This window comes from Rhizobium sp. R86522, from assembly GCF_042466255.1.
Classification (GTDB): domain Bacteria; phylum Pseudomonadota; class Alphaproteobacteria; order Rhizobiales; family Rhizobiaceae; genus Allorhizobium.
Genome location: NZ_JAXHBX010000001.1, coordinates 3997844 through 4108344 on the forward strand (window position 1 = coordinate 3997844; position 110501 = coordinate 4108344).

Annotated in this window: 111 protein-coding genes, 2 tRNA genes and 3 riboswitches (2 of these 116 running past the window's edge); of the genes, 29 read left to right on the forward strand and 84 right to left on the reverse strand. The window is 61.8% G+C overall.

Features of this window, described 5'->3' with window-relative positions; translation table 11 throughout:
* Positions 1 to 188, forward strand: partial view of a DsbE family thiol:disulfide interchange protein gene (locus SJY08_RS19315; RefSeq protein ID WP_069042760.1) — the final stretch only. Its footprint begins 403 nt before the window's first position; only the last 188 of its 591 coding nucleotides appear in the window; the start codon falls outside the window, past its left edge; its stop codon occupies positions 186 to 188.
* Positions 189 to 198: 10 nt separating this feature from the next.
* Here the strand turns inward: SJY08_RS19315 and SJY08_RS19320 are convergent, their stop codons facing one another.
* The 11 genes from SJY08_RS19320 to SJY08_RS19370 all read right to left on the reverse strand — a co-directional run bounded on the left by SJY08_RS19320 (position 199) and on the right by SJY08_RS19370 (position 10858).
* Positions 199 to 789, reverse strand: a complete 591-nt coding sequence (locus SJY08_RS19320) for a DUF2585 domain-containing protein (protein ID WP_377277663.1) — start codon at positions 787 to 789, stop codon at positions 199 to 201.
* A complete protein-coding gene (locus SJY08_RS19325; RefSeq protein ID WP_069042761.1) occupies positions 786 to 1427 on the reverse strand; it encodes a septation protein A in 642 nt (213 codons plus the stop codon). The genes SJY08_RS19320 and SJY08_RS19325 overlap by 4 nt, the downstream gene beginning before the upstream one ends.
* A gap of 27 nt (positions 1428 to 1454) precedes the next feature.
* Positions 1455 to 2807, reverse strand: coding sequence for a signal recognition particle-docking protein FtsY (ftsY, locus tag SJY08_RS19330; RefSeq protein ID WP_377278676.1), 1353 nt, complete (start codon positions 2805 to 2807; stop codon positions 1455 to 1457).
* 19 nt (positions 2808 to 2826) lie between these two features.
* Positions 2827 to 4119 carry a tRNA (N(6)-L-threonylcarbamoyladenosine(37)-C(2))-methylthiotransferase MtaB gene (mtaB, locus tag SJY08_RS19335; RefSeq protein WP_377277665.1) on the reverse strand — a complete coding sequence of 431 codons (1293 nt, stop codon included), beginning with the start codon at positions 4117 to 4119 and terminating at the stop codon, positions 2827 to 2829.
* On the reverse strand, positions 4116 to 5024 hold the full coding sequence (dapF, locus tag SJY08_RS19340; protein ID WP_377277667.1) for a diaminopimelate epimerase: 909 nt from the start codon (positions 5022 to 5024) through the stop codon (positions 4116 to 4118). The genes mtaB and dapF overlap by 4 nt, the downstream gene beginning before the upstream one ends.
* Positions 5025 to 5111: 87 nt before the next feature.
* The gene (locus SJY08_RS19345; protein ID WP_377277669.1) at positions 5112 to 5717 is read right to left on the reverse strand and encodes a thiamine phosphate synthase; all 606 of its coding nucleotides are present in this window, start codon (positions 5715 to 5717) and stop codon (positions 5112 to 5114) included.
* Positions 5714 to 6490 (reverse strand): thiazole synthase, encoded by a 777-nt coding sequence (locus SJY08_RS19350; RefSeq protein WP_377277671.1) that lies wholly within the window; start codon positions 6488 to 6490, stop codon positions 5714 to 5716. Before SJY08_RS19350 ends, SJY08_RS19345 begins: the two co-directional genes overlap by 4 nt.
* Position 6491: 1 nt before the next feature.
* Positions 6492 to 6689 carry a sulfur carrier protein ThiS gene (gene thiS, locus SJY08_RS19355; protein WP_120278427.1) on the reverse strand — a complete coding sequence of 66 codons (198 nt, stop codon included), beginning with the start codon at positions 6687 to 6689 and terminating at the stop codon, positions 6492 to 6494.
* Positions 6686 to 7669 carry a glycine oxidase ThiO gene (thiO, locus tag SJY08_RS19360; RefSeq protein WP_377277674.1) on the reverse strand — a complete coding sequence of 328 codons (984 nt, stop codon included), beginning with the start codon at positions 7667 to 7669 and terminating at the stop codon, positions 6686 to 6688. Before thiO ends, thiS begins: the two co-directional genes overlap by 4 nt.
* Positions 7666 to 9504, reverse strand: coding sequence for a phosphomethylpyrimidine synthase ThiC (gene thiC, locus SJY08_RS19365; RefSeq protein WP_377278678.1), 1839 nt, complete (start codon positions 9502 to 9504; stop codon positions 7666 to 7668). The genes thiO and thiC overlap by 4 nt, the downstream gene beginning before the upstream one ends.
* A 91-nt stretch (positions 9505 to 9595) precedes the next feature.
* A riboswitch (TPP riboswitch) is annotated at positions 9596 to 9725 on the reverse strand.
* A 47-nt stretch (positions 9726 to 9772) separates the two neighbouring features.
* Entirely contained in the window at positions 9773 to 10858 is a 1086-nt protein-coding gene (locus SJY08_RS19370; RefSeq protein WP_300890225.1) for an MBL fold metallo-hydrolase, read from the reverse strand.
* 308 nt (positions 10859 to 11166) lie between these two features.
* Between SJY08_RS19370 and ffh the strand changes: the two genes are divergently transcribed.
* The 5 genes from ffh to trmD all read left to right on the forward strand — a co-directional run bounded on the left by ffh (position 11167) and on the right by trmD (position 15175).
* The gene (ffh, locus tag SJY08_RS19375; RefSeq protein ID WP_300890226.1) at positions 11167 to 12738 is read left to right on the forward strand and encodes a signal recognition particle protein; all 1572 of its coding nucleotides are present in this window, start codon (positions 11167 to 11169) and stop codon (positions 12736 to 12738) included.
* Positions 12739 to 12748: 10 nt separating this feature from the next.
* Complete coding sequence (locus SJY08_RS19380) at positions 12749 to 13069, forward strand: chorismate mutase (RefSeq protein WP_006724273.1); 321 nt, start codon at positions 12749 to 12751, stop codon at positions 13067 to 13069.
* A 64-nt stretch (positions 13070 to 13133) separates the two neighbouring features.
* On the forward strand, positions 13134 to 13508 hold the full coding sequence (gene rpsP, locus SJY08_RS19385; protein ID WP_054150068.1) for a 30S ribosomal protein S16: 375 nt from the start codon (positions 13134 to 13136) through the stop codon (positions 13506 to 13508).
* Between the two features lie 388 nt (positions 13509 to 13896).
* Positions 13897 to 14475: a ribosome maturation factor RimM gene (gene rimM, locus SJY08_RS19390; protein WP_054150069.1), complete on the forward strand. Its 579-nt coding sequence runs from the start codon at positions 13897 to 13899 to the stop codon at positions 14473 to 14475.
* Between the two features lie 7 nt (positions 14476 to 14482).
* Positions 14483 to 15175, forward strand: coding sequence for a tRNA (guanosine(37)-N1)-methyltransferase TrmD (gene trmD, locus SJY08_RS19395; protein ID WP_300890255.1), 693 nt, complete (start codon positions 14483 to 14485; stop codon positions 15173 to 15175).
* Here the strand turns inward: trmD and SJY08_RS19400 are convergent.
* Positions 15157 to 15903 carry a sulfite exporter TauE/SafE family protein gene (locus tag SJY08_RS19400; protein WP_377278681.1) on the reverse strand — a complete coding sequence of 249 codons (747 nt, stop codon included), beginning with the start codon at positions 15901 to 15903 and terminating at the stop codon, positions 15157 to 15159. The genes trmD and SJY08_RS19400 overlap by 19 nt on opposite strands.
* Positions 15904 to 16181: 278 nt before the next feature.
* On the opposite strand from SJY08_RS19400, the gene rplS reads away from it, so the two are divergent.
* Entirely contained in the window at positions 16182 to 16712 is a 531-nt protein-coding gene (rplS, locus tag SJY08_RS19405; protein ID WP_377277677.1) for a 50S ribosomal protein L19, read from the forward strand.
* 68 nt (positions 16713 to 16780) lie between these two features.
* Here rplS and SJY08_RS19410 read toward each other — a convergent pair whose 3' ends face one another.
* The 3 genes from SJY08_RS19410 to SJY08_RS19420 all read right to left on the reverse strand — a co-directional run bounded on the left by SJY08_RS19410 (position 16781) and on the right by SJY08_RS19420 (position 19425).
* Complete coding sequence (locus SJY08_RS19410) at positions 16781 to 17611, reverse strand: EamA family transporter (RefSeq protein ID WP_377277679.1); 831 nt, start codon at positions 17609 to 17611, stop codon at positions 16781 to 16783.
* A gap of 182 nt (positions 17612 to 17793) precedes the next feature.
* Positions 17794 to 19203 (reverse strand): 3-isopropylmalate dehydratase large subunit, encoded by a 1410-nt coding sequence (leuC, locus tag SJY08_RS19415; RefSeq protein WP_054150072.1) that lies wholly within the window; start codon positions 19201 to 19203, stop codon positions 17794 to 17796.
* A gap of 81 nt (positions 19204 to 19284) precedes the next feature.
* Positions 19285 to 19425 (reverse strand): hypothetical protein, encoded by a 141-nt coding sequence (locus SJY08_RS19420; protein ID WP_153763278.1) that lies wholly within the window; start codon positions 19423 to 19425, stop codon positions 19285 to 19287.
* A 108-nt stretch (positions 19426 to 19533) separates the two neighbouring features.
* Here SJY08_RS19420 and ppk2 point away from each other — a divergent pair, with 108 nt between their 5' ends.
* Positions 19534 to 20427: a polyphosphate kinase 2 gene (ppk2, locus tag SJY08_RS19425; protein ID WP_054150073.1), complete on the forward strand. Its 894-nt coding sequence runs from the start codon at positions 19534 to 19536 to the stop codon at positions 20425 to 20427.
* 4 nt (positions 20428 to 20431) lie between these two features.
* Here ppk2 and SJY08_RS19430 read toward each other — a convergent pair whose 3' ends face one another.
* The 3 genes from SJY08_RS19430 to SJY08_RS19440 are packed head-to-tail and all read right to left on the reverse strand — an operon-like array spanning position 20432 to position 23089.
* On the reverse strand, positions 20432 to 21439 hold the full coding sequence (locus SJY08_RS19430; protein WP_377277682.1) for a glycosyl transferase family 90: 1008 nt from the start codon (positions 21437 to 21439) through the stop codon (positions 20432 to 20434).
* Positions 21436 to 22254 (reverse strand): amino acid ABC transporter permease, encoded by an 819-nt coding sequence (locus tag SJY08_RS19435; protein WP_069042773.1) that lies wholly within the window; start codon positions 22252 to 22254, stop codon positions 21436 to 21438. Before SJY08_RS19435 ends, SJY08_RS19430 begins: the two co-directional genes overlap by 4 nt.
* Positions 22255 to 22291: 37 nt before the next feature.
* Entirely contained in the window at positions 22292 to 23089 is a 798-nt protein-coding gene (locus SJY08_RS19440; protein WP_054149795.1) for a transporter substrate-binding domain-containing protein, read from the reverse strand.
* Positions 23090 to 23310: 221 nt separating this feature from the next.
* On the opposite strand from SJY08_RS19440, the gene SJY08_RS19445 reads away from it, so the two are divergent.
* Positions 23311 to 23817 (forward strand): nuclear transport factor 2 family protein, encoded by a 507-nt coding sequence (locus SJY08_RS19445; protein ID WP_300890233.1) that lies wholly within the window; start codon positions 23311 to 23313, stop codon positions 23815 to 23817.
* Positions 23818 to 23886: 69 nt separating this feature from the next.
* On the opposite strand, the gene SJY08_RS19450 is transcribed toward SJY08_RS19445, so the two are convergent.
* Both SJY08_RS19450 and SJY08_RS19455 read right to left on the reverse strand, forming a co-directional pair.
* A complete protein-coding gene (locus tag SJY08_RS19450) occupies positions 23887 to 24717 on the reverse strand; it encodes an aldo/keto reductase (RefSeq protein WP_377277685.1) in 831 nt (276 codons plus the stop codon).
* 152 nt (positions 24718 to 24869) lie between these two features.
* Complete coding sequence (locus SJY08_RS19455) at positions 24870 to 25400, reverse strand: L,D-transpeptidase (RefSeq protein ID WP_377278683.1); 531 nt, start codon at positions 25398 to 25400, stop codon at positions 24870 to 24872.
* A 151-nt stretch (positions 25401 to 25551) separates the two neighbouring features.
* On the opposite strand from SJY08_RS19455, the gene SJY08_RS19460 reads away from it, so the two are divergent.
* Together SJY08_RS19460 and SJY08_RS19465 are read left to right on the forward strand one after the other, a co-directional pair.
* Positions 25552 to 26235: a response regulator transcription factor gene (locus SJY08_RS19460; protein WP_054149798.1), complete on the forward strand. Its 684-nt coding sequence runs from the start codon at positions 25552 to 25554 to the stop codon at positions 26233 to 26235.
* A 117-nt stretch (positions 26236 to 26352) separates the two neighbouring features.
* Positions 26353 to 26808, forward strand: a complete 456-nt coding sequence (locus SJY08_RS19465; protein WP_054149799.1) for a cyclic nucleotide-binding domain-containing protein — start codon at positions 26353 to 26355, stop codon at positions 26806 to 26808.
* A gap of 22 nt (positions 26809 to 26830) precedes the next feature.
* On the opposite strand, the gene SJY08_RS19470 is transcribed toward SJY08_RS19465, so the two are convergent.
* The 6 genes from SJY08_RS19470 to tesB form a co-directional block, all read right to left on the reverse strand.
* Positions 26831 to 27637 carry an exodeoxyribonuclease III gene (locus SJY08_RS19470; RefSeq protein WP_377277688.1) on the reverse strand — a complete coding sequence of 269 codons (807 nt, stop codon included), beginning with the start codon at positions 27635 to 27637 and terminating at the stop codon, positions 26831 to 26833.
* Positions 27638 to 27753: 116 nt separating this feature from the next.
* Entirely contained in the window at positions 27754 to 28425 is a 672-nt protein-coding gene (locus tag SJY08_RS19475) for an outer membrane lipoprotein carrier protein LolA (RefSeq protein WP_377277690.1), read from the reverse strand.
* 110 nt (positions 28426 to 28535) lie between these two features.
* On the reverse strand, positions 28536 to 31187 hold the full coding sequence (locus tag SJY08_RS19480; protein WP_377277692.1) for a DNA translocase FtsK 4TM domain-containing protein: 2652 nt from the start codon (positions 31185 to 31187) through the stop codon (positions 28536 to 28538).
* A gap of 201 nt (positions 31188 to 31388) precedes the next feature.
* Positions 31389 to 32750 carry an ammonium transporter gene (locus SJY08_RS19485; protein WP_069042778.1) on the reverse strand — a complete coding sequence of 454 codons (1362 nt, stop codon included), beginning with the start codon at positions 32748 to 32750 and terminating at the stop codon, positions 31389 to 31391.
* Positions 32751 to 32777: 27 nt separating this feature from the next.
* Positions 32778 to 33128: a P-II family nitrogen regulator gene (locus SJY08_RS19490; RefSeq protein WP_040299273.1), complete on the reverse strand. Its 351-nt coding sequence runs from the start codon at positions 33126 to 33128 to the stop codon at positions 32778 to 32780.
* Positions 33129 to 33343: 215 nt separating this feature from the next.
* Positions 33344 to 34228 carry an acyl-CoA thioesterase II gene (tesB, locus tag SJY08_RS19495; RefSeq protein WP_300890238.1) on the reverse strand — a complete coding sequence of 295 codons (885 nt, stop codon included), beginning with the start codon at positions 34226 to 34228 and terminating at the stop codon, positions 33344 to 33346.
* Between tesB and SJY08_RS19500 the strand changes: the two genes are divergently transcribed.
* Positions 34216 to 35526 carry a ubiquinone biosynthesis hydroxylase gene (locus SJY08_RS19500; RefSeq protein ID WP_377277695.1) on the forward strand — a complete coding sequence of 437 codons (1311 nt, stop codon included), beginning with the start codon at positions 34216 to 34218 and terminating at the stop codon, positions 35524 to 35526. The genes tesB and SJY08_RS19500 overlap by 13 nt on opposite strands.
* Before the next feature lie 37 nt (positions 35527 to 35563).
* Here SJY08_RS19500 and SJY08_RS19505 read toward each other — a convergent pair whose 3' ends face one another.
* From SJY08_RS19505 to SJY08_RS19520, 4 genes are all read right to left on the reverse strand, one after another.
* Positions 35564 to 35761 carry a Trm112 family protein gene (locus SJY08_RS19505; protein WP_054149805.1) on the reverse strand — a complete coding sequence of 66 codons (198 nt, stop codon included), beginning with the start codon at positions 35759 to 35761 and terminating at the stop codon, positions 35564 to 35566.
* Between the two features lie 3 nt (positions 35762 to 35764).
* A complete protein-coding gene (locus tag SJY08_RS19510) occupies positions 35765 to 36442 on the reverse strand; it encodes an LON peptidase substrate-binding domain-containing protein (RefSeq protein ID WP_377277697.1) in 678 nt (225 codons plus the stop codon).
* Positions 36443 to 36528: 86 nt separating this feature from the next.
* Positions 36529 to 37503 carry a thioredoxin gene (trxA, locus tag SJY08_RS19515; RefSeq protein ID WP_054149807.1) on the reverse strand — a complete coding sequence of 325 codons (975 nt, stop codon included), beginning with the start codon at positions 37501 to 37503 and terminating at the stop codon, positions 36529 to 36531.
* Positions 37504 to 37569: 66 nt separating this feature from the next.
* On the reverse strand, positions 37570 to 38073 hold the full coding sequence (locus SJY08_RS19520) for a prolyl-tRNA synthetase associated domain-containing protein (protein ID WP_054149808.1): 504 nt from the start codon (positions 38071 to 38073) through the stop codon (positions 37570 to 37572).
* A 275-nt stretch (positions 38074 to 38348) separates the two neighbouring features.
* On the opposite strand from SJY08_RS19520, the gene SJY08_RS19525 reads away from it, so the two are divergent.
* Positions 38349 to 38423 (forward strand) — tRNA-Gly (locus SJY08_RS19525).
* 108 nt (positions 38424 to 38531) lie between these two features.
* On the opposite strand, the gene SJY08_RS19530 is transcribed toward SJY08_RS19525, so the two are convergent.
* From SJY08_RS19530 to SJY08_RS19550, 5 genes are all read right to left on the reverse strand, one after another.
* Positions 38532 to 39542 (reverse strand): aldose epimerase family protein, encoded by a 1011-nt coding sequence (locus tag SJY08_RS19530; RefSeq protein WP_377277700.1) that lies wholly within the window; start codon positions 39540 to 39542, stop codon positions 38532 to 38534.
* Between the two features lie 46 nt (positions 39543 to 39588).
* Positions 39589 to 40773 carry a VWA domain-containing protein gene (locus SJY08_RS19535; protein WP_377277702.1) on the reverse strand — a complete coding sequence of 395 codons (1185 nt, stop codon included), beginning with the start codon at positions 40771 to 40773 and terminating at the stop codon, positions 39589 to 39591.
* A 94-nt stretch (positions 40774 to 40867) separates the two neighbouring features.
* A complete protein-coding gene (metA, locus tag SJY08_RS19540; protein WP_377277704.1) occupies positions 40868 to 41797 on the reverse strand; it encodes a homoserine O-succinyltransferase in 930 nt (309 codons plus the stop codon).
* A gap of 91 nt (positions 41798 to 41888) precedes the next feature.
* Positions 41889 to 41966, reverse strand: a riboswitch (SAM riboswitch).
* A 1242-nt stretch (positions 41967 to 43208) separates the two neighbouring features.
* Positions 43209 to 43415 carry a DUF1737 domain-containing protein gene (locus SJY08_RS19545; protein ID WP_069042784.1) on the reverse strand — a complete coding sequence of 69 codons (207 nt, stop codon included), beginning with the start codon at positions 43413 to 43415 and terminating at the stop codon, positions 43209 to 43211.
* Positions 43412 to 44332 (reverse strand): HpcH/HpaI aldolase/citrate lyase family protein, encoded by a 921-nt coding sequence (locus tag SJY08_RS19550; protein ID WP_377277706.1) that lies wholly within the window; start codon positions 44330 to 44332, stop codon positions 43412 to 43414. The genes SJY08_RS19545 and SJY08_RS19550 overlap by 4 nt, the downstream gene beginning before the upstream one ends.
* A 110-nt stretch (positions 44333 to 44442) precedes the next feature.
* Here SJY08_RS19550 and SJY08_RS19555 point away from each other — a divergent pair, with 110 nt between their 5' ends.
* Both SJY08_RS19555 and leuD read left to right on the forward strand, forming a co-directional pair.
* Positions 44443 to 44673: a hypothetical protein gene (locus SJY08_RS19555; RefSeq protein WP_054151356.1), complete on the forward strand. Its 231-nt coding sequence runs from the start codon at positions 44443 to 44445 to the stop codon at positions 44671 to 44673.
* Positions 44674 to 44837: 164 nt separating this feature from the next.
* Positions 44838 to 45443, forward strand: coding sequence for a 3-isopropylmalate dehydratase small subunit (gene leuD / locus SJY08_RS19560; protein WP_377277709.1), 606 nt, complete (start codon positions 44838 to 44840; stop codon positions 45441 to 45443).
* Positions 45444 to 45501: 58 nt separating this feature from the next.
* Here leuD and SJY08_RS19565 read toward each other — a convergent pair whose 3' ends face one another.
* Positions 45502 to 46434, reverse strand: a complete 933-nt coding sequence (locus tag SJY08_RS19565; protein ID WP_377277711.1) for a pyridoxal-phosphate dependent enzyme — start codon at positions 46432 to 46434, stop codon at positions 45502 to 45504.
* A gap of 177 nt (positions 46435 to 46611) precedes the next feature.
* Between SJY08_RS19565 and leuB the strand changes: the two genes are divergently transcribed.
* Complete coding sequence (gene leuB / locus SJY08_RS19570; protein WP_153763265.1) at positions 46612 to 47724, forward strand: 3-isopropylmalate dehydrogenase; 1113 nt, start codon at positions 46612 to 46614, stop codon at positions 47722 to 47724.
* Between the two features lie 315 nt (positions 47725 to 48039).
* Entirely contained in the window at positions 48040 to 48912 is an 873-nt protein-coding gene (locus tag SJY08_RS19575) for an RNA polymerase factor sigma-32 (protein ID WP_054151352.1), read from the forward strand.
* 105 nt (positions 48913 to 49017) lie between these two features.
* Here SJY08_RS19575 and SJY08_RS19580 read toward each other — a convergent pair whose 3' ends face one another.
* The 6 genes from SJY08_RS19580 to thiB form a co-directional block, all read right to left on the reverse strand.
* Positions 49018 to 49641 carry a cysteine hydrolase family protein gene (locus SJY08_RS19580; RefSeq protein ID WP_377277714.1) on the reverse strand — a complete coding sequence of 208 codons (624 nt, stop codon included), beginning with the start codon at positions 49639 to 49641 and terminating at the stop codon, positions 49018 to 49020.
* Entirely contained in the window at positions 49638 to 50090 is a 453-nt protein-coding gene (locus SJY08_RS19585; protein ID WP_069042789.1) for a MarR family winged helix-turn-helix transcriptional regulator, read from the reverse strand. Before SJY08_RS19585 ends, SJY08_RS19580 begins: the two co-directional genes overlap by 4 nt.
* Before the next feature lie 174 nt (positions 50091 to 50264).
* Complete coding sequence (locus SJY08_RS19590) at positions 50265 to 51791, reverse strand: M48 family metalloprotease (protein WP_069042790.1); 1527 nt, start codon at positions 51789 to 51791, stop codon at positions 50265 to 50267.
* Positions 51792 to 52014: 223 nt separating this feature from the next.
* A complete protein-coding gene (gene thiQ / locus SJY08_RS19595; protein WP_377277716.1) occupies positions 52015 to 52758 on the reverse strand; it encodes a thiamine ABC transporter ATP-binding protein in 744 nt (247 codons plus the stop codon).
* Positions 52748 to 54403 (reverse strand): thiamine/thiamine pyrophosphate ABC transporter permease ThiP, encoded by a 1656-nt coding sequence (locus SJY08_RS19600; protein WP_377277718.1) that lies wholly within the window; start codon positions 54401 to 54403, stop codon positions 52748 to 52750. The genes thiQ and SJY08_RS19600 overlap by 11 nt, the downstream gene beginning before the upstream one ends.
* 6 nt (positions 54404 to 54409) lie before the next feature.
* Complete coding sequence (gene thiB / locus SJY08_RS19605) at positions 54410 to 55408, reverse strand: thiamine ABC transporter substrate binding subunit (protein ID WP_377278685.1); 999 nt, start codon at positions 55406 to 55408, stop codon at positions 54410 to 54412.
* A gap of 65 nt (positions 55409 to 55473) precedes the next feature.
* Positions 55474 to 55590, reverse strand: a riboswitch (TPP riboswitch).
* Positions 55591 to 55765: 175 nt separating this feature from the next.
* Between thiB and SJY08_RS19610 the strand changes: the two genes are divergently transcribed.
* Positions 55766 to 57514, forward strand: a complete 1749-nt coding sequence (locus tag SJY08_RS19610) for an ABC transporter ATP-binding protein/permease (protein ID WP_377277720.1) — start codon at positions 55766 to 55768, stop codon at positions 57512 to 57514.
* A 19-nt stretch (positions 57515 to 57533) separates the two neighbouring features.
* On the opposite strand, the gene SJY08_RS19615 is transcribed toward SJY08_RS19610, so the two are convergent.
* The 4 genes from SJY08_RS19615 to SJY08_RS19630 form a co-directional block, all read right to left on the reverse strand.
* Complete coding sequence (locus tag SJY08_RS19615) at positions 57534 to 59366, reverse strand: ABC-F family ATP-binding cassette domain-containing protein (protein ID WP_069042793.1); 1833 nt, start codon at positions 59364 to 59366, stop codon at positions 57534 to 57536.
* A 4-nt stretch (positions 59367 to 59370) separates the two neighbouring features.
* Positions 59371 to 60024, reverse strand: coding sequence for a thiamine diphosphokinase (locus SJY08_RS19620; protein ID WP_069042794.1), 654 nt, complete (start codon positions 60022 to 60024; stop codon positions 59371 to 59373).
* A gap of 123 nt (positions 60025 to 60147) precedes the next feature.
* Positions 60148 to 60285 carry a hypothetical protein gene (locus SJY08_RS19625; RefSeq protein ID WP_171901578.1) on the reverse strand — a complete coding sequence of 46 codons (138 nt, stop codon included), beginning with the start codon at positions 60283 to 60285 and terminating at the stop codon, positions 60148 to 60150.
* On the reverse strand, positions 60249 to 60539 hold the full coding sequence (locus tag SJY08_RS19630) for a hypothetical protein (RefSeq protein WP_054150233.1): 291 nt from the start codon (positions 60537 to 60539) through the stop codon (positions 60249 to 60251). Before SJY08_RS19630 ends, SJY08_RS19625 begins: the two co-directional genes overlap by 37 nt.
* A gap of 364 nt (positions 60540 to 60903) precedes the next feature.
* Here SJY08_RS19630 and SJY08_RS19635 point away from each other — a divergent pair, with 364 nt between their 5' ends.
* Positions 60904 to 61743 (forward strand): AAA family ATPase, encoded by an 840-nt coding sequence (locus SJY08_RS19635; protein WP_377277724.1) that lies wholly within the window; start codon positions 60904 to 60906, stop codon positions 61741 to 61743.
* Between the two features lie 100 nt (positions 61744 to 61843).
* Here SJY08_RS19635 and bfr read toward each other — a convergent pair whose 3' ends face one another.
* From bfr to SJY08_RS19660, 5 genes are all read right to left on the reverse strand, one after another.
* Entirely contained in the window at positions 61844 to 62329 is a 486-nt protein-coding gene (gene bfr, locus SJY08_RS19640; protein ID WP_054150235.1) for a bacterioferritin, read from the reverse strand.
* Between the two features lie 225 nt (positions 62330 to 62554).
* The gene (locus tag SJY08_RS19645; protein ID WP_054150236.1) at positions 62555 to 62878 is read right to left on the reverse strand and encodes a (2Fe-2S)-binding protein; all 324 of its coding nucleotides are present in this window, start codon (positions 62876 to 62878) and stop codon (positions 62555 to 62557) included.
* Between the two features lie 120 nt (positions 62879 to 62998).
* Entirely contained in the window at positions 62999 to 66349 is a 3351-nt protein-coding gene (locus SJY08_RS19650) for an error-prone DNA polymerase (protein ID WP_377277727.1), read from the reverse strand.
* Positions 66350 to 66365: 16 nt separating this feature from the next.
* Positions 66366 to 67934, reverse strand: a complete 1569-nt coding sequence (locus SJY08_RS19655) for a Y-family DNA polymerase (RefSeq protein WP_377278687.1) — start codon at positions 67932 to 67934, stop codon at positions 66366 to 66368.
* Positions 67834 to 68763, reverse strand: coding sequence for a hypothetical protein (locus tag SJY08_RS19660; RefSeq protein WP_246727440.1), 930 nt, complete (start codon positions 68761 to 68763; stop codon positions 67834 to 67836). Before SJY08_RS19660 ends, SJY08_RS19655 begins: the two co-directional genes overlap by 101 nt.
* Positions 68764 to 68922: 159 nt before the next feature.
* On the opposite strand from SJY08_RS19660, the gene SJY08_RS19665 reads away from it, so the two are divergent.
* Together SJY08_RS19665 and SJY08_RS19670 are read left to right on the forward strand one after the other, a co-directional pair.
* The gene (locus SJY08_RS19665) at positions 68923 to 69366 is read left to right on the forward strand and encodes a metallopeptidase family protein (protein WP_054150240.1); all 444 of its coding nucleotides are present in this window, start codon (positions 68923 to 68925) and stop codon (positions 69364 to 69366) included.
* Between the two features lie 115 nt (positions 69367 to 69481).
* Positions 69482 to 70231: an SDR family oxidoreductase gene (locus tag SJY08_RS19670; RefSeq protein ID WP_377277730.1), complete on the forward strand. Its 750-nt coding sequence runs from the start codon at positions 69482 to 69484 to the stop codon at positions 70229 to 70231.
* Positions 70232 to 70259: 28 nt separating this feature from the next.
* Here the strand turns inward: SJY08_RS19670 and ftrA are convergent, their stop codons facing one another.
* Positions 70260 to 71282 (reverse strand): transcriptional regulator FtrA, encoded by a 1023-nt coding sequence (gene ftrA, locus SJY08_RS19675; protein ID WP_377277732.1) that lies wholly within the window; start codon positions 71280 to 71282, stop codon positions 70260 to 70262.
* Positions 71283 to 71351: 69 nt separating this feature from the next.
* On the opposite strand from ftrA, the gene SJY08_RS19680 reads away from it, so the two are divergent.
* Entirely contained in the window at positions 71352 to 71750 is a 399-nt protein-coding gene (locus tag SJY08_RS19680) for a rhodanese-like domain-containing protein (RefSeq protein ID WP_069042800.1), read from the forward strand.
* Positions 71751 to 71768: 18 nt separating this feature from the next.
* Here the strand turns inward: SJY08_RS19680 and SJY08_RS19685 are convergent, their stop codons facing one another.
* From SJY08_RS19685 to obgE, 10 genes are all read right to left on the reverse strand, one after another.
* Positions 71769 to 72302, reverse strand: coding sequence for an RNA pyrophosphohydrolase (locus tag SJY08_RS19685; RefSeq protein WP_377277734.1), 534 nt, complete (start codon positions 72300 to 72302; stop codon positions 71769 to 71771).
* 7 nt (positions 72303 to 72309) lie between these two features.
* Complete coding sequence (locus SJY08_RS19690; RefSeq protein WP_300888682.1) at positions 72310 to 73491, reverse strand: divergent polysaccharide deacetylase family protein; 1182 nt, start codon at positions 73489 to 73491, stop codon at positions 72310 to 72312.
* 83 nt (positions 73492 to 73574) lie between these two features.
* A complete protein-coding gene (locus tag SJY08_RS19695; protein ID WP_054150246.1) occupies positions 73575 to 74894 on the reverse strand; it encodes a S41 family peptidase in 1320 nt (439 codons plus the stop codon).
* Positions 74884 to 76371: a murein hydrolase activator EnvC family protein gene (locus tag SJY08_RS19700; RefSeq protein ID WP_377277737.1), complete on the reverse strand. Its 1488-nt coding sequence runs from the start codon at positions 76369 to 76371 to the stop codon at positions 74884 to 74886. The genes SJY08_RS19695 and SJY08_RS19700 overlap by 11 nt, the downstream gene beginning before the upstream one ends.
* Before the next feature lie 71 nt (positions 76372 to 76442).
* Complete coding sequence (rlmH, locus tag SJY08_RS19705; RefSeq protein WP_006724334.1) at positions 76443 to 76925, reverse strand: 23S rRNA (pseudouridine(1915)-N(3))-methyltransferase RlmH; 483 nt, start codon at positions 76923 to 76925, stop codon at positions 76443 to 76445.
* Positions 76926 to 77029: 104 nt separating this feature from the next.
* A complete protein-coding gene (rsfS, locus tag SJY08_RS19710; RefSeq protein ID WP_236759261.1) occupies positions 77030 to 77389 on the reverse strand; it encodes a ribosome silencing factor in 360 nt (119 codons plus the stop codon).
* Positions 77390 to 77568: 179 nt separating this feature from the next.
* Positions 77569 to 78165 (reverse strand): nicotinate-nucleotide adenylyltransferase, encoded by a 597-nt coding sequence (locus tag SJY08_RS19715; RefSeq protein WP_054150429.1) that lies wholly within the window; start codon positions 78163 to 78165, stop codon positions 77569 to 77571.
* Between the two features lie 37 nt (positions 78166 to 78202).
* Positions 78203 to 79486: a glutamate-5-semialdehyde dehydrogenase gene (locus SJY08_RS19720; RefSeq protein WP_069042804.1), complete on the reverse strand. Its 1284-nt coding sequence runs from the start codon at positions 79484 to 79486 to the stop codon at positions 78203 to 78205.
* The gene (gene proB, locus SJY08_RS19725) at positions 79479 to 80654 is read right to left on the reverse strand and encodes a glutamate 5-kinase (protein WP_054150249.1); all 1176 of its coding nucleotides are present in this window, start codon (positions 80652 to 80654) and stop codon (positions 79479 to 79481) included. The genes SJY08_RS19720 and proB overlap by 8 nt, the downstream gene beginning before the upstream one ends.
* Complete coding sequence (obgE, locus tag SJY08_RS19730; RefSeq protein WP_377277741.1) at positions 80654 to 81742, reverse strand: GTPase ObgE; 1089 nt, start codon at positions 81740 to 81742, stop codon at positions 80654 to 80656. The genes proB and obgE overlap by 1 nt, the downstream gene beginning before the upstream one ends.
* Positions 81743 to 81829: 87 nt before the next feature.
* Here obgE and SJY08_RS19735 point away from each other — a divergent pair, with 87 nt between their 5' ends.
* Positions 81830 to 82693, forward strand: a complete 864-nt coding sequence (locus tag SJY08_RS19735) for an endonuclease/exonuclease/phosphatase family protein (protein WP_377277743.1) — start codon at positions 81830 to 81832, stop codon at positions 82691 to 82693.
* Between the two features lie 33 nt (positions 82694 to 82726).
* On the opposite strand, the gene SJY08_RS19740 is transcribed toward SJY08_RS19735, so the two are convergent.
* The 4 genes from SJY08_RS19740 to rplU form a co-directional block, all read right to left on the reverse strand.
* Positions 82727 to 83314 carry a GNAT family N-acetyltransferase gene (locus SJY08_RS19740; RefSeq protein ID WP_377277745.1) on the reverse strand — a complete coding sequence of 196 codons (588 nt, stop codon included), beginning with the start codon at positions 83312 to 83314 and terminating at the stop codon, positions 82727 to 82729.
* Positions 83311 to 83949, reverse strand: coding sequence for a GNAT family N-acetyltransferase (locus tag SJY08_RS19745; RefSeq protein WP_054150253.1), 639 nt, complete (start codon positions 83947 to 83949; stop codon positions 83311 to 83313). Before SJY08_RS19745 ends, SJY08_RS19740 begins: the two co-directional genes overlap by 4 nt.
* A 123-nt stretch (positions 83950 to 84072) precedes the next feature.
* Positions 84073 to 84342 carry a 50S ribosomal protein L27 gene (gene rpmA, locus SJY08_RS19750; RefSeq protein WP_006724343.1) on the reverse strand — a complete coding sequence of 90 codons (270 nt, stop codon included), beginning with the start codon at positions 84340 to 84342 and terminating at the stop codon, positions 84073 to 84075.
* 33 nt (positions 84343 to 84375) lie between these two features.
* The gene (gene rplU / locus SJY08_RS19755) at positions 84376 to 84690 is read right to left on the reverse strand and encodes a 50S ribosomal protein L21 (RefSeq protein WP_054150254.1); all 315 of its coding nucleotides are present in this window, start codon (positions 84688 to 84690) and stop codon (positions 84376 to 84378) included.
* A gap of 274 nt (positions 84691 to 84964) precedes the next feature.
* Between rplU and SJY08_RS19760 the strand changes: the two genes are divergently transcribed.
* Positions 84965 to 85051: transfer RNA gene (locus SJY08_RS19760), tRNA-Ser, on the forward strand.
* Here SJY08_RS19760 and phnN read toward each other — a convergent pair.
* From phnN to phnG, 14 genes are all read right to left on the reverse strand, one after another.
* Entirely contained in the window at positions 85045 to 85638 is a 594-nt protein-coding gene (phnN, locus tag SJY08_RS19765) for a phosphonate metabolism protein/1,5-bisphosphokinase (PRPP-forming) PhnN (RefSeq protein WP_377278690.1), read from the reverse strand. The two genes, SJY08_RS19760 and phnN, sit on opposite strands and share 7 nt — an antisense overlap.
* A complete protein-coding gene (locus SJY08_RS19770; protein ID WP_377277751.1) occupies positions 85638 to 86774 on the reverse strand; it encodes an alpha-D-ribose 1-methylphosphonate 5-triphosphate diphosphatase in 1137 nt (378 codons plus the stop codon). Before SJY08_RS19770 ends, phnN begins: the two co-directional genes overlap by 1 nt.
* Positions 86775 to 86778: 4 nt before the next feature.
* A complete protein-coding gene (locus tag SJY08_RS19775) occupies positions 86779 to 87480 on the reverse strand; it encodes a DUF1045 domain-containing protein (RefSeq protein ID WP_377277753.1) in 702 nt (233 codons plus the stop codon).
* 52 nt (positions 87481 to 87532) lie between these two features.
* Entirely contained in the window at positions 87533 to 89059 is a 1527-nt protein-coding gene (gene phnE, locus SJY08_RS19780; RefSeq protein WP_377277755.1) for a phosphonate ABC transporter, permease protein PhnE, read from the reverse strand.
* 7 nt (positions 89060 to 89066) lie between these two features.
* Positions 89067 to 90029: a phosphonate ABC transporter, permease protein PhnE gene (gene phnE, locus SJY08_RS19785; RefSeq protein WP_054150287.1), complete on the reverse strand. Its 963-nt coding sequence runs from the start codon at positions 90027 to 90029 to the stop codon at positions 89067 to 89069.
* A gap of 82 nt (positions 90030 to 90111) precedes the next feature.
* Positions 90112 to 91017 carry a phosphonate ABC transporter substrate-binding protein gene (phnD, locus tag SJY08_RS19790; protein ID WP_377277757.1) on the reverse strand — a complete coding sequence of 302 codons (906 nt, stop codon included), beginning with the start codon at positions 91015 to 91017 and terminating at the stop codon, positions 90112 to 90114.
* Positions 91018 to 91095: 78 nt separating this feature from the next.
* A complete protein-coding gene (phnC, locus tag SJY08_RS19795; RefSeq protein WP_054150289.1) occupies positions 91096 to 91953 on the reverse strand; it encodes a phosphonate ABC transporter ATP-binding protein in 858 nt (285 codons plus the stop codon).
* A gap of 121 nt (positions 91954 to 92074) precedes the next feature.
* Positions 92075 to 92689, reverse strand: a complete 615-nt coding sequence (locus SJY08_RS19800; RefSeq protein ID WP_054150290.1) for a DapH/DapD/GlmU-related protein — start codon at positions 92687 to 92689, stop codon at positions 92075 to 92077.
* Positions 92686 to 93393, reverse strand: a complete 708-nt coding sequence (gene phnL, locus SJY08_RS19805; protein WP_054150291.1) for a phosphonate C-P lyase system protein PhnL — start codon at positions 93391 to 93393, stop codon at positions 92686 to 92688. Before phnL ends, SJY08_RS19800 begins: the two co-directional genes overlap by 4 nt.
* 11 nt (positions 93394 to 93404) lie before the next feature.
* On the reverse strand, positions 93405 to 94181 hold the full coding sequence (gene phnK, locus SJY08_RS19810; protein WP_069042815.1) for a phosphonate C-P lyase system protein PhnK: 777 nt from the start codon (positions 94179 to 94181) through the stop codon (positions 93405 to 93407).
* Positions 94178 to 95071 carry an alpha-D-ribose 1-methylphosphonate 5-phosphate C-P-lyase PhnJ gene (locus SJY08_RS19815; RefSeq protein ID WP_069042816.1) on the reverse strand — a complete coding sequence of 298 codons (894 nt, stop codon included), beginning with the start codon at positions 95069 to 95071 and terminating at the stop codon, positions 94178 to 94180. The genes phnK and SJY08_RS19815 overlap by 4 nt, the downstream gene beginning before the upstream one ends.
* On the reverse strand, positions 95068 to 96174 hold the full coding sequence (locus SJY08_RS19820; RefSeq protein ID WP_377277761.1) for a carbon-phosphorus lyase complex subunit PhnI: 1107 nt from the start codon (positions 96172 to 96174) through the stop codon (positions 95068 to 95070). Before SJY08_RS19820 ends, SJY08_RS19815 begins: the two co-directional genes overlap by 4 nt.
* Before the next feature lie 3 nt (positions 96175 to 96177).
* Positions 96178 to 96786, reverse strand: a complete 609-nt coding sequence (gene phnH / locus SJY08_RS19825; RefSeq protein ID WP_377277763.1) for a phosphonate C-P lyase system protein PhnH — start codon at positions 96784 to 96786, stop codon at positions 96178 to 96180.
* Complete coding sequence (gene phnG, locus SJY08_RS19830; RefSeq protein WP_069042818.1) at positions 96786 to 97256, reverse strand: phosphonate C-P lyase system protein PhnG; 471 nt, start codon at positions 97254 to 97256, stop codon at positions 96786 to 96788. The genes phnH and phnG overlap by 1 nt, the downstream gene beginning before the upstream one ends.
* 102 nt (positions 97257 to 97358) lie before the next feature.
* On the opposite strand from phnG, the gene phnF reads away from it, so the two are divergent.
* Positions 97359 to 98078: a phosphonate metabolism transcriptional regulator PhnF gene (phnF, locus tag SJY08_RS19835; RefSeq protein WP_054150297.1), complete on the forward strand. Its 720-nt coding sequence runs from the start codon at positions 97359 to 97361 to the stop codon at positions 98076 to 98078.
* Positions 98079 to 98114: 36 nt separating this feature from the next.
* Here phnF and SJY08_RS19840 read toward each other — a convergent pair whose 3' ends face one another.
* Positions 98115 to 102365, reverse strand: a complete 4251-nt coding sequence (locus SJY08_RS19840) for a hypothetical protein (protein WP_377277766.1) — start codon at positions 102363 to 102365, stop codon at positions 98115 to 98117.
* Positions 102366 to 102754: 389 nt separating this feature from the next.
* On the opposite strand from SJY08_RS19840, the gene SJY08_RS19845 reads away from it, so the two are divergent.
* Positions 102755 to 105460: a cation-transporting P-type ATPase gene (locus SJY08_RS19845; protein ID WP_377277768.1), complete on the forward strand. Its 2706-nt coding sequence runs from the start codon at positions 102755 to 102757 to the stop codon at positions 105458 to 105460.
* Between the two features lie 30 nt (positions 105461 to 105490).
* On the opposite strand, the gene SJY08_RS19850 is transcribed toward SJY08_RS19845, so the two are convergent.
* Positions 105491 to 106168, reverse strand: a complete 678-nt coding sequence (locus tag SJY08_RS19850) for a GntR family transcriptional regulator (RefSeq protein WP_300888632.1) — start codon at positions 106166 to 106168, stop codon at positions 105491 to 105493.
* A gap of 157 nt (positions 106169 to 106325) precedes the next feature.
* On the opposite strand from SJY08_RS19850, the gene SJY08_RS19855 reads away from it, so the two are divergent.
* Positions 106326 to 107012, forward strand: coding sequence for a type 1 glutamine amidotransferase (locus SJY08_RS19855; protein ID WP_377277770.1), 687 nt, complete (start codon positions 106326 to 106328; stop codon positions 107010 to 107012).
* A 6-nt stretch (positions 107013 to 107018) separates the two neighbouring features.
* Here the strand turns inward: SJY08_RS19855 and SJY08_RS19860 are convergent, their stop codons facing one another.
* Positions 107019 to 107930 carry a LysR family transcriptional regulator gene (locus SJY08_RS19860; protein ID WP_377277772.1) on the reverse strand — a complete coding sequence of 304 codons (912 nt, stop codon included), beginning with the start codon at positions 107928 to 107930 and terminating at the stop codon, positions 107019 to 107021.
* A 123-nt stretch (positions 107931 to 108053) separates the two neighbouring features.
* Between SJY08_RS19860 and SJY08_RS19865 the strand changes: the two genes are divergently transcribed.
* Together SJY08_RS19865 and SJY08_RS19870 are read left to right on the forward strand one after the other, a co-directional pair.
* On the forward strand, positions 108054 to 108983 hold the full coding sequence (locus SJY08_RS19865) for a ring-cleaving dioxygenase (RefSeq protein WP_377277774.1): 930 nt from the start codon (positions 108054 to 108056) through the stop codon (positions 108981 to 108983).
* A 61-nt stretch (positions 108984 to 109044) separates the two neighbouring features.
* Positions 109045 to 109653 (forward strand): alpha/beta hydrolase, encoded by a 609-nt coding sequence (locus SJY08_RS19870; protein WP_300888628.1) that lies wholly within the window; start codon positions 109045 to 109047, stop codon positions 109651 to 109653.
* Between the two features lie 61 nt (positions 109654 to 109714).
* Here SJY08_RS19870 and SJY08_RS19875 read toward each other — a convergent pair whose 3' ends face one another.
* Positions 109715 to 110501 carry the 3' portion of a zinc-binding alcohol dehydrogenase family protein gene (locus SJY08_RS19875; RefSeq protein WP_377277776.1) on the reverse strand. The gene runs 230 nt beyond the window's last position, so 787 of the gene's 1017 nt are visible here — the last part of the coding sequence; its start codon lies off the right edge, out of view; its stop codon occupies positions 109715 to 109717.

A 110501-nucleotide genomic window follows, 5' to 3' on the forward strand; every position in this document is an offset into this window, starting at 1 on the left:
CCTACGATGCGATCGGGGTTGATCCAAATGGCAAGGCTGCCATCGATTGGGGCGTCTATGGCATTCCGGAAAGCTATCTCGTGGGACCCGATGGCATGATCCTCTACAAGAAGGTCGGTCCCTTCGATCCGGAGAGCTTCAAGACCCAGCTGATGCCTGCGATCGAAAAGGCCCTGGCCGGCAGCTGAGCCTCCTCGATCAGAGAGCTCCCTGCCATGTCTTCACCGCCTCGATCGGCCAAACCAGCATGACGACGTTGAGCGTCAGGTTGTCTCTGATGACGATGGCCGTCAGGATTTCGAACGCGATCGTGAGCACCACCGTCAGCCAGATCGGCGCGCGCACCGCAAAGAAGAAACCGGCGATCATCGCGACCATATCCATCCCCGAGTTCAGGATGCTGTCGCCGCTATAGCCGACCGCCATGGTGGCCGTCCGATAGCGGTCGATGACAAGAGGCGAGTTTTCCAGGATTTCCCAGCCGGCTTCGATCAACGCTGCGAGCGCGAGCTTTGCCGCGAGCGGCTTTTTGAGCAGCACGAGCCAGCCGAGGCCATAAAAGAGGAAGCCGTGAATGATGTGAGACGGAGTGTACCAGTCAAACAGATGCTGGGAGTTTCCAGGCGTGTTCACGCCTGCTTCGAAAAGCTTCACATAGCCGCATTCGCAGATCCAGAGCCGCCCCATCAGATACTGGGAGACAACCTGAACGAGGATGATGACGAAGGTCACCGCCAGCCAGAAACGCGTCGTCGAGTTCTCGCCCGCCTGGCTGGTCGTATCGGTCATTCCGCTTCCTTCTCTTCCAGCGAGTGCTTCATGATCAGCGGCATCTGGGCGAGCGTAAAGAGGATGGTGATCGGCATGGTGCCCCAGACCTTGAAGCTGACCCAGACATCATCCGAAAAATTGCGCCAGACGACCTCGTTCAGCACGGCGAGGAAGAGGAAGAAGATGCCCCAGCGGAGCGTCAGCTTCCGCCAGCCTTCAGCGTCCAGCTGGAAGGCAGCGTTGAAGACGTAACCCAGAAGCGAGGTGCCGAAGGCCAAGCCCCCGAGCAGAACGACGCCGAAGAGCGTGTTGACGATCGTCGGCTTCATCTTGATGAAGGTGTCGTCCTGGAGCCAGATCGACAGGCCGCCGAAGACCAGGACGACAATGCCCGAGACAAAGGGCATGACCGGCAGGTGCTTGAAGACGATCTTCGAAATGATCAGCGAGAGGATGGTTGCGGCCATGAAGAGGGCGGTCGCAATCAAGAGCGGCCCGCCGATCGCTGTCAGCTCCGGAAATGTCCGGGCCAGCCATTCGCCGCGCAGGTTGCCGAAGAAGAAGATCAGGAGCGGCCCGAGTTCGAGCGCCATCTTCAGCAGGGGATTCTGTTTCTCGGCCTTGGAGGCGTGGGTATCGGTGGATGTATCCGACATGATGTCGTTCCCTAAAGTTTCCGGCGCTCAGCGCGCGATGCCGGCAATGGCGCTGGCGAAGTCTTCCGCCTCGAATGGTTCGAGGTCGTCGATGCCTTCGCCGACGCCGATGAAATAGACGGGCAGCTTGTGCTTGGCGGCGATGGCGACAAGGATGCCGCCGCGCGCCGTGCCGTCGAGCTTGGTCATGATCAGGCCGTTGACGCCCGCCACGTTGCGGAAGATCTCGACCTGCTGCAGGGCGTTCTGGCCTGTCGTGGCATCCAGCGTCTGCAGCACGGTATGCGGCGCATCCGGATCCAGCTTGCCGAGAACGCGGACGATCTTTTCGAGTTCCGCCATAAGCTCCGTCTTGTTCTGCAGCCGGCCGGCGGTATCGATGATCAGGACATCGGATTTTTCCGCCTTGGCCTTCTCGAAGGCTTCATAGGCGAGGCCTGCGGCATCGGCGCCGAGCTTGGTGCCGATGAAGGTCGAGCCGGTGCGGTCTGCCCAGATTTTCAGCTGCTCGATGGCGGCCGCACGGAAGGTGTCACCGGCAGCAAGCATCACCCTCAGCCCCGAGCCCGACAGCTTGGCGGCCAGCTTGCCGATGGTCGTCGTCTTGCCGGTGCCGTTGACGCCGACAACGAGGATGACATGCGGCTTGTGGCTGAGATCGAGCGCCAGTGGCTTGGCGACCGGCTTCAGTACCTTGACGATCTCTGTCGCCATGATCTTGGTGACGTCTTCACCGGTCACATCCTTGCCATAGCGTTCGGAGGCCAGCGTGTCGGTGACGCGGAGCGCCGTTTCGACGCCGAGGTCGGCCTGGATCAATAGGTCTTCCAGCTCCTCCAGCGTCTCGTCATCCAGCTTGCGCTTTGTGAAGAGCGCGGTGATCTGGCTCGTCAGCTGCGAGGAGGTGCGGAAGAGGCCGGCCTTCAGGCGCTGGAACCAGCTCAGTTTCTCTGCCGGGGCAGGGGCTTCGGGTTCTGGCGCCCTGGTCTCAGCGGTGGCGAAACCCTTGGGCAGGACGGGGACAACTGGCTCCGATACAGAATCCGAGACGGCTGTGGATTCACCTTCTGCCTCTGGCTCGTCGGCCGTCACTGCCTGAGCTTCGGCCTCGTCTTCCTCGGCTTCGGCCTCGAGCAGGTCTAGCGGCACCATGGAGAGATCTTCGGGCGACAGATCGTCCGCCGGTCCGCCGGCCGTTTCCATCTCTTCTGCGAGAACCGGGTCCTTGGCCACGACTAAATCTTCGTCGCGATCTTTCGGCTCGCTTTCGGCCGAAATCGCAGCCTTCTCCTCGGCCGTCAGCTCCGCCGGCGCTACGGGCGTTTCTGCCGGCTTCTCCTTGCCGAAGGTGAAGACTTTCTTGATGAAGCCGAGGGCCATGGTCACTCTATTCCGTCTCTCATGCAGCCGCGTCAGCCGCTGCCGATACAATCGTCAGATGGCGACCGTTATGGCCGCCTATCGAGACCTCGACGAGGCTGCCGGGGTTCATGCCGGGCGCTGCAACGAGGGTGAAGTCTTCCGTATGCGCCATTTCGTTGCGCTCGACCAGCAGCTTCTGCCGGGTCCCGACACGCGAGGCGAGATGGATAGCCTGCAATTGATCGGCGACGGCCCGAAGGTCTGCGGCACGCGCCTTGACGAGTGCCCGGTCCAGCTGCGGCATGCGCGCTGCCGGCGTGCCAGGGCGGGGGCTGTAGGGAAAGACATGCAGGTGCGCGATGCCGATCTCCTCGGCAAGGCGCGCGGAGTTTGCTGCCATCTCCTCGGTCTCCGTCGGGAAACCGGCGATCACATCGGCACCTAAGGCAAAGCCGGGGCGCAGGCGCCGGACCTGTTCGGCAAAGGTAATGGCATCGGCGCGCGAATGCCGCCGCTTCATGCGCTTCAGGATCATGTCGTCGCCGTGCTGCAGCGACAGATGCAGATGCGGCATGAAACGCGGTTCCTCGGCGATCAGGTCGAAGAGATGGCCGTCGGCCTCGATGCTGTCGATCGAGGAGAGGCGCAGCCTAAGGATCTCCGGCACCTGCTTCAGGAGCGTCTTGGCAAGAAGGCCAAGCGTCGGATTGCCGGGCAGGTCGGCGCCATAACTCGTCGCATCGACGCCGGTCAGCACCACCTCGCGATAGCCGTTTTCGACGAGCTTGCGCGCCTGTTCGACGACGGCGCCCATCGGCACGGAGCGCGAATTGCCTCGGCCATAGGGGATGATGCAGAAGGTGCAGCGATGGTCGCAGCCATTCTGCACCTGCAGGAAACCGCGCACATGGCCGTCGATATGCGCCACCATCTGCGGTGCCGTTTCGGTCACGCTCATGATGTCGTTGACGGCCACCTTCGCTTCCGCCGAGACACCGAAATCCGGCAGGCGGCGGTAGTGCTCGGCCTTGAGCTTTTCCTCGTTGCCGAGGACAGCATCGACCTCGGGCATATCAGCGAAGTTTTGCGCTTCCGTCTGGGCAGCACAGCCGGTGACGATGATGCGGGCCTCAGGGTTCTCCCGACGTGCCCGGCGGATCGCCTGGCGGGCCTGGCGCACGGCTTCCGAGGTGACCGCACAGGTGTTGACGAGGATGGCATTGTTCAGCCCGGCCTTGGCCGCTTCCGCCTTCATGACCTCGGATTCATAGGTGTTGAGGCGACAGCCGAAGGTGATGACCTCGACAGAACCCTTTTGCACGGAAGTCACGGGGTGGCGGCCTCTGCATCGGCGCTCACATCGCGCTGCCAGCCGCCGGTCGTCGGATCAACCGTGCCCGACCATTCCCATTCGGCGGGACCGGTCATCACGACCTTGTCGTCTGGCCGCCAGTCGATGGTCAGCGTGCCGCGATTGGGGCTCGACGCCACCGTGATCGTGACCTCGCGCTCGGTGCGCCCTGTGCGAGCGGCGGATACGCCGGCGGCGCAGGCGGCAGACCCGCAGGCGAGCGTCAGGCCGGCGCCGCGTTCCCAGGTGCGTGTCACCATTGATGTCTTCGAGATGACCTGGGCCAGCGTGATATTGGCCTTTTCCGGGAAGATCGGATGGTTTTCCAAGAGCGGCCCGAAACGTTCCAGGTCATAGGTCATCGGGTCGCGATCGACCCAGAACACAGCATGCGGATTGCCCATCGACATGGCCGAGGGCGAATGCAGGATCGGCGCGTCGATCGGACCGATCTGCAGCTCGATGCGGCTGGTGTCGTGGAATTCTTCCGAGAGCGGGATCTTGTCCCAGGCAAAGACTGGCTTGCCCATGTCGACGGAGATCGTGCCATCCGCATGCTCTACGGCGTTCAGGATGCCGGCGATGGTCTGGAAGGTGAAGCTCTTGCGACCGGTTTCGCTGGCAAGCGCCTGCACCACACAGCGCGTGCCGTTGCCGCAGGCCTGGGCCTTCGAGCCGTCGCAATTCAGGATGTCGATATAGGCGTCGGTGCCGTCGAGCTTGGGATCATGGATCGCCATGATCTGGTCGAAGGCCGTCGCAGGGTCAGCGGCGAGCGCAATCGCGGCAGCCGGCGTCACCCTGTCGGTCCGACCGCGCATGTCGACGACCAGGATCTTGTTGCCAAGCCCGTTCATCCTCGCGAATTCGACCCGATCCGACATCGTCACTCCAGAAAGCTGCATTTCCAGCCTATATGGCGGAAATGCAGCCGAATTACCAGTAGAGCAGCCAAAACTGCACGACCATGGTCAACGCCAGCGCTTGGTCACATCAAGCCATTCCCGGGTCCGCGCTTCGGGATCGGCATTGAGTGTGATGTCGGTGACCACCGCCGCACTGTCTGCCCCCGCTGCAAAAACACCGGGTAGACGGTCAGGACGAAGACCACCGATCGCGACCAGGGGCAGGGGAGCGATCTTTTCCTTCCACGCTGTCAGCCGTTCCAAACCCTGCGGCGCCCAGGGCATCTTTTTCAGGATCGTCGGATAGACGGGGCCGAGGGCAACATAGTCCGGCTTGGCGGCGAGCGCCGTTTCGAGTTCCGCCTCGTCATGGGTCGAGAGGCCGAGTTTCAGGCCTGCGCTGCGGATCGCCGCGAGGTCTGCCGTTGCCAGATCCTCCTGGCCGAGATGCACGAAGTCGCAGGCCTCGTCGATGGCGATCTGCCAGTAGTCGTTGACGATGAGTTGGCAGCCATGATCAGCACAGCATTGCCGGGCGCGGCGGATGTGCTGGCGAAGCATACCTTCCTCGGCGTCCTTCATCCGCAACTGCACCAGCTTGACGCCCAGCGGCACCAGCCGTTCGATCCAGTCGGCGCTGTCGACGATCAGGTAGAAGGGATCGAGCTTCATGCGAAGACCCCCTTTCCGATCACAGGCGTTGACGGCACGGCCATGTCGCGCGGTTCGAGCATGCCTGCTTCATGAGCGATATGCCCAGCCTCGATGGCCTTGGCAAAGGCCTCTGCCATATCAGCGGGATCGCCGGCCGAGGCAACAGCGGTGTTGAGCAGCACGGCGTCATAGCCGAGTTCCATCACAACAGTCGCATGGGAGGGACGACCGATGCCGGCATCGACGATCAGCGGCACATCGGGAAATTCCGCCCGCATGGATTTGAGTGCCGGCAGATTCTGCGGCCCCATGGCGCTGCCGATCGGCGCGCACCAGGGCATCAGCACCCGGCAGCCGGCGGTGAGCAGCTTCTCGCCGACCACCAGATCGTCTGTGGTGTAGGGGAAAACCTCGAATCCCTCGGCAACAAGGATCTTTGCCGCTTCCACCAGTTCGAAAACATCGGGCTGCAGTGTGTCGTGATGGCCGATCACCTCGAGCTTGATCCAGTGGGTGCCAAAGACCTCGCGCGCCATCTTCGCCGTCAGCACCGCTTCGCGGGCGCTGTGGCAGCCGGCGGTGTTGGGCAGAACCCGAACGCCGAGATCGCGGATCAGCTGGAAGAAGGCCCCGCCCGCCTTGCCGCCTGCGGTTTCCCGGCGCAGCGAAACGGTGACGATCTCGGTCTTCGACCGCCGCACTGCTTCCGCAAGGATCGCGGGCGAGGGGTAGCGCGCGGTGCCGAGCAGCAGGCGCGACGAGACGGTCTTGCCATAGAGTTCGAGGGCCATGTCAACCTCCCTGCATGGGCGAAAGGATCTCGATCCGGTCGCCCTCCTTCAAGGGATGGGCGGCGCGCTCCTCGCGATGAACCAGGTCGCCATTGACGGCGGTTGCCAGCCAGTCGCCCTCGTAGTCGAGCTTGGCGAGGAGATCGGCGAGGTTGCCGGCATCGAGCTCCAGAGCTTCTCCGTTGACGGTGAGCTTCATGCGCTCCTCCTTCTCTCAGATGCGTTTGTGGTCGTGAGCCTGTCCGCCGCCTCACGCGCCAGTGCCGGCGCGAGCAGAAAGCCGTGGCGGTGCATGCCGGCCACTGCCAGGCCGTCTGAGGTTTTGATGAGGCGTGGCACATTGTCCGGGAAAGCCGGGCGGATGCCGGTGCCGGTTTCCACGATGCGCGCCTCGGCAAAGGCCGGGTGCAGCGCATAGGCGGTGTTCAGCAGCTCCATCATCGAGCGCGCCGTGATCGGTCCGTCATCGTCAGTCTCAATCATGGTCGCGCCCAGCATGAAAAGCCCGTTGCCGCGCGGTACTATGTAGAGGGGGTGGCGGGGATGCAGCAGACGCACGGGACGGGAGAGGGTGACGTCACCCGTCTCGAGATAGAGCATCTCGCCGCGCACACCGCGCAATCCGTCGATCTCACCGATCGCCTGTGGTCCCCGGCAATCCACGACGCTCGCATAGTCTCCCGTATCACCGGCCTCCTCCCCGAAGCGGAAGGAGACACCGAGCTGCCGCGCCGCCCGATAAAGACCCCGCAAGGCTTTGCGGGGATCGAGATGGGTCTCCTCTGAAAAGAACAGGCCGCTGCCGAAACGCCCAGCCAGATCCGGCTCAAGGTCGGCGATCTCTTCCTCGCCCAGCCAGCGATGGCCGCGCGTGCGGGCCGCAAAGCGCTTGAGATCGGCAAGATCGCGCGGATTGGCCAGCACGAGCGTGCCCCGGCGCTGGACGAGACCGGGCACGGCCTCGTCCCACCAGTCGGCAGCGGAAAGGCCTGATGTCAGCACGATCTCTTCCGCCGCCTCTCGCTCGCAATAGGGGGCGAGCATGCCGCCCGCCCAATGGGAGGCGCCAAGCCCGATATCGGCCCGGCGCTCCACGACCTCGACAGAGATACCCCTGCGTGCCAGTTCCAGCGCCGTCGCCAGCCCTGCAACACCGGCGCCTTTCACCAGAACGGTCATGACCGCTCCCCCGTTTCGAGTGCTTCGATCTCGTCCGCTGTCATGTAGAGATCGCCGCCGGCGCGGTATTTCTCCGCCATGGCGGTCAGGCCCTCCTTCTGCGCCTCGGCGCGGATGTCATGCGAGATGCGCATCGAGCAGAATTTCGGCCCGCACATCGAGCAGAAATGCGCCACCTTGTGCGCCTCTTTCGGAAGCGTCTCGTCGTGCATGGATCTTGCCGTTTCCGGGTCGAGTGACAGGTTGAACTGATCTTCCCAACGGAATTCGAAGCGGGCACGGGAAAGCGCATCGTCGCGCAGCTGTGCTGCCGGATGCCCCTTGGCGAGATCGGCGGCATGGGCGGCGATCTTGTAGGTGATGACGCCGATTTTCACGTCATTGCGGTCGGGCAGACCCAGATGCTCCTTCGGCGTGACGTAGCAGAGCATGGCCGTACCGAACCAGCCGATCATCGCCGCCCCGATGCCGGAGGTGATGTGGTCGTAACCGGGCGCGATATCCGTCGTCAGCGGTCCCAGCGTATAGAAGGGCGCCTCGCCGCAGGTCTTCAGCTGCTTGTCCATGTTTTCCTTGATCTTGTGCATCGGAACATGGCCGGGCCCTTCGATCATCACCTGGCAATCCTTGCCCCAAGCGATCTGCGTCAGCTCACCCAGCGTTTCGAGTTCGGCAAACTGGGCGGCATCATTGGCATCGGCAATCGAGCCCGGACGCAAGCCATCGCCCAGCGAAAAGGAGACATCGTAAGCGCGGCAGATGTCGCAGATTTCCTCGAAATGCTCGTAGAGGAAGCTCTCCTTGTGATGATGCAGACACCACTTGGCCATGATCGAACCGCCGCGCGATACGATGCCGGTCACGCGGTTGACGGTGAGCGGGATGTAATGCAGCCGCACGCCGGCATGGATGGTGAAATAGTCGACGCCCTGTTCGGCCTGCTCGATCAGCGTGTCGCGATAGACCTCCCAGGTCAGGTCCTCGGCAATGCCGCCGACCTTTTCCAGTGCCTGGTAGAGCGGCACGGTGCCGATCGGGACGGGCGAATTGCGGATGATCCAGTCGCGGATGTTGTGAATGTTGCGGCCGGTCGAGAGATCCATGACCGTATCGGCCCCCCAGCGGATCGCCCAGACCATCTTCTCGACTTCCTCGGCCATGGAAGAGGTGACGGCGGAATTGCCGATATTGGCGTTGATCTTCACCAGGAAATTCCGGCCGATGATCATCGGTTCGAGTTCGGGATGGTTGATGTTGGCGGGGATGATGGCCCTCCCTGAGGCGATCTCCTGGCGGACGAATTCCGGCGTGACGTGATCCGGGATAGCGGCGCCGAAGCTTTCACCGTCACGGACAAGCGCTTCCTTCGCTGCCTTGCGGCCGAGGTTTTCTCGGATCGCGACAAATTCCATTTCCGGCGTGATGATGCCGGCGCGGGCATAGGCGAGCTGTGTGACGGCCTTGCCGCCCGTTGCGCGAAGGGGTTGATGTTTCACGGGAAACACCGGGGTCATCTTGTCGGCAGAGACGAAGCCGTTGTCTTCGGGCTTGATCGCGCGGCCGTCATAGGCCTCGACATCGCCGCGAGCCTCGACCCAGGCCGTCCGGTGCCGCGAGAGGCCTTGATCGATGGCGATAGTGGCTTGCGGATCGGTATAGGGTCCCGATGCATCGTAGACATTGACCGGCGGTTCGCCGGAGGTCGGGTGCAGCGCGATCTGGCGCAGGGGTACGCGAATGTCCGGATGGATATTTCCGGGCAGGAAGATCTTGGTTGAGGCAGGGAGTGGCCCGGTGGTGACGTCGGGCCTGTCGAAATGCGGGGCAATGTTCATCATGGAGCTCCAAGTGTTCAGGTTGGAGACCCAGTCATGTCAGCCGGAATGATGGAAAGACGCCACGGGATTCGGGTTTTCGAATCGTCGTTTTGCAGCGCTCGCACCGTCCCTACGCCAGTATGAACTGGATCAGGTTCAACGGGTCACCGCGCTGCTTGTCCCTTGCGGTTGGCGTAGCGAAATCTCAGCCCCTTGTCGGGACACCCCTGGTGAATGCATTAAGTCTGGCCAAAAGCGGCCGGTCTGTCAACGCGGAAGGTGAGCCTCAGGCGCCGGCACGAGGCACCTCGAACTGCTGGCCGGGGCGCAATCCCTTGAAGCGCTCATTGCCAATGCCGGCCGCAGACATGGCCACGCCCAGTGCCTTCGGCGGATCGTCGATGCCTTCATTGGTCAGCTGGAACGTGCCGAAATGGTGGCCTATGCCGAAGGCCGCGCCGCTCAAGCGAAAGCCTTCGATCGCTTCTTCCGGGTTCTGGTGCTGTGCCTTCATGAACCAGCGCGGCTCGTAGGCCCCGATCGGCATGATGGCGATCCTGATGTCGCCATGCTTTTCACGGACTTCGCGATAATGCTTTCCTTCGGCATAGCCGGTATCGCCGATGTAATAGATCTTGCCGCCTGGCGTCTCGATGACGAAGGCAGCCCAGAGCGCCATGCGCCGGTCGCCCATACCGCGTGCCGACCAGTGATGGCAGGGCTCGCAATGGATGGCCACGCCCTTACCGATCTCGACCCGGTCACCCCAATCCATGACATCAGCCACCATGCCCGGCATGTCGTCGCGCATGATGGTGTCGTTGCCGAGGGGGGTGACGATGCGCGGATTGTCCCGTCTGAAGAGGCGCCTCAGCGTTGCAGTGTCGAGATGGTCGTAGTGATTGTGGGTGACGATCACGATGTCGATCTTTGGCAAGTCGTCGAAGGTGACGCCCGGCGGATTGTTGCGCTTCGGTCCGGCAAAGGAGACGGGGCTTGCGCGTTCCGACCAGACCGGGTCGGTCAGGATGTTCAAGCCGGCCGTCTGGATGAGAAGCGTCGCGTGGCCGACCATGGTGACGACGAGCCGTCTGCCTTCGACACGGGATTCCGGCTTCGCCGTTACGACATCGGCAGCCTGGGCCGGTCTTGGCCACTCGATCTTGCCGCCGCCGAACTGCCAGCGGAGCAGATCGGAGAAGCCACGCGGCTCTTCGCCGCCCGGGTTGAAGAACACCTTGCCGTCGAAATGGTCGGAGATCGGACCGGAATAATAGCGGTTGCCCGCATGTGCCTCGCGCAAGCCGAGACCTCCGAGTGTTGCGGCAACGAGGCCGAAGCCCGACCATTTGAGAAAGCTGCGTCTGTTCATGGCTTACCCATATGTGGTTTTGTCAATTCTACGGCAATAGCGCTGCCGCAGATTGCTGGATGCAGCGGATCTCCCGAAAAATCGGGGCTTTGCTTGACTTCCCGACCGTTTTCCTGTTTATCCGCCACAATCTGCGAAGAGACGAGCACTCCGAGCCGCCGACCGGGACCCGAACAGGTATAAAGAGATCCCGGAGGTCAACACCCGACAGCGCGTTGCGCCCTCGGGTGCTTTTTGGCTTTGCGTCTTGTTTTCCGCGCGGAGAAGACCGAGGTTTGGGGTTCCCCGAACCATGCAAGGAAGAGCCGATGTTTGAGAACCTCCAGGACCGTCTTGGCTCCATTCTGAATGGACTGACCGGCCGTGGCGCACTGTCCGAGGCGGATGTCTCGGCTGCTCTGCGCGAGGTCCGTCGTGCCCTTCTTGAGGCCGATGTTGCTCTCGAGGTGGTCCGCGCCTTCACCGACAAGGTTCGTGAAAAGGCTGTTGGCGCCTCGGTCCTGAAGTCGATCAAGCCCGGGCAGATGGTCGTCAAGATCGTCCATGACGAGCTGGTCGAGATGCTTGGCACCGAAGGTGTGTCGATCGACCTCAATGCCGCAGCTCCCGTTGTCATCATGATGGTCGGTCTGCAGGGCTCGGGTAAGACGACGACATCGGGCAAGATCGCCAAGCGGCTGACGGATCGTGACAAGAAGAAGGTCCTGATGGCCTCGCTCGACACGCGTCGTCCGGCCGCCCAGGAACAGCTGCGTCAGCTCGGCGTGCAGACCGGCATCGATACCCTGCCTGTTATCGCCGGCCAGTCGCCGACCGATATCGCGAGCCGCGCCGTCCAGGCCGCGAAGCTCGGCGGCCATGACGTGGTCATCCTCGACACCGCCGGCCGTACGCATATCGACGAGCCGCTGATGATGGAAATGGCCGAGATCAAGTCTCGCGCCAAGCCGCATGAAATCCTGCTGGTTGCCGACTCGCTGACCGGTCAGGACGCCGTCAATCTCGCCCGCAATTTTGATGAACGCGTCGGGATCACCGGCCTCGTTCTAACCCGCATGGACGGCGATGGCCGCGGCGGTGCGGCGCTCTCGATGCGCGCCGTCACCGGCAAGCCGATCAAGCTGATCGGTGTCGGCGAGAAGATGACGGAGCTCGACGAGTTCCATCCCCGCCGTATCGCCGACCGCATCCTTGGCATGGGCGACATCGTCTCGCTGGTCGAGAAGGCTGCCGAGAACATCGACGCGGACAAAGCCCGCGCCATGGCCGAGAAAATGGCCAAGGGCAAGTTCGACCTCAACGACCTCGCCGAGCAGATCAAGCAGATGCAGGCCATGGGCGGCATGGGCGGGATCATGGGCATGATGCCGGGCATGGCCGGCATGAAGGACAAGATCTCGGCCGCCGGCCTCGATGACAAGGTCTTCAAGCGCCAGCTCGCCATCATCTCCTCGATGACCAAGGCTGAGCGCGCCAATCCCGACGTTCTGAAACATTCCCGGAAGAAGCGCATCGCAGCCGGCTCCGGCACCGATGCCTCCGACATCAATAAACTGCTCAAGATGCATCGCCAGATGGCCGACATGATGAAAGCCATGGGCGGCAAGAAGGGCGGCGGCATGATGAAGCAGATGATGGGTGGTCTCGCTTCGAAGATGGGCCTCGGCGGCATGGGTGGCGGCATGGGCATGCCGGATCTGTCGAAGATGGATCCGAAGCAGCTCGAGGCGCTTGCCAAGCAGGCGGAAGCGGCCGGCATGAAGCCTGGCAGCTTGCCCGGTCTTGGTGCTGGTGGCCTGCCGGGTCTTGGGGGTCCGAAGCTTCCCGGCCTCGGCGGTGGCGGTTTCCCGGGCCTTCCAGGCCTGCCGAAGAAGAAGTGAGAGGGCGCCGATGATTGATCCGTCCGTCAAGGAACAGCTTTCCGGCTATCGCCAGTCGATCGACAATATCGATGCGGCGCTGGTCCACATGCTGGCGGAACGCTTCCGCTGCACCAAGGCCGTCGGCGTGCTGAAGGCCACACACGAATTGCCGCCCGCCGATCCGGCGCGCGAGGAATACCAGATTACCCGCCTGCGCCGTCTGGCTCAGGATGCCAATCTGGACCCGGATTTCGCCGAGAAGTTCCTGAACTTCATCATCAAGGAAGTCATCCGGCATCATGAAGCCATTGCCGCCGAACATGGCGGTGCAACCGAAAAGACCGCCTGACGGCGGCCTCAACAAGAACAGGGTTTGCTGCGGCGACCTGAACTAAACCTCAAGGAGTATTCACATGTCCCTCAAGATTCGTCTCGCCCGCGGTGGTTCCAAGAAGCGCCCCTACTACCAGATCGTCGTTGCCGACGCCCGCGCACCGCGCGACGGCCGCTTCCTCGACAAGGTCGGTTCCTGGAATCCGATGCTCGGCAAGGACAACGAAAAGCGCGTCGAGCTGGACGCAGACGCCATCAAGGCCTGGGTAGCCAAGGGCGCCCAGCCGACCGACCGCGTTCTGCGCTTCATGGCTGAAGCCGGTCTCGCCGAGCGCGCGACCCGCAGCAACCCGGACAAGGCAAAGCCGGGCAAGAAGGCTCAGGAGCGCGCTGCCGAGCGTGCCCAGAAGGCTGCTGACGCTGCTGCTGCCGCTTCGGAAGCTGCTGCAGAATAATCGGCATAAAGCCGTTTCCAGCGGGCGGTGGGTCATCCCACCGCCCGTTTTTGCGTTTTCTTTCCGGTCGCTTCCGCCTGATACCAAGTGTCAATGATAGGAACCGATAGGATGGCTTATTGTGGGTTTCTGGCTAGGCGCGGCGCGCCGGGCGATGCTGTCGCATCGGCCAAGCGGCGCAACAACGCCAGAGGCCCACAATAAGCCACCTTTGGTCGGCTTCCCGCCCGTTCTGGCGTCGTCGAGTTCCTTGACCGATGCGCCAGCATCGCTCTTCGGACCTCTCCTAGCCAGAAAGGGCGGTCGAGCCGATCCTATGGGTTCCTATCATCGACACTTGGTATAAAAGGAATGTCGAACCGAGGTGTGTGCAGGACCGTTCCCACTCATGAGCAAGCTTGAAAATCCGATACTGATGGCCGTGATCGGTGCCGCCCAAGGGCTCCGGGGCGAGGTGCGGGTCAAGACCTTCACCGAGGATCCGCTCGGTCTCGGTGACTATGGCGTCCTCTATGCGGCTGACGGGCGAAAATTCGAGATCCTCGAAATCCGTGACGGCAAGACGGTTGCCGTTGTGCGTTTCCGCGGGATCAACGATCGCAATGCCGCTGAAGCACTCAACGGCACCGAGCTTTTCGTCGATCGTGATGCGCTGCCGGATGACGATCTCGACGAGGACGAATTCTACTACGCCGATCTCGAAGGTCTCGAGGTCTATGATGCCGAGAACAATCACTATGGTGCTGTGACCGCCGTCTATGATTTCGGCGCCGGTGACCTGCTCGAGTTGAAGGGCCCCGGCAAGCGCCCCGTGCTTATTCCCTTTTCCGAAGCGGCCGTGCTCGAGATCGATCTCGAAGGCGGACGCCTGCTTGTCGATCCGATTGCAGCGGGCCTGAAGGATGATGGGGAAGAGAAGCCCTACGGCAATGCCGGCGGCAAGCCGCGGCCGAACAATGGCCGCTGACCGCGCCATGCCCTTCAAGGCCTCCATCCTGACGCTCTATCCGGACATGTTTCCCGGCCATCTCGGACTGGCCTTGGCGGGCCGGGCGCTGGAGCGGGGCGACTGGGCGATCGAAGCAGTCCAGATCCGCGAATTCGCCGAGGACAAACATCGCAGCGTAGACGATACGCCGTCGGGCGGTGGTGCCGGCATGGTGCTTCGGCCCGATGTGCTTGCGCGCGCGATTGATTCCATAGCCGACGATGGACGGCCGCGGCTGCTGATGAGCCCGCGCGGTCGTCCGCTGACGCAGGAACGTGTTCGGGAACTCGCTGAAGGCGAGGGCGTAGTCATCGTCTGCGGTCGTTTTGAAGGCGTCGATCAACGGGTTATCGATGCGCGCCAGCTCGAAGAAGTCTCGATCGGTGATTACATTCTTTCCGGCGGCGAGCCGGCAGCGCTGACGCTGCTGGATGCGGTGGTGCGCATTTTGCCCGGCGTGATGGGCAACCAACTGTCCGGCGTGCATGAAAGTTTCGAAGGCGGGCTGCTAGAACACCCCCAATACACGCGCCCCCAGGTCTTCGAGGGGCGGGAAATTCCCGAAGTGCTGACGTCGGGAAATCACGCAGCTATTGAAAAATGGCGCCATGAGCAGGCGGTGAAGCTTACCCGCGAACGGCGCCCTGACCTGCTGCCCAATCAGCCGGTCAAGAAGTAGTAGGCGGCAAGGCCAAGTCCGGCCGCCACGACCAGCCAGCGCAGCACGTTCTGCGGCACTTTCTTGGCCATCGCGACGCCTGCATAACCGCCCATCGCCACAGCGGGGATCATGATGGCCGCATGCAGCCAGGATAGTGCGCCTGCACTGGCGAAGATCACGATGGCGACGGCCGCGATAACGATCGACAGGAAGTTCTTCAGCGCGTTCAGCCGGTGATAGTCGCCGCCGCTTGCCAAGCCCAGCGAGGCGAGCATCATGATGCCCATTCCAGCGCCGAAGAAGCCACCGTAAAAGGATGTGACAGCCTGCATCACAAGACCCAGAGGGCTTGCGGGATGGCTTTCACCCTTGGACTTCGGCCTCAGCTTGGGGCCGGCTGCAAAAATAGCGGTCGCACCGAGCAGCAGCCAAGGGACCATGGAGCGGAAGGCCGGGTTCGACAGCGAGATCAGGAAGAGCGAACCGCCAACCGCTCCGACTGCCGAAACGATGCCGAGCACAATTGCGCCGCGCTTCATCTCCTTGAGCTCGGCGCGATAGGCAAGCGTAGAGGTGATATAGCCCGGAAACTGCGTGACCGATGAGGTCGCGTTGGCGCTGATCGGGGGAAGGCCGGCGAGGGTCAGCGCGCCGAAGGTCAGGAAGGTCCCACCGCCCGCAATGGCATTCACTGCTCCCGAAAGAAAGCCGGATGCGAAGAGCAGGGCGATCAGAGCCATAGACATGCGAACTATCTCCACCGTGATGAGGAGGACGTGATAGGAGGAGAGTTCCTGCGCCGCAAGGCTTCGCACGGGATCGGCCATGCAAAAATTCGCCGCGTTAGGGGTGACAAGCGGAGCGTCTTGGTGTATTGCCCGCCTCGGAAATGGGCTCTTCGCCCGTCTGCCACAACAAAGAACTGCGAATTCGCTCCGGCCCGTCAGGGTCAATATCCTCAGGCTCGTTCCAAGGGATCATCGTTGAGCGCTCTGGCTGTTTCAGAAGAAAACCGAGGTTAGACATGAACATCATTCAGCAGCTGGAAGCCGAACAGGCCGCCAAGATCGAAGCCAAGCGCAAGCTTCCGGAATTCTCCCCGGGCGACACGGTCCGCGTCAACGTTACCGTCAAGGAAGGCAACCGTACCCGCGTACAGGCCTATGAAGGCGTTTGCATCGCTCGTTCGGGCGGCGGCATCAACGAGAGCTTCACGGTTCGCAAGATCTCCTACGGCGAAGGCGTCGAGCGCGTATTCCCGGTCTACTCGCCGCTCGTCGAAAGCGTCGAAATCGTTCGCCGCGGTAAGGTCCGTCGCGCAAAGCTCTACTACCTGCGCGATCGTCGCGGCAAGTCGGCTCGTATCGTCGAGAACACCGGCACCCGCGCTCGCAAGCTGAACGACGCCGAACGCGCCGCCGTTGCCGAGGAAAAGGCACGTCTGGAAGCCGAGAAGGTCGCAGCAGCACAGGCACTGGCCGCCGAAAAGGCAGCAGCCGAAGCCGCTGAAAAGGCCGCTGCAGCTGCAGCAGCCGCAGAAGCTTCTGCCGAATAAGCAGCTGCCAGCATATCGCATGACGAAAGGCTCCGGTTTCCGGAGCCTTTTTTCGTTTGGGCGGTCTGTCAGAGACTGACGCTGATTGCGCCGCCGGCGACGATGACGCATGCCACCAGGCGCCGGAACGTCAGAGGCTCACCCAGCAGTAGCGCGCCGATCAGAACCGCGAAGACAACGCTCGTTTCGCGCACCGCCGTGACGAGGCCCGCCGGGGCATAGGCGTAGGCCACGACGACGAGGCCATAGGCGAACATGGCAACGACGCCTCCGCCGGCCGCCTTCCAGGTCAGCGGCGAGCGCAGGTCGATCACCAGGCCCCTGCGTGTCACGGCAAAGGCGATTGTGATCATGATGCCAAAGAGAAAGAGCACCCAGAGAGCATAGGCGATGGGTTGTTCGACCAGCTTCACGCCGCGCGAATCGACCGTCGAATAGCAGGCGATGATGAGGCCGGTCGTCAGCGCAAAGAGGATCGACGAAGTTGCAGCCCGGGTTTTGCCCAGCGAGAGGCTCATGATGCCGGTCGCGATCAGGATCACGCCCAGTGTTTGCCAGGGTCCCAGTACCTCACCAAAGAAGACGAGGCCACCCAGCGTGACAAGCAGAGGCACGGTGCCGCGAACGATGGGATAGACCTGGCCGAGCTCGCCATGCCTGTAGGCTGCGACCAGGAACAGGCTGTAACCCACCTGCAGACCTGCCGAGGCCAGGATATAGGGCCACGCGGCGGCGCCCGGGATGGCAACGGTAAAGAGTAGGGGAAGCGTGATGATGCTTCCGGTCAGGCTCATGACGGTGATCGACCAGAGTTGATCGGCTCCGGTCCTCAAGAACGCATTCCAGCTGGCGTGCAGGATCGCGGCGACGAGCGCCAGCCCAATGGCAACGGCACTCACGATCGCGACCGGCGGTGCGAGAGGGCGAATTCACTGATGTTCATGGGAGTTCCGCGGGCGGTATGTGACAGTTTTATGACATCGCGACGATAGCCGCTTCGCCTACCTTTGCAACGGGGCGCCAAAAAGAAACCGCCCGCTTTTCAGCGGACGGTCATTGGTGTCATCAGTCTGATGCCGACTTACTTGAAGCTGCGGATGTCGACGAAGTGGCCGGCAACGGCGGCTGCGGCTGCCATGGCCGGCGATACCAGGTGGGTACGGCCCTTGAAGCCCTGGCGTCCCTCGAAGTTGCGGTTCGAGGTCGAGGCGCAACGCTCGCCCGGCTTCAGGCGGTCGTCGTTCATGGCGAGGCACATGGAGCAGCCCGGCTCGCGCCAGTCGAAGCCGGCAGCCTTGAAGATCTTGTCGAGGCCTTCGGCTTCCGCCTGTTCCTTCACGAGGCCAGAGCCCGGAACGATCATGGCGGAAACAGTCGAGGCGACCGTCTTGCCTTCGACGACCTTGGCCACTTCGCGCAGGTCCTCGATGCGGCCATTGGTGCAGGAGCCGATGAAAACGCGATCAACCGCGATATCAGTGATCTTGGTGCCCGGCTTCAGGCCCATGTAGTCGAGTGCACGCCATTTGGAGGTGCGCTTGTTTTCATCCGCGATCTCATCCGGGTTGGGAACGACGCCTTCGACGGAGACGACGTCTTCCGGCGAGGAACCCCAGGAGACGATCGGCGGCAGGTTGGCAGCGTCGAGCACGACGACGCGATCGAAATGCGCGCCTTCGTCGGACTTCAGCGTCTTCCAGTAGGCAAGCGCCTGCTCGAGGGCTTCGCCCTTGGGCGCGCGCGGCTTGTCCTTGATGTATTCGAAGGTCTTTTCGTCAGGCGCGATGAGACCGGCGCGGGCACCGCCTTCGATCGTCATGTTGCAGACGGTCATACGGCCTTCCATCGACAGGGCTTCGATCGCTTCGCCGGCGAACTCGATGACGTGGCCGGTGCCGCCGGCCGTGCCGATCTCGCCGATGATGGCGAGGATGATGTCCTTGGCCGTGACGCCTTCGGGCAACTTCCCGTCGACGCGCACCAGCATGTTCTTCGCCTTCTTCTGGATCAGCGTCTGGGTGGCGAGCACGTGCTCGACCTCGGACGTGCCGATGCCATGCGCGAGTGCACCGAAAGCGCCATGCGTAGAGGTATGGCTGTCACCGCAGACGATGGTCATGCCCGGCAGGGTAAAGCCCTGTTCCGGACCGACAATGTGCACGATGCCCTGACGCTTGTCGGAAGCCGAGTAGTATTCGACGCCGAATTCGGCTGCGTTGGTGGCAAGCGCCTCGACCTGGATGCGGCTTTCCTCGTTCTTGATGCCGAGGTGGCGGTCCGGCGAGGTCGGGACATTGTGGTCGACGACTGCCAGCGTCTTCTGCGGGGCGCGGACCTTGCGGCCTGCCATGCGCAGACCTTCGAAGGCCTGCGGGCTCGTCACTTCATGCACGAGGTGACGGTCGATATAGAGAAGACAGGTGCCGTCGTCCTGACGATCGACGACGTGGTCGTCCCAGATCTTGTCGTAAAGGGTGCGAGGTGCGCTCATGGGTGAGTTCCATCCAGACTGAAGTAACGGGATTTCTTGAAGTGTGAGGTCTTATCGCGCCGGTTGTCCGGTCACAGGAGCTCAGCCGCGAAGGCTCGCAAGGGCCCCTTGAACGCGCGCGAAGAAGCGTGCCGGCAGACGCTTGTGGTCCTGCAGCACGATGAACTGGTTCGCGAGGCATCCGAATTTCGATCCCATGACCGGCGTCATACCAGTTTTCATGAATGTCGGCAATTGCTTCGAGTGCCCCATGACATGCGACTGTCATGAAGCTTTCTTGCAAGCATGATTGATCTTCGTCAGTATCGAACTCCATTCGGAACCGGCGCCATGAACGAAGAGATCCACCGCATCAAGACCGAACTCCTCGACAGCTTCGACGAGGAGCTGGAGCAGCAGCTGGAGGAGGATAGGCTTGACCAGCTCGTCGCCGACGGCATGTCCGAACCGATGATCGACCGGAAGATCTACTTTCGCGAACTCTTTCGCCTCCAGCATGAGTTGGTTCGCCTGCAGGACTGGGTTCAATACAAGAAGCTGAAAGTGGTCGTGCTGTTCGAGGGCCGTGATTCGGCTGGCAAGGGAGGCGCGATCAAACGCGTGACCCAGCGGCTCAACCCGCGCGTCTGCCGGGTCGTCGCCCTGCCGGCGCCGACCGAGCGCGAGCGCAGCCAATGGTACTTCCAGCGCTATGTGCAGCATCTGCCGATGGCGGGTGAAATGGTGCTGTTCGACCGCTCCTGGTACAATCGCGCCGGTGTCGAGCGGGTCATGGGTTTCTGCACGCCGGACGAGCTCGAAGAGTTCTTCCGCTCCGTCCCGGAATTCGAACGCATGCTGGTGCGCTCCGGCATCATCCTCGTCAAATACTGGTTCTCGATCACCGACGAGGAGCAGGAATTCCGCTTCCGGATGCGGATCAACGATCCCCTGAAGCAGTGGAAGCTCTCGCCGATGGATCTCGAAAGCCGGGTACACTGGGAAAGCTATACCCGCGCCAAGGAAGAGATGCTGGAGCGCACGCATATCCCGGAGGCACCCTGGTGGGTCGTCCAGGCCGTCGACAAGAAGAAGGCGCGTCTCAACATGATCGCGCATCTGCTGAAGCAAGTGCCTTACGAGCATGTGCCGAAGGAAACGATCGAGCTTCCCGCGCGGGTGCGCAATGAGGACTATATCCGCCATCCCGTGCCGGCGGACATGTATGTCCCTGAAACCTATTGACGGTTCATCCAGGCTGAAATTCGCGCGTCTGCTGAAAGAAAAGGTGGCTGAAGGCTGATGGGGGAAGCTGTCCCGTCGCTTCGAAATATTTCTGGAGCACCAGCAGGGAGATCTTGCGCTCGGTCTTTCGATCGCAGAACGAGGCAACATAGGCGTTGGCGTTCGCCACGATGTCCTGCGCCCAAAGCGGATCCCGTTCCAGCGCCGCAATCTTGTCTTCTAGGTCGCTGAAATCGGGGCGCACCTCGACGAAGTGGCGGTCAGGGATCAGGCCGCCTTCCATGAACCATGTCTCGTAGCGCCCCTTCGGCATCACGCAAACACTGCCGGAGGCCATGATCCATTTCAGGTTGGTGGCGACATCGAAGCCCTCGATGGACAGGATATAGCGATAACCCATCTGGTCCTGCGGGCTCAGAAATCCTTTTGACCTGAAGCCCTCCTTGGTGTCCCCGACATGGCCGACATCGGCAAACGCGCTCTCATGATGCCGGCGGAGCAGTTCGGAGCGCAGCGGATTGTTGAGCGCTCCGCGCCACACGGCCATGGGCTTCTTCTTCTCCCAGGGCGTGTCATCGTAGCACAGCCGGAAATGCCTGAGCTTGTCGAGGTTCAGAAGCACGGAGTTTCCGTTCTCCCCGTCAGTCGGGCGACTTTTGACAAGGCTTGGCGCGTTCGGAACCCAGGTCACGTCACCGAAGAGATAGTTGACCTTCAGTTGGGTGGGAAAGTAGCGCAGATACTCGTCCAGATCGAAGTAGTAGCGGCTCCGGCCTCGATCGACTGCATCAAGCCTCACACCCGGTTTTGCGGCACCGTGACCCAACTTGTTGCAGTAATTTGCGCGCCGAACGAGTTCATCGAGTTCCGGCGCGTCTTCCAGATCGCGCAGGATCGACTTGCTTCTTTGTAGAAACCACTCCCTCGGCAACGCGTGACGGGCAATTCCCGTCGCGTAATAGCGGACCCGGTTGATGGTCGTCGCTGTGCCGCCAAGTGAAGGGAGCCTCATCCGCGACGCTCCCTCATGCGCTGTTCAAAGCCTCGCAGGAGGATCGACAGGCCGATTGTGAGCACCAGATAGACATAGGCCACGATCGAATAGGTCTCGAAGAAGCGAAACGAGCCGGAGGCGTAGACCTTGCCCATCTGGGTGATGTCGGCAACCCCGAGGACCGAAACGAGGGATGAGTCCTTCACCATGGCCACGAAGTCGTTCGACAGAGGTGGGAAGATGACGCGGATCGCCTGAGGAAAGACCACCAGACGAAAGCGCTGGCCGCGGCTCAAGCCAAGCGCCTTGGCCGCCTCGATCTGACCCTTGTCGATCGACTGGATCCCGGCGCGGAAGATTTCGGCGATGAAGGCCGAATAGCCGATCATCAGCGCAATGATCGCACGCCACATCAGGGAGATGTCACGCACCACCATCGGCTCGGCAAGGCCCGCCGATACGAGGGGTGACGTTACGAGGTTGTAGAGTGCGACGAAGCCTGGCGCACCAACGAAGGCGATGTAGAAGAGCAAGACGATGATCGGAATGCCGCGCACGACTTCGACGTAGAAACGGGCGATCTGGCGCAGGACAAGGCTGTCCGACATTCCCATGAGTGCAATCAGCAGGCCAAGCGCCGTCGCCAGGGTAAAGCCGATCAGCGTGACGAAGATCGTCACCCAGAGCCCCTTGGCCACCGTGTTGAAGACCTGGGCATAGAGGTCGCTGACGAAGATGACGCCAGCAAGGGCTGCCGCCAGCACAAGGAAGGCGATCAGCCACCAGGGCCGATCGCCTTTCTGGTCACCCTGGGGAAGGGTCTGAAATGCCATCAGTCACCCGCCTTCAGGTCGCAGGCACGGACGCGGTTCATTCGCCCATCTTGTAGTCTAGGAACCACTTCTTGTTCAGCGTCTCGATGGTGCCGTCGGCCTTCATCGCGGCGATCGCAGCATTGACGGGAGCGACGAGTTCGGAGCCCTTCGGGAAGATGAAGCCGAAGTCTTCCGAACCGAGCGGGCCACCGACGAGCTTCAGCCCGCCATTCGAGGCATCGACATAGCCCTTGCCGGCGGTGCCGTCCGTCAGCACCACGTCGACGTCACCGGTCTTCAGTGCCTGGACGGTCGCGCCGAAGGTTTCGAACAGCTTGATGCGCGGGTTCTGCTCGTTGCCGTCGAGGATCTCATAAACGGCCGTGTAGAAGGGGGTCGTGCCCGGCTGTGCGCCAACAAGACCGTCTTCAACGGCGGCGAAGCTCTTGCCGTCGGTAAACCGGCTCTCGTCACCGCGAACCAGCATGAACTGCTCGGAGCGCATGTAAGGGTCGGAGAAATCGACCTTCTCCTTGCGGTCTTCCTTGATCGTGATGCCGGTCATGCCGATCTCAAACTGGTTGTCCGACACGGCCTGAATCATCGCATCCCAGGAGGTGTTCTGATACTCGACGGTGAAATTCAGCCGCTTGGCGATCTCGTTCATCGCATCATATTCCCAGCCGATCTGCTGACCCGATTTCGGGTCGACAAACTGCAGCGGCGGATAGGCATTTTCCGTCACCACGACGACCGTCTTGCCGCCGAGATCCGGCAGTTCGGTTGCATGGGCCGAAAGAGGCAGCAGGGCAAGAGCGGAGAGACCGGCAAGGACAGCGCGGCGAAACAGCATGGAAATCTCCCGAATTGTGGCAGCGCACAGTGTCACATCTTGTTCAGGGATGGCAAGAAGCGCCCATACAGGAGAGCATCTCCGGCTCCTTGTTCTTGTGGAGCAGATCTCGTGGCGGTTCTGTTTTACAGACTTCGGCTGAAAAAACTGCCTTCTACCTGCATCGGTCAGCAAGCGATATCAACGGATGGTCTTCCCTTGCTGTCTTTGAGGTTGAAACCATGATCAAGCAATCGGCCGTTCTTGCCGTTACCCTCAGCCTGTTTTCACCGCTGGCCCATCCCGCACCGGTTTTCGCTCAGGAGGCTGTGGTTGCCGCGGCCGACAAGGAGGCTCTGTTCACGAGCCCCGATCCAAAGCTGCATGCCAACAAGCAGGTCGTCTATCACATCATGCGGGACCTTCTGGAGGCCGGGCACTGGGACCAGGCCGACCGCTTTTTGACGGAGCGTTACATCCAGCACAATCCGAACGTCGCGTCGGGCCGGGATACCGTCGTCGCGTTTTTCACAGAGGTCCTGAAAGTCGAGAAGAAACCGATCCCCGAGAAGCTTTCGACCCCCGTGGCTTTCGTCACAGCCGAGGGCGATCTGGTGACCGTCGGCATCGTCCGTGAGGAGAAGGATCCCAAGGATCCGTCGAAGACCTACACCACTACATGGTACGACACCTGGCGGATCGTCGATGGCAAGGCCGACGAGCACTGGGATTCGGCCGTCAAACAGTGAACGGCAGACGGGCCGCCTCCTTCTCGGGAGGCGGCCCGTCTCATGTCGATCCGCAGTGTCTCACGTGAATCAGAAGGTTGTCGTCTTTGGATCCGGTCCGATACGGGCGCCCGCATCGTCGAGACCGTTTAACGTATCCAGATCTTCCGCCGACAATTTGAAGTCGAAGACCTTGAAGTTCTCGCTGATCCGCGACGGCGTGACCGATTTCGGAATGACCACAAGACCATTGTCGATGTGCCAGCGGATGATGACCTGAGCCGGCGTCCGACCGAGCTTGGTGGCGATATCAGCAATGGCAGAATGACCGAGCAGCTTGCCTTGGCCCAGCGGGCTCCAGGATTGCGTCGCAATGCCATGCTTCTCATGGAAGGCGCGCGCCTCGCGCTGCTGGAAGTCCGGATGAAGTTCGATCTGGTTGATGACCGGGGTTACGCCCGTCTCGGCGATGATCTTCTCGATGTGCTCCGGATAGAAGTTGGACACGCCGATGGACTTTGCGCGTCCTTCTTCCTTCAGCTTCACGAATGCCTTCCAGGTGTCGACGAAGAGGCCACGATGAGCCGAAGGCCAATGGATGAGATAGAGGTCGACATAATCGGTTCCCAGCCGCTTCAGGCTGGCATCGAAGGCTTTCAGCGTCTGGTCATAGCCTTGTTCGGTGTTCCAGAGCTTGGTCGTGAGATAGATTTCCGACCGGTCGATCCCGGACTGGCGGATGCCTTCGCCAACGCCCTCTTCATTTTCATAGACGGCGGCCGTGTCGACATGGCGATAGCCGGCCGAAAGCGCGGCCTTGACGGCCGGAGCCGCTTCGTCGTTCGGGGTCTGCCATACGCCCAGCCCCACCTGGGGAATGCGGGTGCCGTCGTTCAGGGCAATATGCGTCTGGTCTGTCATCAATATCTCCAGATGTGTCATTGGTTGCGCTTGGCGCGAAATCGTTGGCGGTCACGAAGAGGCGCAAAAAAAGCGCCGTCCGCCTTCCCGGTATTTAGGATGCTCCGCCATCGGTGAAAGGCCCGCTCCGCGCAAAAGCCCTTAATCTCCGTTCAAAGAACCTGAAGCGTGGTGCTGGGACCGAGATGAGGGAGCAGGCGCCGCATATCCCGAGGACTGATGGCGACGCAGCCCTCTGTCGGTGTGTAACCGGGTCTTGCGATGTGAAAGAAGATTGCAGAGCCACATCTGCGCTTGCGGCTTCGCAGGTTCCAGTCGAGCACGATGCAGACGTCATACAACTCGTCGGTCCGCTGCAGTGTTTCATGACTGGGTTTGAAGGGTGCGCGGACGGGGCGATTGTAATTCGGGTCGCCGACTGCGTCGCACCAGAGCATGTCGGATGATGATCGGCGCATGCTCAAGAGGGTGGAGGGCCAGGGCCCTCGGTCACCCCGGCGATAGGCAAAGAGCAGAGGCATGACCGCGATCGGTGTCGCGCCATCACCCTCACGCTTGCGACTGGTGCGGCCGCCGCGGCCGAGGGCCGCTCGAAAGGTCAATGATCCCGCCTGAAGAATAGCCTGTCTTTGATTGCCGGGAGCGGGGCGGACCAATAGTCGTTTGACTGCTGAGCGTGCGATTTTCGCTGCATTCCGCCTCTTGGTCACGACTTTTTGCCTTGTTCGTGAATATTGTTGTATTCATAGCCCTTAAACGGCTGCGAGTAAGGCTTACATCCGGTGTACTTGGGCAGCAAGACCCGAGCACGGGACCAATTCGGAAGGATAACGGATGACGACGCGGACCATTCTGCTTGTAGATGATGACGACGATCTGAGGCAGATCCTGGTCGAGCAGCTCTCGCTCTACGAAGAGTTTGCGCTCATGCAGGAAAGCAATGCGACCCGCGCCATGCAGACGGCAAAAGCCGCCCAGATCGATCTGATGATCATGGATGTCGGGCTGCCGGACATGGATGGCCGCGAAGCGGTCAAGCTCCTGCGCAAGGGCGGTTTCAAGTCTCCGGTGATCATGCTGACGGGTCACGACACGGATTCCGATACCATCCTCGGCCTCGAAGCGGGTGCCAATGATTATGTCACCAAACCCTTCCGCTTCGCCGTTTTGCTCGCCCGTATCCGCGCGCAATTGCGCCAGTTCGAGCAGAGCGAGGACGCGACGTTCGGGGTCGGTCCCTATCTCTTCAAGCCGAGCCAGAAACTGCTGACGACGGAGGACGGCAAGAAGATCCGGCTGACGGAAAAGGAATCCGCAATCATCCGCTATCTCTATCGCGCCGGCCAGAAAGTGGTGACGCGCGATGTTCTGCTCGAAGAGGTCTGGGGTTACAATTCCGGCGTGACGACCCATACGCTCGAAACCCATGTCTACCGGCTTCGCCAGAAGATCGAGCGCGATCCCTCGAATGCCGAAATCCTGGTCACCGAAAACGGCGGCTACAAGATCGTTCCTTGAACGACGGATCAGAATGCGACGGGGATGAAGGCGACCTCTGTGTCGTTTTCATCCCCGTTTTGCGTTATGGACTGACAGCGGGCGTATCGAGGATGCCCGATCGGACCAGGAAACGTCATGTCACTCAGCGACGATATCGAGCTTTTGTCGGCTCTGCCTCTCTTTTCCGGTCTGGACAAGGATCAGTTGCGGCTGATCGCTTTCGGTGCCGAGCACAGGCAGGTCGCAGCGGGTCAGGCTCTCTTCCGGGAAAAGGCGCCGGCAGAATGCGCCTATGTCGTCGTTCGCGGCGAGATCGAACTTTATGTCATCGGCCGTGATGGAAAGCCGCATCTGGAAGCTCGGGTCGGTCCCGGGATCATGTTGTCCGAGCTTGCCCTGATCACCATGGTGGAGCGCAAATACACTGCCGTTGCGGTCGAGGATGTCGACGTCATCAGGATCACCCGCACGCTCTTCCACCGACTGCTCGAGGAGTATCCGCAGATGGCGCGCCAGGTCGAGGGGCGTATCAAGCAGTCGCTTGCGGCTCTGATCGACGGGGCGGAAGCGCTCGCGCCGAAATTCTCCTGAATAGCCGACGTTATATCGCCTGCTATGGATTCTGGAAGCGGGCCGTCACCGGAACATGGTCCGAAGGCTGGTTCCAGCCACGCGCTTCCTTGAGGATATCGACGCGCGACAGAAGTGGCGCGAGATCCGCAGACGACCAGATGTGATCGAGACGGCGGCCTCGGTCCGCTGCGGCCCAATCCTTCGCCCGATAGCTCCACCAGGTGTAGAGCTTTTCCGAAGCCGGTAGGTGCTGGCGCATCAGGTCGACCCATTTGCCCTGACGCATGATGTCGAGCAAGCCTTCGGTCTCAACCGGCGTATGGCTGACGATCTTGAGCATCTGCTTGTGAGACCAGACATCGTGTTCGAGCGGCGCAATGTTGAGATCGCCGACCAGAATGGAGCCCGTGTTCGGTTCCGCCTCGGCGGACAGGGCCTTCATCTCTTCGATGAAGTCGAGCTTGTGCCCGAATTTCGGGTTGATCTCGCGGTTCGGCTCGTCGCCGCCGGCCGGCACATAGAAATTGTGCAGGCGGATCCTCCGTCCGGCCCATTCGAAGACTGCCGAGATGTGCCGGCTGTCGCCGACGCCGCAGTAATCCTGCCGGTGGTCCTCCGCCAAGGGCAGTTTCGAGCAGATTGCCACCCCGTGGTAGCCCTTCTGCCCATGGATCACGATGTTGGAATAGCCGAGTTCTGCGATCTCCGCTGCCGGGAACTGGTCGTTCTGGCACTTGATTTCCTGCAGGCACAGGATGTCCGGATTTTCACGCTTGAGGAAGTCCTGGACGATCGGCAGGCGCAGACGCACCGAGTTGATGTTCCAGGTCGTGATTGCGAGTGTCATCGTGGCCGCCTTGAATGTTCCCTTGGCTTCTTAAGGTGTTCGGGTGCCCATGAACAGGAAAAGGCGGCTGATCCCTTGCGATCTGCCGCCTTCTCCACAGGTCGAAACAGAATGTCTTAGCCGCCGCGCTTCTGGCCGTGGACTTCGGCATAGGGAATTTCAAACACGCTCGGGTCGAACTGCACGCCGTTCTGCACATTGAAGATCATCACCGACGTATCCTTCTTCTGCACATCGGTGATCGTCCACTGGCGCAGTTCGTAGGACTTCGGATCGAACATCAGGGTGATCGTCGAATCGCCGAAGATCGTCCGATCGCCGAGCACGATCGTTGTCAGGTCCGCTTCCTGCTTGACGTCGCGGACCATCTGGTTGCCGAGATCGATCCGGTTGGCGAGAAGCAGGCTGAGCGGCGTCTTGTTGAGCGGGTAGAGATCCCAGGTCTTCAGCTTGGTATTGCCGATGACGACATTTTTGCCATCGGAAATCACGCGCATCGGCGATGGCTGTTCATAGTTGAAGCGCAGCTTGCCCGGACGTTCGATGAAGAACTTGCCGCCTGTCTGCTCGCCCCGCGGACCGAACTGGACGAATTCGCCCATCATGGTGCTCACGCTCGAGAAATGGTCGGCGATCTGCTGGGCCGCGCCCGCCTGTGCGAAGGCGGGGAACGGCAGAGCGGCGCAAGCCATAATCGCGGCCGTACCCAGCACGAACTGGCGACGGCTGGCCAACATCGGGAGGCGGGCGCTGCGTTCCTTGATTTCTTTCATGCGATACTCCTTCATATGCTTTCGGTCTCGCCGAAAAAGGCGGCGGCTTCATGACCGTCATCGCCTGTGCCGCTGCGGCAACTCGTCCGCACGTCCGCTTGTTCCATCCCAGAACCGATTGGTGCCTACTCTTCGGTCGGCACCAGAATTTCGCGTTTCCCGGCATGGTTCGCAGGGCCGATGATGCCCTCTTTCTCCATGCGCTCGATCAGGGAGGCGGCACGGTTATAGCCGATGCCGAGACGACGTTGGACATAGGAGGTCGACGCCTTGCCGTCACGCAGCACGATGGCGACCGCCTGATCATAGGGGTCATCCGATTCGCCGAGGTTTCCGGTTCCAATAGGACCGCCGCCATCTTCGCCATCCTCGTCGTCGTCGACGGTGATCGCTTCGAGATATTGCGGTGACCCTTGTGTCTTGAGGTAAGCAACGATTTCTTCGACCTCATGGTCGGAGACAAAGGGGCCGTGGACGCGCTGGATGCGCCCGCCACCGGCCATGTAGAGCATGTCGCCCATGCCGAGTAGCTGTTCGGCCCCCTGTTCGCCGAGAATGGTCCGGCTGTCGATCTTCGACGTCACCTGGAAGGAAATACGGGTCGGGAAGTTGGCCTTGATCGTACCGGTGATGACGTCGACCGATGGGCGCTGGGTTGCCATGATCACGTGAATACCGGCTGCACGGGCCATCTGTGCAAGCCGCTGCACGGCGCCTTCGATGTCCTTGCCGGCCACCATCATCAGGTCGGCCATTTCGTCGATGATGACGACGATATAGGGCAGGGGCTGCAGGTCGAATTCTTCCGTCTCGTAGATCGCTTCGCCCGTCTGGCGGTCAAAGCCGGTCTGCACGGTGCGGGTCAGGACCTCGCCCTTTTCGAGCGCTTGGGCGACACGGGCGTTGAAGCCGTCGATGTTGCGAACGCCGATCTTCGACATCTTCTTGTAGCGCTCTTCCATCTCGCGGACGGTCCATTTGAGCGCAACCACGGCCTTCTTCGGATCCGTGACAACGGGAGAGAGAAGATGCGGGATGCCGTCATAGACGGAGAGTTCCAGCATCTTCGGATCGATCATGATCAGGCGGCACTGCTCCGGTGTCATCTTGTAGAGGAGCGACAGGATCATCGTGTTGATGGCGACCGACTTACCTGAACCGGTGGTGCCGGCGACGAGCAGATGCGGCATCTTGGCGAGATCGGCGATCACCGGTTCGCCGCCGATCGTCTTGCCGAGCGCCATGGCAAGCTTTGCCTTGTTGCCGTCGAAGTCGCGGGAGCCGATCAATTCACGCAGGTAAACGGTCTCGCGCGTCTGGTTGGGCAGTTCGATGCCGATCGCGTTGCGACCGGGGACCACGGCGACACGGGCGGCAATTGCGCTCATCGAACGTGCAATGTCGTCGGCAAGGCCGATGACGCGCGACGACTTGATGCCGGGTGCCGGCTCGAGCTCGTAGAGCGTGACGACCGGGCCTGGCCGGACATGGATGATCTCGCCCTTGACGCCGAAGTCGTCGAGAACACCCTCCAGCAGGCGGGCATTGTGCTCCAGTGCCTCGGCAGACAGCGTGGCGTCGCGTGTAATGGCGCGCGGCTCGGCCAAAAGATGGACGGACGGCAGCTGGAAACCTTCGGGACGCAGGAAGGATCCCTGCGCGTCGCGCTCCATGCGGGCGCCCGGCTTGGGCCGTGCTGCGGGTGCCGCAACGCGCGGCGAGGCTCCGGCAGCCTTTGCCGGCGCTGATCGCACGCCGTCGTCGGAAAGGATGCCGGCCGGCCGCGGCAGATCGTCGAGACCGAAATCGTCTTCGTCGTCATCGAAGTGTCCAGCCGACATGGGCGGCGGGGATACGATCGAGCGGCCGGTCGGGCGCAGAGGTGCGCCATCCAGGGAGGGTTCAACACGAGCATTGAGCGGTGGTGCCTTGGCGCGCACCGGCTCGTTGAGTGTCCCGAATTCGTCATCGTTGAAATCATAGGGCTGTTCGAAATCGCGCTCGCGACGATCGCTGGAGGTCAATCCGAACAGGCGTCGGACGCGGGCGCGCGTCGTGTACCAGTTGTGAGTTAGCGCACCCATGACAAGAGCGATCGGGCCTTCGCGTTCGTCGTCTTCCTCATCGTCTTCGAAGACGGGTGTCTTCGGCTTGGCGCGGACGAGCGGCGCGACCGGCTCCTCGTCATCCGCCGGCTCGACGGCCTTGCCGACGATGCCGGCCGCAAATAGCATCAGCCAGGTCGCCGGCAGGGCCAGTACCGCACCCAGGATCATGGCGAATGTCGACGTCGGATAGGCGCCGATGAAGAGTGCCGGAAAGCGCAGAATGAGATCGCCGAGCACGCCGCCTGTTCCACTCGGCAGGGGCCAGGTCTGCGGCGGCGGAAAACAGCCGACGGCGGCTGCCGCCACCAGGGCACCTGCAACCCAGGCACCGAGGCGGGCCGGGATGCGGGTCACTCGGCGTCCGCCGATGAGGGCGAAGGACCAGGCCATGACCGGCAGGAGCGCCAAAAGACTGCCGAGCCCGAAGAACTGCATCATCAGGTCGGCAAAGACTGCGCCGGACAGTCCGAGAATGTTCGTCGGCGGATTGTCCGTCGCATAGGAGAGGCTCGGATCCGAAACGTTCCAGGTGGCGAGCGCCGCAACTGCGAGCACGAGAAGAAGAAACAGACCAAAGCCGGTCAGTGCCAGGATCTGGCGCAGCAGGAAGGCTGACAACGCCGAGCGCGTCGAGTGCTCCGGAAGCGTTGCTGAATGGCTTCTGCTCATGGGGTCTCTGTCCGTCCTGTTGCCGGTGATCACATTGATCCCCGCCCAAGACGGAGATCGCCAGCTGCTAGACTACAGGATCGAGGGTTAATGCTGCATTAACCATGCGTGACAGGGAGCCGTCGTCAATTCCCGATAAAAAACGCCCGGGTGATGAGACCCGGGCGCTGCCGCATTTGAACCGCAAGGATCCGAGGGATCTTAGCTGTGGTAGGCAGCTTCGCCGTGCGAGGCGAGGTCGAGGCCTTCGCGTTCGGCTTCAACCGGCACACGCAGACCGACGATCAGATCGACCAGCTTGTAGAGGATGATCGAGCCAATGCCGCACCACAGAATGGTGACGACGACAGCATAGATCTGGGTCATGACCTGGCCGCCCATGGTAACGCCTTCAGCGTAGCCGATGCCGCCCAGCGAAGCCGATGCGAAGACGCCGGTTGCGATGGCACCAAAGAGGCCACCGATACCGTGAACGCCGAACACATCTGCGGTGTCGTCATAGCCGAACTTGTTCTTCACAACGGCGACGAAGAAGTAGCAGAGCGGCGATACCATGAGACCCATGACGATGGCGCCCATCGGGCCGGCGATGCCGGCTGCCGGGGTGATCGCAACGAGGCCGGAGATCATGCCGGAAGCTGCGCCGAGCATCGAAGCCTTGCCACGGGTGAAGGTTTCAACCAGGCACCAGGAGACGACAGCGGCTGCGGTTGCGATGAAGGTGTTGACGGTCGCCAGCATGGCGCCACCAGAGGCTTCGAGGTTGGAACCTGCGTTGAAGCCGAACCAGCCGACCCAGAGCATGGCTGCACCGACGAGCGTCAGCGTCATCGAATGCGGAGCCATCATGTCTTTGCCATAGCCCGTGCGCTTGCCCAGCATGATCGCACCGATCAGACCAGCCACGCCGGCATTGATGTGAACGACGGTGCCGCCAGCGAAGTCGAGTGCACCCCATCCGAAGATCAGGCCGTTGGCATCCCAGACCATGTGAGCGACCGGCAAGTAGACCACGGTGACCCAGAGCAGGCAGAAGAGCACAGCTGCGGAGAACTTGATGCGTTCCGCAAAGGCGCCGACGATGAGGGCCGGCGTGATGGCGGCGAACGTCATCTGGAACATGATGAAGATGTATTCCGGAATGACGGCATCAGAGAAGGTGGCTGCCGTGCTTTCCGGCGTGACGCCCGAGAGGAACAGCTTGGCGAAGCCGCCGAAATAGGCGTTTTCAGAGCCGCCAAATGCGAACGAGTAACCGTAGATCACCCAGGCGAGCATCACGGTCGAACCGATGACGGTGCACTGCATCAGAACCGAGAGCATGTTCTTGGCGCGAACCAGACCGCCATAGAACAGAGCCAGGCCCGGGATCAGCATGAACAGGACGAGGATGGTGCAGAGGAACATGAAGGCGGTGTCGCCCTTGTCCGGAACCGGAGCCGCAGCAACTGCTTCGGCTGCAGCAGGCGCTGCTTCCTGCGCGAAGGCGACAACCGGCGCCAGCACTGCTGCGGACGCGGCGCCAAGGCGCACGAGATTGGAATTCAGATTGGCAAATGACATCAGTAACAACTCCCCTTACAGCCGCTCTTACAGCGCTTCGGTATTGGTTTCGCCGGTGCGGATGCGCACGGCCTGATCGATCGAGTAGACAAAGATCTTCCCGTCGCCGATCTGGCCGGTCTTGGCGGACGAAGCGATGGCTTCGACGGCCTTGTCGGCAAGCTCGGACGAGACTGCGATCTCGATCTTCAGTTTCGGCAGAAAGCTGACGGCGTATTCGGTGCCGCGGTAGATTTCAGTGTGCCCCTTCTGGCGTCCATAGCCCTTGACCTCGGTCACGGTCAGGCCCTGGATCCCCACAGCCGTCAAGGCCTCGCGTACCTCGTCCAGCTTGAACGGCTTGATGATAGCCATCACAATCTTCATCTGGTTTCCCATCCTTTGCTTGTCCTCGGCTCGGAGCCGACTCTCCTTGCCGCCCGCAGCAACATTCGCGCAGCGACTGGTCAATGACATTCAAAAGGCGTGCCAGATTCAGAATTGCCTATAAGTTATTGAAATCTAAAGACTATGAAAAACGCAGCCAATAAACAGGCAAATGAATGCGCAATGGGCGCACATAAATTGTGCAGAATATCGCGATTGGCTTAAATCTAGTCATTTGCCCGTTTGCGGATCAACCCTTCCTGAGCCACCGAGGCAACCAGTCTTCCGTCACGTGTGAAGATGCTGCCGCGGGTCATGCCACGCGCGCCTGCCGCACTGGGGCTGTCCTGCGTGTAGAGCAGCCAGTCGTCCAGCCGGCACGGACGGTGGAACCACATGGCGTGGTCGAGGCTCGCGACCTGCAGTTCGGGGTCGAAGATTGAGGTGCCGTGCGCATAGAGCGAGGTGTCGAGCAGGGTCATGTCCGAGAGATAGGCAAGGATTGCCGCCTGATAGTGCCTGTCGTCGGGAACGAGGCCTGATGCGCGCACCCAGATATGGGCCTCCGGTTCCAGTTTCTCCCGGGACAGATAGTGGGTCAGCGATGTCGGGCGGATCTCGATCGGCCGTTCGCGGCCCCAGTATTTCTTCACCGTATCCGGTGCCTGGGCGAGGAAGGCGGCGCGAAACTCCGCTTCGCCCATCAGCTGTTCCGGTGCGGCGACGTTCGGGATCTTCACCTGGTGGTCAAAGCCCGGTTCCTCGATCTGGAAGGAGGCCGACATGGAAAAGATCGCCTTGCCATGCTGGATCGCGACAACGCGGCGGGTGGTGAAGGAAGAGCCGTCGCGGATGCGCTCGACCTGGTAGACGATCGGGATGGAGGGATCGCCTGGGCGCATGAAATAGGCATGGAGCGAATGGACGATGCGGTCGGGGTCGACGCAGCGCTGTGCCGCCATCAGGGCTTGTGCGATGACCAGGCCACCGAACACACGCTGCCAGCCGTTCTGCGGACTGCTGCCGCGAAACAGGTTTTCCTCCAGCTTTTCCAGATCGAGACGCTCGATCAGGTCTTGCATCGGTTTGGTCTGGCCTGATGGCTGCGACATATTGCATTGCTCCGCTTATAGGCACCCGTTCAAGGCTGATCTATATAGGTGTCATCAGGTCTACAAGAACAAAGGAATTTGCCATGCTGGATGTGCTCGTCGTCGGCGGTGGCTATGTCGGTCTTTCCGCTGCGGTCGCAATCAAGCAGGCGGCCCCGCATCTCGCCGTCGAGGTTGTCGAAGCGGCGCCCGAGGACGCGTGGAAGAAGGACCCGAGGGCCTCGGCGATCATTGCGGCTGCGACCAAGATGCTCGATGTTTTCGGGCTCTGGGACCAGATCGAGCCGGATGCGCAGCCGATCAACCGGATGATCGTGACAGATTCGAAAACGTCCGATCCCGTGCGCCCGGTCTTCCTGACCTTCGATGGTGCCGTCGAAGACGGTCAGCCCTTCGCGCACATGATTCCGAATGTCAGCATGGTCGCCGCGTTGCGCCAGGCCTGCGAGGAACGCGGTATAAGCATCCGGCATGGACTGCGGGCAACCGGCTTTCGCGATACCGGACCGAGTGCCGAACTGACGCTCTCGGATGGCAGCGTCGTTTCGTCACGCCTCGTCATTGCCTGCGATGGCGTGCGATCCAAGCTGCGCGATCTCGCCGGCATCAAGACCGTCACCTGGAAGTATGGCCAATCCGGCATCGTCACCACCGTGGAGCACGAGCGGCCGCATGACGGCGTGGCGGAGGAGCACTTCCTGCCGGCCGGTCCGTTTGCCATCCTGCCGCTGAAGGGTAACCGTTCGTCACTTGTCTGGACGGAGCGCACGGAAGATGCCGACAGGCTCGTCGCCTCCGACGACCTGCTGTTCGAGGCTGAGCTCGAGCGTCGCTTCGGCCACAAGCTCGGCACCATCCGTGCGACGCCGGACCGTCGGGCCTTCCCGCTCGGTCTGACCCTTGCCCGCGCCTTCATCGCGCCGCGTCTGGCGCTTGCCGGCGACGCGGCGCATGGCATCCATCCCATCTCCGGCCAGGGTCTCAATCTCGGCTTCAAGGACGTCGCGGCACTTGCGGAGACGATCGTCGAGGCCGACCGCCTGGGTCTCGATATCGGCTCGGTCAATGTGCTCGAGCGCTACCAGATCTGGCGGCGCTTCGACACGTTCCGCATGGGTGTCACAACGGATGTGTTGAACCGGCTGTTCTCGAACGATGTCACACCGATCCGGGTGCTGCGCGATTTCGGCCTTGGCGTCGTTGATCGTATCCCGGGCCTGAAGAACTATTTCATCCGCGAAGCTGCGGGCACATCCGGGCAAGCCGGGCCGCGCCTTCTAGGCGGCCAGAGCATCTGAGCGCTCATTTCCGGATCTGGTAAAGGGGCAGGCCCGCTCAGGCGGGCATCTCCAGCTTGCGGGCTTCCGAAACCAGCATGATCGGTATTCCGTCGCGGATGGGGTAGGCAAGACGCGCTTTCTCGGAGACGAGCTCGCTCTTCTCCCGGTCCCATTTCAGGGTGCCCTGCGTCAGAGGACAGACCAGAAGTTCGAGCATCTTCGGATCGATGAGGCTGGTCGGATTATCGGCCATGGGTCACTGCAACATGGTATCGGCATCACCGAAGGTCCGGGCGAGGACAATTTCGGTAATCGCAATCAGGGTCTCGGCACGCGTCTTGAGGTCGGGCGCCTCCAGAAGCGCCTGTTTTTCAGGCGGGCCAAACGGCGACATCATCGACAGGGAATTTACCAGCGTCAGGTTCGATGCCCGCTCGACGCTTTCCCAATCGGCTTCGAGCTTGTTCGCCTCCAGATAGGCCTTGAAGGCCGCCAGGAGGCCGGTACGGTTGACCTGTCCCTCGTCTTCCGCCGAACTCAGATCGGCGATGAAAGGTGCGATCTGGAAGCTGCGGAAGGGCTTGCTGGTCGTCACCTCGTCCATCAGCCGGAAACGGCACACCCCTGCCAGCGACACGATGTAGCGGCCATCGCCGGTTTCGTTGAAGGAGGTAATCCTGCCAAGGCAGCCGACGGGCGCCAGCTGTGGGCGCTCGGGCAGAATGTTGGCCTGGACCTCCGACATCGCCGGCTGAATCATGCCGATCAGTCGATTGCCGGAGAGTGCCGCATCCAGCATCGCGAGGTAACGCGGTTCAAAGACGTTGAGCGGCAGCTGACCACCCGGCAGCAGCAGCACACCGGAGATGGGGAAGACTGGGACCGTCTCGGGGAGGTCCGCAGCCGTCAGATATCGGGCATTTCCCACTTGCATCGAAGCACATCCTGTCCGGAAAATTCCGGCGTTCTTTCCTGCTTCTATCTGGGTCGCGCCGGCCAAAACTCAAGGCCGGCGGCGGCTCACGAAAAGAGGATCGACGAGAGTTTGCGCCGCGCCATGATGGTGGCCGGGTCTTTCGGCCCCCAGACCTCGAAGAATTGCAGCAGCTGTTTGCGCGCACCATCGTCCTCGAAGGTGCGGTCGCGCTTCATGATCAGCAGCAGATGTTCTGCGGCTTCCTCGCGGCGACCTTCGACATTGCGGATCTTGGCGAGCTTCAAGCGCGCCTCGTGATCGTCGGGGTTCAGCGACAGCGTGTGCTCCAGCGCCACGGGATCACCGAGCTTGCGTGCCTCGTCGATCTGATCCAGCCGCGTGAGAACGGCCTGGATTTCGGCGGCCTTGGCCAGATCTTCGGGCAACTGGCTGACCAGTTCACGGGCGCGCTGGTGCTGGTTGGCGCCGATCATGCATTCAGCGAGGCCGGCAATCGCCTTTGTGTTGTCGGGGTCGGCCTGGAGGATCGCGGCAAACAGCTGTGCGGCACCATCGATGTCTCCAGCTACAAGCAAGCCTGCGGCTTCTTCGAGCACGGCCGCGATCTCGGCTGCCTGATCGGCGCCGGCCGGACCTGCCACCTTGTCGATGAAGGCCTTCACCTGGCTCTCGGGCAGCGCGCCCATGAAGCCATCAGCCGGGCGCCCATTGACGAAGGCGACCACAGCGGGGATCGACTGGATGCCAAGCTGGCCGGCGACCGACGGATGGTCGTCGATGTTCATCTTGACGAGCTTGACGCGGCCACCAGCTTCGTTGACGGCCTTTTCGATGATGGGGGTCAACTGCTTGCACGGACCGCACCAGGGGGCCCAAAAATCGACGAGAACCGGCTGGTTGCGCGATTCGTCCATGACGTCGCGGGCGAAGTTCGCTGTCGTCGTGTCCTTGATCAGGTCACCTGCTGGGGGCGTGCCTTGAGGAGCGCCACCGAACTCCGCCTTGGCCGTCATGGTCTGGTTGCCGTAGCTGCCGTAAGGGTTGCCGTAGTCGCTCATTCTCGCATCTCCCGCCTGTTTCGCAGCCTTTGGGGAGGCTGCCGTCATTGCCGTTAAGATCGTATGTCAGCCCGAGACTTTCAAGACAAGCGGCGTGTGGCCGGTTGCCTCCATGAAGCGGATGAGGTCGTCCCGGCCGATCGAGGTCGTCGCGTCGTTGGAGAGCGGATGGCAATTGATGATGTCATGCTCCATCAGATCCTTGTCGAGCACGAAGGTGACATTCTTGTCCGTGTCGTTGATCGCACCGAAGGCCGTCACCGAGCCCGGAACGACGCCGAGATATTCCATCAGCTTTTCCGGCTTGCCGAAAGACACCTTGCTGGCGGCGCCGATGATCGTGTGCACCGTCTTCAGGTCCACCGATGCATTCTCCTCGACCGTCAGCAGGAAGAAGTTGTCCTTCTTGTCCTTGACGAACAGGTTCTTGGTATGGCCGCCGGGGATCTCATCGCGCAGCGAGACCGATTCAGCGACGGTGAAAACCGGCGGGTGGGTCTTCGTCTTGTGTGCGATCCCGAGTTCGTCGAGGAAACGAAAGAGGTCTTCGGCGGTTTTGGCTGTCGTCATGGCTGTTCTCACTCTGAATCGTCCGGGGCCTTGAGCTCCCACTATCGGATTTCCACCTCAGCAATAGGTCCAGGACCGACGTTTCGCAATCTTTCGTACGCCGCGAAAGCCCGGAAAAGCTGAGCTTTCTCAGGTCGTTGTGCCCTTGTCGAATTTTTTTCGCGCCGATCCGTCATTTCCCTGTTGCATTTGAAAATCGGTTGGGCCATATAGCGCCCGTCGCCGCAAGACGGACGGCCCACGATCCAGACACTACCCCAGGATCGAGGTTATGAGCGGGTGTAGCTCAGGGGTAGAGCACAACCTTGCCAAGGTTGGGGTCGAGCGTTCGAATCGCTTCACCCGCTCCATTCTTCCTTCGGACATTGATTGACGTCGTGGGATTGGTGGCGCCTTTGCGCCGTGGTCGCTGCAACGCGTTACCGGCCGCAGGTTGCCCCGCAGCCGGTTTTCTTCATTCAGGCTTTCGAGAAGACGTAATCCGTTTCCTGGCGCAGGACTTCGCCAGGTCGCAGTACCGCGTTCGGGAAATTCGTATGGTTGATCGCGTCCGGCCAGACCTGTGTTTCCATGCAGAAGCCGGCAAAAGCGCCGTAGCGCCGGCCGTCGAGGCCGGGAACAGCCGGCGATACCTTGCCGCCGGCATAGAACTGCACGCCAGGCTCGGTTGTCAGGATCTCCATGGTCACGCCTGAATTGACGCTGCGCGCCAGGGAGACACTGCGCTTGGCGACCCGGCTGCTCGAGAAGCAGAAATTATGGTCATAGCCGAGTTGCGCGCCATCGACTTCGAGGCGGATCGGGCGCATCTCACGGAAGTCGAAGGCAGTGTTCTCGACCGGCCTGATTTCTCCGGTGGGGATCAGCCGCTCGTCGACCGGCGTAAAGTGATCGGCCGCGATCATCAGATCATGGCCGAGGATGTCCGCACGGCCATCGAGATTGAAATAGGCGTGGTGGCAGACATTGGCGATCGTCGGCTTGTCGGTCACTGTTTCATAGAGGGCAGAGAAGGTGCCGCTGTCCTTCAGCGCAAAACTCGCACGGGTGCGCGTGGTCCCCGGATAGCCGGCGCGACCGTCCGGATCGGTCACCTCCATCACGACAAAATCGCCGCCATGATCGAGGATCGTCCAGTTCTGTCGGCCCATGCCATCAGAACCGCCATGCAGATGGGAGATCCCCTTCTCGTTGAGCTCGAGCTGATAGTCGACGCCATCCAGGGTGAAGCGCCCGCCGCCGATGCGGTTGGCGCAGCGTCCGGGTGTCGCGCCGAAATAGGGGGAATGGTCGAGATAGCCGGCGAGATCCTCGAAGCCGAGCACCAGTGGTGCATCGTGTCCCTCCAGACGCAGATCCTGCAGGACTGCACCAAAGCTGATGATCGATGCCGTAAGGCCCCCACCCTTCAGCACCACCTTCTCGACCGCCTCGCCCGTGGGCATCACGCCGAATATCGTCTTCGTCATCCTGTCGTTTCCTCGCCTGAATTCATCAAAGTCTTTTTTCTGTCGGTCATCGCGCCAATTCGCGGGCTGCCGCCTCCAGGCCGCCCAGCGTCAGCGGATACATCCGGTCGCCGATCAGCCGGCGAATCAGGCCGACGGACATCGTATAGTCCCAGTTCGCCTGCGGAAGCGGATTGATCCAGAGATGCCGGCGGAAATGATCGGTCAATCGCGCCAGCCAGGCCGCGCCGCTTTCCGTGTTCCAGTGCTCGACTGACCCGCCGGGATGGGTGACCTCGTAAGGGCTCATCGCGGCGTCGCCGACGAAGATCAGCCGGTAGTCGGAGCCGAAGGTTCTGATGACGTCGGATGTCGGGATGGTATCGGCGTGGCGGCGCTGATTGTCTTTCCAGACGCGCTCATAGGGGCAGTTGTGGAAGTAAAAATACTCCATATGCCGGAATTCCGAACGCGCAGCGGAAAACAGTTCCTCAACCTCGCGCACATGGTCGTCCATCGAGCCGCCGATATCGAAGAACATCAGCAACTTCACGGCATTGCGTCGCTCGGGTTGGGTCTTCACGTCGAGATAGCCGTGCTCTGCGGTCGAGCGAATGGTGCCGGAGAGATCCAGTTCTTCCGTAGCTCCCTCGCGCACAAAGCGGCGCAGCCGTCGAAGCGCGACCTTGATGTTGCGGGTGCCGAGTTCGACACGGTCGTCGAGATTGCGAAACTCGCGTTGGTCCCAGACCTTCACCGCGCGCCGATGCCGGCTTTCCTCCTGGCCGATGCGTACACCTTCCGGATTGTAGCCATAGGCACCGAAGGGCGAGGTGCCGGCCGTGCCGATCCACTTGTTGCCGCCCTGGTGGCGCTCCTTCTGCTCTGCCAGCCGTCTTTTAAGCGTTTCCATCAGCTTGTCGAAGCCGCCAAGCGCCTCGATCAGCTTCTTGTCCTCGTCGGAGAGGTGTTTTTCGGCGATCTTGCGCAGCCAGTCTTCGGGGATCGTCTGCCGATCGACGCCATCAGCCGCACCCTCACTCAGGATGCCACCGAAGATCTCGGAAAAAACCCGGTCGAAGCGATCAATGAAGCGCTCGTCCTTCACCAGGGTGGTGCGGGCGAGATAGTAGAAACCTTCCGGATCGAAGTCGACCAGACCTGACTGCAGGCCTTCGAGCAGCGCCAGGTATTCCCGCAGGGTCACGGGAACCTTCTCTTCTTTCAGACGCAGAAAAAACGGCAGGAACATCGGATGACAATGGCTCGGTTCATCGGCGGCGGCATCCTGTCATAGCGGACCCCGCCTGTCCTGGCAAAATCCGCTCCCGTCCCCCGTGTCGCTGTCAGCCTGCCAGATCCTTGCCGATCTCATTCAGATCGTATGGCGTCATCTGGTAGATCTCGTTGATCCAGTTGCCGAACAGAAGATGCGCGTGGCCGCGCCAGCGGTTGAGCGGCGTCAGCGTGTCGTCATTGTGCGGGAAATAATTGTGCGGCAGCTTGATCGGAATGCCGGCATTCTTGTCGCGGAAATACTCGTCGCCGAGCGAGGTCGAGTCATATTCGACATGGTTGAACATGTAGAGCCGTTTGGCCCGTTTCTCCTGCACCAGGCACACGCCCATCTCGTCGGATTCGAGCAGGATCTCCAGTTCCGGCACCTTCTCGATGTCTTGGCGACGGACTTCCGTCCAGCGCGAGACCGGCACCTGAAAATCATCAGAGAAGCCGTTCAGGTACACCGAAGAAGGCGCCAGGTTGCGGTGGCGATAGACGCCGAAGGCCTTCTCCTTCAGCGCATGTTTCGGCACCTTGTGGAAGTGGTAGATCGCTGCCATGCCGCCCCAGCAGACATTCATCGTCGAATGCACATTGGTCTCGGTCCAATCAAGGATCTCCTCCAATTCCGGCCAGTAGGTGACTTCCTCGAAGGGCAGGGTCTCGATCGGGGCGCCCGTAATGATGAAGCCATCGAACTTGCGATCCTTTACCTCGTCCCAGGTCTGGTAGAAGGAAAGAAGATGCTCTTCCGGCGTGTTCTTGGCCTTGTGGCCACCGACGCGCACCAGCGTCAGCTCCACCTGTAGCGGCGAGGCGCCGATCAGCCGGGCGAACTGCACCTCGGTCTTGATCTTGTTCGGCATGAGATTGAGCAGGCCGATCTGCAACGGGCGAATGTCCTGGCGAATGGCCATGGTTTCGGTCATGACCCGCACGCCCTCATGCACGAGGGTTTCAAAGGCGGGCAGCGTATCGGGGATCCTGATCGGCATCTTACTCTCGACTTTCCTTGTCACGGCGGTTTCAGACCGCGGAAACAAAAATACCGGCAGCTTTTATATCGCTACCGGTCCTTGGAAAGTCTTCAAACTCGCCTCGGCCCTTTAGCGACTTATTTTACGTGGCTGCAAGCCGGCCGGCCAAATCACCACGGAACACGAGGCCTTTTACGCCTGTCGGGGTTGCGAATCAATGGGGAAGGCGATGGAGGCGTTGGTGCCTCCCCATTGCGGCTTTGCCCCTCATCCGCCCTCGGGCACCTTCTCCCCGCAAGCGGGGAGAAGGCCGAGACATCAACCGCTTGCACCCCCTCTCCCCGCCTGCGGGGAGAGGGTAGGGTGAGGGGCGAAGCCACAAACTCGGCGCCAACCGCCAAAAAAGGGGGACGACTTTCAAAAATCCCACAACAAATTCAAACCCCCACATGTTTTTTCATCCCCGCCCATTTCCACCCTCGTAGACTCATCCCCGTCCCGCCCTCGGATACACCTGACGATGCGATGTCAGGCGAGGCGGGGCCGGCGCCGGGGAGGAGAGTTGTCGCAGATCCAAATCCCCGGCCCGCTGCAACGGTCTCCCTCCGGACGAGGGGGTGGAAGTGACGGTGGACAGCCGGATGCTGGACGCCTGAAACCCCCGATCGGAAGGACGTGCCTCAGAGGCACACAGACAAGGCGCCAATGCTGTCGCGAACATCCAGACAGCGGGGCGAATAAAACGGCGGGGATAAGCGCCAGGCTGCAAATGGCGAGACGATCATCCCCCGGGCGAGGGTCCCGGTCGGAATGGTGCACCATCCGGCGGGAACCTCCCGGGCCACCGGCCAGGCTGAAGCGCCACCTCACGGTGATGCCGCAGCCGGACCCGCGCCCGGTCAATCTTCGGTCCTCGGGTCAAGCCCGAGGATGACGAGGACCGTCGCCGCCTTGCCAGAGAGACGCATGCAGCGGGAATAGACGCCGAACGAGGCGCCAGAAGGAGCCACATAAACTACTTAGACAGGTTGCTTCTGGCGCCTCGTCCGAGACAAATTTCAGACCACCCGGAGGGAGCGATCCCGACCGGCGGCGAAGCTTGGGGTTTTTGACAGCAATAGATTTCCCCTCACCCTGAGGCGCCCGACCTTGTCGGGCCTCGAAGGGCCAGGCCACCACCTCAGCATACGCCCGAGCTGAAGCCGCCGCGCCCGCCTCTCCCCCCTTGTGGGAGAGGTTGCAAAATCGAAGGCTTAGGTGAGCGCAAGCCACCTAAACTTCAGATTTTGCTGGTGAGGGGATCGGTGCTGCGGGCACGCCGAACGGACCCCCTCTCTTGCGATTTCAGATGTTTAGGCGACTTTCGCTCGCCTAATTCATCGAAATCGCTTTCTCCCCCGCCAAGGGGGAGATGGGCCTCACCAGCGGATCACTGCTCGCCGAGCTTCATCGACGGATCGTATTCCTTGCCATGCACCGTCTTCACCACGGCCTGACCACAATACAGCTTGTTCTCGGCGGCGTTGAAGGTGTGGCTTGGCGAGCCGTGCAGTTCCCAGCCCTTATTCAGCGCGTCGGTGACGCGGTGGCAGAAGCTCGAATCATCCGGGCCGGTGAGAAAACGATAGACTTTCATGGCTTGTCCTTTCTGGCAGTGATCAGGGCGAGCTTGGCGAGAAGGCGGGCGGCCTCCTCGGCATGCAGTCGTTCGATCATTCGCCCATCGATGTTGATAACGTTGAGGCCCGCATGGGCCGGGTCGGAGAAGGCGTCGGCGACTAGACGCGCCTCGGCAATCGCTGCATCCGAGGGGCCGAAATGGCGATTGGCGGGTTCGATCTGCGCCGGATGGATCAGCATCTTGCCGTCGAAGCCCATGGCCCTGCCCTGGGCGCATTCGTCGGAGAAGGCCTCGAGGTCGCGAAAATCGTTCGACACGCTGTCGATGACGTCGAGCCCATAGGCCCGGGCGGCAAGTAAGACCTGCATCAGATAGGGCACCAGATAGGTGCGTCCGGGGGCTGCCGGAATGCCGGTCGCCTTGCGCAGGTCGTTCAGCCCAACGACGAAGGCGTCGAGCCGGCTGTCGCTGGTGCGCCCCGAAGAGGCAATCGCTGCCGCGTTGAGCACACCGCGCGGCGTTTCGATCATGGCCCAGATCCTGAGACCTTCCGCCGCATCCTGCTCGCCGATCAGGTCCGCCACGTCCTGCACCGTGACCGGTTCCTCGACCTTAGGCAGCAGCACGGCGTCGGGCAGGCACTGCAAGACGAGCCTCATGTCTTCGCGGAAATGCGGTGTGTCGGAGGCATTGATCCTGACGATGCGCTCGCGATGGCCGAGATCGGAATTTTCCAGGAACTCCAGAAGCTTGTGCCGGGCGTCGGCCTTCCGGTCTTCGGCCACGGAATCCTCGAGATCGAAGATGACGGTATCGCAATCAAGGCCCGTCACCTTCTCCAGGGCGCGGTCGTTGATCGCGGGCACCGTCAGCACGGATCGGCGCAGGCGGGACGGGTGGTGGAAGCGAAAGGAGGAGGCCTCTGATGTCATGGCCGAGTTCTGGCAAGCTTTGCCCGCCCACGCAAGATGACAATTGGGTGAAAGGGCCTTGCAAAGCCTTGGATTAAGGACCACCTTGGTAACTGCGAAAGGACAAGATCATGCAGAACATCCGCTCCGCCGCCTATGCCCTTGTTGGCCTCGCTTTTGTCGGCCTTGCCGCCGCCTTTGCGGTGTCGCTCACTCTGGTGATTGGCGCACTCCTGACCGTGACGCTCGGCGCCCGCATGCTGATGGGCAAGACGAAGCGCGCTCCGGCCTATGTGAAAGCCAAGCGTCGCGATGACGTGCGCGTCTGGAACGACGGCAAGGGTACGATCATCGATCTTTGATCTGGCCGAAGGTCGCTCCATCATCTCACCTGTCCATCGGGTGAGATGTCGCTATCGCTTGGAAAACGGCGATAGAGCCTCCTCAAGATTCTCCTTCAATTTTCTGCGGTTTTGCTCTAGGAGCGAGGCATCAAACGCGCATTAGCCAGATCGAAGGCAGACTGATGGACAAGTTCGTAAAGCTCACCGGTGTCGCGGCACCGCTTCCGGTCGTCAATGTCGACACGGACATGATCATCCCCAAGGATTACCTGAAGACCATCAAGCGCACCGGTCTCGGCACCGGCCTGTTCGCCGAAGCGCGCTACAAGGAAGACGGTTCGGAGAACGCGGATTTCGTTCTCAACAAGCCGGCCTATCGCAACGCGCAGATCCTCGTTGCCGGCGATAACTTCGGTTGCGGCTCCTCGCGCGAGCATGCCCCGTGGGCGCTTCTCGACTTCGGCATCCGTTGCGTGATCTCCACGTCCTTCGCCGACATCTTCTACAACAACTGTTTCAAGAACGGCATTCTGCCGATCGTCGTCAGCCAGTCCGATCTGGACAAGCTGATGGATGATGCCTCGCGCGGTTCCAACGCCGTGCTGACCGTCGACCTGGAAGCCCAGGAGATCACGGGTCCGGATGGCGGCAAGATCGCCTTCGAGATCGACGCCTTCAAGCGCCACTGCCTGCTGAATGGCCTCGACGATATCGGCCTGACACTTGAGAAGGCAACGAGCATCTCGACCTTCGAGCAGTCCAACGCCGCCCAGCGCCCCTGGGCGTGAGCGTCGCTCAAGCGCTGAATTGATGAAGCCGGGCTCGCGCCCGGCTTTTTCTTTGGCCTTAGAAGAAACGGGCCCGCCAGGCTTCGAGCGCTGCGAGCGATACGCCGATCCCGCCACAGACTTCGATGAGCGGTGCCTTGAATTGCTGCAGCCGCTCGGCATGCACATCGGCGACGGCCAGTGCCGCACCGCAGGCAGGCTCGACAAGGATCCGCTGGGCATCGGCGAATTTCAGGCAGGCGGCGACAGCCTCGGCGTCGGTCACCGTGACGCTTTCAATCGGATGCGTTTCGAGAAGCTCGAAGACATGTTGCGCGACCTGGCGCGCGCCGAGCGAATTGGCAATCGAGGTGATGGCCGGCAGCGTCACACGTTCCCCGGCGAGAACGGCAGCGTTCAGGGAAGCGGCACCTTCCGTCTCGACCGCAATGACGGGGATGTCGCGCAGCCCGTTGCGCCGCAGCCCTTCGACGATGCCTGCGAGCAGCCCCCCACCGCCGACGCTCGTCACCACGCAATCGAATTCCGCACCTGATTTGACCACTTCGTCGATGAGCGTTGCGTGGCCTTCCCACAGCAGCGGATGATCATAAGGATGGACGTAGGCGGCCTTGCGTGCCGCCGCGAGCGCCACCGCATGGGCATTCGCCTCGTCGAAGACGGACCCGTGGACCATGACCTTGGCACCTGTCGCGGCAATTCGCGTGCGAACCTCGGCGGACGTGGTTTCCGGCACGACGATCGTCACCGGGACGCCGAGCGCCTTGCCGGCAACGGCGGCGGCAATGCCTGCATTGCCGCCAGAGGCGCAGAAGATTTCCTTCGCCCCCTTGGCGACCTCGTGCTGGCAGAGCAGTCCCACCCCACGCAGCTTGAAGCTGCCGGAAGGTTGCAAGGCATCGAGCTTCAGCCAGAGAGGCAAGCCGCTCGCGCTGTAGTCGGCGGCCGTGCGGAGGAGTGGCGTTTCGATATGAAGGGGAGAAAGCGGCATGGGGCACTCGGGGATGCTGGAGGGATGCAGATCTTTTGGACCTCGGAAACAACCGGGTCAACCGGGAAGCCCCTGCTTGGAATGGCCGGAACCGTACCGTTTCCGCCCTATCTCGCTTGAAATGACCCTGACCCGCGCGTAAGACACCGCGACTTCTTTTTCGAGTGGAGGGTTTCCATGACGGCTCGCAATCTTCTTCTTCTCCCCGGCGACGGCATCGGCCCCGAGGCCATGGCCGAAGTTCGAAAGATCATCGCCTATATGAACGAGGCGCAGGGCGCCGGCTTCGTCACCGACGAAGGTCTTGTCGGCGGTTGCGCCTACGACGCGCATGGAGCAGCGATCTCGGAAGAAGACATGTCCAAGGCGCTTGCCGCCGACGCCGTTCTCTTCGGTGCCGTCGGCGGTCCGAAGTGGGATGATGTGCCCTATGACGTGCGCCCGGAAGCCGGCCTCTTGCGCCTGCGCAAGGATCTCGAGCTCTTCGCCAATCTGCGTCCGGCGATTTGCTATCCCGCGCTTGCCAATGCCTCGTCGCTGAAGCCGGAGCTGGTCGAGGGTCTCGACATCCTGATCGTTCGCGAACTGACCGGTGGCGTCTATTTCGGCGAGCCGAAGACCATTACCGATCTCGGTAACGGCCAGAAGCGCGCCGTCGATACGCAGGTCTATGACACCTACGAGATCGAGCGTATCTCCGCCGTCGCCTTCGAACTGGCCCGCACCCGCAACAATGCCGTTTGCTCGATGGAAAAGCGCAACGTCATGAAGTCGGGCGTGTTGTGGAACCAGGTCGTGACGGCGACGCACAAGGAGAAGTTCTCCGATGTGAAGCTCGACCACATGCTGGCCGATGCCGGCGGCATGCAGCTTGTGCGTGCGCCGAAGCAGTTCGACGTCATCGTCACCGACAACCTGTTCGGCGACATGCTTTCCGACGTGGCTGCCATGCTGACCGGTTCGCTGGGCATGCTGCCGTCCGCTTCGCTCGGCGCTCCGGACGCCAAGACTGGCAAGCGCAAGGCGCTTTACGAGCCCGTTCACGGCTCGGCACCGGACATCGCCGGCAAAGGCATCGCCAACCCGATCGCGATGATCGCATCGTTTGCCATGTGCCTGCGCTACTCCTTCAACATGGTCACGGAAGCCGATCGCCTTGAGAAGGCAATTGCCAATGTGCTGGACAAGGGCATCCGCACCGGCGACATCATGGCCGACGGTTGCCGCCAGGTCGGCACTGTTGAGATGGGTGATGCGATCCTGGAGGAGTTCAAGGCGCTTTCCGCCTGAACTAACTTCTGAGTTCTGATCTGACGGCGCGGGGCAACCCGCGCCGTTTTGCGTTTCCCTGTCGCCGCGCCCAGCTCGGCCCTCTTTCTCTCACTTCACCGTGATCATCCCTGTTCGACAGAAGGTCGCACCCAATGCGGAAATCCGATGTCGTACGCGGCCCGTAATAGTGGTCAGACAAGCAGATGAGAGTGATGCAACCACCGCCCTGTTCGACATTGTTGGAACCTGACCGAGACTGAACCGTTCAGCAAACAATGCCGGCAAATAGGCCTGCGAGAGGCCAGCGGTCCCGAGAGACCATGGAGATGTTCGATGAAAGCCACATCCGCTGACAGACACATCATAAAGTATGCCATGTCACAGCCCTATCTGGAGCGCGAGGAAGAGCTCGACCTCGCGATCCGCTGGAAGGAAAATGACGATCAGGGGGCGCGAAACCGCATCGCCCAGGCGCATATGCGTCTGGTCATTGCCATGGCTTCCAAGTTCCGTGGTTTCGGTCTGCCGCTTAACGATCTGATCCAGGAAGGCTATATCGGCCTTCTCGAAGCGGCTGCCCGCTTCGACCCAGGTCGCGAAGTGCGCTTCTCGACCTATGCCGGCTGGTGGATCCGGGCCTCGATGCAGGACTATATCCTGCGCAACTGGTCGATCGTCCGCGGTGGCACCAGCTCCAGTCAGAAAGCGCTGTTCTTCAACCTGCGTCGCCTGCGCGCCAAGCTCGCTCAGGGCGACAATCGCCTCTCCGACCAGGCGATACACCAGGAAATCGCTTCGGCGCTCGGCGTCAGCCTCGCCGACGTTCAGTCAATGGATGCACGCCTCTCCGGCAACGACGCCTCGCTGCAGACCCCTGTAGCTGGTCGCAATGGCGAAGGTACCGAACAGCTTGAGATGCTGGAGAGCAATGAGGCGCTGCCGGACGAGCAGGTGACGTCCATCATCGATGGCGAACGCTGGAATGGCTGGCTGAAGGATGCAATGAACCGCCTCAACGAGCGTGAAAGCCGGATCATCAAGGCGCGGCGCCTCACGGAAGATGGCGCAACGCTGGAAGAACTCGGCGCCGAGCTCGGGATTTCCAAGGAACGTGTCCGCCAGATCGAAACGCGGGCCTTGGAAAAACTGAAAGTCGCCCTCACGGATAAGGCGCCGAGTGCAGCTCGCCTTGAAATGGCAATGTGAGCGGCAATCACAGATAACAATGAAAAGGCCGGCGGAGATGCCGGCTTTTTCATGCTAACTTCAATGCCTGACGGGCCTGATCAAGGAAGAGGCGCTGGGCGCGCCCTATCTCAGAATGACAGCGTTTGAAGAGAGTATGCCGCGGGTTTCATCACCAGCAGTTTGATTGACGCACAAGGTCGCCCGGGTGGCGACTTCGACTGCATACCCCCTCTGACGGGCGGCAAGGGCGGTCTTTGCGACACAATATCGGAAATCCAGCCCGACAATTCGAAGCTTACCCACGTCGAGCCTTTCCAGAAGCTCGTCCAGCTCGCCCGTCTCGAATGCGTCCTGAACTCTCTTGACAAGGACGTGTTCGGCAAGCCCTTCAAAGGGCTTCGCGATCTGGGTTCCGGGCGTTCCCTCAATTGCTTGGCCTCTCATCGTCAGTCGCGCGATGATCTTTGTCGAAGGGATGGACCACTCCTGACGCACCGCGATGATCGGCAGTTTTTCGGCCTTCGCCTTCGCCACTTCGGCGAGGATGGCTGACATCGCATCCGCCTTTGCTGCGTCCTCATAGGGACCTTCTTCCCAGAACACGGACTGCAGATCGATCAGGAGCAGAGCCGTCCTGGGACGGCTGCCAATAGGCATGCCGGGACTGACGGCACCGATCTTTCTGACGCCATTCGCAAGCCAAACAAGCCCGGAAAGGGCGGCTATGGTAAGGATCTGGCCTATCACTTCGCTTGCTCCTCCCCGTCGGTCTTCAGCTTCTCAAGTAGAATCCTCACCACCTGAAGTGCCGTCTCGATATCACTCGCATCAATCTCGGCGCCGAGCTGTTCCACCAGCCGTTTTTCACGCATCACGACGTCTTCGATCAGGCTCTGGCCCTTGGGGGTAAGCGCAATCATCGTGGATCGCTTGTGACGCGGGTTGGTGCGGCCGACTGTGAGGCCTGCCGCAAGCGTTTCGTTGACCATCAGCTGGACATACTGTCGTTTGATCTCAAGCTTTATCGCGAGTTCGGGTACGCTGGCGCTCCCATGGGCGTGAAGTATCTCAAGTACTGCCCGCATGCGAACGGTCAGCCCGGTGCCGTCCAACCCTCTCTCGACACGCGCCTCCGCGGCCTGCATGAGCGGACGCGACAACCAGATGAGGCGATAAAGCTGTTCAGATTTTCTCATGACAATTACAATGTCATAATGACATTCATGTTGTCAATTCCGGGAGCCATCAAACTGATAGGCGAGCTTGTTCCCGCACGCAGGCTTTCACCAACGGAGCATATGGCATTCGCCGCCTTCAGATATCCGCGGTCTTCCCGTGGATTCGTCTGGGAGGGCCAGGGCGCGACCTTGTCACTCCGAGATGATCTTGACGCGCATGCCTGGGGTGACCGTCGAGGTCGGGCCGAGCGCGTTGATCAGCCGGAAGAGTTCGAGCTTGCGATCCGTGCCCATCATACGTGCCGACAAGGTTCCGACCGAGTCGTTGGAACCGACCGTTACCACGCGGACGCGGAGCGGCTTCAGTGAGGCTGCTTCCTGTGGCGTGATCCGGCGGAAGGAGGCGCGCAGCTGGGCTGCCGTTGTTTCCAGAGCCGGGCTGCCCTTGGGCACTGCCGTCAGGAAACGGAAGATCTGCGGCCCGATCCGGATGACGGTGATATCGAAATCCCAGCGATCGGCGGAGGCGCGGGCGGTTGCCGCTTCCAACCCGTTGACGGTTATGGTGCGGATCGTATCCGGCAGGAGACCGGTTACCCAGCCGCTTGAGATATAGTTCGGCAGGCTGATCTTCTGACTGTCGGCCACGCCGTCAAAACGGATGGCCACATCGCCAGGTCCGGTGGCGAGGACGGCCTCGACCTTGTTGTCGATCTGGAAGCCCTGGGGCACGTCAAAGCGAATTCCGAGTTGCCCATGCAGGAAGGTCTGGCCACGGACGAAGCCTTCCTGGGGGCTGTCGCCATAGAGCAGGCCGTCAATGCCGTTCAGGTAATAGTCGCGGCCGGTTTCGCCATGGCTGCCTTCCGGACCAAAGGCACGTGCATGGCGTTTTGCCAGCTCGACACGCTGCGGCGCGTTCGGATGGCTCGAGAGGAAGTCCAGACTCTGGTCGGCATCGGGATCGACCGAGCTGAACTGGCTGTAGCGGGCCATGGAATCGAGGAAACGGGCGGCGGCATAGGGATCATAGCCGGCTTCACCCAGCGTGCGCACGCCGATGACGTCGGCCTGCAGCTCCTGCTGGCGCGAGAAGGCGGCAAGGCGCAGCTTGCCGCGGGCCAGCGCCTGCTTGCCGGCGAGATCGCTCGACAGAACCTCGGCGACGACGCGGCTCGCAATCACTTCCGCCTCTTCGCGACGCTGGCGTTCGATGCCGTGGTTCGCGGTCACATGCGCCATTTCATGGCTGAGAACGGCTGCCACTTCCGAGGCGTCATTAGCGAGCGCCAGGAGGCCGCGTGTCACGTAGAGATAGCCGCCCGGCAGCGCAAAGGCGTTGATCGCCGGCGAGTTCAGGATGGTGATGCGATAGGACTGGTTCGGGTTTTCCGAAACCGCCGTCAGGGCACCGGCGATGCGGGCGACGAGGCGTTCTGTCTTGGCGTCGGAGTATTCGCCGCCATAGGATGCGACGATGCGCGGGTGTTCACGGGCACCCATCTGGGCGCGCGGATCGCCTTTCTGCACTTCGTCGACGATCTGTGGATTGCTGGAAGGCGCAACGGACGGCTCGTAGGCCTGCTCGAACAGCGACTGGCAGGAGGATAGGACGAGGCCCGCCGAGACGATCACGGCGACACTCGACGCAAACCTGAAAGGCCGGCGCCGCAGATTCGTCTCTGCAGCTATCGCGCTGTTCCGGCTTAAAAACTGCATCCTGCCCCTTCACCCTGTTCCCGAACGATCGCCAACCTGGCAACATCCGGGTGCAGCATCCAATTGCCTTCAGCCGATATCCGCATTCTGCTGATCCGGCAGCATTTCACATAGTGCGAAAACACCACTCGCTCCAGAAGATAGTCACGCCGAGGCAAATGACCAATGGTCTTGCCGCAGGAACAACTATTCCCAACGCGCATGGCAGGCGCGGGCGACCAAATTAAGGCGATTGGGGTGCAATTGCCGTCGTGCCGAGGAAGTCGCGCACGGCTGTGACATCTGTTCTCGCGAGAAAATCGCTCTTCGATGCATTCACCACGACATGGCCGTTTTCAAGAAAAACGACATGGTCCGCCAAACGTATGACGTCACGCGGATCGTGGGTGACGAGCAGGACGGTGGCCGATGTTTCAGCATGGAGTTCGGCGAGAAGGTCAACCATTGCGCTTCGCAGACCAGGATCCAATGCGGCGAAGGGCTCGTCGAGGAGCAGGATCGGGCGGCTGCGGACTAGCGCCCGGGCAAAGGCTGCCCGCTGCCGCTCTCCGCCCGAGAGAGAACCCGGCAGCCGCCGCTCGTAGCCTGCAAGGCCCACGCGATCCAAAGCGGCGGAGATCACCTTGCGGTCCGCGGAGGTTAAACGCATGCCAGGATGGATGCCGAGGCCGATATTGGTGAACAGGTCGAGATGGGCAAAGAGGTTGTTGTCCTGGAAGACCAGCGAGACCGGACGCTCCGCCGGCGCCAGATCCGTCACATCACGACCGGCGATTTCGACCCGGCCGGTCTCAGGTTGCTCGAAGCCGGAGACGAGGTTGAGCAGGGTCGACTTGCCCGATCCTGATGGGCCGACGATCGCCGTGATCTTGCCGGCATCGAGACCGAAATCGAAGAAAAACTCGCTTTGGCCGAGTGTCAGCCGCACCGCATCGAGGCGGATTGCCGTCGAAGTCTCATCGCGCATCGGGGGCCTCCCGTTCACTTGCCTGACGCGTTCCAGGCGCTCCGAGGAGCGCGAGGAGGAGACACAGCATTCCGAGCAACAGGGCAAGTCCGTCAGCATCCGTGCTGCGGTAGCTTCCCATGGACGCATAGATGAGGGCGGGTAGTGTCATGATGTTTTCCGAGCCGAACAGGGCGACTGCTCCGAGATCTCCCAAGGAAAGTGCCATGGAAAAGGCGAGCGCGGTCAGAAATGGTCGTTTCAGCTCCGGCCAGTCGACGCGGCGCAGACGCTGAGCGACGGACAGGCCGAGGCTTTCAGCGAGACGACCCGTGCGCGCACGGTGCTCGCGATAGGCCGGCTCCAGCACGCGCACGGCAAACGGCAGGGCCATCAGGGCATTGATGCCGGCGACGATCAAGGGCGCGAAGCTTGCGACCTCACCGCTCGATCGGAGCGCGAGAAACCAGCCGGTGGCAAGCACGCTCGTCGGGATAAGCAGAACCAGCGATGAGAGCGAGGCAAGCGCGATCGACATGAGGCGATTGCCGACATTCCGGTTTCGCTGCGTGTCGATTTCGGTCCTTGCTGCGACCGCGCCAAAGGCAAGCAGTGTCGCCGTAATGCCTGACACGAGCGCTACGAGCAGGCTTGTCAGAGCCGCCTGCTGGAACGTCGATTGCGATATCAGCCGAGCGAGGTCTGCCTGTAGTCCCGAGACGACGACCTGGCCAAGCGGCAGGATGAGAAAGAGGCCGGCCAGCGAGAGCAGCAGCGCGTCGATCAAACGGACGAGCGGGCGTCGGCCATCGAAACGAGGGAAACGGCGCCCGCTTGTGACACCGGTGTCGGAGGCTGCGGGCAGCAGGCTGAGGCCGATGAGGATCACGCCGGTGACAGTGATCTGCAGCAGTGCCAGCGATACGGCGCGCTCCGGATTGAAGTCGAAGCGCAGAGCCTGGTAGATGGCGACCTCGATTGTCGTTGCAGCAGGCCCCCCGCCGAAGATCAGCACCAGCGTGAAGCTCGTCACGCAGAGCATGAAGATCAGCCCCGCGGCCCCCGGGATGACGCGCGCCAGGACAGGCCACTCGATGAAGCGGAAGGTGGCGATCGGCGAGAGGCCGAGGCTTGCCGACATCCGCCAGTATTCGGCCGGCACGCGCTCCAGGGCAGACAGCATCAGTCGTGTGGCAAGCGGCAGGTTGAAAAAGACATGGGCAATCAGAATTCCGGTCAGGCCGTAGACCGAGATGGGCTGCGAGAGACCGAGGCCTCCCAAGGCATCGTTGACGATGCCGTTGCGGCCGAAAATACCGATCAGACCCAGTGCGCCGATCAGAACCGGCAGACCCATGGGAACCGCCATCAGACGGATCAGCCAGATCCGTCCGGGGAAAGCCGGCTGTCGAGCAAGCGCGCTGACGACAGGCAAGGCAAGACCGACGGAGAGGAGCGTGGACAGGAAGGCCTGCCAGAGTGTGAATGACAGAACCGAACGGACGACGGGATCGCCGAAGGCCTGCAGAATGCCGACGGTCATTCTCCCGGCGAGCAGTGCGGTCAGGGCGATGCCGACGAAAGCCGCCACGGCCAGCAAAACCAAAAGGCCGCCCGCGAGAGCGGGCAGCCTCTGACGTCTCGACTGGTGAAGCGGTCGGAGCATCCGGTGTTACTTCAGCGTCATGGCCTTCAGCCACTCGTCGATCCAGGCCTGACGGTTGGCCGCAACTTCGGCCGGGTCCATCAGGAAGGTGGTCTTCGGCTGGACGAGCTTGCCGAAGGCGTCCGGCAGGGGCTCTGATGTGGCAGCGACCGGCATCATCCAGTTGTTGGTGGGGATGGTGTCCTGGAAGCCGGGCTGCAGCATGAAGGTGAGGAACTGGCGGGCGAGTTCCTTTTCCGGCGCCGTCTTCAGAAGGCCTGCGACCTCGATCTGGATATAATGCCCTTCGGAGAACTCGGCCGCCTGATAGCGGTCGGTCTCTTCGGCGACCATGTGATAGGCCGGCGAGGTGGTGTAGGAGAGGACCATCGGTGCCTCGCCCTTGGTGAACAGGCCATAGGCTTCCGACCAGCCTGGCGTGACGGTCAGGACACGATCCTTGAGCTTTGCCCAGGCTTCCGGTGCCTGGTCACCATAGACCGACTTGACCCAGAGCAGCAGGCCGAGACCCGGCGTCGAGGTGCGCGGATCCTGGATGACAATCTTTTGGGCCGGATCGCCCTCGACGAGATCCTTCAGGCTCGTCGGCGGGGTCTTGATGACCTCGGTGTCGTAGATCACGGCGAAATGGCCGTAGTCATAGGGCAGGAAGACATCGTTGCTGAAACCGCCGGGCACCTGAACATTGGCGGCATCAACGCCATGGGCTTCGAAGAGGCCGGTCTGCTTGGCTTCCTCGACGAGATTGGTGTCGAGACCGAGCACGACATCGGCCTTCGAGGTCTCGCCTTCGAGCTTGAGACGGGTCAGCAGCGCCACGCCATCGGCGACGCCGACGAAGTTGACGGTGCAGTCGCAGGTCTGTTCGAAGGCTTCCTTGACCTTTGGGCCGGGACCCCATTCGGAGACGAAGCTCTCATAGGTGTAGACGGTCAGCGTCTTGCCGGCGGCCAGTGCCGGGGAGACAAAGCCGAGGATCGCAGCGGAGACGCTGCCGATGAGCATGGAAACAGTACTGGGTCGCATCGCGCCCTCCTCCTTGGTGTCATTGCTGTCGGGATAGGGCGCCTGATGTCGTCGCGTCTAATCCCTCCGCCGGTGTTAACCGGATCAGGTTCCGCGGGTTGGCATGACGCCTCTCAGCCTTCCCGATCGCGTGAGATCGCAAGGCACCCCGTTAGAGCAAGCCTGAGATAGCGCGCAGGCGAGCTGAGCGCAAGGGTGCAGGGTGCAAGGTGTGGCGTGCGATGGGTCGCGCCGTTCACTGTCAGGAAACCGTCAATAGCCACGTGATAAGGGGAAGGCATTTATTATCTTTGCGTGATGCGAATGGCGAAGTCGCAGTCGAATGAAGGGCTCGGAATGGACGGGTTTGTCGCCGAGGTCGAAGGCAGCCTCCGGCGGCAGCTCGGAATGGCCGTCGACAGCTTCTGGCGATCATCCGTCCGCAACCGCATCTTGGCCTTCGCCTTTGCGCTCGTGGTGGTGATCCTGGCGACTGCCTATGGCACCGTGCTTCTCAACCAGTGGAACGCGCCCTTCTACAACGCATTGGAACGGCGTGACCTGCCGGCCTTTCTTCTTGAACTGCGCAACTTCGCGATGATTGCGGGCGCCCTGCTGGTGCTCAATGTCGTGCAGGCCTGGCTTAACCAGATGACCGCGCTTTCCATGCGCGAGGGCCTGTCGCGCGATGTCGTCGACCAGTGGTTGAATGGTGCGCGGGCCTATCGGCTCTCCGTGTCGAGCCCGCTCGGGGTCAACCCCGATCAACGCCTGCATGAGGATGCGCGCAAACTCGCGGAAATGACCACGTCTCTGTCTATCGGGTTGTTCAATGCGACGATCCTGCTGGTCAGCTTTATCGGGGTGCTGTGGAGTCTTTCCAGCGACTTCACCTTTCAGATCGGTGAGACCCGTTTCCAGATCCCCGGCTACATGGTCTGGGGCGCGCTTATCTACGCGCTTCTCGCATCGCTGCTCAGCCAGGTGGTCGGGCGCAGCCTTTCGAACCTGAATGCCGAACGTTATGCCCGGGAGGCCGATCTGCGTTTCTCGCTGATGCGTGCCAATGAAAACCTGGAGGCGATTGCGCTTGCGCATGGCGATGAGACCGAACGCCGCCACATTCATCAGTCGCTCGACGGGGTCCTCATCTCGATCCGTCACCTGGCTCTGGCCTTGACCAATCTCACCTGGGTGACAGGAGGCTTCGGCTGGCTTGCCATCATCGTGCCGATCCTGATCGCCTCGCCCGCCTATTTCGCCGGCACCATCACGTTCGGCGGTCTGATGATGGCGGCCGCGGCCTTCACGCAAGTCTATTCGGCGCTTCGCTGGTATGTCGACAATTTCGGGGCCATCGCCGACTGGCGGGCGGCGCTGATGCGGGTGACGGTGTTTCGCGCCGCCTTGACCAGCATGGGCGACAGACAGAACGGCGCCGGTGAAGTGGAGCTGACGCGCAGCGAGGATGGCACGCTCAGACTGGAAGACCTGGAAATCCGCACCCGTGTCACCGCAGAAGGCTCCGAAGCGGCGTTTCGTTTTCGTGAGCGCGCGGTGATCATCGCGGCGGGGGACCGCGTGATGATCAATGGCGATCAGGGCGTTAATCGCAAGCTATTGTTCCATGCCATGGCCGGGCTCTGGCCCTTCGGCAAAGGTAGGATCGCCCTTCCGGCCGAGTCGGACATCATCTTCGTGCCGCAATCGGGTTATCTGCCGGAGGGCAGGCTGCGCAGCCTGCTCGCCTATCCCGTCGCCTCGGCGCGTTTCACCGATGCAGACATGACGGGCGTGCTTCAGCTCGTGGGACTGGCCGAGTTGGCCGGCCGTCTCGACGAGCGAGCCCGGTGGGAGCGAATCCTGGACAAGGACCAGCAGATGGCGCTGTCCTTTGCCAATATCCTGCTCAGAAAGCCGCGCTGGCTGGTCTTGCATGATGTGCTGGAAGGTTTGGAGCCGGAAACCGAGAGCCGGCTCATGAACATCCTGTCGACGGAACTTGCGGGGACGACCCTGATCTACCTGGGACGTTCCATGGCTTTCGCCACTGCCACCGGTGCGCGGGCGTTGCATCTGGAGAGATCAGGAGAGACGCGGGCCTGAAGCCGAAAGCCGGAGAGCCTCAGCCCTCCAGTTCTTCACGCAGCATTTCGAGCTCCAGCCATTCCTCTTCCATGCGCGTGATGTCGGTACGCAGCTTTTCCATTTCGGCGGCGAGCTTGTTGAACGTCGCCGGGTCCTTGGTGAAGAGGTTGGGATCGGCCATCCTGGCTTCGCGCGCGGTGATCTCCTTCTCGGCCTTTTCCATTTCCTTCGGCAGATTTTCGAGCGCGAATTTCTGCTTGAAGGAAAGCTTGCCCTTGCCCTTCGATCCGCCATCGGCGGACTTGCCGCCCGAGGCTTCCTGCGCCTTGGCTTTTTCGGCCTTTTCAACGCGTTTGCGTTCGTCCTCGACGCCCTTGCGCTGGGCGAGCATGTCGGAATAGCCGCCTGCATATTCGATCCAGCGACCGTCGGGCGCGTCGGGGTTGGCCGGTGCGATGGTCGAGGTCACGGTGCGGTCGAGGAAGTCACGGTCATGGCTGACGAGGATGACCGTACCGGTATAGCCGGCGACAATTTCCTGAAGCAGGTCGAGTGTCTCGATGTCGAGATCGTTGGTCGGTTCGTCGAGGATCAGGAGGTTCGAGGGCTTTGCCATGATCCGCGCCAGCATCAGGCGTGCGCGTTCGCCGCCCGAGAGGTTGCGGATCGGGGTGCGGGCCTGTTCCGGCTGGAACAGAAAGTCCTTCATGTAGCCGGTGACATGCTTCTGCTCGCCATTGACCAGAAGGTTGTCACCCCGGCCGTCGGTCAGGTAGTGGGCGAGCGTATCGTCGGGATTGAGATCCTCGCGCTTCTGGTCGAGTACGGCGATCTCCAGATTGGTGCCGAGCTTCACCAGGCCTTCGTCCGGTTCCAGCTGACCCGTCAGCATCTTCAGAAGCGTCGTCTTGCCCGCGCCGTTCGGGCCGATCAGACCGATGCAATCGCCGCGATGGACACGGATCGAGAAGGGCGCAACGATGGCGCGATCACCATAGGTCTTGATGATCTTGTCGGCCTCAATGACGAGCTTGCCGCTTTCCTTGCCTTCGGTCGCCGATGCCTGGATCGTACCCTGCGGGCCCTTGTGGCCCCGGTAGTTGGCGCGCAGCGCCTGAAGATTGCCGAGACGGCGCATGTTGCGCTTGCGGCGCGCGGTGACACCATAGCGCAGCCAGTGTTCTTCGCGTTCGATCTGGCGACCCAGCTTGTGCTGTTCGATCTCTTCCTCTTCGAGCACCTGGTCACGCCATTCCTCGAAATGGGCGAAGCCCCGGTTCAACCGGCGCGACTGGCCGCGATCGAGCCAGACGGTGGCGGTCGAGATCTTTTCGAGGAAACGACGGTCGTGTGAAATCAGGACAAGCGCGCTGCGGCTCTTTGACAATTCGCCTTCCAGCCATTCGATGGTCGGCAGGTCGAGATGGTTGGTCGGCTCGTCGAGCATCAGGATGTCTGGCTCGGGCGCGAGCACGCGGGCAAGGGCCGCGCGGCGGGCTTCCCCACCAGAGAGACGGGTCGGATCTTCCTGGCCGGTCAGGCCGAGATGTTCGAGCAGGTAGGTGACGCGATAGGGATCGTCGCCCGGTCCCAATCCCGCCTCGGCATAGGCCTGGACCGTTGCATAACCCGCAAAATCAGGCGCCTGCTCCAGGTAGCGGATGGTCGAGGACGGATGGCGGAAAACTTCGCCGGACTGTGCTTCGACGAGGCCGGCGGCAATCTTCATCAGCGTTGATTTGCCAGAACCGTTGCGGCCGACCAGGCAGATGCGGTCGCCAGGCTCCACCTGCAGGCCGGCACCGGCAAGCAAAGGCGTTCCGCCGAAGGAGAGTTGGATATCGTCAAGTTTCAGAATGGGAGGCGCCAAGGCTTCAGGCTCCGGAAAGATCGTAGGGGCGGGCAAGCAGGATCGCCCGGCCGCGGGACAGTGAGACCGAGATCGGTCCTTCGGCGATGTTGGATATCGTGCGCGATGAGCCGAAGGGCAAACTGAAGTCCTGCAAAGGATAGCGTGCGTTGCGGATCGTCAGTCCTTCGAGCGTGGTGAAGCCGAGCACCGAGAAAAGCGCGCCTTTGGGCATTTCGAGAGCCAGTTCACTGTCCTCGGCGAAGGGATATGCCTCTTCCTCGCCAGAGGTCAGGACCACCTCGTAACCGTCTTCGACCAGGCCGAGGGCGTTCAGATAGTGTTGCAGCGCGTGATCGGACCGTTCGCCGCCGAGTGCGCCGACGAAGATCAGCCGGCTGGCGCCCCGCGCGATCGCTTCCGCGACTGCGATCTCCCCGTCAGTGACGGCCTTTGCCGCCGGATAGCTGCGGCGTTCCACGGTCGGAAAACGGGCGATCAATTCGCTGTCGCTGCTGTCGAAGTCTCCGACCCAGAGCTCTGGAGTGACGCCCAGGTTCACTGCATGGCGCATGCCGCCATCGGCCGCGATCACGCGGCTTCCTTCGGTCAGCGCCCGCAGGCGGTCGGTAACGGCGAGGCTTCCGCCGAGAAGAAGGGTGAAAGAGGTCGAGGTCATGCGCCAGCCCTTAGCGCATCTTCGCCAAAAAGGGAAAGGCGAATGCGTCGCAGACTGTGCTTGGCTGCTTGTCGAACGGCTCCCCGGACCAGCCGTTTCAGGCACGGTCCGGGTCGAGCGATTTCAGCGCTTCTTGGGAGAAGCGGCCTCTGCACTCTTGATCTGCGTGGTGAAGGTCGAAACCGGGGTCGCCGCCGGCTTGGACTTGTCCTGCTTCGGCTTTCTTACTTCGCGGTTCGAACGCTGTTGGCCTTTAGCCATGATGTGCTTTCCTTTTTCGGGGTGTTTGCAGGAGCCGTCGTCCGGGCGGATGCCTTGCTGCGGCTGGGATCAATATCCGTTTCTGCGATGCAGCGATCAAAGCTCTCGCTCTCGAAGCGGACGCGGTACTGGCGGCTTCCCCCGGTCTCGGGAAGGGTCGCGAGCACCTTGCAGGAGCCATTGCTGCGGGCGAGGCGGACGGGGCCATCTTTCAGCGTCACTGTGTCGCCGATGGAATACAGGTGTCTGGTCATGGGGATCTCCTGCAGCTGGGAGGCTGCGGTCGGGACAGACATCCTTGTGACTTGCGGGTCGGACAAAACGTCCCGCCGGTCTAAAGGAGCCTGCCGTTATACGAGGCATTGCGGCCGGACCAATTGGTCCAGACTGCGAATATGGGGTCGAGGAGAAGGTCGGTGATGTCCGGAGCCCGAAATTCCGTCCTTGCGGATGGGGCACTTGCAGACGGACACGCATCAGCGTTCATGGAATACAGCCTGTCAGATTGCCGGGAAAATACAAGCTATTTCTGGTAAACGGGCTAAAGCCGCACCTGTGCTTGCACCCGGTCAGATGCGTCATTACTTTGCCGCCGAAGATGAACGAGGCTCAGATACGATGCAGTTTCAGGGTACCGCAGACTATGTGGCAGACAAGGATCTGATGATTGCGGTCAATGCCGCGATCCGGCTGGAGCGGCCTTTGCTCGTCAAGGGAGAACCGGGAACCGGCAAGACCGAGCTTGCCCGACAGGTGGCTGCGGCGCTCGAGCTCGATATCCTGGAGTGGAACGTCAAATCGACCACCAAGGCGCAGCAGGGGCTCTATGAGTATGATGCCGTCTCGCGCCTGCGTGACAGCCAGCTCGGCGATGAGCGCGTCAATGACGTGAAGAACTATATCCGCAAGGGCAAGCTCTGGCAAGCTTTTGCCACGGACACAAAATGCGTGCTGTTGATCGACGAGATCGACAAGGCGGATATCGAGTTTCCCAACGATCTGCTGCAGGAACTCGACCGGATGGAGTTCCACGTCTACGAGACCGGGGAGACGGTCAGCGCAAAGATCCGACCGATCGTCATCATCACCTCGAACAACGAGAAGGAACTGCCGGACGCCTTCCTGCGGCGCTGCTTCTTCCACTACATCCGCTTCCCCGAGGCAGATACGCTGGAGCGGATCGTCGAGGTTCACTATCCCGGGATCAAGAAGACGTTGTTGCGCAACGCGCTGACCCAGTTTTACGAGATCCGCGAGACCCCTGGGCTGAAGAAGAAGCCGTCTACCTCGGAGGCGCTCGACTGGATCCGGTTGCTCGTCGCCGAGGACGTCGACCCAGCCGATCTGCGCGGTGAGGCGAAGAATGCCCTGCCGAAGCTGCATGGCGCGCTTCTGAAGAACGAGCAGGATGTGCATCTGTTCGAGCGCCTCGCCTTCATGGCCCGCCGGGATCGCTGAGTTCGCGGCTGCGCGGAGACGCTGAGAGCCGCGGTAGTGTAAATTCGCACAAACGAAAAAAGCCCCGCAAGCGGGGCTTTCTGGAAGAGTGGGTGGCGGTTTACTCGGCAGCGTCTGCGGAATCCGCGTTGAGCTGGCCGTATTTTTCTTCGCCGATCTTGGAGAGAAGCTCGAGTTGGGTCTCGAGGAAATCGATATGGCCTTCCTCGTCGATCAACAGCTGTTCGAAGATCTTCATCGAGACATAGTCGCCTGCCTGATAACAGATGTCGCGCGAGGCCTTGTAGGAGGTGCGGGCGTCGTATTCGCCTGCGAGGTCAGCTTCGAGCACTTCCTTGACATTCTGGCCGATGCGCAGCGGTGCAACCGTCTGGAGGTTGGGGTGACCTTCGAGGAAGATGATCCGATCGATGATCTTGTCGGCGTGCTGCATTTCCTCGATCGACTCGGCCCGCTCCTTCTTGGCGAGCTTCGTGTAGCCCCAATCGTTCAGCAGGCGGTAGTGCAGCCAGTACTGATTGACCGCACCGAGCTCGAGGAACAGCGCTTCGTTGAGCCGTTCAATGACCTTCGGATCACCCTTCATGATGTTCGTCCCTTGTATGAATTGAATGACGCAACTCTAGCGCCAGCGCTGTCGCCTGTCGAGCCTTTTTTAGAAGTATTCTAATTCTTGGCGGTGACGCGCAGGTTTCAGCGACCGGATCGACAGGGCAGATTCCCATCTGCATGGTGTCTGAGAACTGGGGCGTGACGGGTAGGGAAATGGTTCTGGCGGCCTAGGTGGGCAGCCGATGCCGATGCAGGCGTCTCAGCCGGCAGCGTGTCGGGCCGTCAGTGTTGCCTGGCGCCGTTCGGCCAGCGCTGCCTTCTGCTCCTCGTGGAACTGCTTGAGGCGTTCCATGAAGTTGATGACCTTGGTTTCTTCGGTCTGACGAAGGGCGTGATATTCTTCGGTGGTGCGAATGATCAGGTCGACGACATTCGGAAAACAGCCGCAGCAGCGGCCACGCTTGTTCATGGCGTGGTAAACCTTGCCCGGAACAATCAACTGCCAACAGTCTTCGTCCAGCATCTCGTTGATGACTGACTTGATGTCTTTGTCGGTGATGTAATTGCAGCTGCAGACCAGCATGGACGGGGCACTCGTCAAACATGACATTCACTGTCGCCTTTGTCGTAAACCAGATGGCCTTTGTCAAGAAAAATCGCGGATAGGGCATCAGATGTGATCGCTCCTCGAGGTGTCGTACCGTCAATGGAAGTTGCGTCCTTTCGGCATCAGGTCCGCCATGGCGCTGCGGCGAGGATGGCCGGGCGGAGGGGCGGCCGGCGGAGGGAGACGCGGAACCTTTTCCCGTTTCGCCTGTCGCTGATCGACGCCCGGGCGACGAACTTCATCCGCATGGGCGAGCGTGTCGAAGGTCTTTAGCTCTTCGAGCAGCAGACCGAGCCTGGAGCTTGCATCGACCAGATGGTCTGCGACCACATGGATGACGCCATGCGCCTTCTGCAGGCGTCCGCGCAGGGCGACCAGGCGCGCGCCCATGACGATCGGCCGGTAACGTTCGAACACCTTCGGCCAGACAATGACATTGGCTGTGCCCGTCTCGTCCTCCAGCGTCATGAAGATGACACCCTTTGCCGAACCGGGTCGTTGGCGGACCAGGACTAAGCCTGCAATCTCAACCTTGGCGCCATGGGAAAGACCTTCGAGATCGGTTGCCGATTTGAGGCCGGCCCGCTGCATGGCCTGACGAAGGAATGAAACGGGATGGGCCTTCAGGGAGAAGGTCAGGCTGCGGTAATCACTCAAGACCTCTTCGCCCGGCAACATGCGGGGGAGGATCATTTCCGCCTCGTGCTGCAGATTTTCCTGTGGGGCTGCCTCGAAGAGCGGCAGGACTTCGACGGCCGCCTCTCCATCCAGGGCCTGAGCCGCCCAGAGGGCCTCGCGACGCGACAAGCCAAGAGAGGAAAAGCAGTCGGCATCGGCGAGTTTCTCGATGACGGGGCGGGCAAGTCGTGTGCGCAGCCATAAGTCGCGAACGGAATCATAACCGGCACCCCGTCTTGCAACGAGGATATCCATGGCCTCCTTCGGTATGCCCTTGATCTGGCGAAATCCGATGCGAACTGCCTTATTCGACCTGATGACGCCGGCCATGGACCGGTGACGGCTGGCGATCCGGGTTGGATCGAAGCCGCCCGCCTCTTCCCCTTCGAGCAGGCAGTCCCAGGTCGAGTGGTTGATGTCGACCGGGCGGATATCGACGCCGTGATCACGGGCATCGCGCACGAGCTGGGCGGGGGCGTAAAAGCCCATGGGCTGTGAATTCAGGATCGCGGCACAGAAGACATCCGGATAGAAGGCCTTGAACCAGCAGGAGACATAGACGAGCAGGGCGAAGGAGGCGGCATGGCTTTCGGGGAAGCCGTATTCGCCGAAGCCTTCGATCTGGCTGAAGCAGCGGGCGGCGAACTCAGGATCGTAGCCATTGGTCACCATTCCCTCGATCATGCGTTTCTGGAAGCTGGAGACCTGGCCGGTGCGGCGAAAGGTGGCCATGGCACGGCGCAGCTTGTCGGCTTCTCCCGGGGTGAAGCCGGCAGCGGTAATGGCGATCTGCATCGCCTGTTCCTGGAAAAGGGGCACACCCAGCGTGCGCTCCAGCACGGTGCGCAGTTCATCGCTCGGATAGTCGATCGGCCGGCCGGCCAGCAGGTCTTCGCGCCGCTTCAGGTAAGGATGGACCATGTTGCCCTGGATAGGGCCTGGCCGGACGATCGCCACCTCGATGACCAGATCATAGAACTTGCGCGGCTTCAGCCGCGGCAGCATGCTCATCTGGGCGCGGCTTTCGATCTGGAAGACGCCGATCGTGTCGGCGCGGCAGATCATGTCATAGACTTCAGGGCGCTGGTCTTCGTTAATCGAGGCGAGTGTCTCCTCGACGCCATAATGGGCGGACAGCAGCTTGAAGGCCTTGGCGAGGCAGGTGAGCATGCCAAGCGCCAGGACATCGATCTTCAGGATCTTCAACGTGTCGAGATCGTCCTTGTCCCATTCAACCATGTAGCGTCCGTCAGCCGTGTTCATGATCGGAACGACCTCGTCGAGGCGGTCGCGGGTGATGACAAAGCCGCCGACATGCTGGGAGAGATGGCGGGGAAAGCCCTGCAAGGCCTGGGCGTAATCAAGCACGCGCCGGGTCGTGGCATCCTTGAGGTCGAGGCCGGCAGCCTTTGCCTGCTCCTCGGTGAAATCGCTGGTCCACCAGCCCCAGATCGAACCGGCAAGGGCGGACTGCACATCCTCGGACATGCCGAAGGCCTTTGCCACTTCGCGGCCTGCGGACCGGGCGCGATAGCTGATGACGGCCGCTGTCAGGGCGGCATGCTGTCGACCATAGGTTTCGTAGATGAAGCGGATCACATCCTCCCGCTTCTCATGCTCGAAATCGACATCGATATCCGGCGGCTCGTCGCGTTCCGTCGAGATGAAGCGGTCGAACAGCAGCGTCGTCTTCTGCGGGTCGACTTCCGTGATGCCGAGGCAGAAACAGACGGCAGAATTGGCGGCCGAGCCCCGGCCCTGGCAGAGAATGCCTGCCTCCCTGGCGTGGCAGACGATCCGGTAGACGGTCAGGAAGTAGGGTTCGTAGCGCTTCTCCGCGATGAGCTTCAGTTCGTAGTCGAGGAGACCGAGGACCTTTTGTGGAATGCCCTCCGGATAGCGGTTGCGCGCGCCTTCATAGGTCAGCCGCCGGAGGGCCAGAGGCGGGGGTTCTCCGTCGAAGATCTCATCGGGGTACTGGTGCGACAATTCATCGAGAGAAAAATGAAGCCGGCTAAAGAAGTTGATATTGTTGTCCAGGGCCTCCGGCCAGGCCCTCAGCAGCCGGGCCATTTCCTCTGGGCTTTTCAGGTGTCGTTCGGCATGGGCGTGCAGGCGGAGCCCGGCTTCGGCAATCGTCACATGCTCGCGGATTGCGACGACCACATCGGCAACCGGCTTGCGCTCGGGGCCGTGGTAAAGGGCGTCGTTGGTGGCGATCAGGGGAAGACCGAGCCGTTTCGAAATCCCACTCAGCTCCGCGAAATTCCTCTGGTCGGCACCATCATGACGGGGAACGAGGGCGAGATACAGACGACCCGCCAGGCGAGGGCGGAGAGAGGCGAGCCGGGTTTCGAAGGTTTCGACATCGGCATGGCTCGACAACGGAGGTGGCATGGCGATGAACAGAAGATCCTCGCACCATGCCAGAAGATCCTTTTCCCATAGCGTGCAAACCCCCTTTTTCGAGCGCAGATTTCCCTCGCTCAGCAAACGGCAGAGATTGCCCCATCCCTTGCGGTTCAAGGGATAGGCGAGAAGTTCAGGCGTTTCGTCGTCGAAGACGAGGCGGGCGCCGGGGCGGAATTCGAGACCATTCAATTTTGCAGCGGCATGCAGACGGACAACACCGGCGACCGTGTTGCGATCGGCGAGGCCAAGGCCCGAAAGACCCAGAAACAGCGCTCGTTCCACCAGTTCCTCGGCATGGGATGCGCCGTCGAGGAAGGAGAAATTGCTGCGCAATCCGATTTCGTAAAACCTCTGCATCGTCACGGGTTCTGCCTCACGCGAAGAAGCCCTGAAGGAACCAGCTCGGCGTTACGGTCCGCCGCTCATAAAGACCCTCGCGATACAGCCAGAAGCGCTGGCCGTCGGTATCCTCGATGCGGAAATAATCGCGTGGCGGAGCATCCTCGCCATCGGACCACCATTCCGGCGCCAGGCGCTCCGGGCCTTCGGCCCTGAGGATGCGCCGTTGCACACGGCGCCAGCGAAAGCTGGCCGGTGGACCATCCGGGACCACGGACATGACCTCGACCTCTTCAGGTCGATGGAGGAGGCGCAAGGGACGCAGGGCACGCGCCGATCTCGCCGCCGCCTGGGATCGAGGCAAAGAAAGATCAGCCGCCTTGAGCGCATCGGCGGCCGGGGCATGTACCGATGCTCTCTCCGGCCAGTGGCTGGCCAGCGGCACGGGCAGGCGAAGCGCCCGTTCTCCCAGGCGGGCGGCCACCTGATCGAGGAAGCGTGTCAGATCTTCGCTGCCGTCCTCCTCATCGGCAAGAGCGGACTGGCGGACTTCAAAGGCCTCGCTCAGGAGGACATTGAGGCGCACGAGCTCGAAGCCGAAACCGGCATCGAGTTCGTCATGGATGACGGAAAGGCGTTCCTCGAACAGGGCCCGGATGCGGCCCGGATCACGCAAGGGGGCGGAGGCCCCGACCTCGATCCGAAAGACCTTGCCATCGACCCGGAAGACCAGAAGTTCGAACAGCCGGCCCCCTTCGCCACGGGCTTCAAGCGAGGTTTTCAAGCCCGCAGCCAGGCGGCCCGCGAGATCGAGGACCTGATCTTCGGTCATGATCGGTTCTGCGAGACGCCTTTCGGCCGACAAAAGCGGCAGATGGCGTCGCGGCGAAATGGGCTCTCCCTCGCGTCCGAGCGCCTGATCGAGACGCAGAATCGGACCCGCACCGAAGCGGCGGGTGATCGGTGCGCGCGGGGCGGCGAGAAGATCCCCTGTTGTCTTCAAGCCGACCCGGGCGAGATTCATGACGATCTGCGGTTCGAGCCGGAGAGCCGCGATCGGCAGGGGAGCGAGTGCGGCTGCAGCCTCGCATGGTGCGACGCGCCTGGGGCCGTCAAAACGGCTGCAGGCACGGGCGAGGCCAGGGGTCGGGCCGACCGCGATCTTGACCGCAAGGCCGAAGGCGGTCATGCGGCGATCAACGTCCTCGATCAGCCTTTCCTCGCCGCCGAAGAGATGGGCGCAGCCGGTGATATCCAGCATCAGTCCGTCATCGCCGTCGAGCGCCACCAGCGGCGTGTAGCGGTCACACCAGTCGGCGATGGCATCAAGAAGAGCGCGGTCTGCGGCCGGATCCGCTTCGATCACGTCGAGGTCCGCACAGATGGCGCGGGCTTCGGCTAGTCCTTGCCCGATCCGCAGCCCAAAGGCTTCCGCCATCTCATCCAGTGCGGTGATCCGCATGGCATTGGCGGAACGGCCGGCGCAGGCCAGTGGTGCCCGATCAGGATGCGCGGTCGAGCCGGGGTGCAAACGCCACGAGAGACCCCAGCGCCGCCGGGCGATGCGGTCGGTCGGGAGCCTTGGGAAAAAGAGCGACAGAATGCGGCGATCCGAGGCTTGCGGGTTCTGACTGTTCGAAAAGTTGAAGGCGGCGGTCATCGGAATTCCACTCCAGAATGAGTTCGGGCGAGCCCGGAATGCGGGATTTCTCAGGGATGATGCGAAAGACTGGTGACCCGATGCTGCCGCCCAGCAGGGACCCGTCGGCGAGAGATCGCGCCGCCGCCGGCGCGGGTTCGACAAACAGGCGAAGAAGGGCGCTTGACGCCTCTTCTTCGCCCGCCTGGCGGAGGATCAATAGCCTGCCACCGGTGGCGCGCGCCTTGAGGCTCAAGCGCCGGCTCTCGGTGAGGCCGAATTTCTTCGGATTGCCCTGTACTTCCAGGAGCACGGTGGAAAAGGCCCGGGAGGCAAGGGCTGCCTCGGCCAGCCAGAGCGCGTCCTCGACCCTGCGAGGCAGGGCATGCACCAAGGCGGTCGACGACAGGCCGAAATCGAGGAGGCCAGGGCCATAGGCGAGACCCGCTTCCCGGACGACCTGGGGATCGGCGATGAAGAGGAGGCGCTGCCTCTGCCTCTGGTTTTTCTCCGCCGCCATCAGAGCAAGCGCCACTCCGAAACCGGTCACGGTTCCCGCCTGTTGCAGCCTCTGTCCCCTCACTTCGATCAACGTTCCCAGGGCGAGGCTGTCACCCACAATGCTGCCGAAGAGATCCTGGTGTTCGAGCCTTTCATTCACAGCCCTCTGTTTCGTTTCCGGGCCCGTAGTCTGGACCGTCAGACGCGCGGCATGGTCGGGCTTTCCCTCGATCCGGGCAATCGCCTCTCGCAAGGCAAAAAGCGTCTCGCGCGCCTGAGGGCTCTCGCCCATGACGATGTCTCCTGATGAATTGTTCTCTATTTGTTCCTATGGATTCCAGAGCTTCATAAAAGAGTCAACCGGATTCAGATGAGAATTTATTCCTTGGTTGAATTCACTCTCGAAATACCGTCGCAAACATCCTATATCTCCGGGCAGTAAGGAGTATTCATGGCCCGCATAGACCAGAGCGAGGATTGGCGCGAACGACACGCCCCGACGATCAGCACATTCGAGTCGCTGGCGATCGAGGCTTATGGGCACCTGCCGCAGGAGTTCCGCGACCTGAGCCGCGATCTCATTATCGAGATCGCCGATTTTCCGACCGATGAAGTGTTCGAGGATATGGCGCTCGAGACGCCCTTCGACCTGCTCGGCCTTTTCGAAGGACGCGGGATTTCCGAGCGTTTTTCGATGGAAACCGGCATGATGCCGAACCGCATCATCCTCTATCGCCGCCCCATCCTCGACTACTGGGCCGAAAACGAGGAAACGCTGGGCGATATCATCACCCATGTGCTGATCCATGAGATCGGCCATCATTTCGGCCTTTCCGATGACGACATGGAGCGGATCGAGGAAAGCGCCGAAGAGGCCGCCGCTGCTGAGCGGTAAAGCCAGGTTTTTGCTTTTGTGACGGAATGAGCGCCTGGACGGCCCGGCAAGAAACGGGTGGGCCGGGCACATTCCGATTGCCTATGACCGACCTCCATTCAAGGAGGTACTCATCATGCAAACACTTCACGGCCAAGTCGCGATCATCACCGGCGCCTCATCGGGTATCGGGCTGGCGACAGCACGTCTTTTCGCTGAACATGGGGCTGCTCTCGTCCTCAATGCACGGGGTGCCGATGCGCTCGAAAGCGCCGCCGCCGAGATCCGGCAGGCTGGCGGGACGGTTGTTGCCGTGGTCGGTGACGTCGCTCTTCCAGAAACGCATGCACGGCTCGTGGATACGGCCCTGCAGCGTTTTGGCCGGCTCGATATCGCCATCAACAATGCCGGTACCGTTGGACGGATTGCGCCTCTCGCTTCTCTCGAGCCCAATGACTGGCATGATGTGCTCACGGGCAATCTGACCTCGGCCTTCCTCGCGGCCCGCGCCCAGATCCCAGCCATGCAGGCGCGTGGAGGGGGTGCGTTGGTGTTTGTCTCCAGCTTCGTTGGCACAAGCGTCGGTCTGCCTGGAATGTCTGCCTATGGTGCGGCCAAGGCGGGGCTGATGGGGCTCGTCAAAGGGATTACGGCCGATTATGCCGCCGAAGGCATCCGAGCCAACGCCTTGCTGCCTGGTGGAACGGATACGGCCATGGCTGGCGATCAGGCTCAAAAGGATTGGGCTGCTTCGCTGCATGCGCTGAAGCGGATCGCACGGCCGGAGGAAATCGCAGCTGCAGCTCTTTTCCTTGCTGGTCCCATGGGCAGTTTCGTTGCGGGGTCTGCCCTTTACGCCGATGGCGGCAATGCCGCCGTCAAATAAGCGGTCAGTGCCCCGACTGTGCTATGCCTCACGCGCTTTGCCCGAAGCGGGCCCGGTAGGCGGCGGGGCTGGTTTGCAGTCGGGTGCGGAAATGATGGCGTAGGGTCGCCGGTGTGCCGAAGCCCGATGCGACCGCGATGTCGTCGAGTGACAGGCTTGCCCTGCGCTCCAGTAAGTCACAGGCGTGGCGCAGCCGGCGGGTTAGCAGGAATTCGCCGGGGCTGTGACCTGTCAGGTCGCGGAAGCGGCGCTGGAAGGTCCGGCTGCTCATCCCGGCCCGTGCTGCCATTTCGGCCAGTGTCACCTCGCGCTGCAGATTGGCCTCGATCCAGTCGATCAGCGGCCCCATCCGCTGTCCTTCGCGTTCCTGCGGTACCGGCCTCTCGATAAATTGCGCCTGTCCGCCTTCCCGATGCGGCGGGACCACAAGGCGGCGGGCAACGCTGTTGGCGGCATCCGCGCCGAAATCGCGGCGGACGACATGCAGGCACAGATCGATGCCGGCGGCACTGCCTGCAGCCGTCAGGATCTGACCCTCGTCGACATAGAGCACGTCGGGATCGAGATGGATCTCGGGATGCCTTTGCAAAATTGTGTCGGCATAGCGCCAGTGGGTCGTGGCTTTCCGGCCGTCAAGCAGCCCGGTCGCGGCCAGCACTGCCACACCGGAGCACAGCGACATCAGACGCGCACCCCGGGCATGGGCTGCCCGCAGCGCCTCGATCAAGGAGGCCGGAACAGGCTCATCGATCCCGCGCCAGCCTGCCACGACGATCAGATCTGCTTCCTTGAGGAGTTTCAGTCCACCTGAAGCGCTGACCGTCAGGCCGCCGGCAGCGCGCAGAGGGCCGTGCTCGATCGCCGCCGTTGCGTGACGATACCAGCCCTCTCCCATTTCCGGTCGTGCAAGGCCGAAGACCTCAACGGCAACCCCGAATTCGAAGGTGCAAAGGCCGTCATAGGCGAGCGTTACGACGCGTGGTCCTTTAAGCGGCGAGGATGTGAAAGGCGATGTCGATGTCATTGGCGTGATCTTTACGCATGTTGTCATTCACGCCAGTTTTCCGAATTCCCGGGAAAAGGCAAGGTCTTGTAATCAAAGACCGAACAGGAGCCTGCCATGCCAAGCCTCGTCAGTGAAATTCCCGCCGCCGATCCGGCCCTTGTCGCTCAGCATTATCAGGCGCGGCTCGCCTTCGAGACCGACTGCTGGGATGTGCATGAGGTGATGAGCCGCGGCGAGGCGGACTTCGTGCTTCTCGACGTGCGCGGACCGAAGCTTTACGAAAGGGGGCATGTGCCCGGCGCGATCAACCTGCCGCATGGCAAGATGACCGAGCGGAAGATGGCGGAATGGCCCGAAGATACGCTGTTCGTCGTCTATTGCGCTGGACCGCATTGCAACGGAACCGATCGCGCCGCACTGCGGTTGGCGAGGCTCGGGTGCCGGGTCAAGGTGATGATCGGCGGCATGACCGGCTGGGCGGATGAAGGTTTCGAGATCGAAAGCGGGGCCTGATCCTGGCTACCGGTTCGCTCATCCTGCCAGATGGGCGAACTCGGCGACGACCTCTTCGTAAACCCGGCGCTTGAAGGGCACGATGAGACCAGGCAGGTGCTGCATCGGTTTCCAGTCCCAGGCGTCGAATTCTGCCTCATGGCCACCCGGCGGAGGGTTGATGGCGATTTCGCTTTCGTCGCCTTCGAAGCGGAACGCGAACCAGCGCTGGGTCTGGCCGCGGAACTTGCCGCGCAGGCCAATCCCGATCAGATGCGCCGGCAGGTCGTAATTGATCCAACGGCCGGCTTCGGCGAGCAGGGAGACGGATTTCATGCCGGTCTCCTCATAAAGCTCGCGCATGGCGGCCGGTAGCGGATCTTCGCCCGGATCGATCCCACCCTGCGGCATCTGCCAGAGCTGGGGCGAACCGTCATATTCCGAATTGCCTTCGGAAAGGCGGCGTCCCGCCCAGACGAGACCCTCGCGGTTCAACACCATGATCCCGACACAGGGGCGATAGGGCAGATCTTCAGCCTTCACCTGGGGCTTGGTCGATTGGGGCTCGGTCATGATATCCTCAGGGGCTGTTGTCGTTGGCGAGCACCGAAACGCCGACGAATTCGATGCCGCGGGCGACTGCTTCATTACGCCATTCGGCGACCGCTGCAATGGTCTCGTCAAAAGCCGCACCGACGCCGATCGCCTGGCCGTTGCGCCGCGCAATACGCTCCAGTTCGTCGAGCTTCGCCAGGATCGCCTGGCGATCCACCTGCGCGTCGATCATCACGTCCGCATAGGCATGCGGGAAGCCGATCGCCTTGGCGAAATCACCCGACAGCGAGCGCGCGGTGGAGCCGTCGTCGAGGAACATCAGCCCGCGCTTGCCGATATCGCGCATGACAGGGTCCATGGCCTTGTCGTCGGCGAGGAAGCGGGCGCCCATATAGTTCATGATGCCGGTGTAGTTGGTGATCTGCGCCATGGCCTGGTGCAGGTTGGCGATATTGGTCGCTGCCGTTTTCTCGGCCAGCAACGCGCCGCGCCCCGGATCGTTGGCCGGATAATCGAAGGGCTCCATCGGCACCTGAAGAACGATCTCGTGTCCCTTGCGGCGCGCCTCCTGCATCCAGCGCTGCAGGCTGTTGCCCGTTGCGGCGAAAGCGAGGGTGATGTCCTCGGGCAGTTCGCGGATCGCCTTCTGGCTGCCGGTCTGGCTGAGGCCGATGCCGCCAATGACGATCGCGATCCGTGTGCCGCGTGCGCCGGACCACGGCCTCGCATAGAAATCGACGGGTCGGAGGCCGGAGGCAGACACGACAGGAAGTTCGCCCGCATCGGTGAGTTCGATCAGGTCTTCATTGGGCTGGCCGGCCAGTCGCGGATCCTGGGTCGACGCGGTGCCGATGATTACCGGCCCCTGTCGACCCGTCGGGCTGAAGGTCGTGACGACATTGCCGTCTGCGGTGGTGGTGCGGCGGAGCAGGGCTCCGTCGTTCGGACCGCTCCTGACGATGCCGGCTGCCTCATTCTGCGGTTCACTGCTTGCCGGGGTGTCTGGAGCCTCGGCCGTTTCCGGTGGTGCAGGGGCGAGATTGATCGGCGGGACCATGCGCAGGTTTGCCGGGGACAGGGCCGTCCATGCGGAAAAGCCTGCAAGGGAGACAACGGCAAGAACAGCCGCAAGACTGGACAAAGCAGAACTGCCTTTGCCTGGCTTCTTGTCCTTGCGCTCCTGTCCGAGCGGTGCATGAAGATCCATGCGATACTTCCAGTGATGTCGGCAGTCCGGATACAGAAAGACCGCCCGCGCATCTGTGATACGGGGGCGGTCAGATCAGATGCTTACTGCAGAGCGGCCTTCTGCGGATCGGCGGGGAAGGCCGGATCGGTCTTCACGCCACGCAGCAGATCGAGTGCATGGTTGAGCTGGACGTCGTCCTTGGCTTCCGGCGGCACGTAGGCAACCGAGCCGGAGCCTTCCTCGTTCTCGTTCTGGCCCTTGATGTGGCCTGGAAGAGAGGATTCGCCTTCGGTCCGCACCTTGCCCTGGAGCTCTTCCGGAAGCGGCTGCTCGACCTTGATGTCGGGCTCGATGCCGGTTCCCTGGATCGAACTGCCGGAGGGTGTGTAATAGAGTGCCGTTGTCAGGCGCAGTGCACCCTTGTCGCCCATCGGGATGATGGTCTGCACGGAACCCTTGCCGAAGGAGCGGGTGCCGAGCACGGTCGCACGCTTCAGATCCTGCAGCGCGCCGGCCACGATTTCCGATGCCGATGCCGAACCGCCATTGATCAGTACAACCACCGGCTTGCCGTCGGTCAGATCGCCTGCGGTGGCGTTGAAGCGGCGGGTATCCTGCGGATCGCGCGAACGGGTCGAAACCACCTCGCCACGCTCCAGGAAGGCGTCGGAGACGTAGATTGCCTGATCGAGCAGGCCGCCTGGATTGAGACGCAGGTCAAGGACATAGCCCTTCAACTTGTCTTCCGGGACTTCCTTCTTGATCTTCTCGATCGCCGCTTCCAGATCGTCATAGGTCTTCTCGGTAAACGAGATGACGCGCAGATAACCGACATCGCCCTCGACGCGCGACTTGACGGCGCGGATCGCAATGATCTCGCGGGTCACGGTGATGTCCAACGGCTTGTCGGCACCCTCGCGCAGGATGGTCAGCTTGATCGGGGTGTTGACCGCCCCACGCATCTTTTCGACAGCTTCCTCGAGCTTGAGGCCGCGCACGCTTTCGCCGTTGATTTCGGAGATGAAGTCGCCAGCGAGAATGCCGGCCTTGGAGCCGGGCGTGTCGTCGATCGGCGTGATGACCTTGACGAGTTCTTCCTCCATCGTGACTTCGATGCCGATGCCGCCGAATTCACCGCGCGTCTGGGTCTGCATGTCGGCCGCATCCTTGGCGTTCATGTAGACGGAGTGCGGATCCAGCGAGGTCAGCATGCCGTTGATGGCACTTTCAACCAGCTTGTTCTCGTCCGGCGGTGTCACGTATTGGGCGCGAATGCGCTCAAAGACATCGCCGAAGATCGACAGTTCACGATAGGTGGAATTGCCCGCAGCCTGCGCCGGAACACCCGCCGAATAAATGACGCTCATCGCGGTTGCGCCCATCAATGCGCCGACGAGGAGAAGAGAGACCCTACGTATCATTCTGTGCCTTTCCAGAATCGCCTCCGACCCACCAGGGACGGGAATCAACCGGTTTACCGTCTTTCCGAAGTTCAATGTAAAGCGTCGGCCGATCGGTTTCCAGCGCCAATACTGTCGCGCTTGCTACTCTTTTCTCACCCATGGTCGCCAGAGGCTCCCCAGAGAGGACGAACTTGCCTTGGCTCGTGCTGATCCGGTCCATGCCAGACAGCACCATATGATAGCCGTCGCCCGTATTCAGAATGATCATCTGGCCGTAGCTTCGGAAATTTCCAGCAAACACTACCCATGCATCGGCCGGTGCGGTCACCAGCGACCCGGGCTGTGAGGCAATGACGATGCCCTGCGCCTGGTGGCCTGTCCCGTCCGGATCGCCGAACTGTCGCAGGGTTTCGCCGGCAACCGGCAAGTCCAGTTTCTGCTTCAGCTCAGAGAACGGATATGCTGGCGCAATGCGGTTTTTATCGGGCAGTCCAGACTGAGCGAGCTCCAGCGCGCGGGCTCTCTGCTCCTCGCTCATCTGGCTACGCCTTGCCTCTTCGGCGCGTGCAAGTTCTGCCGCCTGGCGCACCGAAGTGATCTCGCTTTCGAGTGACCGGATCAGGGCCTCCATCGTCGAGGCACGTTCGGCAAGTGCCTCCGATTGCTTGCGTTCTGCCTGCAGCTGCAGCGAATTCGTGCGGGCGAGCCGATCGTTCTCGACAACGAGAAGATCCATCCGCCGCTCTTCTTCCTGGCGGTTGGCGATGGCCGCGACGAGGCTGTCCATCTCCTGCTTCCCCGCATTCCTGAGCGCGATCAACTCTTCGAGATCGGCGGCCAGCTTGTCCGTCTCGTGGCGAATGCCGGGGACGACCGCACCCAGAAGGATCGCTGTGCGGACGGAGCCGAGTGCGTCCTCGGGACTGACCAGCAGGGCCGGCGGCGGATTGCGGCCCATCCGCTGGAGAGCGGCCAGGACCTCCGCCAGCGTCGCCCGACGCTCCCGGAAGGAGCCACGGATCTCATCCTCACGAAGGCCGATATCGGCGAGCCGCTTCTCGCCCTGGTTGATCTGATTTTCGATGTCCTTGCGGCGTTTGGCCGATTCGATCAGCGCCGTCTTCAGGCTCTCCGAGGTCTTTTCCAGCTCTGCGATGCTGTTCTCAAGTTCGGTCGCCTTTTCTTCCGACAGCTTCATGCTGGCGGCGATTTCCTGCAACTCCGAGCTCACCTGATCGCGTTTGGAACGCAGTTCGAGGGCTGGATCAGGCGCCGGATCCGGTATGATACGGTCACCCGTTGCTGCCGGCGCCTGGGGCAGCGCGCCAGTGGTGGTATCAGTATCCGCAGGCGTGTTCTGTTGCGCATGGGTCGAAAGCGGGGATGCCGACGCCAGGAGTGCCGCCAGAACAAAGGCCGCCGCCAAGCCAACCTTGCGGCGGCTGCCGTCGATCAGACGTGCATTGTCATTGGCTGCAGTGGGCAAAGGCTTCATCCGGTTCGGCGGGAAAATACGCTGATTTGCGAACAAGGCAAAGGTATGCCGCGCCGATCGTGATCGGCGCCTCAAACGCGGTGATAGGGATGTCCCGTCAGGATGGTCACGGCCCGGTAAAGCTGCTCGGCAATCAGGATGCGGACCAGCTGATGTGGCCAGGTCAGTTTGCCAAGATTGAGGACGAGGCGGGCACGATCTCTGAGGTCGGGATCGATACCATCGGCACCGCCGATGACGAAGGCCATGTCGCGCTGGCCGTTGTCGGCAGCGTCGCCGACGAATTTCGCAAATTCGGCGCTGTCAAAGGCCTTGCCGCGCTCGTCGAGGACGACGATCAGCGCGCCGTCAGGGATCTGGCGGGAAAGCTCCTGGGCTTCCTCGCGCTTTCTCGTGTCGGCATTGCCGGCGCGGCTTTCATTCAGCTCCACGGAGCGCGTGAATTCCAGGCCGCATTGCGGTCCGGCCTTGGCGAAGCGGTCCAGATAGCGGGACGCGAGTTCCTTCTCCGGACCGGCTTTCAGCCGGCCCACGGCATAGATGCCAATTTTCATGCGGGCAGTCCCAGTTTCAGGTCACAAAACCATCTCTATCGGCAGGAAGTGACCCGCCGTGTCAATCCGGCTTCGGGACCGTCCTTGAAGACGGCCGGCCGTTTTCAGTGCAGGCGATCCTCGATATCCGGCGTGGCCCACATCCTTTCCAGGTTGTAGACCTCACGAATTTCGGGTCGGAACACATGCACGATGATGTCTCCCGTGTCGATCAGGACCCAATCTCCATTCTCAAGGCCTTCGACGCGGGCGGAACCCAGGCCTTCGTCCTTCAGGTCGGAAATGAGGTGTTCGCTGATCGCCGAGACATGACGGTTCGAGCGTCCGGATACGACCACCATGTAGTCGCCCAGCGCCGATTTTCCGGCAATGTCGATAGAGACGATGTCTTCTGCTTTCGAGTCCTCGAGGCTTGCGAGGACCAGCTCAAGCGCACGGGCTGCAGCATCGGCGCCACGTTCCATGCTCTTCGGGATAGCGCGGGAGGCGCGTCCCTTGGTGTGTACTGTTGTCAGAGTTCGTCCTTTCCTTGGCAAAACAGAACAGCACGTCTGCGATTCTCATAACTTCGATCGCAGACAAAAGGTGGCATCGATCCATTAAACTTTCAAGGCATGGTCGCAGATGCGGGGGCTTTGCGTCGTCATTGTCGCACGGTGCCGGCGGCCGCTCGGATCGCCGACGAGCTCAGCGTCGAACGTGGCCCATGAATGAAGGTCCAGGCCGGCGCCCGCTTCTGCCACAGCACGCCAGCATCCTCCTCATCGACACGCGCATAGTCGAAGGTGCGGGCCATCTTCGAGGAGAGATAGGCGAGCGTCGAGCCGGGTCGGTCGATCACGGCGATCGGGAAGGTGGTGGCGATCTTCTGCCAGCGCTGCCAGCGATGGAAACCGGCGAGATTGTCGGCCCCCATGATCCAGATGAAATGGGCATGTGGATTGCGAGTGCGGATGAACTCGAGCGTGCGTGCGGTGTAACTCGTGCCGAGCGATTTCTCGAAGGCGGTGACCTTGATGCGCGGATCCGTGGCCAACTGCTCGCACGCCTTCAGGCGCTCTGCGAGAGGCATCAGCTCCGTTCGGCTCTTCAACGGGTTGCCCGGTGTCACAAGCCACCAGAGCTGGTCAAGACCAAGGCGACGCAAAGCGATCTCTGCGACCAGCAGGTGTCCCGGATGCGGCGGGTTGAAGGAACCGCCGAAGAGGCCGATCACCATGCCGCGCTCGACATGCGGCATCACGAGATGGCGATGGGCGAGCGCCGTTTCCGCCACGTCAGGGACGGACCTGGCCGGTGCCGCGGACGCGGTACTTGAAGGATGTCAGCTGCTCGACGCCCACGGGCCCGCGCGCATGCATCTTTCCGGTCGCGATGCCGATCTCGGCGCCCATGCCGAATTCGCCGCCATCAGCGAACTGGGTTGATGCGTTGTGCAGCAGGATGGCGGAATCGATCTCGTTGAAGAAGCGTTCGACGACGGCGGGGTCTTCGGCAATCACGGCTTCGGTGTGGTTCGACGAATAGCGAGCGATATGATCGATCGCACCACCAATGCCGTCGACAATGGCAACGGAAATGATCGCGTCGAGATATTCCGTGCGCCAGTCCTCCTCCGTTGCCGGCTTGAGGCCTGGCATGACCCGGAGCACTGTCGCGGAAGCGCGGACTTCGCAGCCCGCTTCGGTCAGCGCCTCGATCAGGGGCTGCAGATGGGTACCGATTGCGGCGCTGTCGATCAGCAGGGTTTCAGCCGAACCGCAGATGCCGGTGCGGCGCATCTTGGCGTTGACGACGATCTTCTTCGCCATCTCCAGATCGGCGGAGCCGTCGACATAGACGTGGCAGAGACCTTCGAGATGGGCAAAGACCGGGACGCGTGCTTCCTGCTGAACCCGCGCGACGAGGCTTTTGCCGCCGCGCGGCACAATCACGTCGATCGATCCCTCGAGGCCGGAAAGCAGAGCGCCGACGGCGGCACGATCCGTGGTCGGCACAAGCTGGATGGCGTCAGCCGGCAGGTCGGCGGAGAGAAGGCCCTTCACCAGGCAGGCATGGATAGCGCGCGATGAATTGGCCGAATCCGAGCCGCCGCGCAGGATCACGGCATTGCCGGCCTTCAGGCAAAGTGCGCCGGCATCGGCCGTCACGTTGGGGCGGCTTTCGTAGATCACGCCGATGACGCCGAGCGGCGTGCGCACGCGCTCGATATGCAGGCCGTTCGGACGGTCCCATTCGGTGATGACAGTGCCGACGGGGTCGCGCAGTTCGGCGATCTCGCGCATCGACCGGGCGATCGCGGCGATACGATCAGAATTCAAGGTGAGCCGGTCGATGAAGGATGCGGCAAGGCCCGATTCTGCCGCATTCTTGAGGTCGATCGTATTGGCCGCGAGGATGTCGGACTCGGCGGTCATCAAGGCGTCGGCCATGGCGAGAAGTGCCCGGTTCTTCGCTTCGGTCGATGCGATCGCCAGTGGTCTTGCTGCCGCGCGGGCGCGGCGGCCGATGTCGAGCATCAGGCCTTCGACGGAGTTCTGGTTCGACACGGTATCATGCATGGGCGGCATCCTTCCGGTCACCGGCTGCGGCTTCGCGCTGGCCGAGTTCGGTCATGACGAGGTCGTCGCGATGGATCATCGCAGCGCGACCGGCATAACCAAGGATATTCTCGATCTCGTTGGATTTGCGGCCGCAGATGCGGCGCGCCTCATCGGCGTCGTAACCCGCCAGACCGCGGGCGATCTCGCGACCCTCGATCGTGACGATCGAAACCGTATCGCCGCGATGGAAGGCGCCGGAGACGGAGCGGACACCGGCCGGGAGCAGGCTCTTGCCCGAGCGAAGCGCGCCTTCGGCGCCGTTGTCGACCTGGAGCGTGCCCGCCGGCTGGAGCTGACCTGCGATCCAGGTCTTGCGTGCCGTAACGGGCGACTTGGATGCCGCAAACCAGGAATGGCGGGCTCCATTCTCGATCGATGACAGCGGGTTCATCGTCTTGCCGGAAGCGATGATCATGGCGCAGCCAGCGCTGGTTGCGATCTTGCCGGCATCGATCTTGGTGCGCATGCCTCCACGGGAGAGCTCGGAGGCTGCGCCCCCGGCCATGGCTTCGATTGCGGGCGTGATTTCCTCGATCGTATCGAGAAACTGCGCCTCAGGATCGAGGTGCGGCGGGGCGGTATAGAGGCCGTCGATATCGGAGAGCAGCACAAGCAGGTCGGCGCCGGCCATGGTTGCCACTCGGGCTGCCAGGCGGTCGTTATCGCCGTAGCGAATTTCGGTGGTGGCGACCGTGTCGTTCTCGTTGATGATCGGGATGGCGCCAATCTTCAAGAGCTGGCTGAGGGTGGCGCGGGCGTTCAGGTAACGCCGGCGTTCCTCGGTGTCGCCGAGCGTCAGCAGGATCTGTCCAGCGACGATCTGGTGGCGAGACAGGCTTTCCGACCAGTGGCGGGCAAGCGCGATCTGGCCGACGGCAGCACAGGCCTGGCTCTCCTCAAGCTTGAGGGCACCGGAGGGCATGTCGAGCACGGTGCGGCCGAGCGCAATCGCGCCCGAGGAGACGACGAGAACGTCGGTCCCACGGGCTTTCAGAGCTGCGATATCGTCACAGATTGCATCGAGCCATTGCTTGCGGATTCCGGAGCCGCGATCGACCAGAAGGGCGGATCCGATCTTGATGACGACCCGCTTGACGCGGGAGAGCGAGCGGAGCCGGGTGGACATCAATCGTCGCCTTCTCCGTCGAAACCGGTTTCCAGATTTCCGTCGTCATCCCGCTTGCGGCGGTTCTTCTCGCGCTTTTCGGGCAGGGGCTGGTTACTCTGGGCAGCGACGATGATATCGCGCAGGGCACGCAGCGCATCTGTCATGCCCTTGCCGGTTATGGCGGAGAGCAGGAGCGGTGTCTGGCCGCAGGCCTTCTTCAGTTCCGCCGCTTTCTTCTTCAGTTCCGCTTCGTCGAGGACGTCGATCTGCGAGAGGGCAACGATTTCCGGCTTGTCATCCAGGCCTCCGCCATAGGCATCAAGCTCGTAGCGCACCGTCTTATAAGCCTTGCCGACCTCTTCTTCCTGGGCGGAAACGAGATGCAGGAGGACACGGGTGCGCTCGACATGGCCGAGGAAACGGTCGCCGATGCCGACACCTTCATGGGCGCCTTCGATCAGGCCCGGAATATCGGCGAGGATGAATTCGCGTTCGTCGACGGTGGCCACACCCAGGTTCGGGTGCAAGGTCGTGAATGGGTAATTGGCGATCTTCGGCCGGGCACGCGTGACGGATGCCAGGAAAGTCGATTTGCCGGCATTGGGCAGCCCGACGAGACCGGCATCGGCGATCAGCTTCAGCCGCAGCCAGACGGTCTTTTCTTCACCTTCGAGGCCCGGATTGGCCCAGTCCGGTGCCTGGTTGGTCGCGGTCTTGAAATGGGCGTTGCCGAAGCCGCCATTGCCGCCCTTGGCGATGCGGAAACGCTGGCCCTCGACCGTCATGTCGACGATCAGGGTTTCGTTGTCTTCCTCGAAGATCTGGGTGCCGACAGGCACCTTGAGTGTCACGTCTTCGCCGTTTGCGCCCGTGCGGTTGCGGCCCATGCCGTGGGTGCCGGTCTTCGCCTTGAAATGCTGCTGGAAGCGAAAGTCGATGAGGGTGTTCAGGCCGTTGACGGCTTCGACCCAGACGTCACCGCCCCGGCCGCCGTCGCCGCCGTCAGGTCCGCCGAATTCGATGAACTTTTCGCGCCGAAATGAGACAGCACCGCCGCCGCCGTCGCCCGAGCGAATATATACCTTAGCCTCGTCGAGAAATTTCATCTTGCTGCCGTCAATTCTTCTGTCAGGTTCTGCGCGGAGAGTTGCGGCCATCGATATAGCCGCTTGGCGCGGAGGTCAAAGAGTATCGTGAAGTTCGTCAGCTACAACATCCAGTATGGTTTCGGCCAGGACGGGCGTTTTGACCCTGATCGGATCGCCGACAGCATCCGCGATGCGGACGTGATTGCGCTGCAGGAGGTGACCCGTGGCTATAGCCGGAACGGTTACGCCGATCTGGTAGAGACCTTTTCCGCATTGTTTCCAGACTACTTTACATCCTTCGGTCCGGCTTGCGACGTACTGGTCGATCACGCGATAACCGACGGTCGCCTCCGTGAGCGGCGTTTCCAGTTCGGCAACATGGTGCTGTCGCGCTTTCCGATCCGGGCCAGCCGCAACCTGCTCCTGCCGCGCAACCGGACCTTCGACAAGCTCAACCTGCAGCGGGGCGCGCTGGAGGCCGTCATCGAGGCACCTGATAGGGCGCTGCGGGTCTATTCCGTCCATTTGGATCATGTTTCCCCGGACGAGCGGCTGGCGCAGATCGCCTATCTCAAGGAACGTGTCTGTGACTACCTGTCCGAGGGCGGGGCGCTTACGGGTGCCATCGAATTCGCCGTCACTGATCCGCCGTTGCCGGAGGATTTTCTTGTCATGGGTGACTTCAACATGGAGCCGGAAAGCCCTGAATACATCGCCATGGTCGGGCGAAACGACGCCTATTATGGACGTGCGCCGAGAGCGGGCTATCCTGTCGATGTCGAAGCTCAGCTCAAATCGCGGCCTGCGGATGGCTATAGCTGGATCAGCGAGGACGGATCGCGGCGCATGCATCTCGATTACTGCTTCGTCAGCGGCGGGCTCGTCGATCGGCTGAGGGGCTGCCATGTGGATCGGTCCGCCGTCGGATCTGACCATTTCCCGGTCTGGGTCGAACTGGCGGAAGGTTGAACTCCGGGCGACTGGCGCCCGGAGCATTGATGGCTATGCAAGTCTCTTGCGGGCGGCGAAGTCTTGCTGGGCGAGACGGAATTCGACCAGCGGCGCCATGGCGTTGCGCGCCTTGGAGAACACGTCACTCACGCCGACCGTGCGGAAGCCGCGGGCTTCCAGCAATCGGAGCGATGCCGGGTTGTCGGCAAAGGCGCCGCCGAAGATTTCGGCACCGCCCATGCGCCGGAAGAAGCGTTCAAGGGCTGCCTCGACGGCCTCGGACATCAGGCCGCGTCCCCAGTAGAAGCGATTCAACCAGTAGCCGATGTGCCAAAGGCCATGGCGGAGCTCCAGGGAGACCACGCCCACATGGACGCCATCGAGCGTGATCGCGAAGTGCCAGTCTGGCTTCAGGCCTGACGTCACCATGTTCAACCAGTCGCGTCCGTCCTCGCGATCGTAGGGAACCGGCACGCGCGTCAGCATGCGGGCGACCGCGAAATCACTCAGCGAATTCGCAATCGCTTCCGCGTCCTGCATGCGATGCGGACGAAGCACCAGGCGATCCGTTTCGATGACCGGGCAGGGTCCGGGCATGGACGTTTCGAGCACCGGTCTTTCTGCAACAAGCGCGCTCATCGCATTTCCCCCCAGCTCTTCAAGGACAGCCAGGTCTTGCGGTCAAGCCGGTACCATTCGACCGGGACTGTTCCGCCCATGGCGAGGTTGCCGACCATGCCTGTTCCCTGGAACTGGAAGCCGCACTTCTGGATGACGCGGCGCGAGGCAATGTTCGTCACCCGGCAGCGCGCATCGATGCGGCTCACCCATTCACGGGTGCGGAAGGCCATGTCGATCAGTGCATGGGCCGCTTCCGTGGCGTAACCCTTGTTCCAGTAGGGTTCCCCCAGCCAGTAACCCATTTCCAGGATGGTATCGTCGGCCGGATTGGGCTCCAGCGCGCAGCAACCGAGGAACTCGCCGTTGTCCGCTTTGGTGATGGCATAGACGCACTTGCCGATCTCGCCGATATTCGTGCGTCGCACGAAGTCGGCCGCGTCTTTTGCCGTGTAGGGATGCGGCATGCGCGCCACCATGGTGGCGATGGCGGCGTTGTTGGCGAGATGGGCAAGGGCGTCGATGTCTTCGATGTGGGGTGCGCGCAGGACGAGCCTTTGCGACAATAAGACAGGGCAATCGCTCCTCGGCCGATCGGGCCTTGGCTGCTCTTCGGGTGACCGTGATTGGTCATCCCTCAACATCAGACTTTGCATGGTTCAGTCTCCTTCGTTGGACAAGAAAAAAGGGGAGATGGCGCCCCATCTCCCCTTTTTCTAGACTGAACCTGGTTCGGTCAGCCGGGTCGATGAGACGCCGGCTGTTAAACGCTACCGGCTTTATTCTGCTGCTTCGGCTTTCGGCATGACGGACACGTATACCTTGCCGTTCGCCTTGGTACGGTAGTTCACATTGCCAGCCGTGAGTGCAAAGAGGGTATGGTCCTTGCCCATGCCGACGTTTGCGTCCGGATGCCACTGGGTGCCGCGCTGACGCACGATGATGTTGCCCGGAATGACGACTTCGCCACCGAACTTCTTCACGCCGAGGCGCTTGGAATTGGAATCGCGACCGTTGCGCGAGGAACCGCCAGCTTTTTTGTGTGCCATTGGATTGCTCCTTTAAACCTAGTTATCAGCGTTTCAGGCTGCGACGATGTCGGTGATGCGCACCACTGTGTGGTGCTGACGATGGCCGCGCGAACGCTTGGAGTTCTGACGACGACGCTTCTTGAAGGCGATGACCTTCTTGCCGCGGGTCTGCTCGACAACTTCTGCCGTGACCTTGGCGCCAGCCACGAAGGGCGCGCCGATGGTTGCGGTTTCGCCTTCGCCGACGACGAGGATCTCGGTGAATTCGATGGTTGCGCCAGCTTCGGCTTCCAGCTTTTCGATGGTCAGCACGTCGTTGGCGTTAACGCGGTACTGCTTACCGCCGGTCTTGATGACTGCGAACATTTTTTATCCTTTCATGTTCGTTCCGGCTCTCCCCTTGCGAGGGGCCGTCTTTTTGCCAGTCGGAGGAGCAGGATGTTGATCCCGCCGGTTCACTTCGCAGATGGCGAAGAACGAAAGGCGCACGTCAAGCACGCTTTTAGTCGAGCGTCGCATACGTGAGGCCCTGCGGGGTGTCAAGACAAAAGCCGGAAAAACCGTCACATTCGCTCTTGCATGGGGGGTGAGTTGCCGCTATGAGACAGCCCGCGCCATCGAGCGCCGACCAATGTGACCGGAGAGGTGGCTGAGTGGTCGAAAGCACCGCACTCGAAATGCGGCATACTCGCAAGGGTATCGTGGGTTCGAATCCCACCATCACTCACTGTGCAACAATCCCTCGATCAATTGCACAAGCTCGTTGCCAGCCAGTTCCAGATCACCACTGTTGTCGATGTTGATTACTTTCAGATCTGTGGGGAGGGGGGCAGTGGTTCGGGTGAGGCGGGCTTCGATTTCCGTGGTCGTCTCGCGCCCGCGGGCTGCGAGGCGCTCTGCGAGAACGTCGGCGCGTGCGGTCACGTTGACCACCACGAGATTGGGGAAGGCCGCGTGGACGCTTGCAAGAGCCGAGCGGGATCCGTTGACGATCAAGGTGCGTCCTTGAGCGAGGTCCGTACGGACATCGAGCGGAATGCCGTAGCCAAGGCCGTGGGCGTTCCAGCTCACGGCAAATGCTCCGGAGCTGACAAGCCGATCGAAAGTTTCGGGGCTGACAGCGTCATGGACTTCGCCGCCGGTGTCTTCGGGGCGCGTAATGGTCCGTCGCACAAAGCGGACGTCATCCCGGTCGGTGAAGTGTCGGCGGGCAATGTCCAGGAGGCTGTCCTTGCCCACCCCGCTCGGGCCGACGACGACGACGAGAGTTCCGGTGGCTTTCTCCAAAGATGCGTTTGCTACGGCATGCGTCATCATGCGACCCGCCGCCCTTCTCGCCACACGGCGCGGATCACCGGCACGCCTTCGTCACGGCGCACACGCACGAGATCTGCGCGAAGGCCCGTGGCGATCCGCCCCCGGTCGTCAAGGCTCACCGTCCGCGCCGGCGTCGCCGTCACCATGGCAACGGCTTGGGGCAGAGAGATGCCGTCTATCTCATCGGCCAGCACGAAGCTCGCATGCAGCAGGCTCAGCGGCACGTAATCGGACGAGAGGACGTCGAGCACACCGCGCTTGGCAAGATCACGGGCTGCGATGTTGCCGGAATGCGACTTGCCGCGGACGACGTTGGGGGCGCCCATCAGCACGCTCATGCCTGATTGGTGCGAGGCTTCCGCGGCTTCGATGCTGGTCGGGAATTCGGCGAGCTTGACGCCATGACCCTTGGCTTCCTCGACATGGGCGAGCGTCGCGTCGTCATGGCTTGCGACCGTGATTCCGCGCTCGGCGCAGGACCTCGCGAGAGTGTCGCGATGCAGGGCTGAGTAACGCTCGGAGAGCGAAAGCCGGATTTCGACGAAGCGGGCGAACTGCTCGTCGGTCAGGCCGCGTTTGGTCTTATAGTACAGCGTGTACTGCTCCATTGTCTGAAACTGACGCTGGCCCGGCGAATGGTCCATCAGCGAGACGAGACGCACATGCGGGTCGTTCTCGAAGTCGGCGAAATGCTCGAGCACGTTGTCTGAGGCAACTTCACAGCGCAGGTGGATCAGGTGCTCCGCCCGCAGCCGGTCGTCGCGTTCGGCCGCCTGTATGGCATCCGCCATGTCGCGCATCTCGCCCTTGTCGAAGCCGCCGTCCTCGTCGGAGCCCATGCGCAGGCAATCAAAGACCGTGGTGATGCCTGACGTGACGATCTGCGCATCATGGGCCTGAATGGCCGAGGTCATGTGCCAGCGCACGCCGGGGCGGGGGGAATAATGCGATTCTAGGTGATCGGTGTGAAGCTCGACCAGGCCGGGGATCAGGTAATCGCCGCCACAGTCCTCGCCGCTGCGGCTCGAACCTTCGTCGATCGCGGCGATACGACCGTTACGGATCACCACGCTGCCGTCGACAATCCGGTCTTCGAGAACGATGCGGGCATTGGAAAAGATCTGTTCGGACATGGGATCAGCCGTTTTGTTGGGCGGCCTTTAGAGGCAGCCATGAATGGACAAGGAAGGGGGCGCCACGCTCAGGCTCAACAAAGAGCGCGAGGCCATCGATCCGGAGGGGGCGGCCGTTGAATTCGGCGAAGCGGAGGTTGAGCACATTGGCCATGGCAGGCGACTGGGCGTCGGATACAGGCCCGGTCAACGTCATGTGGAAACGGAACTCGTCAAAGACATAAGGATAGCCCCAGCGCATCAGGTTTTCGCGCTGGCGCGGAGGCAGGCCGTCCGGCTTGCGCCTTTCGATATCTGCCTGCGAGAGCGGCGCGCGGAAGGGCTCGAATGCCTCGACGACACTGGCAGCGAACGTCTGCAGAGGCGCATGCTGCCGTTCCGGAACCAGGGCGAAGAATGGCCCAAGCTGGCCGATGATAACGGAGGGGACTTCCAAGGACGCGGTTTTCGCGGCGAACGCGGCAAACTCGGCAAGCAAATCGGCTTCGCTCACGCCTTCGGCCAGGTGAAAGGGCGCCTTGAGCGTCGCGTGAAAGCCGTATCGCCGGGGATCGGCCGTCAGGGCATCCAGTTCTTCCGCCGGAAAATCCGTTTCGGCCGTTCTTGGATGTTCAATCCCGGTGAAGGCATCGCGTCCCAGCCAAGCCGCTGCCGTCTGGCTCAGCGGTGCGTCGGCGCAGGGTGCGAAGTATAGGGCGTAACGCAAGGGTATGTCTTTCGTGTGTAGTGGCGCGGAAACGGACCCCGCGCCCTAAGAATCAGTGGCGGCTCTTTCCCATCAGGCGTGAGCGCAAGCTATTGGAGATGGCATCGAAAATGAACACCACGATCAGGATCAGGAGCACCATGTAGGCGACATTTTCCCAGTCGGAATTGGTGCGCATGGCCTCCCAGAGTTTGAGGCCGATGCCACCTGCGCCGACCGCGCCGATGATGGTTGCCGATCGTGTGTTCGATTCCCAGAAATAGAGGGCCTGGGAGGCGAAAACCGGCATCACCTGCGGCAATACACCGAAGCGCTGGACGGCCGCTGCCGGTGCTCCGACCGACTTCACCCCTTCGCGCTGCTTGTCGTCGATGTTCTCCAGCGCCTCGGCATAAAGCTTGCCGAGCGTGCCGGTGTCGGTGACGAAGATTGCCGAGATGCCGGCAAGCGGCCCAGGGCCAAAGGCGCGGGTGAAGAACAGCGCCCAGATCAGCATGTCGACCGACCGGACGAAGTCGAAGAAGCGCTTGGTGATCTGGTTCACCGGTCGATTGCGGGTGATGTTGCGCGCCGCAATGAAGGAGAGCGGGAAGGCGACCAGCATGGCGAGCAGCGTACCCATGAAGGCCATGACGATGGTCTGCAAGAGCTTGGTCCAGACGTCCAGATGCTGCCAGGAGGCATTGTAGAGGATGTTGTTCCAGGCGAGTGCCAGGTTGCTCATCTTCGGATCGATGCGTTCGCCGGATGTTATTGTCTGCCAGACTTCACCCGAAGAGAGACCGAAGAAGGGCGAGTTGGTATCAAAGATGAAATTCTCCCAGCCGAAGAACCGCTTGCGGACGCGGACGCGATCCGAGGAGACGTCGAGCCAGCCGGCCGAGCCGAAATAGGCGATCACGCGGCCGCCTTCGAGGCGCTGCTCCACCCAGTCGGGACGTGCGCCTTCGACCGTCACGGTGTCCCTGGCGGGATCGAGCAACAGGGTCACTGTTTCTTCGCCGCGAACAAGTGTGACGCGATCACCGGCAATGTCGATACGGGCCGTGCCGGAGAGTGCCACCTGTGCTTCGGTGATCACTTCCTCGGAGGTTGCTTGAGCTGCGGCGACATTGGTCTCGATGCTCGCGGCCCCAGTTGATGCCTGCGGCGTGGGAGACGTCATGAAACTGAAGGTCGAGCTCGGCGTGGCGGTCGCCGGGGCCGGCGCCGCGGCTGCAGGGGCCTGCGGCTCGGCCCGGGTGATCGTTTCGCGTTTCGTCTCGATCCAGTCCGGGTTCGGGTTAGGTCCGATGGGATCGAAGCGCGGATAATTGATCGTCAACGCTCCGTCGCGGTCGATGTCGAACTCCGGGCGTATCTCGTAAGAGACCCAGTCGGCAAGGTAGTTGCCGGCGATGCCCCAATTGGCCTCCGACATCGTTTTGCCGATGGCGAAGAACCACCAGCAAAAGAGGAAGTAAAAGGTCAGGATGCCGAGCGAAGCCGGAATGCGATAGCGTTGCCAGAGGCTGCGCTCCAGCACCTGCGGATAGCGTTCGGCCAGACGGTTCAGTTCGGCAGCGTTCATCATGGACATCGAAACCTCACGTGACCGACTGGAAAGACTGCTCGCCGACGAGCTTGCGGCGCAGCCATGCGGAGAACTGGTCGACGGCGATGACTGTCGACAAAAGGAGAAGGATGATTGCGAGGGTCTTTGCCTCGTGGCCCTGACCGATCGACAGGCGCAGGGCTTCGCCGATGCCGCCGCCGCCGACAGCGCCGATGATCGTGGAGGCGCGCACGTTGATTTCTATGCGCAGCAGGAAGTAGCTCATGAAGTTCGGCATGACCTGAGGCGTGATGGCAAACCAGACGCGCTCGAACCAGTTGGCGCCGACGGCTCGCAGCCCTTCGTCAGGCCGCATGTCGGCATTCTCGATGACTTCGAAGAACATCTTGCCGAGTGCGCCGATGGTGTGGATCGTCACCGCGATGATCGCAGGGATGGGACCAAGCGAAAGGATGGCCAGGAAGAAGCCTGCGATGACCACTTCCGGAAAGGCGCGCAGGATCTCCATGAAACGACGAACCGGCCAGCGGATCCAGGCGCTCGGCATGGTGTTCTTGGCTGCAAGGAAGGCAAGCGCATAGCCGAAGATCATCGCGATCACGGTGGACAGGAGCGCGATATTCACCGTCTCCAGCATCTTGTGGAAGTATTCGGGGATGTAGAGGCTGTCGGTGATGTAGAACCGACCCTCCGGATAATTGTATTTCAAGCTGCCGTCGTCATAGGGGGAGGGCAGGTCGAACAGGGCCCGCCATATCTCCCAACCGTCGCGGGGGACGAGTTCGCCCACGAAGTCAAAAAGGTAGGGCAGGCGGTCGAAGAACTTGCCGGCATTGGTGTCGTTGGCGAACCAGAGCGAACCGGTCACGGCGAGGAGCAGGATAACGGCGCCAAGGCCGGTATAGATGCGCCGTTTCGCCGCCAGTTCCTGCCAATGGCGCTCGACGACCGCGCCGCGCTCGCTCAGGGTGGGCTGTGTCGCCGTCATGGCCATCACCGCAAATCCTTTGGAAAAGACTTCAAGGAAAGACCGCCGGCGGTGTCCCGGCCGGCGGTCCTATTGGTTTCGTCAGCGATCAGCCGCCGATGGTTGCCTTGCGGGCATCGATGATCGGCTTGTAGAAGTCGACGGTGACGTCGGTGTAGCCCTTGAAATCGCCGCCCTGGACAGCCGAGAAGCAGGCCGGGTCGGAGGTCGGCAGTTCCATCATGAACTGCTTGAACTTCATCTTCATGTCCTCGTTCATCGAGGTGCGAACGACGATCGGGCCGTTCGGGATCAGCGGGGACTTCCAGACTTCGACGAGGTCGTCCATGTTCAGGACGCCCTTGTCGACCATCTTGCGCAGGTTGCCAGAAGAGTAACCGTCCTTGAAATCGCCAACGCCCGAACCCCAGGTGGTGCCGACGTCGAAAGTGCCCTTGACGACTTCGAGAACAAGGTTCTCATGGCCGCCGCCGAAGCCGGTGGAGGCGACGATCTGATCAACCGGAGCGCCGAGGGCTTCCGGCAGGGTGACGAGCGGGACGAGATAGCCGGAGGTCGAGTCCGCATCGGCATAGCCGAGCTTCTTGCCCTTGATGTCTTCGATCTTGGTGATGCCCGAATCCTTGCGGGCGACCATGATCGAGTAATAGCCGCTGGAGCCGTCAGTCTGAACGGTGGTCAGGATCGGCTCAACGGCTTCCGGGTTCGACAGGTAGACTTTTGCGAAGCCAGATGCGCCGAGTTCGGCGTAATCGAGCGTGCCGCCGAGCAGGCCCTGAACGACGCCATCATAATCGGCGGCCGGGAAGAGCGAGACCTTCTCGACGCCGAGGGCGGCCGGGAGCTTTTCGGTCATGCACTGGAAATTGCGCAGACGGTCGGCTTCGTTTTCGCCGCCGAGAATGCCGATGCGGAATTCCTTGAGGTCTTCGGCATGGACGCCGGAAGCCAGAGCAACGAGAGCCGCCGTGGCGAGCAGGGTCTTCTTCAACATGAGTGCATCTCCTGTTTCGTAGGATGAGGGAGTGTCTTTCGGTATTGCCCTTGTCGCAGGGCCAGCGATCTTCGTGGCTCAGGCCTCGGCTACGGCGAGAGGGCGCAGGCCAGCGGATGGGATCTTGCGTTGTTCGTTGTCCTGATGCGCAATGTTGATGCTCGTCGAGGTCATCGTTTCATCGATGCCGGCACCATGCTGGTCGGCGCCGTAGATTTCGTGCACTGCCTCGGCCGTGAGTTCTGCCGGCGTGCCGTCGAAGACGACGCGGCCCCGCGCCATGCCGATGATGCGCTCGCAGTAGTTGCGGGCCGTATCGAGCGTGTGCAGGTTGGTCATGACGGTGATGCCTTCGCGCTCGTTGATGTCGCGCAGCGCATCCATGACGATCTTGGCGTTCAACGGGTCGAGCGAGGCGATCGGCTCGTCGGCTAGGATCATCTTCGGTGACTGCATCAGGGCACGGGCGATCGCCACGCGCTGCTGCTGGCCACCCGAAAGCGTTCCGGCTGCCTGCAGGGCTGTCTGCTCGATGCCGAGCCGCTCGAGGGCGGCGATTGCCATCAGGCGCTCTTCGCGGGTGAAGACGTTGAGGATCGAAAGGGCTGTCGACCGATGGTTCAGGCGGCCAAGCAGTACATTCGTCAGCACGTCGAGACGTGGCACGAGGTTGAACTGCTGGAAGATCATGGCGCAGTCGCGCTGCCAATTGCGCAGGGCCGTGCCATGAAGATTGGAGATCTCGAGATCGTCAAAACGGATGCTGCCCGAGGTTGGGTCGACCAGGCGGTTGATCATGCGCAGCAGTGTCGACTTGCCGGCGCCCGAACGGCCGATCACACCAACCATCTGGCCGGCGGGGATCTCGAGGGTCACCGAGTCCACGGCCTTGGTTGTCCCGAACTGGCGGGTGAGATTGTCCAGCCTGAAGAGCATTATCTTTCCTTCGCCGTCATTGATTGCGGTGCTGGGAATGCAGTAACGCGGGTCCGTGAAGCCGGAATGTCAGATTTGTGTAGGATTTGTTAAACTGTGTAAGTCTCTGAAAAATTTGCGATTAGGCGTATTTTTCGAGGAAAGCTTCAGTGTCCATGTGACGAAAATCGTCGAGTGCGGCGAACAGCCGGTCGTGATCCCAGTCCCACCAGGCGAGCGCCTGCATGCGTTCGGCAACTGACTTTGGAAATCGTTCACGGATGAGCCTGGCCGGGACTCCACCGACGATTGTGTAGGGGGCTACATCGCGTGACACGACGGCGCCGGCGCCAATCACCGCACCGTCGCCAATGGTGACGCCTGGCAAGACGGTTGCCCCGTGACCGATCCAGACGTCATGGCCGATCACGACGCGGTTTTCGCGACGCCAGGCGAAGAAGTCGTGATCGTTCTCGGCGCCGTCGAAATAGTCTGCCGCGCGATAGGTGAAGTGGTGCAGCGTCGGGCGCCAGGTCGGATGGTTGGTGGCGTTGATGCGCACGGCAGCCGCGATGTTGGCAAACTTGCCGACCGTCGCACACCAGATTGAGCCGTCCTGCATGATGTAGGAGTAGTCGCCCATTTCGACTTCATCCAACCGGCAGCGATCGGCGACTTCCGTATAGCGGCCAAGCGTCGAATTCACGACGCGTGCGGTGTCGTGGACGAGGGGTTCGAGCCCGAGCTTCTTCGTCATGCGGCGGCCTTTCGCGGCGAAAACAGCATGACATCGAGGATCCGGTCGGCCACGGCTTCGCGGACTTCCTCATCGTGGAAGATGCCGAGCAGTGCGACGCCTGCCTCTTTCTTGGCGCGGATCATCGAGACGACCACGGCCCGGTTGGCCGCGTCGAGCGAGGCTGTCGGTTCATCGAGCAGCAGCACGGCATGGTCGGTGATGAAGCCGCGGGCGATGTTGACGCGCTGCTGTTCGCCACCGGAGAAGGTGGAGGGCGGCAGTTGCCAGAGATCACGCGGCAAATTTAGCCGGCTTAGGAGTTCGCTCGCGCGTTCGCGCGCTTCGTCTACAGATATACCGCGTGCAACGAGCGGTTCAGCCACCACGTCGAGTGTCGAGACACGGGGGACGGTGCGCAGGAACTGGCTGACATAACCCAGCGTGCCACGGCGGACTTCAAGCACCGTGCGCGGGTCGGCGCTGGCAAGGTCAACGATGCGGCCGCCGTGATTGACCAGGATCTGGCCCTGGTCGACGGCGTAGTTGCCGTAGAGCATCTTGAGGATCGAGCTCTTGCCGATGCCAGAGGGGCCGCCGAGCACGACACATTCTCCGGATGCGACAGAGAAGGAGACGTTGGAGACGACCGGCAGGACGAGCCCGCCGCGCAGATGCATGGTGAAGCTTTTCGCGACTTCCGAAACGATGAGGGGCGTGGCCATTGATATCTCCGTCAGACCTGCAGGATCGAGGATACGAGCAGCTGAGTGTAGGGTTCGCGCGGGTCGTCGAGGACGCGGTCGGTCAGGCCGTGTTCGATGACATGGCCGTCCTTCATCACCATCATCCGGTGGGACAGCAGGCGGGCGACCGCGAGGTCATGGGTAACGACGACGGCCGAGAGGCCGAGGTCGTTGACGAGGCCGCGGACGAGATCGAGCAGGCGGGCCTGGACCGAGACATCGAGGCCGCCGGTCGGTTCGTCCATAAAGACGAGGCGAGGGCCGGTGACGAGATTGCGGGCGATCTGCAGGCGCTGGCGCATGCCGCCAGAAAAGGCGCGCGGCTGGTCGTCGATACGATCGGTCGAGATCTCGACGCGCTCCAGCCATTCGCTCGCCGTCTGGCGGATGCGGCCATAGTGGCGATCACCGACGGCCATCAGACGTTCACCGACATTGGCGCCGGCAGAGACTGTCATGCGAAGACCATCGGCGGGGTTCTGGTGCACGAAGCCCCAGTCGGTGCGCATCAGGAAGCGGCGTTCGGCTTCACCCATGTGATAGAGCTCGCGGTACTGGCCGTCGCGCATGTGGTAATCGACGCTGCCGGTCGTCGGCATCAGCCGGGTCGAGAGGCAGCTCAAAAGCGTGGTCTTGCCCGAGCCGCTTTCGCCGACGATGGCGAGCACTTCGCCCGGCCAGAGATCAAAGGAGACGTTCGAGCAGCCGATCCGGCTGCCGTAGAACTTGGAGAGGTTGCGAACTTTCAGAAGCGGCTGGTCGCTCATTCGGCGGCCTCCTTATTCTTCGCGAGCATTTCGCCGACATGGCCCTCGGCCTGGCGCGTCTCGCAATGGTCGGTATCGGAGCAGACGAACATCCGGCCGCCCTTGTCGTCGAGTACAACCTCGTCGAGATAGACGTTGTGGGCGCCGCAGAGCGCGCAGGGCTTGTCGAATGTCTGGATCTCGAAGGGGTGATCCTCGAAGTCGAGGCTGACGACTTCAGTGAAGGGCGGGACCGCATAGATGCGTTTCTCGCGGCCGGCGCCGAAGAGCTGAAGCGCCTCCGACATGTGCATCTTGGGATTGTCGAACTTCGGCGTCGGCGACGGGTCCATGACGTAGCGGCCCTCGACCTTCACCGGATAGGCATAGGTCGTTGCGATGCGGCCGTGCCTGGCGATGTCTTCGTAGAGCTTCACATGCATGAGGCCGTATTCTTCCAGCGCATGCATCTTGCGGGTCTCGGTCTCGCGCGGTTCGAGGAAACGCAGCGGTTCCGGGATCGGCACCTGGTAGACCAGCACCTGGCCTTCCCTCAGCTTTTCTTCGGGAATGCGGTGACGAGTCTGGATGATCGTCGCTTCGCTGGTCTTGGTGGTGACGGCGACGTCTGCGACCTTCTGGAAGAAGGCGCGGATGGACACGGCATTGGTCGTGTCGTCAGCGCCCTGATCAATGACCTTCAGCGTGTCGTCGCGGCCAATGATCGAGGCTGTCACCTGCACGCCGCCGGTACCCCAGCCATAGGGCATCGGCATCTCACGCGAGGCGAAGGGCACCTGATAGCCGGGAATGGCGATCGCCTTCAGGATCGCGCGGCGGATCATGCGCTTGGTCTGTTCGTCCAGATAGGCGAAATTATAGGTCGCGAGTTCGGTTGCCGGCGCGCTCATTCTGCGGCCTCCTTCAGGTCGGTCAGATCTGTCTTGTTGGCGTCGTGCTTTGCCCGCATGCGGCGGACGAGATCCAGTTCGGCCTGGAAGTCGACGTAATGCGGCAGCTTCAGGTGTTCGACGAAGCCGGTCGCCTGGACGTTGTCGCAATGGGAAATCACGAATTCCTCGTCCTGGGCGGGGGCGACGACATCCTCGCCGAATTCGTCGGTTCGGAGCGCCCGATCCACCAGTGACATGGACATGGCCTTGCGTTCGCTCTGGCCGAAGACGAGGCCATAGCCGCGGGTGAATTGCGGCGGAGCCTTGGCCGAACCCTTGAACTGGTTGACCATCTGGCATTCGGTGACGCGGATCTCGCCGAGTGAAACCGCAAAGCCGAGTTCCGGCACGTCGAATTCGACTTCGACCAGCCCCATGCGGATTTCGCCGACGAAGGGATGGGTGCGGCCATAGCCGCGCTGGGTCGAATAGCCGAGTGCCAGAAGGAAGCCTTCGTCGCCGCGGGCAAGCGCCTGCAGACGCAGGTCGCGGGGCATCGGAAATTCCATCGGCTCGCGGGTGATGTCGCCTGCGATATGATCCTCGGGCATCTCGCCATCCGGCTCGATCAGGCCTTCGCCATCGAGGATGTCGGAGACCCGCATGACTGGATCGAGACCTTCCTCGCGCCGCTCGCCCATATCCACCGTCTCGTCATCGAGCAGCGAGGGATCGAGCAGGCGATGGGTATAGTCAAAGGTCGGCCCGAGCAGCTGTCCGCCGGGCAGATCCTTGTAGGTGGCGGAGACACGGCGCTCGACGCGCATCTCGGCCGTTTCGATCGGACGAGACGTGCCGAAGCGCGGCAGCGTTGTGCGGTAGGCGCGCAGGAGGAAGATCGCCTCGATCATGTCGCCGCGCGACTGCTTCAGGGCGAGGGCTGCGAGCGTGCAGTCGTAGAGCGAGGCCTCGGCCATGACCCGGTCGACGGCGAGACCGAGCTGGGCCACGATCTGATCGATCGTCACCGACGGCAGCGACCTGTCACCCCGGCGGCGGTCGGCGAGAAGCTTGTGGGCGTTGGCGATGGCTTTTTCGCCACCCTTGACGGCTACATACATGGCTCAGGCCTCCATCTCACGGATCTTGGTCGTGCGCGGCAGCGCGATGAAACGGCGACCCGCGGTCAGCACCATGTCGACACCGCGCGGGAACAGGGCGCCATTGTCGGCCCATTGGCGCAGGAAGGTTTCGGGCAGACCTTTCGGAGCGATGACGGCGGTGTCGCGAATTCCGGGGCCTGACAGTTGCAGAGGCTTGCCGCCCTCGAGCGATGGGACCTCGACGACCAGCGTCGTCGAACGATCAGGGTATTCCTGGGTTCCCAGCGCAAATTGTGTCAGCGACGGGACCGGCGCGCCTGCTTCGACGAAGGCGAACTTGGCATCCGTCTTTGTGGACGTCAGGCTAGCGCCGGTGTGGAAGCCGATCCAGCCTGAAAGGGCGGACTTGGCGAGAACAGGCGTGACCCAGATCGGCGTGTCGTGGTCGCACAGAGTCAGCAGCAGGGCGCCAGCCGCGATACCGAGCGGGGCGGGTGGTGCAACAGTCACGTCGACCACACCGATGCTGCCGGGGCGGGCCATGGCGTCCATGACGCTGCGGAAGACCGTCTGGGCGTGGGTAACGGCATCCGGGAAACCGCCGTCGAGGCTTTCAGTCACTTCGAGCATCAGTCTTCTCCGCGAACCATGGTGAAGAAATCGACCTTCGTGGCGGCCGTTTCGGTTTCGAGCTTTGCGGCTTCCGCCGCGACGCGTGCTTCGAGCGGTGCCAGGAGGCGTGTTTCAGCCAGGGCTCGGCCCGCTTCGTCCTGCGCCAGCGCGTCGAGCACGGCCGAAAGCTGTGCTGACTTGCGGTCCGTTCCGAGCCGGTAGCCATGACCGATCCGGCCGTCAGAGAGCCGAATGCTCGCGCGGCTGACGGTCGCTTCGCCGAGATTGAAAGGGGCACCGCCGCCGCCGATGCGGCCCTTGACCATCACGAGACCAGTTTCGGGTCCGCGCAGGGCAGTGTAGACCGGTGCCGGGTCGAAGGCGGTGAGGGCGTCTTGAAGTTCGGCGAGCGTGGCCCTGGCAAGCAGATCGACGATCCGCTTCCTGGCGGTCTGGGCGCCGCGATCGATGTCGGTGGCTTTTTCCATTGTCAGTCCTCGAAATGTCTAGTAATATAGACAACCATACAAGTTACTTTATGAGTAACGCGTGGTCGTGACAAGCTTGTGACAGGGGGCGGTGTTTCCGTGATGCAGAGACAGAAGGGCGTGGCCCTTTGGCGCCAGATTTCCGATCGGATCCGCGCCAATATCCTGACAGGTCTCTATGACAAGACGGGCATGGTGCCGGCGGAAACGGCGCTGGCGGAGGAATTCGGCGTCAACCGCCACACGGTGCGCGCGGCACTGGCGGCGCTCGCCCAAGAAGGCATCGTGCGCGCGGCCCAAGGGCGCGGCACGATGATTACCCAGCGCGACAAGTTCGACTTTCCGATCGGGAGGCGTACCCGCTTCAGCGAAGGCATTGGCGAGCAGGCGCGTGATCTCAAGGGGATCCTGCTGTCGTCCGCTCGCGAAATTGCCTCCGCCGATCTCGTCAAGCGCCTGAAACTTAATCCAGGCGACGAGGTCTTGCGGCTCGATGGCATCAGAAAGGCCGATGGTCGTGCCGTCTCACGCTCAACCATGTGGTTTCCGGCAGAGCGGTTTGCTGGCATCGACACGGCATTTGCCGAAACGGGTTCGATCACCCGGGCGCTCTCTCGCTGTGGTGTCGATGACTACGTCCGTGAGGTCACCGAGATCTCAGCCGTCCACGCAGAGCCTGATGACGTCGTGCATCTTGAGTTGACGCCAGGCGCCATCGTACTGGTTACCCGTGCGCTGAATACCGATCCGGCAGGCTGCCCGATTCAGTATGCGGTCACCCGTTTCCCGGCAGATCGCGTTCAGTTCACGATCCGAAACTGAGCTGAGGCCGACCGCTGGCCGACCTCAGCCAGGTCTTCAGGATCCAGCCGCCTGGTAAGCCGCGAGCACGGCGGCTATCTGGTCCGGGCTCAAGTAGTTCGACTGTGTCGTCGTGATCGCCTGAAGCTGCGCCGACGTCATGTTGGAAATCTGACTGACTGTCAGCCCGGGGATCGCCTGCTGACTGATGGCTGCCAGATCCTCGGTCGAGAAGGTCCGCAGGTTGTTCGCACCCATCGCCGTCAATTGTGCCGAACTGAGCCCCGCGACCTGTGCAGGCGTCAAGGCTTCCGCCTGGGCGGTCGTGAGGGCGCTGACCTGGGCCACGCTCAGACCACCAATCGCCTTGGGATCCATGGCCGAGATCTGGTCCGTCGTCAGCCAGCCGACCCTGTCCGTTCCCAGTGTTGCCAGTTGGACGGCGTTCATCGCCCCGATCTGTGCCGTCGTCATGGCACCGATCTGATCCTGGGTCATCGCTCGAAGCTGGTGATAGCTCAGCGCCGCCACCTGACCCGTTGTCAGGGACGCGATCTGCTCTGGCTGCAGGGTGGCAAACACTGTCGGCGAGAGCCCTCCTACCGCGCTCGGCGAGAGGGCCGCAATGTCGGCGGAGGTCAGTGTTTCGAGTGCCGTCGGACTGAATGCCGACAACTGGGTCGCATTCAAGGCACCGAACTGCGCCGAAGTCATCGCGTCGATCTGGCTGGCGGTCAGCGTTGCGATCTGCGCCGTGCTCAAGCCGGCGATGGCCTTGGTTGAAATGGCTGCGATCTGGGTGGCGGATAGACCGGAAATGGTTCCTGCCGAAAGCGAGGCGAGTTGGGTCGCCGTCAGGGCTCCGATCTGGGTCGGGGTCATGACGCCAAGCTGATCCGGACGCAGGGCGTTCAATTGGTCGAAGGTCAAGGCGCCGATCTGGGCGGCGGTAAGAACACCGATCTGCTCCTGGCTGAGGCCCGCGATGTTGGCTGCCGACAGGCCGGGAAACGCTGTGGGGGCAATCGCGGCGAGTTCGGCGTTGGAGAAGGTCGCCAGCTGTGCCGACGAAAGTGCTCCGATCTGCGTCGAGGTGAGCGCTGCAATCTGGGCCTGGCTCATGCTTTCGATCTGCGTGGTCGACATCGAGGCGATCTGTGTCGCCGTCAGGCCAGGGATCGCCTTGACCGTCAGTGCCGCGATCTTTTCGCTCGTCAGAGTGGCCAGGGCGTCGTTGGTCAATGCGGCGACCTGAGTGGCGCTCAATGCTGCGATCTGGGTGTTGGACAGGAGCGTGACCTGCTGGGGCGTCATCGCGCCGATCTGTGCCGGGGTCAATCCCCCGATCTGTGCGGCCGTCAAGGCGCTGATCTGATCCGCTCCCAGACCGGCGATCTGCTGCGTGGTCAGCCCGGCAATGCCGGTTGCACTGATCGCGGCAAGTTTCGTGGCCGGCAGGTTGCTCAGCTGGGTCGGCGTCAGGGCGGCCACTTGTGTGGCCGTCAGGGCACCTATCTGTGCGGTGGTCAGGGCTTCGATCTGGATTGTCGACAGGGCCGCGATCTGGGTCGTCGAGAGCGCGGCAATCGCAGCCGTGCTGAGGCCTGCGATCTGATCCGGCGTCAGGGCGCCCAAGGCCGCCGTCGTCAACGCTGTCGCCTGCGTTGCGCCGAAGCCTGCCAGCTGTTTTGCACTCATGGCGTCAAGCTGGGTTGGCGTCAGGGCTGCGACCTGGTCCGTGCTCAGGGCGCCCAGTTGTGCCGGGGTCATGGCGGCAATCTGGTCAATGCTGAGGGCCGCGATGGTCTCTGCATCGAGGCTGCTCAACGCAGTCGTGTTGATGGCTGCGATTTCTGCCGGCAGGAAGGCGAGGATGTCTGCCTTGCGCATCGCGCCAAGCTGACTTGCCGTGAGGCCCGAGATTTGGGTCGCCGTCATGGCATCGATCTGATCGGCGGACATGGCCGCGATCTGTTCGTTGCTCAGAGACGCGATGCTGCGCGCGGAGAGGCTGGCAATCTGCTCGCGTGAAAGCGATGCGATGTTGCTCGGTGAAAGGGCCGCGATTTGCGCGGAGGTCACGGCCTGCAGCTGGGTGGAAGTCAATGATGCAAGCTGCGTGGGCGTGAAGGCGACCAGTTGCTCGCTTTTCATGGCGGAAATCTGAGCCGTGGTCAGCCTTGCGATCTGCTCGAGGCTCAAACCGTCGATCTTGTCCGCGGAAATCGATGAGATGGCGCTGGCGGAGATCGACGCAATTTCGGTCGGAAGGAAGGCTGCAAGCTGCTCCTTGGACAGGGCGCCGATCTGCGGCCCGCTCATCCGTGAAATCTGTGCCGCGGTGAGACCATCGATCTGGCTGTCGTTCAGCGCGGTGATCTGATCGGTCGTCAATCCGCTGATCGAGGTCGGTGAGACCGCAGCAAGCTGCGACGGTGACCAGACCTTCACAGCGTCGACCGACAGTGCCGACAGCTGCGCCGCCGTCAAGGCGGTGATCTGACTGTTGGTCATCGATTCGGTCTGGAACGCCGTCAGGCCGGAGACCTGGTCGGCCTTGAGGCCTCTGATCTGGGTGACAGTCAAGGCGGCGATTTGGGCCGGTGCGAGCGAGGCCAGATTCTCCGATGTCAGACCGGTGATCGCCTTTGCGCTAATGGCTGCGATCTTCGCCGGGCTCATCGCCTCAATGGCCTCTTGCGGCAATGCTGCGATCTGAGTGGCATTCATCGCGCCGATCTGGCTGGTGCTCAATGCGTCCAGCTGATCCATCGACAGCCCGCCAATCTGCTCGGCCGTCAGACCGGCGATGGCGCGCGTGCTCAAGGCTGCGATCTGTTCGTCCGAAAAGCCCGTGATGACGTTCTCGGGCATGGCGGCGAGCTGTGGACCTGTCAGGCCGCGGATCTGCGTTGGCGTGAGGCCCGCGATCTGGTCTGCCGTGAAGGCTGCGACCTGCGTGGTCTTCAGTGCCGTGATCTGCGCGCTCGACATTGCCCCAATCTGACTAGGGGTCAGGGCGGAGATCTGCGAAGGCGTAAGGCCCGTGACGGCAGACGAACTCAACGCACCGATCTGGGCAGCCGAAAGACCAGCGACCTTGTCGCTCGACAGGCTTCCGATCTGGGTTGCGGTCATGGCCGCGATCTGAGAGGTGCTGAGCCCCTTGAGCTGATCGACACTCATCGCGCCGAGTTGCTCGGCATTCAGGCCAGCGACGGCCTTCGGTGTGAGTGCTGCGATCTGTGTTGCGGTAAAGCCCGCGACGGTCGCTGGCGGCATGGCTGCGATCTGTGTCGCGCTGAGCGCCCTGATCTGGGTTGCGGTGAGTGCAGCCAGCTGCTCTTCGCTGAAGGCTGACATCTGGGTGCGGGTGAGAGCGGCAATCTGAGCGCCGGTGAGGCTCGCCATCTGATCCGGCGACAAAGCCGCGATCTGGTCTACCGAAAGACCCGACATGGCGCGTGGATTGATCGCTGCAATCTGGCTTGTCGAAAAATTGGCCACCTGTTCGGTACTGAACGCGGGCAGTTGCTTCGAGGTCAGCGTTGCCATCTGCGCCGTGGTCAACGCACCGACCTTTTCATTGCCAAGACCTGCAATCTGCGTGGTCGAGAGGCCAGTCATCGCGCGCGGCGAAATGGCCGCGACTTGCGTCGCGGAGAGCGCGCCAAGCTGGTCGGATGTCAGTGCTGCAACCTGGGTTGCACTCAGGGCCGCCATCTGCTGGTTCGAAAAGGCGCCGACCTGTTGGGGCGTGAGCGCTGCGATCTGGGTCGGCGTGAGCGTTGCGATCTGGTTCGGTTTCAAGGCCGCGATCTGGGTCGTGCTGAACCCGGCCAGTCTCTCGGCAGATTGCCCGCGCAAGGCAGCCGTGTTGATCGCCGCCATGTCTTCCGGCGAAAACGTCGCGAGGTCTTCCGGGCTGAAAGCGCTCAGTTGCGTTGCGGTCAATCTGGCGACCTGTGCCGGGGTCAAGGCTTCGGACTGCTCGGAAGACAACCCGCCGAGCTGGCTTGCCGACATCGCCGCGATCTGGGAGGCGACCAGACTTGAAACATCTTCAGTCGACAGGGCGGTGATCTGGTCCAGCGTCAGGCCAGTGATCGAACGGGGCGCGATTGCCTTCAACTGCGACGTCGACAGGCCTGCGACGGCTTCCGTCTGCAGTGCCGAGATCTGGGACGACGTCAGGGCGCCTACCTGCGTGCTCGACAGCTGGCTGATTTCGTCGTCTGACCAGGAGCTAACCGTCGAGTTGGGGAGCGCCCGGATCTGGGCTGGGCTGAGCAGGGAAATCGACGTCATCGCTATCGGCCTCTTGTTCTGAAACGAATGTGCTCAAATGTGTTCCACCGGTTGGCATGCAGCCGATCGAGGCAATGCGTCTCAACCTTTTCAACACCTTCCGGCACAAAGTCTTGTCTGGCGGGTCTGAGGACATCGCGCAGGACCACCTGCTTTTAAGCCGCAAGGCTTGCCTGAGCCTGTGCTTCCACACCTCCCGGTTGGTTGTCGCCGGCAGGCGTCCGAGGCGCGAAGCCGAGGCCGGCATCGTCCAGAATTGTCATAGATCAAGGCGAGAGGCCTATCATGACGACATTCTCCCGCACGTCAGCAGATGCAGTACCCGCAAGGGCTGCCGAGGCCATTCTTCAGCGGGCCTGTTCGAGAATCGAAATGCGCAGAGGACTGGGATGAACGACAGAACCGCAGATTTTATGCCGCATGCCCTGCCGCCGCAGGTGGTGCTCCAGGCGATGGATACGGATGTCGCGGGGCTCGGGGCAGAGGAGGCCAAGCGAAGGCTGGAGGTCCATGGTGCCAATCGTCTGCCTGCAGCGCCAAAGCGCAGCCCCGTCGTCCGCTTTCTGTCGCAGTTCCACAATGTCCTGATTTATGTCCTGCTGGCTTCCGCAGCGGTCACAGGTTTCATGCAGCACTGGATCGATACGGGCGTCATCCTCGCGGTCGTCTTCGGCAATGCCGTCGTCGGTTATCTGCAGGAAGGTCGTGCCGAAGATGCGATGAATGCGATCAGGGTCATGCTGGCGCCGCATGCCGCGGTGCTTCGTGACGGCCGCCGGACCTCGGTCGATGCCGCCGATCTCGTGCCGGGAGACATCGTGCTGGTCGAGGCCGGCGATCGCGTTCCCGCGGATCTGCGACTGCTGGAAGCGCGAAGCCTGAAGGTCGAGGAGGCGGCCCTGACGGGGGAATCGGTGCCTGTCGACAAGACCGGCGAAGCCGTCTCGGCCGATTCCGTTCTGGGTGATCGCAGTTCGATGCTGTTCAGCGGAACGCTGGTTGCCACGGGGACGGGCAAGGGTGTCGTGGTCGCGACTGGCATGGCAACGGAGATCGGCAAGATCAGCGGGATGCTGGAGGCAGTGGAGTCTCTCTCGACGCCGCTCGTTCGGCAGATGGATGTCTTTGCGCGCTGGCTTACCCTCTTCATCCTCATCATATCGGGCATGCTGCTCGCCTACGGGCTGGTTGTCAGGCATCTTCCTTTCGATGAACTGTTCATGACCATTGTCGGTCTTGCCGTCGCAGCGATCCCCGAAGGTCTCCCGGCGGTCATGACGATCACACTTGCCGTCGGTGTCCAGGCGATGGCTGGTCGCCATGCGATCGTCCGACGACTGCCGGCGATCGAGACACTGGGTTCGGTGTCCGTGATCTGCACGGACAAGACTGGTACGCTGACGCGCAATGAAATGGTCGTGGCAAGCCTCGTGGCTGCGCGCCATGTCTATGCCGTTGATGGAGAAGGCTACGCACCGGAAGGTGCCGTCCGCTGGAACGACGCCGATGTCGATCCGCAAGACCACGCCGTTCTCTCCGAATTCGCGCGTGCCGCCGGGCTCTGCAATGACGCCGTGCTGCATTCGGCTGATGGCGCCTGGCGCGTGGAAGGCGACCCCATGGAAGGGGCCTTAATGGCGCTTGCGGGCAAGATCACCGGTGGCGGCAGTGATCCCTTCACCGCAGGTTGGCGACGGATCGATGCCATCCCCTTCGATGCCGCGCATCGCTACATGGCCGTTCTTCACGTCGATGACGAGAACAACAGGCATGTCCATGTAAAGGGTGCGCCAGAGGCCGTTCTCGAGCTTTGCGCCACCCAGCGCATGCCGGATGGCTCGTCGGCAGCGCTCGACGCGCCATACTGGGAACACATGGTCGAGGTTCTTGCCGCTGAAGGGCAGCGCGTGCTCGCTGTTGCCGTCGGCGCTCCACCAAGCGGCGGGGCGCATCTTGTCCAGGCCGAGCTTCCCGGCACGCTGACGCTGATCGGCCTGGTGGGCCTGATCGATCCGCCGCGCCCGGAAGCGATTGTCGCTGTGGCCGACTGCCATCAGGCGGGCATCCGGGTGAAGATGATCACTGGCGACCATGCTGCGACTGCCCGGGCGATCGCCGGAATGATCGGGTTGAAGAACACCGATCGGGTGCTGACCGGAGCGGATCTCGACCGCATGGACGATGTCACGCTATCGCTTGCCGCCGCCGAGACCGATATCTTTGCTCGAACTTCGCCGGCTCACAAGTTGCGGCTGGTCACCGCGCTCCAGTCCCAGGGCTTGACGGTCGCGATGACCGGTGACGGTGTCAACGATGCGCCGGCCCTCAAGCGGGCCGATGCAGGGATCGCGATGGGCGTGAAGGGCAGCGAAGCGGCGAAGGAAGCCGCCGAGCTGGTTCTGGCGGACGACAACTTCGCCTCTATTGCCGCCGCCGTTCGTGAGGGGCGCACCGTCTACGACAACATCAAGAAAGTGATCAGTTGGACCCTGCCGACGAATGCTGGCGAAGCGGGAACCATCATCGTCGCGCTCTTTGCCGGCCTGGCGCTCCCGGTCACGGCCGTCCAGATCCTTTGGATCAACCTGGTCACGGCGACTACGCTCGGATTGGCGCTTGCCTTCGAGCCATCGGAAGAGGGTACCATGCGGCGACCACCGCGCCGGCGGGACGAGCCGCTTTTGACCGGCGACCTCATCTGGCATGTTCTGCTCGTTTCCGTGCTCTTTGCCGCTGCGGTTTTCGGAATTTTCTTCTACGCCCTGGACAGGGGTTATCCGATTGAGCTCGCACGCACGATGGCGATGAACACCCTGGTCGTCATGGAAATCTTCCACGTCTTCTTCATCCGCAATATCTACGGAACATCGCTCACCTGGCAGGCCGTGCGCGGGACGAAGGTCGTCTGGATCTGCGTGATCTCCGTATCGGTTGCCCAGTTCGCCGTCACTTATCTGCCCTTCATGCAATCCCTGTTCGGGACGCAGAGCGTTCCCCTGCAGGACGGGTTGCTGATCGTCGGGATCGGGGCCGTGTTCTTCGCTCTGGTGGAAATCGAAAAGCAGATGCGTTTGGCATTCCGCAATCGGGGCTGACGCTCGTCCCGGTGCATCAAGCGCGACAGGTCATCGGGCGGCGACAGTTGCTTCCTTTAGGAAGTGCCGCCCGAGGTGGCCGACCCCATCCTGTATGTCTGCTTCGATTGCAGCCGAAAGCGCATCAGGATCCCTTGCGCGGATCGCGTCCAGTGCCTCGGCATGCCGGTCAATTCGGTAGCTTTCTTCCAGCTTGGCCGTGGCCAGGCGCATGAACGGGCCGAGACGTAACCAGACGGATTCCGTCAGATCGAGAATGACACCACTCGCTCCGGGCTCGTAGAGCGTACGATGGAAAAGAAAGTTGAGTTCCGTCGAGCGCAGCAGATCGTTCGCCGCATAGGCGTCGTCGATCGCGGTATCGATCACCTGCAGACGTTCGAGCCGTTCGGCGTCGATATGCGGCAAGGCCCTGGTCGCTGCCAGTGTCTCGAGCGCGATGCGGGCGGCAATGATCTCCTCGAATTTGGAAAGCGTCATTTCCGGCACGCGGACCCGGCGATTGTCGAGATATTCCAGGGCTCCGTCGGCCACGAGACGATGCAGCGCTTCGCGCACCGGCATGGCACTGACGGCCAGATCTTCGGCCACACCGTTGATGGTGATCGGCAGGCCTGGAGCCACCGCGCCTGACATCACACGGCTGCGCAAGGTCCGGTAGACCCGCTGCTTCAACGATTTCTCTGCCTTGCCTTCTTCAAATGCCATGGTTCAGATCGAGATCCCGCCTTTTCGCTGCTATCGTGGTCAAGGCGCGCCGAATAGCCGTGCACCCTCTTGAAATTTGATCAAACTAGCATTTGGTATAGATGGACGGAGTGCAAGGCCCAAAGGCCGTTCTTTTCGCATGTTTCAGGAAGCCCACATGACCGCCAAGACAATCGGCATTCTCGTTACGGGTCACTCACCCGCCGAACTCGCGAGCGAGTATGGCAATTACGCCGATATGTTCGCCGCGCTGCTGGGCGATTTCGACTTCTCGTTCAAGCGCTACTTCGTCGTTGACGGCGAGTTCCCGCAAAGTCCGACCGAGGTCGACGGATGGCTGCTGACCGGCTCCAAGTTCGGCGTCTACGAGGACCATGACTGGATCCGCAAGCTTGAGGACTTCATTCGCCAGGTGCATGCGGCCAAGGTGCCCATGGTCGGGATCTGTTTTGGACATCAGGTGATGGCCAAGGCACTCGGTGGGCATGTCGAGAAGTTCAAGGGGGGCTGGTCTGCCGGTCCGGTGACCTACAAGCGGTCCGATACGGGCGAAGAGCAGGTGCTGCTTGCCTGGCATCAGGACCAGGTCATCAAGGTACCCGAGGGAGCCGAAGTCGTCGGCAAGACCGACACCTGCGAGAACGCCGTCATCCGCTACGGCGATTGGGGTCTCTCCTATCAGCCGCATCCGGAGTTTTCGCCGCGCTTCTTCGAGGGGCTGGCGGAGGCGCGCAAGGCTGCCATCCCCGAGCCGCTCTTCGAGAAGGTGAAGAAGGTCGACGTTCCGATCGCGACGGACCGCATCGCTCAGGAAATCGGCGAATTTCTCGGGCGCGACCGCTGACTGCAGTCACACGGTCTGTCCACCGTCCCAGCTTTCCTTGATGAAGGCTTCGAAGAAGTCCGAGAAGGTCGCGACCCTCAGCGGCAGCTGTTCGTAAGGCGGATAGTAGAGCGTCAGCCATATTTCCGGTGTGCTCCAGTCGGGGAGCACCTCGACCAGCCGGCCGGCACGCAAGTCCTCCTCAATAATGAAACGTGGCAACAGCGCGATGCCCTCGCCTGCGACAGCGAGCCGGCAGAGGAAGTCTCCGTTGTTGATCGAGAAACGGCCCTTGGCTTCGATCGTTCTCGTCTGCCCTGGCCGGCTGAGTACCCAGGTCTCCGTCTTCAGCTGATCGTGATAGCTCAGGCATTCTAGCCCGCTCAGGTCCTCGGGCATAACAGGCATGCCATGGCGGGCGATGAAGGAGGGCGCGGCGACCAGCAGCCGAGGCACGGGGCGGATCTTGCGCCAGATCGTCGACTTGTCGGTCGGCGGACCGGAAATGCGGATCGCGAGGTCGTAGTTCTCCTCAACGATGTCGATGAAGCGGTCCGAGAGTTCGATCGCGACGCTGGTGCGTGGATGAATGATTGCAAACTGTGACAGGACCGTCGGCAGGACTTTCATGCCGAGCGACATCGGGGCCGAGACGCGAAGCGAACCGGCGGTCACTTTCTGCAGATCCCGGGTTTCCTCCGTGGCGCGGGCGAGGCCCTGGACCAGCGGTGCAACACGCGCGGCATAGGCGGCACCCGCCGAGGTCAGCGATACCTTGCGCGTGGTGCGCAGCAAAAGCTGGACGCCGAGCTGTTCCTCCAAGCTAGAGATCGTGCGCGTGACCGAGGCGGGTGTCATGCCGAGCAGGCGGGCTGCGGCGCTGAAGCTGCTCTGGCTGGCAACCGTCAGGAACGTTCTGATCGCTTCGAGCTCGCCCATCTGATTATTGCTCCCAGTGAAATAATATCCGCAATATTACAACTGTTCACATCAGAAAAGCCATGGCCCATATTCCGTTCAACAGAACAAGGCCGGCGCGAGTGCCGGGAAAGGATCAGAGCCATGCTTACCCAGATCAAGGGCCTGCATCACGTTACCTCCATGGCTGCGGATGCCCAGGAAAACAACGACTTTTTCACCAAGACGCTTGGCCTTCGCCGGGTCAAGAAGACCGTCAACTTCGACGCGCCGGATGTCTATCACCTCTACTACGGCGACGAAGTCGGCAATGCCGGATCGGTCATGACCTATTTTCCGTTTGCCAATATGGGCAAAGGTGGTCGCGGTGCCGGCGAAGTGTCGGAGACCGTCTTCTCCGTGCCGAAGGGCACGCTCGGCTTCTGGCAGGAGCGCCTGTCGAAGGAAGGCGTGAAGCAGCTCGGTTCCTATTCGCTGTTCGGTGAAAATCGTCTGCGCTTTGCCGGTCCCGATGGCGATGGCTTTGCTCTTGCCGAAGTCGATGGCGACAGCCGCGTGCCGTTTGCCGGCCCGGTTGCGGTCTCGGAAGGCATTCATGGCTTCCGCGGCGTCACCATGCGGCTGCGCGACGAAGGTGCCACGGGTGAACTCCTGAAGTTCATGGGCTACCAGCCGGTCGACAGCCAAGGTGACTTCGTGCGCTACGCAGTCCCCGGCGGTAATGGTGCCGACTATATCGATCTCGAAGTGCTGCCGGGCGCATCGCATGCCCAGCAGGGCGCCGGATCGGTTCACCATGTTGCCTTCGCCGTCGAAGACCGGGCCGCCCAGCTCGAGGTGCGCAAGGCGCTGCTCGACACGGGATATCAGGTCACGCCGGTCATCGACCGCGATTACTTCTGGGCGATCTATTTCCGCACACCGGGTGGTGTGCTGTTCGAAATCGCCACGAACGAACCTGGCTTCAACCGTGACGAAGATACCGCACATCTCGGTGAGGCGCTGAAGCTGCCGACCCGCTATCAGCAGTATCGTTCGCAGATCGAAGCCCATCTGACCCCGATTAAGGACTAATCGCACAGCGAGGACGGCGCCTGAACTGTCAGGCGTCGTCCCTGTTGCGGAGGAAAGCATCATGGCACTCGATAGCTACACCCACCTCTACCAGGCGCCGCAGGGTGCCGCACCGCTGGTCTTCACATTCCACGGCACCGGCGGCGACGAACATCAGTTTCCCGGGCTCGTGAACCGGATCCTGCCCGAGGCCGGGATCGTCTCGCCACGCGGCGACGTGTCGGAATACGGGGCCGCCCGCTTCTTCAAGCGCACCGGTGAAGGGGTCTATGACATGGCCGATCTCGCAGCGAGAACGGCGAAGATGGCGGCCTTCATCCGCGCTCACAAGGAGAAGAACCCGGATCGACCGATCTACGGGCTCGGTTATTCGAACGGCGCCAATATCTTGGCTTCGGTCCTGTTCGAGGCGCCTGATCTCCTTGATCGCGTGATCCTGATGCATCCGCTGATCCCCTTCGATCCGCCGTTACAGCCGGGGCTTGGCTCCCTTTCGGCGCTGGTCACGGCAGGACAGCGCGACCCAATCTGCCCGCTGCCGCTCACCGAGCGTCTGGTCTCCTACTTCGAGGCGCAAGGGGTGTCTGTCGAGACCTTCCTGCATCAGGGCGGGCATGAGGTATCGCAAGGCGAGGTCGATGCGATCGCGGCCTTCTTGCAGAAGGCCTGAGATCAGGAACACTCAAATGAAAAGCCCGCGTCAGAACCGCGGGCTTCTTCATATCCGGATTTCAGCCAATCCGGATCAGAGCCTTGATCAGGCCGGATTTCTCCCGCGCCCAGCGCGGCAGATCCGAGGCGAGATCTGCAAGCGTCGTGCGATGCGTGATCAGCTGGTCGATCGGCACGAGACCATCCGCGATCGATTTGCGGACATGATCAAAATCGACGCGGGTCGCGTTGCGGCTGCCGATCAGCATCATCTCGCGCTTGTGGAATTCGGGGTCGGAGAAGGTGATGTCCTCCTTCACCACGCTGACCAGCACCAGGCTTCCGCCGTGGGCGACAAAGCGGAATGCGCGTTCCATCGAGGGGCGATAGCCGGTGGCATCGAAGACCACATCGAAGTCGTCTCCCCCGGTCAATTCCGCGACCGCAAACTCGAGGCTGTCATCGGCGATCAGCCCTGATGTGAAGCCGAGGCGATCGGCTGCCATCCTCAGGCGTTCCTGGCTGGTATCGAGGAGGGTTACCTCGTGGCCAGCGATACGTGCGAAGATCGCCGTGCCGAGGCCGATGGGACCGGCGCCGATAACCAGTGCTTTTGAGCCTGCGGGAGCCATGGAGCGACGCACGGCATGCGCGCCGATGGCCAGAAATTCGACGGTGGCCGCCGCTTCCGGGGAAAGGTCGTCAGCGGGATAAAGGTTGCCCGAGGGTACCGTGATCTCCTCGCACATTGCGCCATCTGTGTGCACACCGAGCACGCGAATGTTGGTGCAGCAATTGGGCTTGTCCTTGCGGCAGGCGATGCAGGTGCCGCAGGCGATGTAGGGATTGACGATGACCCTCGTGCCG

What these genes read in the sequence shown, in the direction of transcription:
- SJY08_RS19320 (WP_377277663.1), bottom strand. Translation starts at nt 789, where the DNA reads ATGACCGATACGACCAGCCAGGCGGGCGAGAACTCGACGACGCGTTTC.
- SJY08_RS19325 (WP_069042761.1), bottom strand. Translation starts at nt 1,427, where the DNA reads ATGTCGGATACATCCACCGATACCCACGCCTCCAAGGCCGAGAAACAG.
- ftsY (WP_377278676.1), bottom strand. Translation starts at nt 2,807, where the DNA reads ATGGCCCTCGGCTTCATCAAGAAAGTCTTCACCTTCGGCAAGGAGAAG.
- dapF (WP_377277667.1), bottom strand. Translation starts at nt 5,024, where the DNA reads ATGTCGGATCGGGTCGAATTCGCGAGGATGAACGGGCTTGGCAACAAG.
- SJY08_RS19345 (WP_377277669.1), bottom strand. Translation starts at nt 5,717, where the DNA reads ATGAAGCTCGATCCCTTCTACCTGATCGTCGACAGCGCCGACTGGATC.
- SJY08_RS19350 (WP_377277671.1), bottom strand. Translation starts at nt 6,490, where the DNA reads ATGGCCCTCGAACTCTATGGCAAGACCGTCTCGTCGCGCCTGCTGCTC.
- thiS (WP_120278427.1), bottom strand. Translation starts at nt 6,689, where the DNA reads ATGAAGCTCACCGTCAACGGAGAAGCTCTGGAGCTCGATGCCGGCAAC.
- thiO (WP_377277674.1), bottom strand. Translation starts at nt 7,669, where the DNA reads ATGACCGTTCTGGTGAAAGGCGCCGGTGTTGCAGGGCTGGCGACGGCG.
- thiC (WP_377278678.1), bottom strand. Translation starts at nt 9,504, where the DNA reads ATGAACATTGCCCCGCATTTCGACAGGCCCGACGTCACCACCGGGCCA.
- SJY08_RS19370 (WP_300890225.1), bottom strand. Translation starts at nt 10,858, where the DNA reads ATGAACAGACGCAGCTTTCTCAAATGGTCGGGCTTCGGCCTCGTTGCC.
- ffh (WP_300890226.1), top strand. Translation starts at nt 11,167, where the DNA reads ATGTTTGAGAACCTCCAGGACCGTCTTGGCTCCATTCTGAATGGACTG.
- SJY08_RS19380 (WP_006724273.1), top strand. Translation starts at nt 12,749, where the DNA reads ATGATTGATCCGTCCGTCAAGGAACAGCTTTCCGGCTATCGCCAGTCG.
- rpsP (WP_054150068.1), top strand. Translation starts at nt 13,134, where the DNA reads ATGTCCCTCAAGATTCGTCTCGCCCGCGGTGGTTCCAAGAAGCGCCCC.
- rimM (WP_054150069.1), top strand. Translation starts at nt 13,897, where the DNA reads ATGAGCAAGCTTGAAAATCCGATACTGATGGCCGTGATCGGTGCCGCC.
- trmD (WP_300890255.1), top strand. Translation starts at nt 14,483, where the DNA reads ATGCCCTTCAAGGCCTCCATCCTGACGCTCTATCCGGACATGTTTCCC.
- SJY08_RS19400 (WP_377278681.1), bottom strand. Translation starts at nt 15,903, where the DNA reads ATGTCTATGGCTCTGATCGCCCTGCTCTTCGCATCCGGCTTTCTTTCG.
- rplS (WP_377277677.1), top strand. Translation starts at nt 16,182, where the DNA reads ATGAACATCATTCAGCAGCTGGAAGCCGAACAGGCCGCCAAGATCGAA.
- leuC (WP_054150072.1), bottom strand. Translation starts at nt 19,203, where the DNA reads ATGAGCGCACCTCGCACCCTTTACGACAAGATCTGGGACGACCACGTC.
- SJY08_RS19420 (WP_153763278.1), bottom strand. Translation starts at nt 19,425, where the DNA reads ATGAAAACTGGTATGACGCCGGTCATGGGATCGAAATTCGGATGCCTC.
- ppk2 (WP_054150073.1), top strand. Translation starts at nt 19,534, where the DNA reads ATGAACGAAGAGATCCACCGCATCAAGACCGAACTCCTCGACAGCTTC.
- SJY08_RS19430 (WP_377277682.1), bottom strand. Translation starts at nt 21,439, where the DNA reads ATGAGGCTCCCTTCACTTGGCGGCACAGCGACGACCATCAACCGGGTC.
- SJY08_RS19435 (WP_069042773.1), bottom strand. Translation starts at nt 22,254, where the DNA reads ATGGCATTTCAGACCCTTCCCCAGGGTGACCAGAAAGGCGATCGGCCC.
- SJY08_RS19440 (WP_054149795.1), bottom strand. Translation starts at nt 23,089, where the DNA reads ATGCTGTTTCGCCGCGCTGTCCTTGCCGGTCTCTCCGCTCTTGCCCTG.
- SJY08_RS19445 (WP_300890233.1), top strand. Translation starts at nt 23,311, where the DNA reads ATGATCAAGCAATCGGCCGTTCTTGCCGTTACCCTCAGCCTGTTTTCA.
- SJY08_RS19450 (WP_377277685.1), bottom strand. Translation starts at nt 24,717, where the DNA reads ATGACAGACCAGACGCATATTGCCCTGAACGACGGCACCCGCATTCCC.
- SJY08_RS19460 (WP_054149798.1), top strand. Translation starts at nt 25,552, where the DNA reads ATGACGACGCGGACCATTCTGCTTGTAGATGATGACGACGATCTGAGG.
- SJY08_RS19465 (WP_054149799.1), top strand. Translation starts at nt 26,353, where the DNA reads ATGTCACTCAGCGACGATATCGAGCTTTTGTCGGCTCTGCCTCTCTTT.
- SJY08_RS19470 (WP_377277688.1), bottom strand. Translation starts at nt 27,637, where the DNA reads ATGACACTCGCAATCACGACCTGGAACATCAACTCGGTGCGTCTGCGC.
- SJY08_RS19475 (WP_377277690.1), bottom strand. Translation starts at nt 28,425, where the DNA reads ATGAAGGAGTATCGCATGAAAGAAATCAAGGAACGCAGCGCCCGCCTC.
- SJY08_RS19480 (WP_377277692.1), bottom strand. Translation starts at nt 31,187, where the DNA reads ATGAGCAGAAGCCATTCAGCAACGCTTCCGGAGCACTCGACGCGCTCG.
- SJY08_RS19485 (WP_069042778.1), bottom strand. Translation starts at nt 32,750, where the DNA reads ATGTCATTTGCCAATCTGAATTCCAATCTCGTGCGCCTTGGCGCCGCG.
- SJY08_RS19490 (WP_040299273.1), bottom strand. Translation starts at nt 33,128, where the DNA reads ATGGGAAACCAGATGAAGATTGTGATGGCTATCATCAAGCCGTTCAAG.
- SJY08_RS19500 (WP_377277695.1), top strand. Translation starts at nt 34,216, where the DNA reads ATGGCTGCGACATATTGCATTGCTCCGCTTATAGGCACCCGTTCAAGG.
- tesB (WP_300890238.1), bottom strand. Translation starts at nt 34,228, where the DNA reads ATGTCGCAGCCATCAGGCCAGACCAAACCGATGCAAGACCTGATCGAG.
- SJY08_RS19505 (WP_054149805.1), bottom strand. Translation starts at nt 35,761, where the DNA reads ATGGCCGATAATCCGACCAGCCTCATCGATCCGAAGATGCTCGAACTT.
- SJY08_RS19510 (WP_377277697.1), bottom strand. Translation starts at nt 36,442, where the DNA reads ATGCAAGTGGGAAATGCCCGATATCTGACGGCTGCGGACCTCCCCGAG.
- trxA (WP_054149807.1), bottom strand. Translation starts at nt 37,503, where the DNA reads ATGAGCGACTACGGCAACCCTTACGGCAGCTACGGCAACCAGACCATG.
- SJY08_RS19520 (WP_054149808.1), bottom strand. Translation starts at nt 38,073, where the DNA reads ATGACGACAGCCAAAACCGCCGAAGACCTCTTTCGTTTCCTCGACGAA.
- SJY08_RS19530 (WP_377277700.1), bottom strand. Translation starts at nt 39,542, where the DNA reads ATGACGAAGACGATATTCGGCGTGATGCCCACGGGCGAGGCGGTCGAG.
- SJY08_RS19535 (WP_377277702.1), bottom strand. Translation starts at nt 40,773, where the DNA reads ATGTTCCTGCCGTTTTTTCTGCGTCTGAAAGAAGAGAAGGTTCCCGTG.
- metA (WP_377277704.1), bottom strand. Translation starts at nt 41,797, where the DNA reads ATGCCGATCAGGATCCCCGATACGCTGCCCGCCTTTGAAACCCTCGTG.
- SJY08_RS19545 (WP_069042784.1), bottom strand. Translation starts at nt 43,415, where the DNA reads ATGAAAGTCTATCGTTTTCTCACCGGCCCGGATGATTCGAGCTTCTGC.
- SJY08_RS19550 (WP_377277706.1), bottom strand. Translation starts at nt 44,332, where the DNA reads ATGACATCAGAGGCCTCCTCCTTTCGCTTCCACCACCCGTCCCGCCTG.
- SJY08_RS19555 (WP_054151356.1), top strand. Translation starts at nt 44,443, where the DNA reads ATGCAGAACATCCGCTCCGCCGCCTATGCCCTTGTTGGCCTCGCTTTT.
- leuD (WP_377277709.1), top strand. Translation starts at nt 44,838, where the DNA reads ATGGACAAGTTCGTAAAGCTCACCGGTGTCGCGGCACCGCTTCCGGTC.
- SJY08_RS19565 (WP_377277711.1), bottom strand. Translation starts at nt 46,434, where the DNA reads ATGCCGCTTTCTCCCCTTCATATCGAAACGCCACTCCTCCGCACGGCC.
- leuB (WP_153763265.1), top strand. Translation starts at nt 46,612, where the DNA reads ATGACGGCTCGCAATCTTCTTCTTCTCCCCGGCGACGGCATCGGCCCC.
- SJY08_RS19575 (WP_054151352.1), top strand. Translation starts at nt 48,040, where the DNA reads ATGAAAGCCACATCCGCTGACAGACACATCATAAAGTATGCCATGTCA.
- SJY08_RS19585 (WP_069042789.1), bottom strand. Translation starts at nt 50,090, where the DNA reads ATGAGAAAATCTGAACAGCTTTATCGCCTCATCTGGTTGTCGCGTCCG.
- SJY08_RS19590 (WP_069042790.1), bottom strand. Translation starts at nt 51,791, where the DNA reads ATGCAGTTTTTAAGCCGGAACAGCGCGATAGCTGCAGAGACGAATCTG.
- thiQ (WP_377277716.1), bottom strand. Translation starts at nt 52,758, where the DNA reads ATGCGCGATGAGACTTCGACGGCAATCCGCCTCGATGCGGTGCGGCTG.
- SJY08_RS19600 (WP_377277718.1), bottom strand. Translation starts at nt 54,403, where the DNA reads ATGCTCCGACCGCTTCACCAGTCGAGACGTCAGAGGCTGCCCGCTCTC.
- thiB (WP_377278685.1), bottom strand. Translation starts at nt 55,408, where the DNA reads ATGCTCATCGGCAGCGTCTCCGCTGCGATCCTCGGCTTTGTCTCCCCG.
- SJY08_RS19610 (WP_377277720.1), top strand. Translation starts at nt 55,766, where the DNA reads ATGGACGGGTTTGTCGCCGAGGTCGAAGGCAGCCTCCGGCGGCAGCTC.
- SJY08_RS19620 (WP_069042794.1), bottom strand. Translation starts at nt 60,024, where the DNA reads ATGACCTCGACCTCTTTCACCCTTCTTCTCGGCGGAAGCCTCGCCGTT.
- SJY08_RS19625 (WP_171901578.1), bottom strand. Translation starts at nt 60,285, where the DNA reads ATGGCTAAAGGCCAACAGCGTTCGAACCGCGAAGTAAGAAAGCCGAAG.
- SJY08_RS19630 (WP_054150233.1), bottom strand. Translation starts at nt 60,539, where the DNA reads ATGACCAGACACCTGTATTCCATCGGCGACACAGTGACGCTGAAAGAT.
- SJY08_RS19635 (WP_377277724.1), top strand. Translation starts at nt 60,904, where the DNA reads ATGCAGTTTCAGGGTACCGCAGACTATGTGGCAGACAAGGATCTGATG.
- bfr (WP_054150235.1), bottom strand. Translation starts at nt 62,329, where the DNA reads ATGAAGGGTGATCCGAAGGTCATTGAACGGCTCAACGAAGCGCTGTTC.
- SJY08_RS19645 (WP_054150236.1), bottom strand. Translation starts at nt 62,878, where the DNA reads ATGCTGGTCTGCAGCTGCAATTACATCACCGACAAAGACATCAAGTCA.
- SJY08_RS19650 (WP_377277727.1), bottom strand. Translation starts at nt 66,349, where the DNA reads ATGCAGAGGTTTTACGAAATCGGATTGCGCAGCAATTTCTCCTTCCTC.
- SJY08_RS19660 (WP_246727440.1), bottom strand. Translation starts at nt 68,763, where the DNA reads ATGGGCGAGAGCCCTCAGGCGCGCGAGACGCTTTTTGCCTTGCGAGAG.
- SJY08_RS19665 (WP_054150240.1), top strand. Translation starts at nt 68,923, where the DNA reads ATGGCCCGCATAGACCAGAGCGAGGATTGGCGCGAACGACACGCCCCG.
- SJY08_RS19670 (WP_377277730.1), top strand. Translation starts at nt 69,482, where the DNA reads ATGCAAACACTTCACGGCCAAGTCGCGATCATCACCGGCGCCTCATCG.
- ftrA (WP_377277732.1), bottom strand. Translation starts at nt 71,282, where the DNA reads ATGACAACATGCGTAAAGATCACGCCAATGACATCGACATCGCCTTTC.
- SJY08_RS19680 (WP_069042800.1), top strand. Translation starts at nt 71,352, where the DNA reads ATGCCAAGCCTCGTCAGTGAAATTCCCGCCGCCGATCCGGCCCTTGTC.
- SJY08_RS19685 (WP_377277734.1), bottom strand. Translation starts at nt 72,302, where the DNA reads ATGACCGAGCCCCAATCGACCAAGCCCCAGGTGAAGGCTGAAGATCTG.
- SJY08_RS19690 (WP_300888682.1), bottom strand. Translation starts at nt 73,491, where the DNA reads ATGGATCTTCATGCACCGCTCGGACAGGAGCGCAAGGACAAGAAGCCA.
- SJY08_RS19695 (WP_054150246.1), bottom strand. Translation starts at nt 74,894, where the DNA reads ATGATACGTAGGGTCTCTCTTCTCCTCGTCGGCGCATTGATGGGCGCA.
- SJY08_RS19700 (WP_377277737.1), bottom strand. Translation starts at nt 76,371, where the DNA reads ATGAAGCCTTTGCCCACTGCAGCCAATGACAATGCACGTCTGATCGAC.
- rlmH (WP_006724334.1), bottom strand. Translation starts at nt 76,925, where the DNA reads ATGAAAATTGGCATCTATGCCGTGGGCCGGCTGAAAGCCGGTCCGGAG.
- rsfS (WP_236759261.1), bottom strand. Translation starts at nt 77,389, where the DNA reads ATGGAACGTGGCGCCGATGCTGCAGCCCGTGCGCTTGAGCTGGTCCTC.
- SJY08_RS19715 (WP_054150429.1), bottom strand. Translation starts at nt 78,165, where the DNA reads ATGCCGCATGTCGAGCGCGGCATGGTGATCGGCCTCTTCGGCGGTTCC.
- SJY08_RS19720 (WP_069042804.1), bottom strand. Translation starts at nt 79,486, where the DNA reads ATGCATGATACCGTGTCGAACCAGAACTCCGTCGAAGGCCTGATGCTC.
- proB (WP_054150249.1), bottom strand. Translation starts at nt 80,654, where the DNA reads ATGTCCACCCGGCTCCGCTCGCTCTCCCGCGTCAAGCGGGTCGTCATC.
- obgE (WP_377277741.1), bottom strand. Translation starts at nt 81,742, where the DNA reads ATGAAATTTCTCGACGAGGCTAAGGTATATATTCGCTCGGGCGACGGC.
- SJY08_RS19740 (WP_377277745.1), bottom strand. Translation starts at nt 83,314, where the DNA reads ATGAGCGCGCTTGTTGCAGAAAGACCGGTGCTCGAAACGTCCATGCCC.
- SJY08_RS19745 (WP_054150253.1), bottom strand. Translation starts at nt 83,949, where the DNA reads ATGCAAAGTCTGATGTTGAGGGATGACCAATCACGGTCACCCGAAGAG.
- rpmA (WP_006724343.1), bottom strand. Translation starts at nt 84,342, where the DNA reads ATGGCACACAAAAAAGCTGGCGGTTCCTCGCGCAACGGTCGCGATTCC.
- rplU (WP_054150254.1), bottom strand. Translation starts at nt 84,690, where the DNA reads ATGTTCGCAGTCATCAAGACCGGCGGTAAGCAGTACCGCGTTAACGCC.
- phnN (WP_377278690.1), bottom strand. Translation starts at nt 85,638, where the DNA reads ATGACGCATGCCGTAGCAAACGCATCTTTGGAGAAAGCCACCGGAACT.
- SJY08_RS19770 (WP_377277751.1), bottom strand. Translation starts at nt 86,774, where the DNA reads ATGTCCGAACAGATCTTTTCCAATGCCCGCATCGTTCTCGAAGACCGG.
- phnE (WP_377277755.1), bottom strand. Translation starts at nt 89,059, where the DNA reads ATGTCCATGATGAACGCTGCCGAACTGAACCGTCTGGCCGAACGCTAT.
- phnE (WP_054150287.1), bottom strand. Translation starts at nt 90,029, where the DNA reads ATGGCCATGACGGCGACACAGCCCACCCTGAGCGAGCGCGGCGCGGTC.
- phnD (WP_377277757.1), bottom strand. Translation starts at nt 91,017, where the DNA reads ATGTTGAAGAAGACCCTGCTCGCCACGGCGGCTCTCGTTGCTCTGGCT.
- phnC (WP_054150289.1), bottom strand. Translation starts at nt 91,953, where the DNA reads ATGCTCTTCAGGCTGGACAATCTCACCCGCCAGTTCGGGACAACCAAG.
- SJY08_RS19800 (WP_054150290.1), bottom strand. Translation starts at nt 92,689, where the DNA reads ATGACGAAGAAGCTCGGGCTCGAACCCCTCGTCCACGACACCGCACGC.
- phnL (WP_054150291.1), bottom strand. Translation starts at nt 93,393, where the DNA reads ATGGCCACGCCCCTCATCGTTTCGGAAGTCGCGAAAAGCTTCACCATG.
- phnK (WP_069042815.1), bottom strand. Translation starts at nt 94,181, where the DNA reads ATGAGCGACCAGCCGCTTCTGAAAGTTCGCAACCTCTCCAAGTTCTAC.
- SJY08_RS19815 (WP_069042816.1), bottom strand. Translation starts at nt 95,071, where the DNA reads ATGAGCGCGCCGGCAACCGAACTCGCGACCTATAATTTCGCCTATCTG.
- SJY08_RS19820 (WP_377277761.1), bottom strand. Translation starts at nt 96,174, where the DNA reads ATGTATGTAGCCGTCAAGGGTGGCGAAAAAGCCATCGCCAACGCCCAC.
- phnH (WP_377277763.1), bottom strand. Translation starts at nt 96,786, where the DNA reads ATGCTCGAAGTGACTGAAAGCCTCGACGGCGGTTTCCCGGATGCCGTT.
- phnG (WP_069042818.1), bottom strand. Translation starts at nt 97,256, where the DNA reads ATGGAAAAAGCCACCGACATCGATCGCGGCGCCCAGACCGCCAGGAAG.
- phnF (WP_054150297.1), top strand. Translation starts at nt 97,359, where the DNA reads ATGCAGAGACAGAAGGGCGTGGCCCTTTGGCGCCAGATTTCCGATCGG.
- SJY08_RS19840 (WP_377277766.1), bottom strand. Translation starts at nt 102,365, where the DNA reads ATGACGTCGATTTCCCTGCTCAGCCCAGCCCAGATCCGGGCGCTCCCC.
- SJY08_RS19845 (WP_377277768.1), top strand. Translation starts at nt 102,755, where the DNA reads ATGAACGACAGAACCGCAGATTTTATGCCGCATGCCCTGCCGCCGCAG.
- SJY08_RS19850 (WP_300888632.1), bottom strand. Translation starts at nt 106,168, where the DNA reads ATGGCATTTGAAGAAGGCAAGGCAGAGAAATCGTTGAAGCAGCGGGTC.
- SJY08_RS19855 (WP_377277770.1), top strand. Translation starts at nt 106,326, where the DNA reads ATGACCGCCAAGACAATCGGCATTCTCGTTACGGGTCACTCACCCGCC.
- SJY08_RS19860 (WP_377277772.1), bottom strand. Translation starts at nt 107,930, where the DNA reads ATGGGCGAGCTCGAAGCGATCAGAACGTTCCTGACGGTTGCCAGCCAG.
- SJY08_RS19865 (WP_377277774.1), top strand. Translation starts at nt 108,054, where the DNA reads ATGCTTACCCAGATCAAGGGCCTGCATCACGTTACCTCCATGGCTGCG.
- SJY08_RS19870 (WP_300888628.1), top strand. Translation starts at nt 109,045, where the DNA reads ATGGCACTCGATAGCTACACCCACCTCTACCAGGCGCCGCAGGGTGCC.